The following is a 111,957-nucleotide window of genomic DNA, read 5'->3' on the forward strand; positions in this document are numbered from 1 at the left end:
TGGCGCGAAAGTCGGCGGCCTCTTTGTATCGTTTGTCGGTGGGGTCGAAGATTCCCGAGAGCGGCATGTCTTTGCCCATGATCGCGGGCGGCATCGCCTTGGTGAGCTTCTCGCCCATGCCGAACGGAAAACCGAGCACGCGCGAGCTGTCTTTCAGCGCCTGCTTCGCTTTGATGGTGCCGTAGGTGACGATCTGGGCGACCCGCTCGTCGCCATACTTCTCGGTGACATAGTGGATGACCTCCGCACGCCTGCGGTCGTCAAAGTCGACGTCGAAGTCGGGCATCGACACTCGATCGGGGTTCAAGAACCGCTCGAAGATCAGCCCGTGCTCGAGAGGGTCGAGATCGGTAATACGCATGGCGTATGCGGCCATCGACCCGGCACCTGACCCGCGCCCTGGCCCGACCCTGATGCCGTTGTTCTTCGACCAGTTGATGAAGTCGGCGACGACGAGGAAGTAGCCCGAGAAGCCCATCTGCGTGATCACGCCGATCTCGTAGGCGGCGCGCTCGCGCACGGCATCCGGAACTCCGCCCGGATACCGCACCGCCAGACCGCGCTCGACCTCTTTCTCGAACCAAGAATCTTCTGTCTCGCCGTCGGGCACCGGAAATCGGGGCATGTAGTTGGCCGAGGTGTTGAAGGCCACGTCGACACGCTCAGCGATGAGCAGGGTGTTGTCACAGGCTTCGGGATGATCGCGGAAGAGGTCGCGCATCTGCGCGGGAGACTTCAAATAGAACTCGTCAGCATCGAACTTGAAGCGGTTCGGATCACTGAGTGTGCTGCCCGACTGCACACAGAGCAGCGCGGCGTGCGAGCTAGCGTCGCCAACGTGCGTGTAGTGCAGGTCGTTGGTCGCGACGAGCGGCAGCGAGAGCTCGCTCGCGAGCCTGATCAGGTCACCCATGACCCGCCGCTCGACCCCGAGACCGTGATCCATGATCTCGACGAAGTAGTTCTCGGGGCCGAAGATGTCACGAAACTCGGCGGCGGCCTTCTTCGCCTCGTCGTACTGCCCCAGTCGCAACCGGGTCTGCACCTCGCTGCTCGGGCACCCGGTCGTGGCGATGACGCCCTTCGCGTAGCGCTGCAGCAGCTCACGATCCATGCGCGGCTTGAAGTAATAGCCCTCGATCGAGGCCAACGACGACATTCTGAAGAGGTTGTGCATGCCCTCGGTCGACTCGGCCAGCAGGGTGATGTGCGTGTATGCGCCAGCACCAGAGACGTCGTCTTCGCCCCCACCGCCCCAGCGCACTCGCGTCTTGTCGGTGCGATGCGTGCCCGGGGTCAAGTAGGCCTCGGTGCCGATGATTGGCTTGATGCCGGCCTCGGTGGCCGTGCGCCAGAAGTCGTAGGCGCCGAACATGTTGCCGTGGTCGGTCACGGCGATGGCAGGCATGCCCTGCGCCACGGCCTCGGCGATGAGCGGCTTGACTCGCGCCGCGCCGTCGAGCATCGAGTACTCGCTGTGCACGTGGAGGTGGACGAACGAGTTGTCTCGAGTGGTCACAGCACCTCCGGGTGCGGTTCAGTATCTGGCAGGGCCACCAGTCTAGGTCGGGCGCGGCGGGCGCTCGGCGTGTCGGCGGCGCGTCGCGTCGCAACATGCACAAACCTGGCTCGCGCGCCCGATTACCATCAGACGGTGCTTGATGCCGACCTCGAACTCGCACCTCTGAGTAGCGTCCCTATCGCCGACATAACGCGGGTGCTCAACGAACCGCGCAACGCGCGCCACATGCCGCTCGTCGGTGAGCCGTTCACCGAAGACGCTGCCGCACGATGGGTCGCGGCCAAGGAATCTCAGTGGCAAGAGAACGGCTACGGGCCTTGGGCTGTGCGTGTCGGGGGCATCTTCGCCGGCTGGGGCGGTTTCCAGGAAGAGGAAGGCATGCCCGACCTCGCCCTCGTGCTTGACCCTCGATTCAGGGGGTGGGGCCACGACGTGGCGAGGCGCATGCTCGACGTCGGATTCGACGAGTTGCGATTCACCGCCGTGGTCGCAGCGCTACCCCTCAGCCGAGCACAACCGCACGTGGCGCTCGCCCGCTGGGGGTTCACCCCCGACGGTGAGGCCTCGATCGGGGGAACCACGTTCCGACGCTTCCGCCTCACGGCCGAGGCCTGGGCACGACATCAAGTCTCAGACCCGAGCGAGGGCTAACACAGGTTCAGACGTTGCGCAGCACGTCGAGCGCGTGCTGCAGGTCTTCGGGGTAGTGCGACGAGAACTCGACCCTCTGCCCCGTCACCGGGTGCCGGAAAGCGAGGCGCATGGCGTGCAGCCACTGGCGTTCCAGGCCGAGCCGAGCGCTCAGCGTGGGGTCTGCGCCATACATCGCGTCGCCGACGCAGGGGTGCCGCTGCGCCGCCATGTGCACCCGAATCTGATGCGTTCTGCCTGTCTCAAGCTGAATCTCGAGCAGCGACGCCGCCGGAAACGCCTCCAGGGTGTCGTAGTGCGTCACCGAAGGCTTGCCACCAGATACGACGGCGAACCTCCACGCGCTGCCGGGGTGCCTGCCGATGGGCGCATCGATGGTGCCAGAAGAGGGGTCGGGATGCCCTTGCACGACGGCGTGGTAGACCTTCTCGACCTCGCGGTCGTGAAACTGGCGCTTCAGCTCTCGATAGGCCGACTCCGACTTAGCTACCACCATGAGGCCGCTGGTTCCGGCGTCGAGACGATGCACGACGCCCGCGCGCTCCGGCGGGCCCGACGTGGCGATGCGGAAGCCGGCGGCAGCCAGGGCGCCGATGACGGTGGGCCCCTCCCACCCGACTGAGGGGTGGGCTGCGACCCCGACCGGCTTGTCGACGACGACCAGGTCGTCGTCGTCGTGCACGATGCCGAGATCGTCGACCTCGATGGGCTCGATACTCGACTCTCGGCGAGGCTGCCAGCTGATGTCGAGCCAGGAATCTGCGGCCACGCGGTCAGATCGACGAGCGACCCTGCCATCGATGCGCACTCCCCCGGCGTCGGCGATCTCTGCAGCCTGCGATCGTGAGAACCCCAGCAGGGTCGCCACGGCGACGTCGACCCGTTCGCCTGCCCGACCGGGAGGAACAGCAAGAGAGCGCGACTCGGTCACCGTCGCGCTCTCAGGCCGTCATCGTCTGTGCTGTCAGGAGCCGTACCCCGGGTACTGACTGGGAGGAGGCGATTGGGGGGCAGGGTATGACGGCGCTGAACCCGGTGCGGGGAACGCCGGTGCCGAGCCCGGGTACGACTGGTCGTAGGAAGGGGCCTGCGCGGGGCTCGCGGCCGCGGGCGCGCTGGGCGCCTGCCCGGTCGCGCTCGACGGCACCGAGCTCGGCGCGCCCTCGGGCTGCGCGGTTCCTTCGAGCTCGCGCAGCTGGCCTTGGATGTAGGTGCGCAGCTGCTGGCGGTATTCGCGTTCGAAGGTGCGAAGCTCGTCGACGCTGCGCTGCAGCGCCGCACGCTGCTGCTCGAGCTGCTGCAGCTGGCCCTGCTGCGCGCTCGAGGCCTGCGCGACGATGCGAGCCGCTTCGGCCTCGCCCTCGGCGATGAGCTGCTCTTTCTTCGCCTGACCCTCGCGCACGTGCTCTTCGTGCAGTCGGCGAGCGAGCTGGAGCAGGTTGTTGGTGTCGGCCGAGGGCTCGCCTGCGGGCGCCGCCGGTGCTTCAGCGACGGGCACGGGCATGGGAGCCGGCATGACGGGCGGTGCCGCGGCCTGCGCGGGTGCCGGTGCCCCGCCGCCGCGCTGCAGCTCGGCGATGCGCGCATCGGCGGCCACCAGTCGCTGGCGAAGCTCGTCGTTCTCTTGCGTCAGGCGACGCAGCTCGACGACGATCTCGTCGAGAAAATCATCGACCTCGTCTTGGTCGTATCCCTCACGGAACTTGGTCGACTGGAAGCGCTTGTTCACGACGTCTTCGGGCGTGAGGGCCATGCGCGTCACCTCAGAACTTTCTTGAGCGAATGAATAACGATGGGGTAACGCTAGCAACAACCTGTCACATGCGTCACATCCGTGTCAGCAAGCGTACAGCCTCGTCATTCGAGTCGGCCGAACTGCTGCACCCTCATCGGCCGCTCGTGAGCGACATCAGAATGAGCAGCACGATGAGCACGATCGTCCAGGCGAGGTCGAGCCTGATCGAGCCCAATTGCAGAGGCGGAATCACGCGCCGCACGGCCTTGATCGGCGGGTCGGTGATCGTGTAGCTCACCTCGGCGACGACGACCACGAGACCGCGGGGGCGCCAGCCGGGGTTGAGCACGAGCATCCAGTCGAAGACGAAGCGTGCCCACATCGCCACGAACACGACGAGGAGCGCCACGTAGATGATGTTCAGGATGATCGAGAAGGCGAGGGGCACGTGCCTAGTCTCTCAGGTCTCACGAGAAGCTTGCTGTGCCGCCGCTCAGTCTCGGGGCAGGAACGAGGCGTCGACGTCTGGCTCGATCTCGGCCGCGTCACCGCTCGTCGTCACGTGGGCGGGCGAGAGCAGGAAGACCCCGCTCGTCACGCGCTCGATGCGCCCGTAGAGACCCTCGGTCAGACCGCTCGCGAAGTCGACGAGTCGTCGCGCGTCTGAGTCGGTCATCTGCGAGAGGTTCATGATGACCGGAATGCCCTCGCGGAAGCTCTCGGCGATCACTCGAGCGTCTTTGTAGGCGCGCGGGTGCACGGTCAGGATCTCGTTGAGGTCGGAGTGCGCCGAGGCCCTTGCGGGCGCGGCGCGCCGCAACGGCGTCACCGGGGCGCGCTGCGCGGCTGGCGCCGGAGCGGGTGCCACCGCAGCAGTGTGCTCGTAGTCGACCTCTTCATCGGCGAGGCCGAGGTACACCATGGTCTTGCGCAGCGGATTGCTCATGTCTGGTCCTTACCGGTCGTGGCACTGTCGAGGTTAAGGGCGATCAGGCCGTTTTCCGGTGATTGCCGTGCCGATGCGCAGGTGTGTCGCGCCTTCAGCGATCGCGTCGGCGAAGTCTGACGACATGCCGGCCGAGATGCTCGACGCCGCTGGTTCGAGCATCATGACTCGCTCTGAGATGCCGCGCAGCCGAGCGAACGCGGCGCGCGGCTGCTCATCGAGGGGGGCGACAGCCATCACCCCGACGAGGCGGAGCGACGGATGCTGCAGCACGTGCTCGGCGAGGCCATCGACAGCGGCAGGCTGCACGCCTCCGCGGGCGGGATCGTCGGTGAGGTTCACCTCGATGAAGACATCGAGCGGGGCAGCGGTGCGGGCCAGGGCGGTGACGAGCGAGAGGCGGTCGACCGAGTGCACCACCGTCGCATACTCGGCGACCGCTCGCGCCTTGTTCGACTGCAGCTGACCGACGAAGTGCCACACGATGTCGAGCTCGCTCAGCTCGACCGCCTTGGGCGCCGCATCCTGGTGCCGGTTCTCACCGAAGTCGCGTGCGCCGAGGCCGACGAGCTCACGAATCACCGACGCCGGGTGAAACTTCGTAACCACGATCGTCGTGATCTCAGCGGGCGCCCTGCCCGCATCACGGCAGGCATCAGCGATGCGATACATCACTGAGCCGTAGCGCTCAGCGAGGCTCGGTTCGGCGTGCTGCGTCACCTCGCGACGACCCTGTGTCAGCCCGGCCGTCAGCGCAAGAAGTCGGGCACGTCGAGCTCGTCATCGTCATCGACGGTGACCGACTCGAGGGGCGCGGTGGCGCCGAGAGACGAATCGTCGGCCCACGAACGGTCGAGCACCGCAGCATCAGCGTCCGTCGACGGCGGCGCTGCCAGGTCGTGCGAGGCGGGCACGAAGTTCTCGCGGCGATCGCGGTGCACGGTCGACGGCTCGCCGCCGTCGAAGCCCGCGGCGATGACCGTCACTCGCACTTCGTCGCCGAGCGTGTCATCGATCACGGCGCCGAAGATGATGTTGGCTTCGGGGTGCACCGCCTCTTGCACGAGCCGCGCGGCGTCGTTGATCTCGAAGATGCCGAGGTTCGAGCCGCCCTGCACCGACAGCAGCACGCCGTGCGCGCCGTCGATGCTTGCTTCGAGCAGAGGGCTCGCGACGGCGAGCTCTGCGGCCTTGATGGCCCGATCGGCTCCCCGCGCCGACCCGATTCCCATGAGGGCCGAGCCGGCGCCCTGCATGACGCTCTTGACGTCGGCGAAGTCGAGGTTGATGAGTCCGGGTGTGGTGATGAGGTCGGTGATTCCCTGCACGCCGGCCAGCAGCACCTGATCGGCGGTGGCGAAGGCCTCGAGCATCGAGATGCCGCGGTCTGAGATCTCGAGCAACCGATCGTTGGGCACGACGATGAGGGTGTCGACCTCGTTCTTGAGACTCGCGACTCCGGCGTCGGCCTGCGCTTGGCGGCGCTTGCCCTCGAACGCGAAGGGCTTCGTGACGACACCGATGGTGAGCGCCCCGATCGACTTCGCGATGCGGGCCACGACGGGCGCACCCCCCGTGCCGGTGCCTCCGCCCTCGCCGGCCGTGACGAACACCATGTCGGCGCCAGCCAGGGCCTCTTCGATCTCTTCGGCGTGGTCTTCGGTCGCACGACGCCCCACTTCGGGGTCAGCACCCGCGCCGAGGCCGCGCGTCAGCTCGCGCCCGACGTCGAGCTTGACGTCGGCATCGCTCATGAGCAGAGCCTGCGCGTCGGTGTTGATCGCGATGAACTCGACGCCTCGCAGGCCGAGCTCGATCATGCGGTTGACGGCGTTGACACCACCTCCACCGATGCCGACGACCTTGATCACGGCGAGGTAGTTCTGGTTCGATGTCACAGCGGAGCCTTCCCCGGTAAACTCTCACCCTCAAGTTGAAGGCTAAAGTTATGCTCAGTATGTAGTGCTGAGTCGACGGTACGGCCGACACCGAGCCCCACCCCGCAAGCCGCCCGCGTGTCGCATTCGCAGACCGTGATCAGGCCCGGCGCACGACCAGGCTGTCGGGAGCCGAGACGTCGTACTCCCAGGCCGTCGACTGATCAGTGGCCGTGATCGCTGCTTCGAGAACCCTGGCCTTGTAGTCAGAGCGCTCACCGCTGCCCCACACCACGCGGTGCCCGACCCCCGTCATGCTGAACCTCACGTCATCGCGAGTCGTCGCCGTGATGACGTCGACCCGAGAGCGCAGCTCGTCGGGCAGCGCCAGCAGCACAGACGCCACGCTGCGGAATGCCAGAGAATCGGGTGTCGCCTCGTCGACCGAGATCGACGGGATGCCCGGCGGGCGCTCCGGCGTCGACTCCACGACCACACCCGCGGCATCCACGAGCTGCCAGGTCGACCCGACCTGCACCGCACCGACGGGCTCTCGCTCGACGAGGCGCACGATCAGCGAGTGCGGAGGCACCACCTCGGTGGTGTACGACCTGATGATGGTGAAGCTCGCCAGGTCGTCGCGGATGGCCTGCTCATCGAGCAGCGCCAAGGGGGTGCCGATGTGCCGATCGAGGGCAGTCTCGACCTGCGCCGCATCGAGTCGCTGGGTGCCGGCCACGGTGATGGTGGTGAGAGACATGAGCGGCGAGAGCGTCACGAGCGCGACGCCGCCCACGAGAGTCACGATCGCCACGGCCGACCCCAGCACGATCAGCCGTCGACGGCGAGTGCGTCGAGTGAAGCGCCGGCGTTCAGCACGCTCGGCGCGTCGACGCTCGCGCGCAGCGGCGCGCACCTCGCGCTCAGGCGACGGTGCCGCTCGCACGCGAGCGGGCTTCTCACGTGCCGGCCTCGAGGCCGGCGATGCGGATGCCGGCCCGCGAGACGGCGTCGAAGCGGGAGGGTGCGCGCGATCGTGCCGTTCCGGCCGCTTCACGGCTCGACGGCTCCCGACGCACGCAGCTCGAGCGCGGCTCGCACCTGCGGAATGATGCGGTAGACGTCGCCGCAGCTGAGAGTCATGACGATGTCGCCAGGCCGGGCGATCTCGGCGATGCGATCAGCCGCACGACTCCAGTCTGGCCGGTAGTCGACCTTGCCCTGATCGCTGAACCCCTCGACGACCAGGGCGCCGGTGACGCCCGGGATCGGGTCTTCGCGCGCGCCGTGCACGTCGAGCACCACCGTGTGGTCGGCGTCGCGCTCGTAGACCTCGGCGAACTCGTGGGCCATCGCCTGCGTGCGGCTGTAGAGGTGGGGCTGGTGAATCGCGATCACCCTCCCCCCGTCGGCCACCGAGCGCGCCGTCTGCAGGGCCGCTGCGACCTCGGTCGGATGGTGGGCGTAGTCGTCGTAGAGTCGCACCCCGTCGGCGAGACCGTGAGACTCGAACCGGCGCTGCGTGCCGCTAAAGCCGTCGAGCGAGGCCGCAGCGTCTCCCACGGCGACACCCAGGCCCACGAGCACCGCGATCGCCCCGGCTGCGTTGAGCGCGTTGTGCCTGCCGGGCACCGCGAGCGAGCCGTGGGCCTCGACACCGTCGACTGAGACGCGAAAGCGCATGTCGCCCTCGGTCGAGGCTTCGAGCAGCCTCACGTCGGCATCGGCCGCCTCGCCGAACGTCAGCACGCGCACCCGCTCGCCGAGAGCAGAGCGCAGTCGCACCGTGGCCGGGTCATCGGCCGAGAGCACCACGAACTCCCGCACGCTCGACGCGAAGGTCAGAAAGGCCTCGGCGAGGGCATCCGCACTGCCGTAGTGATCGAGATGATCGGTGTCGATGTTCGTGACGATGCCGATCGACGTGTCGTACAGCAAGAACGATCCGTCAGACTCGTCGGCCTCGACGACGAAGAGCTCACCGTCGCCCCAGGCTGCACTCGTGCCGGCGGCCTGGATCACGGCGCCGTTCACGAAACTCGGATCGCGTTCGAGGGCGCGCAGCGCCGTGACGAGCATGGCCGTCGTCGTCGACTTGCCGTGTGCGCCAGCGACCGAGATGAGCCGCTCTCCGCGCACGAGCCAGCCCAGAGCCTGCGAACGGTGCAGCACGGGCATGCCTCGACGCAGCGCCTCTTGATACTCGGCATTCTCGAGCCACAGCGCGCCCGTGACCACCAGAGTGTCGGCCTCGCCCACATTCGATGCGTCGTGGCCGATGGTCACCGTGATGCCCAGCTCGCGAAGCGCTCGAACAGCCGCCGAGTCAGAGCGATCTGACCCCGTCACAGTGTGGCCGCGCGCGTGCAGCATGCGGGCGATACCGCTCATGCCCGAGCCGCCGATGCCGACGAAGTGCACACGGCCGAGCGAGTCAGGCAGAACGAGAGAGGGGTCGGGCTTGATCATCGACCTTCACCCTACGCGCTCGCGCAAGGCGAGAGCGTCGCGCACGAGCTCGAGCAGCTCACGTGCCCCGTCATGCTTCGGCAGGGTCTCGGCGGCCGCAGCCATGCGTGCGATGGCAGCACGACCCGTGAGCATCGGCACGAGATCGCTGGCCACCCACTCGGGCGTGTAGGCGGCATCATCGACCAGCACGGCGGCACCCGCTGCGACGAGTTCTCGAGCGTTGAGCCGCTGCTCACCGTTGCCGACGGCGTACGGCACCAGAATCGCCGGCAGACCGATGGCCGCGAGCTCGCTCACCGTCGCAGCCCCTGCCCGGCACACCGTCAGGTCGGCGGCGGCGAAGGCGAGATCCATGCGGTCGCAGTACTCGAGGGTGATGTAGCCGGGCATGCCGGGGTCATCGCCACCGCGACCGGTGCCCGTCAAGTGCAGCACCTGCCAGCCCGACCCGAGAATGCGAGCAGCCGACGCGGTGGTCGTGTCGTTGAGGCGTCTCGCCCCGGTCGAGCCGCCCGTGACGAGCAGCACGGGCCGGTCGCTCGAGAACCCGAAGTGCTCGAGAGCCTCGGCGCGCAGCGCGCGGCGGTCGAGACCAGCGATCTCGGGGCGCAGCGGCATACCGACCACGCGCGAGCCACGCAGCCGAGTGCCCGAGAATGTGGTGCCGATCGAGGCCCCCAGCAGGGCGGCCAGGCGGTTCGCGATGCCCGGGCGCGCGTTCGCCTCGTGCGCCACGATCGGCAGACGCTCGAGTCGTGCGGCGACGTATGCCGGTGCAGCGGCATAGCCTCCGAATCCGACGACGACGTCGACCCCACGCTGTCTGATGATCGTTCTCGTCTCACGCACGGCCGCCCGGAACCGGCCGGGAAACCGCACCGCGGCAGCGGAGAGTCGACGCGGAAAGGGCAGGCGCGCGATGGTGAGCAACTCGAACCCCCGATCAGGAACGAGCCTGGCCTCAAGGCCCTCGGCAGTGCCGAGCACGATCACGCTGTCGTCGGGGCGCTCGTGACGCCAGCGCTCGGCGACGGCGAGCAGCGGGTTCACGTGACCGGCCGTGCCTCCCCCGGCGAGCAGTGCTGTCGTCATGCCGAACCTTGAGCGTGCGCGAGGCGGGCCTCGCTTCGAGCGAGAGACAGCACCATCCCGATGGCGATGAGCGAGGCGACCAGGGCGGTGCCGCCCGCCGAGATGAACGGAAGCGGCACGCCGAGCACCGGAAGCAGCCCCAGCACGACGGCGATGTTGACGAAGGCCTGCCCGATGATCCACACCAGCACGGCACCGGTGGCGATGCGGTTGAACGGTGTGCGATGACGTCGCACCAGCCGAATCAGCCCGATCGCGAGCACCACGTAGAGCGCCAGCACCACCACCGCGCCGACGAGCCCCAGCTCTTCTCCGATGATCGCGAAGATGAAGTCGCTCTCGGCGTGCGGCAGCCATCGCCATTTCGCCGCCGAGTTGCCGAGGCCCTGGCCGAAGACGCCGCCCGAGCCGAGCGCCCACAACGCGTGGATCGACTGCCAGCAGGTGAACTCGTAGTCTTCGGGCGCGCATCCGTTCAACCACACGCTGATGCGGTCAGAGCGCGATGAGCCTGACAGCGCGAACAGCACCGCGCCGGCCGCGAGCACCGCGACCATCACCAGCAGCTTGCCGAGCGGAGCACCCGCGAAATACAGCGCCGCCAAGACGATCATCACCATGATGGATGCTGTGCCCAGGTCTTGACCGGCGAGCACCATCGCGATCGCCAGGCCCGAGACCGGTAGCGCGGGAACCAGCACGCTGCGCCAGTCGCTGAAACCATCGGCGCGATCGGCGAGCACCGTGGCGAGCCAGATCACGAGCGCGAACTTGAGAAACTCGCTCGGCTGCCCGGTGAAGCCGCCGATCGAGATCCAGTTCTGATTGCCGCCGTAGCCGTAGCCGAGCCCGGTGAAGACGAGCACCTGCAGTGCGAGCCCCACCATGACCGCGATGCGAGCCCACCGCCGCCAGAACACGGCAGGCAGCCGCGACACCATGAGCATGAGGGGAACGCCGATGAGAGCCCACAGCCCCTGGCGGGCGAAGACGGCGAAGAAGTCGCCCTCGTTGGCCCTGCTCGAGGTCACCGCCGACGACGACAGCACCATCACGAGGCCGAAGATGACGAGGAAGATCGTCGTGGCCTGCACCAGCAGCACATCAGAGCTGTCGGCGCCGAAGAGCCTGCGCACGGCGACCACCATCGAGCGGGGTCGGCGCTCTTCGCCGTGCTCAGCTGGGGTGCTCGGGCGCGGCGGCCTGACCGTCGTCATCCGCCCTCCCCTCCAGGTGCTCGCGAACCGCGGCCGCGAAGCGGTCGCCTCGATCTGCGTAGTCGACGAACTGGTCCATCGACGCAGCGGCGGGCGCCAGCAGCACGGTGTCACCGCTCAGTGCGACGCTGGCCGCCGTCTTCACGGCGACCGGCATCACTGAGTCAGTCTGAGGCTCGTCGACCTCGAAGAGCGGCAGTTCGGGCGCGTGTCGTGCGAACGCTTCTCGCACCGCCGTGCGATCGATTCCGATGATGATGGCCGCACGCAACCGCGAACGATGCGTCTCGATGAGCCCCGACACATCGACTCCTTTGAGCAGCCCGCCGAGAATCCACACGACGGAGCGATAGGCGCTCAGCGCCGAGCCGGCGGCGTGCGGGTTGGTCGCCTTCGAGTCGTCGACCCACGCAACCTCATCGTGCCGCGCCACCAGCTGGGTGCGATGCGCGTCGACCGTGAAGCCGCGCAGTGCATCGCGCACCGACCTCGGCTCGACACCTGCTGCGCGGGCGAGGGCCGCGGCGGCGAGCACATTGGCGAGCCCGTGCGGTGTGGCCAGGCCCGCGGTGACGACGTCGTCGAGCGAGGCGAGCTCGAGGGCACTGTTGCGCCGGTCGTCGAGGAAGGCGCGATCGACCACGACCGTGTCGACGACGCCGATGTCGCTCGGGCCAGGCACGACCGCGCCGAACCCGATGGCACGGCAGCCCTCGACCACGTCGGCCTGCTCGACCATGGCGCGCGTGGCGTCATCGGTGAGGTTGTAGACGCACGCGACTGAAGCATTCGCGTAGACCTTCGCCTTCGCTGCCGCGTAGGCGCTCTGGCTGCCGTGCCAGTCGAGGTGATCGTCTGCAAGATTGAGGCATGCGGCCGCGAGCGGGCGGAGCGCACCTGGTCCGTCGAGGGGCAGCCAGTGCAGCTGGAAGCTCGACAGCTCGACGACGAGCACCTCGAACTGCGCGGGATCACGAATCGCGTCGAGCACCGGAACCCCGATGTTGCCGCACGGTGCGACTCGTCGACCGTCGGCTTTCAGCATGGTCGCGGTCAGCTGGGTGGTGGTGGTCTTGCCATTCGTGCCCGTGATGAGAATCCACTCTGCCGCCGCGCCGAATTTGTCGCGCACCCGCCAGGCGAGTTCGACATCACCCCATACGGCGCACGAGCGGCTCATCGCCCACTCGATCAGCGGGTGGCCCGGCCGGTAGCCCGGCGAGACGATGACGAGCTCGGGGTCGTGGCTCTCGAGTGCCGGCGGCACGTTCTCGTCGTCGTCGACGGCGACGAGCTGCACGCCGATGAGCGGCATGATGCGAGACCGCTCGTCGTCGGGTCGGTGCGCCACGACCAGCACGTCGGCACCGAGCTCGGCAAGCGTGTCTGCAGCTGAGAATCCGCTCACGCCGAGGCCGAGCACGGCGACACGCAGCCCCGACCAGTCGTCGTGCCAGCTCGAGAGCGCATCGGGCCGTGCCACGGCTACTGACTGACCCACTCGAGGTAGAAGAGACCGACGCCGAGAGCGACGAAGAAGCCTCCGATGAGCCAGAACCGCACGACGACGGTCACCTCGGCCCACCCCTTGAGCTCGAAGTGATGGTGCAGTGGGCTCATCAAGAAGATGCGTTTGCCGCGAGTGATCTTGAAGTAGGCGCGCTGCACGATGACCGAGCCGGTGACGATCAAGAAGAGGCCGCCGATGAGCACGAGCAGCAACTGGGTGTGAGTGAGAATCGCGAGAGCGGCGAGTGCGCCGCCCAGCGCCAGCGACCCCGTGTCGCCCATGAAGATCTGGGCCGGCGAGGTGTTCCACCACAAGAAGCCGATGAGGCTCGCCGCGATGGCGGCTGCCACCACAGCGAGATCGAGCGAGTCGCGCACGTCGTAGCACCGGTCGCGCACGGCGGGATCGAGCAGGGGGTTGTTGCACGACTGATTGAACTGCCAGAAGGCGATGAAGATGTAGGCCGAGATCGACAGAATCGATGCTCCGGTCGCGAGGCCGTCGAGGCCGTCTGCGACGTTGACCGCGTTCGAGGTGCTCACGACGATCACGTTGACCCAGATCGCGAAGACGATGACGGCCCCCACCGACCCGAACACCGCGAGATCGAGCCACGAGATGTCGCGCACCGCAGAGATCATCGTCGATGCGGGGGTCAGCCCGCGTGCATCGGGAAAGTTCAGGGCCAGCACGGCGAAGACGGTCGCCACCACCGCTTGACCGGCGATCTTCGCCCACCCGCCGAGACCGAGGCTGCGCTGCTGACGCGTCTTCGTGAAGTCGTCGATGAACCCGACGATCGCAAGGCCCACCATGAGCAGCAGCACCAGCATCGCGCTGACCGTGATCGGGTCGCCGGTGACGATATGCCCGAAGAAGTAGCCCAGCACCGCACCTGCGACGATGATGATGCCGCCCATCGTCGGCGTGCCCCGCTTGGTGTGGTGCGACTGCGGGCCGTCGTCTCTGATGAACTGCCCCCACCCGAGACGCTCGAACAGCCTGATGAACAGGGGCGTCAGCAGCAGGGTGAAGGCGAGCGCGAAGGCGCCCGCGAGCAGCAGGGCGATCATGCTCGCGCCTCGCACATGAGCGTGAGGAACTCTCGCAGGGCATCGCTACCGGCTCCGCCGCTCACGAGCATCACCGTGTCTGCACCTGTCGTCGCACGCACGAAATCGTACGCGCTCGCCGCATCGTCGACGAGCACTGACTCGCCGTTCCACGAACCTTCGAGGTTCGCGGCCATGTTGAGATGCCGCGCGTCGTGGCCGATGACGACCAGTTGGGCGATGTCGAGACGCACGACGATGCGACCGAGCGCATCGTGCTCGTCTAGCCGGTCTGCTTCAGCGACCTGCAGCCCGCCGACCACCGCGACGGTGCGGAGTCCGCTGCGCCCGAGGTCTGCCAGAACTCGAAAAGACGCTCGCACGTCATCCGGTGCGACGGCATCGGTGTCATCGAGAACCAGGGTGCCGTCTGGAGCCCGCAGCCGCGTCAGTCGATGAGGCTGCTCGGTGATGTCGAGGGCGCCGACCGCCTCATCGAGCGTGGCGCCGTCGTCGAGGTGACGCTGCACCTGCTCGATCGCCCGCTCGACGACGTGGGGCCCGAGCGCGGGCAGCGTCACCGTGAGTTCGGTGCCGAGCAGCCGCAGCGACAGCGCGCTGCCCGAGAGCGTGTGCCTGACGTCGAGCACCTCGAGGGCCGGGCTCGGCACAGTGGTCACCACCCTGCGCCTTTCAGTGCGGCTCGAGCGAGGTCGCGCGCGAAGAAGGGCACTTTCGACCCTGCGACATCACGGTAGTCGAGGTGCCCGGGGCCGGCCCACAAGATGGTGTCGCCCTCAGTGGCCATGCGCACCGCCGAGACGATGGCCTGCTCGGGCGGAATGACTTCGAGCACTTCTGCCGACGACCCGGCCGAGAGCGCCCCGGCGATGAGTGCCGACCGAATCGCGGCAGGATCTTCGAGGCGGGGATGATGGTCGGTGACGATCACCACATCGCTGCCCAGCGCCGCCACTCTGCCCATGTCGGGTCGTTTGGTCGCGTCTCGGTTGCCGTTCGCCGCGCAGATGATGATGAGCCGGCCAGGAGTGAAGCGACGCAGCGCCGCGAGCGTCGTCGCATACGCGTCTGCACTGTGGCCGAAGTCGACGAAGACGCTTGGTCCGCGATCGCCAGACACCCGCTCGGCGCGGCCGGGCAGATAGACGTCGATGGGAGAGGTCTGCAACGCTGCAGCGATCTCGTCGAGCGGCACCCCGGCCTGCACCAGCATGGCGATCGCCAGCCCGGCGTTGGCGGCCATGTGCGCCCCGATCACCGGCACCGACGAGCGCAGTGCGCCGCCGTCGGGGCTCGTGAGGGTGAACGACGTTCGGTCAGGATGCTCTTCCGTCACCTCGAGCTGCCAGTCGGCGTCGACGCCGGTGCGACTCGTGATCGTCTGCACGGGTATCTCAGAGGCCTCCACGAAGGCCTCACCCCAGCTCGAATCGAGCGAGACGACCCCTCGCCTCGCACGTTCTCGAGAGAACAGCTCGGCCTTCGCCGCCAGGTACGACTGCATGGTTCCGAAGTCGTCGAGGTGATCGTGGCTGAGGTTGGTGAAGCCCACCACGTCGAACACGACACCGTCGACACGATGACGCACGAGCGCCTGCGCGCTCACTTCGAGCGTGGCCGCCTCGATGCCGCGCTCGCGCATGAGCGCGATCATGGCGTGAATCTCGGGCGCTTCGGGCGTCGTCAGCCGACTGGCGTGGGCGGTGCCGTCGATGATGCGCTCGGCTGTCGTGCTCAGGCCCGTGCGCCTGCCGAGCTGGCGCAGTATCGCGTCGAGCAGGTAGGCGGTCGAGGTCTTGCCGTTGGTGCCGGTGATGCCGAAGAGGTCGAGCGGGGCATCCGTCGTTCCATACACCCACGCCGAGATCGCGCCCAGATGCTCGCGCGGTGACGCGGCGATCAGCAGGGGCAGGCCGACGTCAGCCGCCAGACCTCTGCCCTGCTCATCGGTGAGAACGGCGACGGCCCCTCGCTCACGCGCCTCTGCGCTGAACGCGGCGCCGTGAGCGTTCGCGCCCCGCAGCCCCACGTAGAGATCGCCGGGGTGCACGTGCGAGGCGGCGACTGCCACCCCGGTCGCTGCGACGTCGGCCAGGTCACCCGCGGTCGCGAAGCCGAACTCGTTGGCGAGCTCGGCAAGCGGCCGAGGTGCGAGGTGCTCGGGTCGCAGCACGGGCGGGGCCTGACCGAACAACGCAACCTCGCTTCGTGGGCTTGCCTACCAGGTGATCGGAAGGCGCGGGGCCGGCTGCGTCGAAGGCTCAACCCTGAAGGTCTTGAGCACCTGAGTCATGATCGACCGAAAGGTGGGAGCCGCCGTTGCCGACGTCTTCATCGTATCGGGCTTGCCGTAGGTGACGACAACGACGAACTGCGGGTCATCGGCCGGGGCGACACCGGCGACCGAAATGATGCGCTCGTCGGTGTAGCGACCGCCCTCGGCGACCTCGGCTGTTCCCGTCTTGGCCGCGACCCGATAGCCGGGGATGCTCACGAGCGAGGCGATCGAACTGTCAGTGGCCACGCTCTCGAGCATGGCGATCGTCGTGTTCGCGGCCTGCTCTGAGACGGCTCGCACGCCCTCGGTCTCTGGCACGTGCGTGATGGTGCCATCGGCGTGCTCGCAGCCGGTCACGAGCGTCAAGGGCATGCGCACTCCCCCGTTGGCTAGGGCTTGGTAAGCGCTGGCGATCTGCGCACTCGTGGCCGTGACGCCCTGCCCGAACATCTGCGTCAGCGTGCCATGGCCGTCGATGCTGTCTGCCGAGCGCAACCGGCCGTTCGACTCGCCCAGAAAGTTCACTGCCGTCGCCTGCCCGATGCCGAAGCGCTCTAGGTAGTCGTGGCGCTGCTGCGCGCTGAGCCGCTGGCTGAGAATCGAGGTGCCGATGTTCGACGAGCGCATGAGCACTCCGGTCGAGGTGAGCCTCAGGTCGCCGTGCGCCCAGGCGTCGGTGATCGAGTAGTTGGCGATGGTCGCGAGCCGGCCGGGCACCACCATCTGCTCACTCGGCGTGGTGACGCCGGCGTCGAGCAGTGCCGCGAAGGTCATCGACTTGAAGATCGACCCGGGCTCGAACGGTTCGCTGAAGCTGCGGGCACCGCGGTCTTCACGCGCAGTGCCGTCGACGTTGTTCGGGTCGACCGACGGCCAGTCTGCCGCGGCGATGATGTGACCGTCGCTCACGCGCACGACCCAGGCCGTTGCCCAGTCTGCGCCGATGGCCACGGCCTGCTCGGCGATCGTCTGCTGGGCGAACCACTGCACATCGGCATCGATCGTCAGGTGCAGGGTTCCGCCGTCGACGGCCTCCTGCTGCACGACTGTCGTTCCCGGCAATCGCACGCCATCGGCGCCGCGCTCGTAGGTCGACGAGCCGTGCGTCGCCTCGAGGCAGTCGTTGAGTCGATATTCGAGGCCGGTCTGCGGCCCGTCGGTGCCGACGAAGCCCACGAGGTTTCCGGCGACCTGACCGTTCGGGTAGGTGCGGCTCGGCTGCCGCTCGAAGTAGACCCACGGCACTCTCAGCGCTCGGATCTCTTGAAAGACCTCGGTCGTGACGCGCCGCGCAAGATAGGCGTGATCGGCCTGAGGGTTCGCCGCGAGCTGCGCGTCGATGTGGGCCTGCATCTGAGCAGCGTCTCCGTCGACCAACTGCGCGATCGACTGCAGAGCGTCAGAGACCGTGTACTGCGTGATCTCGCCCGTCTCGCGGTCGACGAGCCGGTAGTCGTCGACGAATCGGGGCGACACCGTGATGTCGTAGCGGTACACCGAGTCGGCGAGCACCGCGCCGGTGGCGTCGACGATGTCGCCGCGAGCGCCGAAGAGCGGTGACGGAATCGACCGCCTGGCTTCAGCCTCTTGCGAGAGCTCTTCGGCTCGCACCACTTGAATGTCGACGAGGCGCACCACGAAGGCACCGAGCACCATGGCGAGCACGATGACGACTGCGGCGAGACGTCGCCGAGTTCGCCGCTCTGCCATCATGCGCCCGCTCTCCCCTCGATCGTCGTCCCTGCCAGCAGCTCGTTCACCGGCTGACGGGCGACGGAATCGCGCCTGACGTTATCGGGGTGGTGGCCGTCGGTGCCGTTGCCACGCCTGCCGAGCCCGCATCACTGCCGTCGCCGACTGTCGTGGAGGTTTCGAGCGCCGCCGCAGTCACGAGTGCGACATCAGACAGCAAGACGTTGCCGATCACCGTCGCGCCACCGTGCAGAAAGCCCGATCCTGTTCCGGCGGCCACGGGCGCGCCGAGCACTCGAGCGTCGGCGAGCCGCAAGTAGGCGGGGCTGGCATTCGCGACCATGCCGAGCGACTCTGCGTTCATCGCAAGATGCTGAGGCGAGCGCAGGGCATCGAGCGATTCACTGAGCACTTGGGCAGAGCGGTCGAGCTCGACACGCTGGCTCTCGAGTGCCGTGATGCGGTATGCCCCCTCAGACAGCACGATGCTGAGCGCGAGCTGCGCGAGCAGTATGGCGAACACGCCGATCACGGTGGCGACGGCGTAGGCAGCTCGAGGTCGCGCACGACGCTGACTGCGCGTGGCGACGATCTCGAGCGGTGCGGGCGCAGGCTGCCGCCGCGGCAGGCGTGCGGGGGCGACCACGGGCACGGCGCTCATGCGGCGGCCCGCAGTCTCTCGGCAGCACGAAGCCTCACCGAGATTGAGCGCGAATTGACCGCTCGCTCTGCATCGCTCGCGAGTTCGGCCCCGCGCACCAGCAGCTCGAACTCTGGCCGGTGCTCGGGCAGTTCGATCGGCAGACCGGCCGGAGCCGTCGACGTGCTGCGCCGAGCCAGCTCGCGCTTGACGATGCGGTCTTCGAGCGACTGGTAGGCGAGCACGACGATGCGACCGCCGACCGACAGCGCGTCGAGGGCGGCTGGCAGCGCTTGCTCGAGTGCGTCGAGCTCTCGATTGACCTCGATGCGCAGCGCCTGGAAGACGCGCTTCGCCGGATGGCCGGCACGCTGCACTGCTCGCGGCGTGGCATCGATGATGAGCTGCACGAGCTGCGACGAGCGTTCGAGCGCGCCTGCCGACCGAGCGGCGACGATGCGACTCGCGTACCGGGGCGCGAGCTTCTCTTCTCCGTACTCATAGAAGATGCGACGCAGCTCAGACTCCGAGTACTCGGCGAGGATCGTCGCAGCCGTGGTGCCGCTCGTACGATCCATCCGCATGTCGAGCGGGGCGTCGTGCGCGTAGGCGAACCCCCGCTCTGGTTCGTCGAGCTGCATCGACGAGACGCCGAGGTCGAAGAGCACCGCCGTCGCAGTCTCGATACCGAGACCGTCGAGTGCGGCGCGGATTCCTGAGTAGACGGTGTGCACCGTGTGCACGCGGTCGCCGAAGCGAGCGAGGCGGCGGCCCGCCAGAGCGAGCGCGTCTGGGTCGCGATCGAGGCCGACGAGGGTGAGTTCTGGGTGACGCTCGAGGGCGGCTTCTGCGTGGCCACCGAGCCCGAGAGTGGCATCGATGAGCACCGCACCGGGCGTCGAGAGCGCGGGATTCAGCAGCTCGAGGGTGCGGTCGAGCATGACGGGCACGTGCAGGTCGGCGGTGTTCATGATCGAGTTCGGGCAGAACGCGGGGCCTTGATCCCCATCCGTGCGACCTGGCACCGGGGAAGGTGCGCCAGGGCGACTCACGGCTGGGAGTCGAGGTCTCGCGGTCAGAAGAGCCCGGGAATCACCTCCTCCTCTGTGCTGGCGAATGCTTCTTCTTTCTCGGCGTAGTAGGCGTTCCAGGCCTCGGTCGACCAGATCTCGGCACGGTCTCCTGCGCCGATGACGGTGAGCTCGCGGTCGAGCCCCGCATACTCGCGAAGCACGGCCGGAATCGTGATGCGGTGCTGCGAATCGAGGGTCTCTTCGCTCGCGCCCGAGAGGAACATGCGCTGAAACTCCCGACCCTGCCGACTGGTGAGCGGGGCGGTGCGCAGCTTGTCGAGCTGCTCGCGAAAAGTCGTCTGGCTGAAGACGTAGATGCAGTGCTCTTGGCCGCGCGTGAGGATCACGCCGTCGGCGAGCTCGTGACGAAACTTCGCCGGAAGGATGATGCGGCCTTTGTCGTCGAGTTTGGGGGTGTGCGTGCCGAGAAGCATCGTCCTGGCCCCCCTCTCATCTCCGGCCCGAGATCAGGTGATGTACTCCACATTACTCCACTTTCCTCCACCTAGTAAAGGAGAGCACGCCAAATATCGCACAGCTGCGCCATTTCCTCCACCAGACGCCCGAAAATGCGGGGCTGTTCGTCAGAGAGCTGGGTGGAGGAGATTGCCTCGACTACGGCGCGCCGGGCACAAAAAAGGGCCGACCCGGAGGTCGGCCCACGACAGTGGAGGAGAGTGGTGGAGCGCTACTGCCCGCGCTCGTCTTGGCGGCGATCCCACCGCTCGGTCATGGTGTCCATCCATGAACTGCGAACCGGCTTCGACGATGACGTCGACCCCGCGGCCGGCGATGACGCAGAACCGCCCGCTCGCCCCGGAGACAGCACCAGCAGCACGCCGCCCAGCATCAGGCCGAAACCGACGACGCCGATGATGGGCTGCCGCACGATGACACCGGCGACAAGCGCAGCGACACCGGCGACTGCGAGCAGTGCTCCGATGACGATGAGTCGGTAGTTGGGCTTGCCGCGACGACCAGACACGGTCGCGACGAAATCCGCGTCGTTCTGGTAGAGATTGCGCTCCATCTCTTCCAGGAGACGCTGCTCGTGCTCCGAGAGCGGCATGGTGACCCCTTCAACAACCGGTCGCGCGAGTGATCCCCGCTCGACCATTCTAGGACCGCGCTGCTGGATAGGCTAGGCAGGTGCCTGAGAGATTGCGGTTAGTCGACCTCGTGAACACCCGGCTCGAGCTCTTTCTCGACCAACGGGCGTCGCACTTGTCGACCATCGGCGACGAGCTCGCGGTGTTCACCGATGCCAGTCGCGACCTGCTCGGCGGGGGCAAGCGGTTTCGGGCGCTGTTCTGCTACTGGGGCTGGCACGCCGTGGCAGGCACCGTGAACCCTGATGATCTGCTCGCCGATCTCGACGAGCACCCAGACCTGTCGAGCATCATCGATGCCGCAGCCGCGCTCGAGCTTTTTCACGCGGCCGCGCTCGTGCACGACGACATCATGGACAACTCTGACACCCGGCGCGGAATGCCTTCTGCGCATCGGCGTTTCGAGAATGCGCACCGCTCGCGCGAATGGCGCGGCGACGCCGAGCGGTACGGAGCGTCAGCAGCTCTGCTGCTCGGCGACCTGCTGCTGGGCTGGAGCGATGAGCTGCTCGACGCCGGGCTGTCTGCGCTTCCCGACGCGGCCGCTGCACGATCGGCGAGGGCCGAGTTCCACACCATGCGCGCAGAAGTCACCGTGGGCCAGTACCTCGACATTCTCGAAGAGGTCGCCTGGAGCGATGCCGACGAACGCGAGCTGCTGCCCAGGGCGCATCGGGTGGTGGTCTACAAGTCGGCGAAGTACTCGATCGAGGCCCCCCTCGCGCTGGGCGCCCTCATGGCTGGCGGAAGCCTCGAGCAAGTTGCGGCCGTGCGCGCGTTCGGCCTGCCGCTCGGCATTGCATTTCAACTGCGGGATGATCTGCTCGGTGTCTTCGGCGACCCCCAGGTCACCGGCAAGCCGGCCGGCGACGATCTCAGAGAAGGCAAGCGCACCGTCATCATCGCCCTGGCGCGGGCCAACTTGCCCCCCGGAGCCGTCACCCTCATCGATGAGCTGCTCGGCGACTCGACTCTCGACGACCACCAGATCGCGACGCTGCAGGCGACCATCCGTGACAGCGGCGCCGTCGACACGGTCGAGCAGATCATCGCGAGGTCGGTCGCCGATGCCGTCGCAGCGCTCGAGAATGCTCCGCTCAGCCGCGCGGCTCGCGCAGAGCTCATCGGGCTGAGCGACCTCGTCACACGACGCGCGCACTGAGGCCGACGCGCTCACGGGCGCCGACGCCCGCGCAGGCTGACGGGCTAGAGCGCGAGTGCCTGCGCCACGCGACGCACCTCGGCCTTGCGACCAGCACGCAGCGCTGCGATGGGGCTCGCCTCGAGCGTGTCGTCGCGCTCGAGCATCCACTGCATCGCCTCGTCGTCGCTGAAGCCGTCATCGGCCAGCAGCACGAGGGTTCCCCGCAGGTCTTTGAGCGGCTCTGCACCGTCGAGAAACTCTTCGGGAACCACGAGCACGCCGTCGCGCCGCACCGCGAGCAGCTGCCGCTCTTCGATCAGCCTGCGCACCTTGCTCGGGCTGAGGCCGAGTCGCTCGACGAGATCGGGAACGGTCAACCAGCGAGCGGAGTCTGCAGCCACGCCTCTAGCGTGCCATGCTCCGGGCGCATCGACAGCCCCCTGCTTATGTTACGAACATGTAAACCCGAGTCACATCTATCACATCTGTGTACTTCCGTTGTACCCTGTGACAGCGAGCGGGGGTTCGCGGTGGACCAGTTGGTCTGCGAGGAGAGCTGTGAAGGGCCGGATCACATGACCGACACTCGATGCGCTGCTGACACTGCGCGAGTGGCACGGCAGCACGACGAACCGGCAGACAGGGCCCGCGAAGTGTTCGGAGGGCTCACGCCTCGAGCGCCGTACACCGACACCGCCGCTGCCGCGCGCACCGCCCACGCCGTCGGGCGAGTGCGCTCGGCAGCCGGGCACGCACGCACAGCGGCGTTCACCACCGTGCCGGTCGTGCTCACCGGCGCGCTCGCCCTCAGCCTCGGGCTCGCGGGGCCCGTCGAGGCCGCGCAGTCGCGCAAGCCCGCGCCTCCGAAGCCGCAGCAGTCACCCGATGCGCACACGCTGCGGGCTGCCTTGAGCCAACTCGGTGCCGCCATCATGCCGGGCGCCTTGACGGCAACTGCCGTCACGACAAGCGCAGCACCCGCGGTCTACACGGTGCAGGCTGGCGACACCGTGAGCAGCGTGGCCCAGCGCTTCGGGCTCTCGACCGCATCAGTGCTCGCCCTCAACGGCCTGTCGTGGAAGTCGGTGATCTTTCCGGGTCAGACCCTCAGGTTGACGAACGCTCCGGTGAAGACGACGGCTCCCCCGCCTGCGACGACCACGGGCGGTCAGTACGCGATTCGCAAGGGCGACACGGTGTCGTCGATCGCCGCCCGGTTCGGCATCACCACCCAGTCGATCCTCGACGCCAACGCGCTCACCTGGTCGAGCATCATCTACCCGGGCCAGTGGCTCACCATTCCCGGCCACGAGAGCTCGAGCACCATTCCGGCACCCAGCATCAGAGAGTCGGCGAGCGACGCCGAGATCGAACTCGCGTCGCTCGAGTCAGACGCCGACGCCCTCACCGACAGCGAGACCTCGCTCTTGACGGCGGCCGCATCGATGGCGATCGCCGAGCGCCCCGCGCTGCCGGTGTCGTCACCTGCCCGCCCGACCTCGAACCCCGGCTCCGGTGGGCCGAGCGGGCCGAGCGGCCCGCCCGCCGGAGGAAGCATCACTCCCCTGACTGCTGAGATGCGCACCCATGCGGCGACCATCATCAGAGTCGGCCGCGAGCTCGGCGTGCCGCAGTACGGCATCGTCATCGCCCTCGCGACGGCGATGCAAGAGTCATCGCTGCGCAACCTCTCGTGGGGAGACCGCGACTCGGTCGGACTCTTCCAGCAGCGCCCCAGCTCGGGGTGGGGAACAGCCGCAGATCTGCAGATTCCGAGCCACGCTGCGCGCCTGTTCTATGTGGGACGACCCGGATACACCCGAGGGCTGCTGGGCATTCCCGGGTGGCAGAACATGACGCTGACGCAGGCCGCCCAAGCGGTGCAGATCTCTGCGTACCCCCACGCCTATGCGAAGTGGGAGGCGAGCGCGTGGGCGTGGTACTACGAGCTCACGTGAGTCGTCAGCCGCGGGTGCGCCTCCGTCGATGCTCAGCGACGTCGACCTAGACTCGCAAGGGTGAGCACCTCGACGACCGATCCCCTCATCGGCCGACTGATCGACGGCCGCTACCACGTGCGCTCGCGCATCGCGCGCGGTGGGATGGCCACCGTCTACCTCGCCACCGATCAACGACTCGATCGACTCGTCGCCGTGAAGATCATGCACGGGCACCTCGCCGACGACAGCCAATTCAAAGAACGCTTCATTCAAGAGGCACGCTCGGCCGCGCGACTCGCGCACCCCAACGTGGTGAACGTCTTCGATCAGGGGCAAGACGCCGAATCTGCCTACCTCGTCATGGAGTACCTGCCGGGCATCACGCTGCGCGAGCTGCTGCACGAATACGGTGCGCTCACGCCCGAGCAGACGATGGACATCACCGAGGCCGTGCTGGCGGGCCTCGCCGCCGCACACCGAGCCGGCATCGTGCATCGCGATCTGAAGCCCGAGAACGTGCTGCTCGCCGATGACGGCCGCATCAAGATCGGCGATTTCGGCCTCGCCCGTGCCGCGAGCGCCAACACCGCCACCGGCAAGGCCCTGCTCGGCACCATCGCCTACCTCTCGCCAGAACTCGTGACTCGAGGCATCGCCGACACCCGCAGCGACATCTACGCCGTCGGCATCATGATGTTCGAGATGCTCACCGGCGAGCAGCCCTACAAGGGCGAGCAGCCTATGCAGATCGCCTACCAGCACGCCAACGACACCGTGCCGGCCCCGAGCTCTCTCAACCCTCACGTGCCCGCCGAGTGGGACGAGCTCGTGCGGTGGGCCACAGCGCGAGAGCCTCACGATCGACCCGCTGACGCCCGAGCGCTGCTCGATCAGCTGAGTGAGACGGGTCGGTCGCTGCAGACTGCTCTGCCGGCAGCCGAGACGCAGCGCACCATGCTGCTCACCTCGCCGATTCCGACACTGCCGCCCACCGGCGAGACCCAGGTGCTCGGCACCCGCGGCAGCACCGATACCGCACCCGCCGCGTCATCCACCGCAGAGCTGACGCGCCGTGGATCATCGAACCGTCGTCGCGGCTGGCTGCTCTTCGCAGCGGTGCTCGCCCTGGCCGGGCTCGCAGCTGGAGTGGGCTGGTGGTTCGCCGCCGGCCCAGGGTCGACCATCACCATCGCCGACGTTCGCGGCGAGACCATCGACGGGGCGAGGGCCATTCTCGACGAGCAGGGAGCGCTCGTCGCCGATGCGCTCGGTGAGCGCTACGACCTCGAGGTCGAACCGGGGCGCGTCGTCGGCACCGACCCCCAGGCCGGTGAGACGATCGATCGCGAGACCCCCGTAACTATCATCGTGTCGCTCGGCCCCGAGCCCACGACCGTGCCAGCCGTGCTCGGGCTCGCTGAAGCTGATGCGCGCGCAGAGCTCGTCGCCGCGGGCTTCGTGATCGACGAGAGCATCAGGCAGTTCGATAGCGAGGTTGCCGACGGCTCGGTGATCGCCCTGCTCGATGTCGATCAGATCGCTCTCGAGGCGGGGGCCGACTCGTTCAAGGGCACCACCGTGATGCTCGTCGTCTCGGTCGGGCCCGTTCCCGAGGTGCGAGGGCTCACCGTCGAGGCAGCGCAGGCGGCACTCAGCGCACGCGAGCTGACGGGCATCGTCGGGGGCACGTCAGAGTTCGACAACGACATCGCCATCGGCGACGTGCTGCGCATCGAGGCCACCACCGACGGCCCCCTCCGACCGGGGCAGACGGTGACGATCATCGTCTCGCGGGGGCCAGACCTCGTGGCCGTTCCGAATGTCGTCGGTGAGACCATCGAGAACGGCATCAGGATTCTGCGCGACGCAGGCTTCCGTGTGAACTCCGACGACGTGCGAACCGTCATCCCTCAAGACCGCTGGGGTCAGGGGTTCGCGCGCATCGCGCGCACCGACCCCGCAGGCGGTCAGCAGGCCATCCGCGGGTCGACGATCGTGGTGGTCGGCGAGTTCTAGCTCTGCCCGAGCTCTTCGGCGACCAAGAACGCCAACTCGAGCGACTGCATGTGGTTGAGTCGCGGGTCGCACAACGACTCGTAGCGCGTGGCGAGCGTGTCCTCGTCGATGTGCTCTGACCCGCCCAGGCACTCGGTGACGTCGTCGCCCGTGAGCTCGACGTGAATGCCGCCAGGGTGTGTTCCGACGGCACGGTGCGCCTCGAAGAAGCCCTTCACCTCGTCGACGACGTCGTCGAAACGCCGCGTCTTGTAGCCGTTCGGGGTCGTCAGCCCGTTGCCGTGCATCGGGTCGGTCACCCACAGGGGGTTCGCATCGAAGCGCGTGATCGCCTCGAGCAACGGCGGAAGAGCATCCCGAATCTTGCCCGCCCCCATGCGCGTGATGAAGGTCAATCGGCCCGGTTCGCGGTCGGGGTCGAGCACATCGATGAGGCGCTCCATGTCGTCAGGCGTCGTCGACGGTCCCAGCTTGACCCCGATCGGGTTGCGGATGCGCTTGAAGAAGTCGACGTGCGCACCGTCGAGCTCGCGCGTGCGCTCGCCGATCCAGAGAAAGTGCGCACTCGTGTTGTACGGCGTGCCCGTGCGCGAGTCGATGCGCGTCATCGGGCGCTCGTACTCCATGAGCAGGCCCTCGTGGCTGCTGTAGAACTCGACCCGCTTGAGCTCGTCGAAGTCAGCCCCCGCGGCCTCCATGAACTTGACCGCGCGGTCGATCTCTTTCGCGAGACCCTCGTAGCGCTGATTGGCGGGATTCGCCGCGAACCCCTTGTTCCAGCTGTGCACCATGCGAAGGTCGGCGAACCCGCCCTGCGTGAAGGCGCGAATGAGGTTCAGCGTCGAGGCGGCCGTGTGGTAGCCGCGCACGATGCGCCTCGGGTCAGGATTGCGCGACTCTGGGGTGAAGTCGTACCCGTTGACGATGTCGCCGCGGTAGGCAGGCAGCGTGACGTCGCCACGGGTCTCGGTGTCGCTCGATCGCGGCTTGGCGAACTGGCCCGCCATGCGACCCATCTTGATCACCGGCATCGAGGCTCCGTAGGTGAGCACGACGGCCATCTGCAGAATCGTCTTCACACGGTTTCTGATCTGGTCGGCCGTGGCACCGGCGAAGGTCTCAGCGCAGTCTCCGCCCTGCAGCAGAAACGCCTCGCCGCGAGCCGCTCGCGCCAGTCGATCGCGCAGCATGTCGACCTCGCCGGCGAACACCAGCGGGGGCATCGTCGAGAGCTCGGCCGCGGCGGCCGCCGCCTCGGTCGCGTCTGGCCACGGCGGCTGCTGCTTGATGGGGAGAGTGCGCCAGTGATCGAGGCCCGCGATGACTGCGGGGTCGGCGTGCACAACAGTTTCGAAGGGGTCGACCACTTCTTGACGTCCTTACGGGCGGTGAGACGGGATGCTCGGCACGTACGGTGCCGCGACTTGCCAGCCTAGCGGGCGTTGGCCGGGCGCTTGTCTTTCACGGTCGTCGCGTAGACGTCGAGATACTCTTGGCCGCTCAGCCGACCGAGCTCGTACATGATCTCGTCGGTGATCGAGCGCAGCACGAATCGATCGCTCTCGAGACCGTGGAACCGCGAGAAGTCGAGGGGTTCGCCGAACACCACACCGGGGCGCACGACCTTCGGAATCTTCGTGCCGATCGGCATCACCTTCTCGGTGTCGATCATCGCTACGGGCACGACGGGCGCGCCCGACTCGAGGATCATGCGCGCGACCCCTGTGCGCCCCCGATACATCACGCCGTCGGGGCTGCGCGTGCCTTCTGGGTAGATGCCGAGGGCGTAGCCGTCGGCCAGCACGCGCAGACCGGTGTTGAGCGACGCCTCGCTGGCCTTGCCGCCCGAGCGGTCGATCGGCAGCTGACCGCTCGCCTCGAAGAACATCTTGATGAGCCAGCCTCTGAAGCCCCGCCCGGTGAAGTAGTCGCTCTTGGCGAGAAAGACGACGCGACGGTCGAGCACGAGCGGCAGAAAGACCGAGTCGGTGAACGAGAGGTGGTTGCTGGCGAGGATGACGGCGCCCGTGCGGGGAACGTTCTCGACCCCCCGCACCCATGGCCGGAACGCGGTCAGCAGAATGGGACCGATCACGAGGTTCTTCATGAGCCAGTAGAACACCGGTGCTCCCTTCGACGAGCGCGCATCAGCCTAGCTCGTGCACGTCAGCCGTGCTGGGCCGCGTGCATGCGCGCGAGGTCGGCGGCTCCGACGACGCCAGCATCGTTCACGAGCTCGGCCACGACGAACCGCGGCTCGGGGTGATAGCCACGAGCGGGCAAGTGCGCGAGGTAGGCCTCGCGCACGGGCTCGAGCAGCAGGTCGCCCGCCACCGAGACTCCCCCGCCGAAGACGAAGAGCTCGGGGTCGAGAACAGCGCTCAGGCTCGCGCAGGCCTGGCCGAGCCAGGTGCCGAGCTGCCGCAAGGCGTGCAGGGCTCCCGGGTCGTGCTCGGTGAGCAGCGCAGAGACGATGTCGCCCGTCAGCCCGCCGTGCCGCTCTCGCTCGGCTGCGAGCACCAGGCCGATGCCGCCGGCGTCGGCGATCTCGTTGGCCATGCGCAGCAGAGCGCGACCCGAGCCGTACTGCTCGATGCAGCCTCGGGCGCCGCACCCGCACGGCAGCCCGTCTGGCACGACGCGCAGGTGCCCGAGCTCACCGGCAGTGCCGAAGCCGCCGCGCAGCAGTCGGTCGCCCACGACGATCGCGCCGCCGACGCCCGTGCCGATCGTCAGCATCGTCATGTCGTGGGCGTCGCGCGCCGCGCCGAATCGAAACTCGGCCCAGCCTGCGGCGTTGGCGTCGTTGTCGATCGTGATGTCGAGATCGACGCGTTCACGAAGGCGTTCACGAAACGGCTCGTTGCGCCACGCGATGTTCGGGGCGTAGTAGACGGTCGACTGGGCGGCGTCGATGAATCCCGCCGCTGCGACGCCGGCGGCCACGACGTCGTGACCCTCGCGCAGCGACTCGATCATGCGGACCACCGCGTCGGTGATGGCGCCGGGGTCGCGGGCCGGAGTGGGTTCTCGCAGCTCGGCGACGATCTCTCCGTCGTCGCTCACGAGGGCGCCGGCGATCTTGGTGCCGCCGATGTCGATTCCTATGGAGTGCACGAGGGACGAGTCTAGTGAGGCTCGAGAACGCTGAGTTTGCGCACATTCGACCGCACTAGAGTATGAAGAACCACCCATACCGGTACCGGTACCGAAGGAGTTGCCGTGAAAGAGTTCTTCGTTCCGGCGGTCGTCACCCCCGACCCCACAGCGAACGCCACCGACCTGCTCGTCGAGCGCGTGCGGCTGACGCCGCACGATGCGCTGTTCGCGCTTCCGACTGCCGACGGCGGGTGGTCTGACGTCACCGCTGCCGAGTTCTTGACGCAGGTCACGGCCCTCGCGAAGGGCTTCATGGCGGCGGGCGTGCAGGCCGGCGACAAGATCGGGTTCATGTGCAAGACCCGCTATGAGTGGACCCTCGTCGACTTCGCGACCTGGTTCGCCGGTGCGGTGCTCGTGCCCATCTACGAGACGAGCTCACCCAACCAGATCCAGTACATCCTCGACGACTCCGAAGCCACCCACATGATCGTCGAGACTGCCGAGCACTTCGCGCGGTACGACGAGGTCGCCGGCGATCTGAGCGGCGTGACCCAGGTCTGGCAGATGCATCTCGGCGATCTCGAGAAGCTCGCCGCCGGGGGCGGCGCGATCAGCGACGACGAGCTCGAGTCACGGCGCAGCCAGGCGGTGGGCAGCGACCTCGCCACGCTCATCTACACCTCGGGGTCGACCGGTGTGCCCAAGGGCTGCATTCTGACCCACTCGAACTTCGTCGAACTGTGCCGCAACGCAGCCGTCGCCATGAAGCAGGTCATCGCACCGGGAGCCTCGACGCTGCTGTTCATCACCACCGCTCACGTCTTCGCCCGATTCATCTCGGTGCTCGGAGTGCACACGGGTGTCAAGGTGGGTCACCAGGCCGACACCAAGCAGCTGCTGCCCGCCCTGGGGTCGTTCAAGCCGAGCTTCCTGCTCGCGGTTCCACGAGTCTTCGAGAAGGTCTACAACTCTGCCGAGCAGAAGGCAGAAGCCGGTGGCAAGGGCAAGATCTTCCGCGCCGCGGCTGATGTCGCCGTCGCCCACTCGAAAGCACTCGACGCCGGCTCGGTGCCGCTCGGGCTGAAGCTTCGCTTCGCCCTCTTCGACAGACTCGTGTTCAGCAAGCTCAAGAACGCCATGGGCGGGCGCGTGCAGTATGCGGTGTCGGGGTCTGCTCCCCTGAGCATCCGGCTCGCCCACTTCTTCCGCAGCCTCAACATTCGCATTCTTGAGGGCTACGGTCTCACCGAGACCACGGCCCCAGCATCGGTGAATCTCGTCGACAAGTTCAAGATCGGCACGACGGGCCCTGCACTGCCCGGTGTGGGCATCAAGATCGCCGACGACGGCGAGATTCTCGTGAAGGGCGTCAACGTCTTCGCGGGCTACTGGAAGAAGCCCGAGGCGACCGCCGAGGTCATGGACGGCGAGTGGTTCCGCACCGGCGACATCGGAGACCTCGACGATGAGGGCTACCTGACGATCACGGGCCGCAAGAAAGAGATCATCGTCACCGCCGGGGGCAAGAATGTGGCTCCCGCTGGCCTCGAAGACCCGATCAGGGCGAACCCGATCGTGGGGCAGGTCGTCGTCGTCGGCGACCAGAAGCCGTTCATCTCGGCCCTGATCACCCTCGACAGCGAGATGCTGCCGGTGTGGCTCAACAACAACGGTCTCGATGCGCAGATGTCGCTCACCGAGGCCGCGGCCCACCCGAAGGTGATCGATGAGGTGCAGAGCGCGATCGACGCCGCCAATGCTCGCGTCTCGCGCGCCGAGTCGATTCGCAAGTTCACGATCCTCGCGACCGAGTTCACCGAGTCGAGCGGTCACCTGACCCCGAAGATGAGCATCAAGCGGCACGTGATCACCGAAGACTTCGCCGACGTCATCGAGGGCATGTACTCGGGCACGCCGGAGACCCAGGGAATCTCGCTGCAGTAAAGCTCTCGACCGCGGTCAGGTCGACGTCGGGAGGGCGAACCAGTCTGCCTGCCGGATGGCGCGCATCGCCTCACGCTTGATCTCGGGCTCGAGCCCCTCGATGTAGAGGGTTCCGTCGAGGTGGTCGCACTCGTGCTGCAGGGCCTGCGCCATGAGCCCGTCGCCGCTGAGCTCGACCGGCTTCTGCTCGAGATCGACGCCGACGACGCGCGCCCAGGGGTGCCGCAGCCGAGCAAATCCGAACCCGGGAACCGACAGGCACCCTTCGTCGATCGGCTCTCGCTCTCCGCGCACTTCGACGAGTCTCGGGTTCAGCACGTAGCCGATCTCACCGTCGACGTTGTAGCTGAACGCCCGCAGAGCTACTCCGATCTGCGGCGCGGCAACCCCGGCTCTGCCCGGTTCGGCCACGGTGTCGAGCAAGTCGGCGACCAGTGCAGAGACGTGCGCATCGAATCGGGTGATCTCGTCGGCGGCGCTGCGCAGCACGGGGTCGCCGAAGAAGCGGATCGCTCGAACTGCCATCGTCGACTAGACGCCTCGACGCACGGGCATGCTCTCGGCCACGAGCGCCGCGAGTTCGCGCGCCGCCGACCGCGTGAGCGGCTTCAGCTCGTCCCACGTCACGACTGATCCCGCTGCGAGGTGCTCGTCGTAGGGGATGCGCACGATCTCGCGCACTCGAGACGCGAAGTGGGCTTCGATCTCTTCGAGCTTCACCAGGTTGGTGCCCTGGGTTCCGGTATTGATCGCGACGATGGCGTTGCGCACCAGTTCTCCGTACCCGTTGGCCTCGAGCCAGGTCAGGGTCTCGGAGGCGAGGCGCGCCTCGTCGACGCTGCCCCCCGAGACGATGACGAGCGAGTCGGCTCGCTGTAGCGTCGCACGCATGACCGAGTGAACGATGCCCGTGCCGCAGTCGGTGAGCACGACCGAGTAGTAGCGGGCCGCGAGGTCGGCGACGACGTTGTAGTCGTTCTCGTCGAACGCCTCAGACAGCATCGGGTCGGTATCGGAGGCGAGAATATCGAGGCGCGTCGCGTCGCGTGACACGAGCGTCGTGAAGTCGGTGAAGCCCTGGATGCTCGGCGCACGATTGACGACATCGCGCACGGTCGCGCGAGTCTGCCGCGCGACTCGTTCAGACAGGGTTCCGCGATCGGGGTTCGCGTCGATCGCGATCACGCGATCGTCGCGCACCGAGGCCATCGCCATGCCGAGCAGCGTGGTGACGGTGGTCTTGCCGACGCCGCCCTTGCGCGTCAGCACCGGCACGAACCGGGCTCCCCCTTCGAAGGGCGTCGAGATGCGCGCATCGAGAGCCTTGCGCGCGCGAACGCGGGGAGAGTCGCCGAGGTTGACGAGGTGGAAGGTCACGGCGTAGACGAAGGCGGGCCAGAATCCTTCAGGCGCTGTGCGATTGCGGCGTGGCTCGATGAGCCGATCGGCGGTCAGCATGGCCGCTGACTCGGGACCCTGGTCGGTGCCGTCGAGCACGTCTCGCCGCGAGTAGACCCCTTCGGGCCGCGGCAACGGCGGAATCTCTGCATCACGGTCGTCGTCGTCGTCGTCGTTGCCGGCAGGCGGGGTGGTGACGGCGTGCAGCTCATCACTGGCCAGCTCGATCACCGTCGTGCCCGATTCGAGAACCTGCACCACCGAGGGGTCGATGCCGGTGTCGACGAGCGCGACGGCCTTCTCGTCGTCAGGCTGCTCGTGCACAGGAGCCGGCAGCTCGACCGCGATCGTCATGCTCTCGGGCAGCGCCGACGCGAGATCGGGTTCGGCGATGGGCTCGAGGCCGTCGTCGACCGACGGCGAGGCCACCGCGTCGTCGCTCGACGTTTTCGCACGTTTGACTGCCACGGCAGGTACTCCCCCACAGGTAGACGACTGCTCATTCTAGCCGCCCGGTGCCCAAGCGGCCTCCAGGCCAACGTTCAGGTGCTGCCGCTACTCGATCACGACCAGCAGATCTCCCGCCTCGACCTGCTGAGTCTCGGGTATCGCTCGACGCGCAACCTTTCCGGCGACTGGCGTGGTGATGGCTGCTTCCATCTTCATCGCCTCGATCGTCGCGACGGCGTCACCGGCCTGCACCGTGTCGCCTTCTGCGACCTTCAAGGTCACCACTCCCATGAAGGGTGCGGCGATCTGCCCCGGTTGAGCAGGGTCTGCCTTCTCGGTGCTGACGCTGTCGACGGCGATCGAGCGGTCGCGCACCGTGATGGGCCGCAGTTGGCCGTTGAGGGTGGCCATGACACTGCGCATGCCCTTCTCATCCGGTTCTCCGATGGCCTCGAGGTTGACGAGCAGGCTCACGCCCTGCTCGATCTCGATGGCGTGCTCGACGCCGGTGCGCAGGCCGTAGAGATAGTCGGGTGTCGAGAGCACCGAGAGGTCGCCGTACTGCTCACGGGTCTGCAAGAACTGCTGCGTCGGCTGGGCGAAGAGCAGCTGGTTGAGCATCAGTCGCCGGTCGTCGGTGCTGCCGTTGAGCTTCTGCAGCTGCTCGTCGGTGAGCGGGGTGGTGCCGATCTTGACCGAGCGCCCCGCGAGCACCTTCGTGCGAAATGGCTCGGGCCACCCACCGGGCAGGTCGCCGAGCTCTCCGGCCATGAACCCGATCACCGAGTCGGGAATGTCGTAGTTCTGCGGGTTCTGCTCGAAGTCGGCGGGGTCGGCTCCGGCGGCAGCCATCTGCAGCGCGAGATCGCCGACCACTTTCGACGAGGGCGTCACCTTGGTGGGCCTGCCGAGAATGCGGTTGGCCGCGGCATACCAGTCTTCGATGACCTCGAAGCGGTCGCCGAGGCCGAGTGCGATCGCCTGCTGCCGCAGGTTCGAGAGCTGACCACCCGGAATCTCGTGCGTGTAGACGCGCCCGGTCGGCCCCGGCAGGCCCGACTCGAAGGGCGCGTACGCCTTGCGCACTGCCTCCCAGTACGGCTCGAGTTCGGCGACGGCGGCGAGCCCCAGCCCGGTGTCGCGCTCGGTGTGCTCGAGCGCGGCGACCAGTGCAGACAGCGAGGGCTGCGAGGTCGTGCCTGCCATCGGCGCACTCGCGGCGTCGACCGCGTCGGCGCCGGCTCGAGCGGCAGCGAGCAGCGTGGCGAGCTGACCGCCCGCCGTGTCGTGGGTGTGCACGTGCACCGGCACGTCGAATCGCTCACGCAAGGCGCCGACGAGCACTTCGGCCGCCCCCGCACGCAGCAGCCCAGCCATGTCTTTGATGGCCAGAATGTGCGCACCGGAGTCGACGATCTGCTCGGCGAGCGCGAGGTAGTAGTCGAGCGTGTAGAGCGTCTCAGCGGGGTCGAGCAGGTCGCCCGAATAGCACATGGCCACTTCGGCGACCGCGGTCTCGGCTCGCAGCACAGCATCGATGGCCGGTCGCATCTGGTCGACGTCGTTCAACGCGTCGAAGATGCGAAAGATGTCGACACCGGTCTCGGCAGCCTCGGCGACGAAAGCGTCGGTCACCTCTGTGGGGTACGGCGTGTACCCGACGGTGTTGCGACCCCGCAGCAGCATCTGGATGGCCACATTGGGCAGTGCCTCGCGCATCGCCGCAAGGCGCTGCCAGGGGTCTTCTCCGAGAAAACGCAGAGCCACGTCATACGTCGCCCCTCCCCACGCCTCGACGCTCAGCAGACCGGGAGTCATGCGCGCAACATGCGGCATCACCTGCACCAGGTCGGTCGTGCGCACTCGAGTGGCCAGCAACGACTGGTGGGCATCGCGGAAGGTCGTGTCGGTCACCGCGAGAGCAGTCTGCTCGCGCAGGGCGCGGGCGAAGCCCTCTGGCCCCAGCTCGAGCAGCCGCTGACGAGACCCCGCGGGGGCCGGCGCCTGCAGGTCGAGCTCTGGCAGCTTCAGCGCGGGGTCGATGACCCCGTCGCCTGCGCCGTGCGGCTGGTTCACCGTGACGTCAGCCAGCCAGTTGAGCAGCTTGGTGCCGCGATCTTTCGAGGGGTTCGATCGCACCAGGTGCGGCCGCTCATCGATGAACGCGGTGCTGAGGTCGCCCGCCTGGAACGCGGGGTCGTCGAGCACCGCCTGCAAGAACGGAATGTTCGTCGTCACGCCGCGAATGCGAAACTCGGCGAGGCCGCGGCGCGAACGCGATACGGCGGCGGCGAAGTCTCGGCCCCTGCACGTCATCTTCGCGAGCATCGAGTCGAAGTGGGGCGAGATCTGAGCTCCCGAGGCGATCGTTCCGCCATCGAGCCGAACTCCCGCACCGCCGGGCGAGCGGTAGGTGGTGATCTTGCCCGTGTCTGGCCGAAAGCCGCTCGCAGGGTCTTCTGTCGTGATGCGGCACTGCAGCGCCGCTCCCCTCAAGTGAATCTGATCCTGCCGCAGATTGAGCTCGGCCAGCGACTGACCGAAGGCGATGCGCATCTGCGACTGCACGAGGTCGACGTCGGTGACCTCTTCAGTGACGGTGTGCTCGACCTGGATGCGCGGGTTCATCTCGATGAACACGTGCTGCCCGGCCCGCTCACCCGCAGTGTCGAGCAAGAACTCGACAGTGCCCGCGTTGACGTAGCCGATCGATCGGGCGAAGGCGACAGCATCCCGATACATCGCCTGCCTGACGCCCTCGTCGAGGTTCGGCGCAGGCGCGATCTCGACCACCTTCTGGTGGCGGCGCTGCACCGAGCAGTCCCGCTCGAACAGGTGCACCGTCTCACCGCTCGAATCGGCCAGAATCTGCACCTCGATGTGCCGCGGCCGCACGACCGCCTGCTCGATGAACATCGTCGGGTCGCCGAAGGCGCTGTCGGCCTCGCGCATCGCCGCCTCGAGCGCATCTTTCAGGTCTTCGCGCTTCTCGACGCGACGCATGCCGCGGCCCCCGCCACCGGCCACCGCCTTCGCGAAGATCGGAAAACCGATCTCGTCGGCCGCGTCGAGCAGCACCTGGATGTCGGTCGTCGCCGGGCTCGACTGCAGCACCGGAACCCCCGCCGCGATCGCCCGCTCTTTCGCGGTGACCTTGTTGCCCGCCATCTCGAGCACCGACCGAGGCGGGCCGATGAACGCGATGCCGGCATCGGCGGCCGCCTGCGCCAGGTCGGGGTTCTCACTCAAGAAGCCGTAGCCCGGGTAGATCGCGTCAGCGCCCGCGAGCTTCGCGACACGAATGATCTCGTCGACGTCGAGATACGCGCGAACCGGATGCCCCGGCTCGCCGATCTGGTAGGCCTCATCAGCCTTGAGACGGTGCATCGAGTTGCGGTCTTCGTAGGGGAAGACCGCGACGGTCTTGGCTCCGAGCTCGTAGGCGGCTCGGAAAGCCCTGATCGCGATCTCTCCGCGGTTGGCAACAAGAATCTTGCGAAACATCGTGTCCTCTCGGAATCGGCCCAGGTGGGGGTCGACGACGCTCCGGTGGTGGCGGGCCGAGGTCGGTGCGCATGCGCGCTGTTCCAGACTAGTGAAGGTAGGGTCGTTACTCGTGCACGTACTGAGCATCAGCTCTCTCAAGGGGGGCGTGGGAAAGACGACCGTCACGCTAGGGCTTGCGTCGGCGGCCTTCTCGCGCGGGCTGCGCACGCTCGTGGTCGACCTCGACCCCCAGTCAGACGCCTCGACCGGCATGGATATCCAGGTCGCCGGGCACTTGACCGTCGCCGATGTGCTGGCGGCCCCGAAAGAGCGCACTGTGCGCCAGGCGATCGCGCCGAGCGGGTGGACCCGGGGTCGCCCTGGCACCGTCGACGTCATGATCGGCAGCCCGAGCGCGATCAACTTCGACGGACCGCACCCGAGCATTCGAGAGATCTGGAAGCTCGAAGAGGCGCTCGCCCATGTCGAGAGCGACTACGACCTCGTGCTCGTCGACTGCGCGCCGTCGCTCAACGCCCTCACGCGCACCGCGTGGGCAGCGAGCGATCGAGTCGTGGTCGTCACCGAGCCCGGGCTCTTCTCCGTGGCCGCCGCCGATCGCGCCTTGCGGGCGATCGAAGAGATTCGCCGGGGGCTCTCGCCGCGGCTGCAGCCGCTCGGCATCATCGTGAACCGCGCGCGCGTGCAATCGCTCGAGCACCAATTTCGCATCAAAGAGCTGCGCGACATGTTCGGCCCACTCGTGCTCGCCCCCCAGCTGCCCGAGCGCACCTCACTGCAGCAGGCGCAGGGCGCCGCGAAGCCGCTGCACGTCTGGCCAGGAGACTCGGCTCAAGAGATGGCGCGCAATTTCGATCAGCTGCTCGACCGCATCATGCGCACCGCCAAGATCGGCGAGTACTCGGGCCTCTAGTTCGGGTGCCCTACGACGCGCGAGTGGCTCGTCTCGCCGCGAGCTCGTCGGCGGGATCAGCGGCCGGCGTCGAGTCGAGCTCGACGAGCGAGCTCTCGACCTCGCGCAGCACCTTGCCGACGGCGATGCCGAAGACGCCCTGCCCGCGACTCACGAGGTCGATGACCTCATCATTGCTGGTGCACAGGTAGACGCTCGCGCCATCGCTCATGAGCGTGGTCTGAGCAAGGTCGTTGACCCCCGACTCGCGCAATTGGTTGACCGCGGTGCGAATCTGCTGCAGAGAGATGCCGGTGTCGAGCAGGCGCTTGACGAGCTTCAAGACGAGGATGTCGCGGAAGCCGTAGAGGCGCTGCGTGCCCGAGCCTGCCGCCCCGCGCACCGTGGGCTCGACGAGCTCGGTGCGCGCCCAGTAGTCGAGCTGCCGGTACGAGATGCCCGCTGCCCGCGCTGCGACGGCACCCCGGTAGCCGGCCTGGTTGTCGAGGTCGGGAAGTCCGTCGGTGAACAGCAGCCCGAGGTCGTAGCGGTCGTCGCTGTGGCTGATGTCGGTCATGGCCCCTACCTAACCTTCACGTTGAGCGTGACAGTTGATGTCACGCCGTTCACACTAGCGAGCCGTGGCACGCCGACCGGAGACATCCGCTCTGACACCTCGGCGTGTCGGGGCTCACTACGACTGTAGCTTGCCCAGGGCCGAGCGGATGAGGCTCGCGCGAACAACTTCGAGCTGGCCAGCGATCTCACGGGCCAGTTCGGCCGCTTTCGCCCGGCTCGACGGGTCGTTTCGTCGCGACACGGGTATCAGGGCACTCTCGATGAGCCCCAGCTCGCGCTCTGCGGCCGCGCGGAAGCCTCGCAGATGGCGAGGTTCGATGCCCGAGCGCTGCAACTCGACGAGGGCGCGCAGCACGACCAGGGCATCCTCACCATAGGTGTCGGCCGCCGAGACGAGCGATGCTGACACCGCGTCGGTCAGCAGCGCCGGGGTGGCACCCGCCTCGCGGACGAGCTCTGCGCGCGTGAATCGCCGCTCAGTCGCGAGAATCGACAGCGGCACTGCTCCCCCGGTGGGCAACGAAGGCGACCGACCGGCCTCGATGTCGTCGAGGTAGCCGCGAATGACCTTGAGCGGCAGGTAGTGATCGCGCTGCATCGACAATATGAAGCGCAGCCGCTCGACATCGGCAGCCGAGAACTTTCGATACCCCGATTCAGTGCGCGACGGAGACACGAGCCCGCGCTCTTCGAGAAAACGCAGCTTCGACGGCGTGAGGTCTGAGAACTCCGGAGTGAGCTTCGCCAGCACCTGCCCGATGCTCAGCAGGCTTGCGCCCGGATTCGCGCGGGCCGCCGCAGCGGTCGAGCGCGACGCCATCAGGCGCTCGGCGCGATGTCGAACCGCGACGAGTAGAAGGTCAGGTGAAACTTGCCGACCTGCACTTCGACACCATCGCTGAGCGACACCGTGTCATCGATGCGCTCGCCGCCCATGAAGGTGCCGTTGAGCGACCCGAGGTCGCGCACCGAGAACCGTGTGCCCGCTCTGACGAAGGCGGCATGCTTGCGAGAGACGGTGACGTCGTCGAGAAAGATGTCGGCATCAGGATGCCGCCCAGCCACGGTCACGTCGGCATCGAGCAAGAACCGGGCACCCGTGTTGGGGCCTCGACGCACGATGAGCAGCGCCGAGCCAGAAGGAAGCGCCGCGATGACATCGTGCTCTTCAGTGCTCACGCCTGACTCGAGCGCCGCCAACTGCGCGGCGAACTCGGGGCCGTAGTGAACGGTCGTCTCGTGCGGCTTGTAATCGCTCGGCGACTCGTTGCCGGTCGGCGGGGTATCAGGCATCCGGTGACCTCCTTCGAGTAGTCAGCGTATCGGATGCCGCGCCCGAGATTCGGGGCCGATTCGAGGTCAGTTCTCTCGTCTGCCGAAGGTAGAGCAGCCCCGCCCACCAATACAGGAAGGCGCCCCACAGCGTGAATGCCCATCCGATCGGGTCGGTGATCGACTGCAGGTCAGGAAACGCTTCGCCCAGCACGAGAATCGGCAGGGCGTAGAACAGCGAGAATGTCGCCACCTTGCCCAAGTGGTGCACCGGTAACGGGCCGTAGCCATGCTGCGCGAGCACGATGCCGAGCACGGCCAAGAACACGTCGCGGCCCACGATGACGATGACGATCCACCAGGGCACGACGTCGCGCACCGCGAGTGCGATCACCGCGGCGAAGATGAACAGGCGATCGGCGGCCGGGTCGAGCACTTGGCCGAGTTTCGTGATCTGGCCGAAGCGACGAGCGATCACTCCGTCGAGAAAGTCGCTCGCGCTCGAGATGACGATGATGATGAAGGCGGCGAGGTCTTCGCCCTGCAGCACGAGCACGAGAAAGACCGGCACCAGCAGAATGCGCAGGGCGCTCAGCACGTTGGGCACCGTCCATATGCGATCGCTGACCACCGCCCCGACGGGGCCGGGCTCGCTCGGTGGCTCAGACACGCGGTCAGTCTAGTGACGCTCCGCGCTGACCGGGCGGCCGGTGCCGGTACTCTCGACGCCATGGACATCGTCGTCATCGTGCTCGGCATCGCCGCGGCAGTCAGCCTCTTCACCTGGATCGCGTCGCTCATCACGGGCGACTACTCGTGGGTCGATCGCATCTGGTCGATCGTTCCGGTGGTCTACGTCGCCGCGTTCTGGGCCGCCTCGGGCTTCACCGACCCTCGGCTGACGATCATGACGGTGCTCGTTGCACTCTGGGGAGCACGGCTGACGTTCAACTTCGCGCGCAAGGGCGGCTACCGCGGCGTCGAAGACTACCGGTGGCCGATTCTGCGCGAGCGCATGACCCCCGCGCAGTTCCAGGCCTTCAATCTGCTGTTCATCGTCATCTTCCAGAACGGCCTGCTGCTGCTCATCTCGCTGCCCGCCCTGCTGGCGTATCAGCATCAGGCGACCCCCGTCGGCGCCATCGAGCTCGTGCTCGCCGGCCTGTTTCTCGCGTTTCTCATCGGCGAGTTCGTGGCCGATCAGCAGCAGTGGGTCTTCCAGTCGGCCAAGGCTGATCTGATCGCCGCGGGCGGCCAGCCCGAGCAGCGCTTCGTCACCTCGGGCCTGTGGCGCTACAGTCGCCACCCCAACTTCTTCTTCGAACAGGCACAGTGGTGGGTGTTCTTCGGGCTCGGTGCCGCCGCACTGGGCAGTGCACTGCACTGGACGCTGGTGGGGCCGGTGCTGCTGACCGCGCTCTTCATCGGTTCGACGATCTTCACCGAGTCGATCACGCTCAGTCGCTACCCCGAGTACGCCGACTACCAGCGCCGCACGTCGATGCTGATCCCGTGGATTCCCCGACAGTCGCGCGCCGCTGCCGCCGAGGCCACGACCGGCTGACTACTCTCGCCCGCATGTCGTGCATCCGCTTCAATACTCCCGCCCAGCGTCGCCAGCTCGCCGCGAGCGCACCGCAGATGGCGCCGTCTGACGACCCCGTCGCGCAGTTTCTGTCGCCCGCCGTCACGGCATCGAAGATCGCTCGCATCCGCCAGCTCGCCGTCGATGCGCACCCCAAGATTCGCGAGAGTGCCGCGTCGTCGTATCACGCCCCCGACGACGTCTACGAAGCACTGTCGCGTGATCCCGACCCCGGCGTGCGAGCGTGCATCGCGAAGAACGAACGAGTGTCGTGCGACATCTTGCGGCGCCTCGCCGACGACCCCGACGAACGGGTGCGCGGGTTCGTCGCGCTCAACTACTTCGTTCCGGCAGACGCCATGCAGCGCCTCGCCGACGATGCCAGCGAACTGGTTCGCGGGCTCGTCGACTGGAAGGCGCGGTTGGCGCTCGAGACTGCCGGCGCAGAGCCTCTGGCTGCCGCCCGCTAATCGCGCGAACTGAGCCTGCCCGTCGCCCCTGCCCGGTCGGGCAGGATGCGCGCGAGTGACGCGAGCACGCGGTAGCGCACGGTGGGAATGACGACCGAACGGCCGCGATCGATGCCGCGCAGCGCCAACCGCACCAGGGTCGGCGCCTGCAGCCAGAGAAACTCGGGAATGCCTTCGGTGCGCACCTTCATGCGTTCGTGAAATTCGGTGCGCACGAACCCGGGGCACACCGCGGTGACGCTCACTCCTCGCGGCCGATAGACCAGGTTCGCACTGCGGGCGAGCATCACTGCCCAGGCTTTTGCTGCCGAGTAGGTTCCGCGGGGAGTGAATGCCGCCACGCTCGCGATCAGCACGACGCGGCCGCGACCGCGGGCGAGCATCCCCCGCAACGCCGTCTGCGTCAGCTGCAACGGCACCGTCACGTGAATGTCGAGATGCCGCTTCTCGTCGGCGAACGAGTTCTCATCGAGCTCGCCCCGAATGCCATAGCCGGCGTTGTTCACCAGCAGGTCGATCGGCCGGCGCTCGTCGGCCAAGCGCGCATCGACGGCGGCGAGCCCGTCGTCGCTGAGCAGATCTGCCGCGAGCACCTCGACCGCGATGCCGAACTCGTGCTGCAGCGTCGCTGCACTCTCAGCGAGCCGCGCGGCGTCGCGGGCGACGATCACCAGGTCGTCACCCCGCGCGGCCAACTGGCGCGCGAACTCGGCCCCGATGCCGGCAGTCGCCCCGGTGATGAGTGCAGTGGTCATCGCGTCGACTCAACTCTCGTCGTCATCATGCCGTGCGCCAGTGCTCTGGCCCGTGCGTTCCCGCCTCATAGTCTTCCAGCGGCACCTCGCCCGCGCGCCACAGCGCCAAGACTTCGTCGACGATGCGCCAGCACTGCTCAGCGAGGTCGCCGCGCACCGACAGCGTGTCGTCGCCGTCGAGAATGCCGGCGAGCACTTCACCATAGGCGCTCAACTGGCCGCCGCCGAAGTCGGTCTCGAGGGTGACTCGCTCGAGGTCGAAGGGGTCGCCTTCGCCGTTGATGTCGAGGTCGACCGACAAGTGCTCGGGCGACAGCGAGATGCTGATTGTCGCCGGTTCTGTGTCACCGACGAGCGCCTCTGGCCTGCCCTCGACCGGCCGCAGAACGATGCGCACCTCGGTCGACGGCCGGCCGATGGCCTTGCCGCTGCGCAGGGTGATCGGCACACCTTTCCAGCGCGGTGTGTCGACCGTCACCGTCACCTCGGCAAGGGTCTCGGTCTCTCGCGCAGCATCGACGCCGGGTTCGTCGACGTAGTCGGGAACGTCTGCGCCGTCGATCGACCCTGCCGTGTAGCGGGCGCGACGACTCGACGTCGAGGCGTCACCCTGCTGCAACGCGGTCGCAGCGAGAGCGTCGGCCATCGCGTCGTGCAGATCGCCTGAGTCGAGGGTGGCGGGCTTCTCCATGACCACGAGAGCGTGCACGAGCAGCAAGTGGCTCTGAATCATGTCGACCAGCGCCCCCGCCTGGTCGTAGTAGCCGGCTCGACCCTCGAGGGCGAGGGTCTCGTCGTAGACGATCTCGATGCGCGCGATGTGCTCTGAGCTCCACACCGCTTCGAAGATTCGATTCGCGAAGCGAAGACCGAGCAGATTGATGACGGTCGACTTGCCGAGAAAGTGATCGACCCGATGGATGCACGACTCGGGGGCAAGAGCCGCGAGTCTCTCGTTCAACGCCACCGCCGAGTCGAGGTCTCGCGCGAACGGCTTCTCGATGGCCAGCCTGGTGCCCTCTGGCAGCTCGATCGACGCGAGCGCTTCGACCGCCTTCTCGGTGATCGCCGGCGGCAGGGCGAAGTAGACGATGGGTGTGTGGGATGCGCTCTCGATGACGCGGCGCAGATCGTCGGCACTCGTCGCGTCGACCGTGTCGAATCGCGCGCCTTCCCGAGTCTGCTCGCGCAGCGGCCCGTCACCGAGCGTCGACGCCACCATCTCGTTCCATTGGGCGGCGCCTTCGTCGCTGTGCCCGGCGCCGATGAGCTCGAGCTCGGTGTCGACGTCAGCCGACTCGCGCTGGGCGAGCACGTCATCGAGCGCGGGCAAGAGCAGCCGTTTCGTGAGATCGCCGGTGGCTCCGAGAATGATGAGGCTTCGTGTCGACATCACTCGACGGTATCTGGCAAGCCTGACAGTCGCGTCTGATTGGATGGAGCGCATGCCTGAACCCCTCGAGAACTACGCCATGATCGGCGACTGCCGCAGCGCCGCGCTCGTCGGACGGTCGGGTTCGATCGACTGGCTGTGCCTGCCGCGCTTCGACTCGTCGTCAATGTTCGCAAGAATTCTGGGCGATGAGAACCACGGTCATTGGGCTCTGCACCCGGTCGATGCCGAAGAGTGCGCCGAGCGCCGCTACGACGACGACACCTTCACGCTCATCAGCCGCTGGGTCACCGACACGGGCATCGTCGATGTCATCGATCTCATGCCGCATGGCGACGGCGAGGCGAACGTCGTGCGCCGCGTCGTGGGTGTGAGCGGCTCGGTGACGATGCGGCAAGAGCTGCGCGTCAGATTCGACTACGCGGGCTCGATGCCGTGGGTGCGGCAAGTGGGCACCGACGACGAGCCGGCGCTCATCGCCATTGCGGGGCCCGATGCGATCATCGTTCGCGGCGTGGGCTTCACGGCCGTCGATCACGCGCACCGCGCTGAGTTCACGGTGCACGAAGGAGACATCGTCGACACCACGCTCACGTGGTTTCCGTCGCACAAGCAGCCGCGCGCGCAGCAGTCGGTCGACACGCTCATCGAGACGACCCGCGAGTGGTGGCAGTCGTGGGCACGCGCCGCGATCGCCCCCGGGGCGTACGACGACCACGTGCGTCGCTCGTTGCTCGTGCTGCGCGCGCTCACCCACGAATCGACCGGGGGCATTGTCGCGGCGCCGACGACGAGCCTGCCCGAAGAGATCGGCGGGGTGCGCAATTGGGACTACCGGTATGTGTGGCTGCGCGACGCCGCACTGACCCTCGAGGCGCTCATGCTGCACGGCTATGGCACCGAGGCCGGCGAGTGGCGCGACTGGCTGCTGCGGGCGATCGCCGGCGACCCGCACGATGTGCAGATCATGTACGGCCTCTCGGGCGAGCGGCGGCTGACCGAGCACGAGCTCTCGAGCCTGCCCGGCTATGAGGGCTCGAGCCCGGTGCGGGTGGGCAATGCCGCCTACTCGCAGTTTCAGGGCGACATCTTCGGCGAGGTGCTCATCGCTCTCGCTCAGGCGCGCGAGCTCGGCGTCGAAGAAGACGGCTTCTCGTGGACTCTGCAGAAGCATCTGCTCACCTACATCGCCGAGAACCTCGACCGCGATGACAACGGCATATGGGAGATTCGTGGCCAGCATCGTCGCTTCACGCACTCTCGCGCCATGATCTGGGCGGCGTTCGATCGGGGAATCGCCGCTGTCGTCGATGGCGGACTGCCCGGGCCGGTCGATGAGTGGCGGCGCTGCCGCGACCAGTTGCGTGTCGAGATCGAACGCGACGGAGTCGACCCCGAGGGAGGCTTCTTCGTGCAGCACTATGAGACGACCGAGGTCGATGCTTCGCTCTTGCAGCTCGCGCAGATCGGCTTCGTCGACTACGACGATGCCCGCATGCTGGCGACCGTCGCGCAGATCGAGAGCACGCTGCTGAGGGATGGCCTTCCTCTGCGCTACCGCACCGAGAGCGGTGTCGACGGCATCGACGGAGACGAGCATCCCTTCATCACCTGCGCGTTCTGGCTCGTCGAGCAGTATGCGCAGTCGGGGCGCCTCGATGACGCCACCGCGCTCATGGATCGCCTGATCGGCCTCGCGAATGACGTGGGCCTGCTGTCTGAAGAGTACGACGTCGAGCACCATCGCCACATGGGCAATACTCCGCAGGCGCTGTCGCATCTCTCGCTCGTGCGGGCGGCCGACGCCATCGCGAGCGCTCGGCAGGGCGCAGCGGCGTGACCACGGGCGCGGTGCGCGTCGACGCGTACACCTGGGCGATCAGGCTCTACTCGACTCGGTCGGCAGCGACCGCCGCCTGCAAGGCCGGCCACGTCAAGGTCAACGAGGCCGGGGCCAAGCCAGCACAGGTGGTGCGCATCGGAGATCGGGTGCGCGCCCTCACCCCGGGCGGTGAGCGCATCGTCGTCGTCACCGGGCTCATCACGAAGCGCACGAGCGCCGCCCTCGCGGCCCTGCACTACGACGACCTCACTCCACCGCCGCCCCCGAGAGAAGAGCGCCCGGCCCGTGTGGTGCGCGACCGCGGCGCGGGTCGCCCGACGAAGCGCGACCGCAGGCTGATCGAGCGCCTGCGCGGCCGAGACCTGTCGGCCGGCGACCCCGGCGAGACCCCCTGAGTGCTGGTCTCGGCTACGCCAGGCCGAGCGCGGCGAGCGAGTCGCGAATGGTGCCGGCCGAGGCGTGCAGCAGCCTCTCTTCGTCAGCCGAGAAGGGCACGTCGATGACCCGCGAGACTCCCGAGGCGTCGACGATGCTGGGCACCGAGAGCGCGACCCCGCTCACGCCTCGGTAGTCGGTGAGCACCGAACTGACGGGCAGCACTGCTCCTTCGTCGTTGAGCACCGCTTCGACGATGCGTGCCCCCGACAGCCCGATCGCGTAGTTCGTGGCGCCTTTGCCTTCGATGACCTTGTAGGCCGCGGTCTTCACCTCGTGGGCGATGCGGTCGAGCTCTTCGACACTGAGGCTGTCGCCGCTGTCGTCAATCCACTCGCGAATCGGAATCGGCCCGATGCGGCTCTGCGACCAGAGCGGAAACTCGCTGTCGCCGTGCTCTCCGACGATCATCGCGTGGATGCTCGAGGCACTGACGCCCAGGCGCTCAGCCAGGCGCCAGCGCAGTCGTGAGCTATCGAGCACGGTGCCGCTCGAGAACACGCGGCCTGCTGGCAGCCCGCTGAAGCGCTGGGCGGCGACCGCGAGCACATCGCACGGGTTGGTCACGAGCACGTAGACCGCGTTCGGCGCGCGCTCGATGAGCTGCGGCATGAGCGATTCGAGAATGCCCACGTTGACGCCGGCGAGCTCGAGCCTGCTCTGGCCGGGGTGCTGCTTGGCTCCGGCCGTCACCACGACGATGTTCGCCCCGGCGACGACATCGAGATCGGCTCCGCCCGAGATCGAGCTCGACCCGGTGAACGGAGTGCCGTGCGCGAGATCGAGCACCTCGGCCTCGACCCGTGCGGCGTCGATGTCGTAGAGCACCACTTCGCGGGCCGAGCCGCGGATGAGCGATGCGTAGGCGAGGGAGGAGCCGACGGCCCCGGCGCCGATGATGGCCAGGCGTGAGTTCTCGATGACAGTCATGAGTCAACCCTGGTCGAAGTCGCAGTGAGGCGCCAGGGCCTTCCGGCCCGAAGCCGGTCAGGCCGGCTGGTCACCGATGGCGAAGGTCACCGCTCCCTGCTCGGTCACCTGGGCGTCGAGAACCTTGGCCTCGAGGGCGATCGAGGCGTTGCTCTCGAGAAACACCCTGGCCCCACCGGATTCGACGACCTGATCGCCCGGCTCGGGCGAAGCGCTCACGGCGACGGCGAACTGCGTCGAATCGGGCCCGCCGCTGTCGATGCGCAGGCCCGCACTCTGCGGGTCGGCCTCACGGGCGACGAGGTTCTCGATGACGGTGCTGGCGGTCTCGGTCAGTACGAGCATGGTGAGCTCTCTTTCTCTCGTGTCAGCGGAATCGCACGTGCCGATCGGGCACATGAGCGGGCCACGATGCCGCAGTCGGCTCGATGCTTCAACCGTTGCGCGTGCTCTTTGCGGTGTTTGCCAGGTTCGGCGGGCGCCAGTCTCCGGGCCTTTCAGCTCTACCTCGAGCTCTGTGCGGCGACCTAGCCTGACACCACCACCCACTGTCAGGAGTCTCTCGTGAAGCTTGTCGTCGTCGGCGGAGTCGCCGCCGGAGCATCCATCGCCGCTCGCGCACGCCGCCTCGACGAATTCGCCGAGATCATCGTGCTCGAGCGCGGCCACCATGTGTCGTTCGCCAACTGCGGCCTGCCGTATCACATCGGCGGTGTCATCACCGATCGCAGCCGGCTGCTCGTGCAGACTCCTCAGAGCCTCCGCGAGGCGCTCGATCTCGACGTGCGCATCGGGCAGGAGGTCGTGGGCATCGATCGCGAAAACAAGACCGTCACGGTGCGCCGCGTCGATGACGGCACCGAGTACACCGAATCGTACGACGCCCTCGCGCTGACCCCCGGAGCAGAAGCGCTGCGCCCGCCGATCACCGGCATCGACCTGCCCGGAGTGCACGTGCTGCGCCGCATGGGCGACATGGACCAGATCAAGGCGCACCTCGATGGGCTGCTCGCCGAGGCGGCGGCCGGCACGCGCGGTGCGGTTCGCGCTGTCGTCATCGGCGCGGGCTACATCGGCCTCGAGATGGCCGAGAACCTGCGCCACCGCGGTGCCGACGTCGACGTCGTCGAACTCGCCGACCAGATTCTTCCGCCCATCGACCACGAGCTGTCGGTGCCCGTCGAGACGCATCTGCGCAGTCGAGGCGTCACCGTGCACCTCGAGACGGGCGCGGCCGCACTGCGTGACGCGGCGGGCGGTCTCGATGTCGAGCTCACCAACCACACCGTGCTGCACGCCGACCTCGTCATTCTCTCTGCAGGAGTTCGACCGAACTCGCACCTCGCCCGCGAAGCAGGTCTCGAGATCGGTGAACGCGGCGGCATCGTCGTCGACACGCACATGCGCACGAGTGACCCGCACATCTGGGCGGCGGGAGACGTCGTCGAAACACCGAACACCGTGCTGCCCGGGTCGTGGCTCGCACCGCTCGCGGGCCCCGCGAACCGGCAGGCCCGCGTTGCCGCCGAGAACATCTGCGGCCGTGACACCGAGTACCGCTCGACCCAGGGCACCTCGATCGTCAAGGTCTTCGACATGGTCGCCGGGGGCACTGGCGCGACCGAGCGGCAGTTGCGCGCTGCGGGCATCGAGCACCGTGCCGTTCACGTGCATCCCTCGGGCCACGCCGGCTACTACCCGGGCACCGCGATGATGCACCTCAAGGTGCTCTTCGACCCGACGACGGGTCGCGTGCTGGGCGGTCAGGCTGCGGGCTTCGACGGCATCGATAAGCGCATCGACGTGCTCGCGACTGCGGTGCGCAACAACCTCACCGTCTTCGATCTCGAAGAGCTCGAGCTCGCCTACGCTCCCCCGTTCGGCTCGGCGAAAGACCCCATCAACATGGCGGGCTTCGTCGCCGCGAACGTCGTGCGCGGCGATCTCGACCTCTGGTATGCCGAGAACTACCCGGCGGCGGTCGAGGGTGCGCGCATCATCGACGTGCGCACGGCCGAAGAGTTCAGCATCTGGCACCTGCCCGGCGCCGAGAATGTGCCGCTCGATACCCTGCGAACCGCAAGCGTCGACTGGGATACGAGCACGCCGATTCGTCTCTACTGCGCTGTCGGGTTCCGCTCGTACCTCGCCTACCGCTCGTTGCGCCAGCGCGGCTTCACCGACCTGAAGACGCTCTCGGGCGGCTCGACGACCTTCCGTGCGTGGCACCAGCTCGATGACGCCGATGATCCTGTGCAGCGTGCGCCGATGGAGAACTACGCAGAGGGGCACTCGCTGTTCGCGCTCGCCCCGACCGGCATCGGAGCATCCATCGATCTCGATGTCACCGGCCTCGCCTGCCCTGGCCCGATCATGAAGCTCGCCGAAGCGGCGACCGCGGCCTCAGCAGGCGATGAGATCACCATCCACGTGAGCGACCCCGGATTCGCGGCGGATGCTCCTGCCTGGGTCAAGCGCAATGGCCACGAACTGGTCTCGATCGAGCCGGAGGGGCCAGGCTATGTGGCCGTCATCCGCAAGGGCGGCGCCGGCGCGATGGCGTCGGCACGACCCGTACACGGCGCCACCGTCGCGGGGCCGGGCAAGAACTCGTTCGTGGTGTTCTCGGGCGACCTCGACAAGGTGCTCGCCTCGATGATCATCGCCAACGGCGCACTGGCGATGGGCGAGCAGGTGTCGATGTTCTTCACCTTCTGGGGGCTCAATGCGCTGCGGCGCGAGCAGCCGCCGAAGCGCCAGAAGAAGCTCATCGATCGCATGTTCGGCATGATGATGCCCTCAGGAGCCGACGATCTGCCGCTGTCGACCATGAACATGGCCGGTATGGGCCCGGTCATGATCAAGAACGTCATGAAGCAGCACAGTGTTCCGACCCTGCCCGAGCTGATCGCCTCGGCTCAGGCAGGAGGCGCCAGGCTCATCGGGTGCACCATGACGATGGACCTGCTGGGCATCGCGCACAGCGACCTCATCGATGGCGTCGAACTCGGCGGAGTCGCCACGTTCTTGGGCGAAGCCTCAGAATCGACCACCACGCTGTTCATCTAGCGAGGTCATCTAGCATCGGGGCATGACCGATGCTGATGATCGCGCGCTGCAGCCCGAGGTACCCGTCGCGGGAATGCCCACGCGGTCGGGATCGGTCGCCCGCACGCTGCTGCTCGCGGCACTCATCGCCACGGCGCTCATGGCACTCGCCTTTCAGTTCGGCATCGGCGACACCGTCATCAATCGCCCTGGCGAGCTGACGCTGCTGCTCGTCGACATCGCCCCGGCGCTCTGGTTCGGCGCTGCGGCAGTCCTGCTCACCATCTTTCGCTGGCAGACGATCGATCAGCGGTTCCGCTGGGTGCTGCTCGCCGCTGTCGCCTCGGTCGTCGTCTCATTGATCGTGCGGCTGACCCTGTTCGGCCAGTCGTGGCTCGCGGCGCTGCTCGAGCCCTTCACGCTCGGGTTTCTCGTCGTCGTGGCGAGCGCCGTGGCCTTCACGCGCACGCGAGTACGCCGCCTCGCGCGGGGAACAGACGCCGGCATCACGATCACCGGCATCGGGCTGGGGTTCGCCGTCGTCGGCGTCGGCGTCGCGATCGGCTCGCTGCGGGTCGGCCTCGTCGGCCCACCGGTGCCCCCCGGTGCGGTATCTCGCTACGTCGACTTCGATGCCACCACCGGGCTGCTGATCTCGGCCACACTCGTCATGGTGGCGGCACTGCTCTGGCTCACCGACCGCACGCGCAATCGATGAGCGACATCGTCGCGCTGCTGCGCGCCCGACTGGGCGACGCCGTGTCGATCGAACCTCGAGACCTCGACCTCGCGCGAAGCGACAAGTCGGGTCAGCGCACCGCTCATGCTCCCCTGGCGATCGTCTCAGCCAGAACCGTCGACGACGTGCAGGCCACGATGCGCATCGCCTACGAGCAACGAGTAGCCGTCGTGCCCCGCGGTGCGGGCACGGGGCTCAGCGGCGGCGCCATGGCGAGCCGTGGTGAGATCGTGCTGTCGACCACCGAGATGACGCGCATCGTCGAGATCGACGAGGCAGACCAGGTGGCCGTCGTCGAGCCGGGCATCCTGAACGGCGACCTGAACCGGGCGCTCGAACCGCTGGGGCTGCGGTGGGCTCCTGATCCCGCAAGCCGAGCCATCTCGACCGTCGGCGGCAACATCGCCACCAACGCCGGCGGCCTGCTGTGCGCGAAGTACGGCGTCACCCGCGAAGCCGTGTTGGGCCTGGATGTCGTGCTCGCCGACGGCGCGCTCATGCGCCTCGGGCATCGCACGATCAAGGGCGTGACAGGGCTCGACCTCACCGCGCTCATGATCGGCTCTGAGGGCACACTGGGGGTCATCGTCGGGGCCACACTGAAGCTGACACCGATTCCGCCAGGAACGGTGGCGACGATCGGCGCCTACTTCTCGTCGATCGAGCACGCGGCCGCCGCGTCGGCGGCCATCACCGCCGCACGACTGCGACCCGCCGTCATGGAGCTCGTCGACGAGCTGGCGCTCGCGAGCATTCTGCAGCACCTCGGGCTCGCCGCGCGGGCGCCAGGCAGTGCGCACCTGCTCGTGCAGACCGACGGCGACGCGGCCGAAGACGAGGCCCGTGCCGCCCTCGCCATCATCGCCGCGCACGGAGGCGCAGCGAGCATGACGACCGACCGGGTCGACGGCGAGGCGATGCTCGCCGTGCGCCGTGCGATGCACCCGGCGATGGAGGCTCTCGGCACCGTGCTCATCGAAGACGTCGCGGTGCCTCGCTCGCGACTGGCCGACATGTTCGCGGCGATTCGTGCCATCGGCGAGCGGCACGGCATCGCGATTGCGACCGTCGCGCACGCCGGAGACGGCAATCTGCACCCCAACCTGGTCTACACCGGCGACGAGGTGCCCGACGTCGTGTGGGCGGCCGCGGGAGAGCTGTTCGAGGCCGCGCTGGCGCTCGGGGGCACGCTGACCGGCGAGCACGGCATCGGCACGCTCAAGCGTCGTTGGCTCGCCGACGAGCTCGGCGATGATCAAGTCGCCCTGCAGCAGCGCGTGAAGGCCGCATTCGACCCCCGAGGCATTCTGAACCCCGGAAAGGTGTTCTAGGCCGCCATCGAAGCGACGTAGACGCCATTGCGCGAGCGACCCCCGGTGACCGGGTTGTCGAACTCGACCGTGTGACCCTCGACAGTCGAGAAGACGTCGCGCAGCACCTGCAGAAACGACTCGGCTGGCGGATCATCAGACCACAGCGCGAAGACCCCTTCTGGTCGCAGATGGCGGGCGAGCCTGCGCAGGCCCTGCGCAGAGTAGAGGTCGGCGTGCGACGGGTCGAGGGTGAAGTCGGGAGTGTGATCGACATCGAGAAGGATCACGTCGATCTGGCGCGCGATGGCAGCGTGGGCGCCGGGTTCGCCGCGCATGACGGCGAAGAAGTCAGCATGCACGAGCCGGGTGCGGTCGTCATCGACCAGTCGTGCACTGACCGGCAGCAGTCGTCGTTCGTGCCACGAGATCACCTCGGGCAGAGCGTCGACCACCACGAGCCTGCCGACTCGATCGTCGTCGAGGGCTGCGACCGCGGTGTACCCGAGGCCGAGCCCGCCCACGACCACCTCGAGCGGCCCCGGCCCGGTGCTCGCGGCGAGCCCGAGGCGAGCAAGCTCGACCTCGGCGACGGTGAAGAGACTCGACATGAGGTACTCGTCCCCGAGCTTGACCTCGTAGACCTCGGCGTCGACCGCGGCGACATGCCGCCGGCGTAGCGTCAACTCGCCCATGGGCGTCGACTCGAAGGCGAGTTCTTCGAATCTCATCATCGGGCCAGGCTAGCCCGTCTGCATCAGGGTGCTACGGTTCAGGGCTGGCTACCGCCGGCGGCGAAGGAGCACCATGCAGCCCCACCAGCAATCTCAGCCCGCCCTGCCCCTCGGCTCGACCGCCGTCATCTACAGCGAAGGCGTCTTCGGCCAGCAAGAGGGCAAGACCGCGAACGGGCTCGTTCGCCACTCTGAGCGCTACGACATCGTGAGCGTCATCGACAGCACGTTCGCCGGGTCGGATGCGGGCACCGTGCTCACCGGTGAGCCCCTGGGCATACCGCTCGTGGGCTCACTCGACGACGCGCTCGCGCTGCGCCCGAACACCCCCGACTATCTGATCTGGGGTGCTGCGCCAGCCGACGGCCTGCTGACGACACCGCAGCGCGACGTGCTGCTCGAGGCCATCGCGCAGGGCATGCACATCATCAACGGTCTGCACGAGCTGCTCGGTGATGACGACGAGCTCGCGGCTGCCGCACTCGAGAGCGACGTGACCATCACCGACATTCGGCGGCAGAAGCCGACCAAAGACCTGCGCCTGTTCTCGGGCAGCATCTTCACCGTCACGTGCCCCCGCGTCGCCGTGCTCGGCACCGACGGCTCGATCGGCAAGCGCACCACGGCGACACTGCTCGTGCAGGCACTCAGAGAGCGCGGGTTGCACGCCGTGCTCGTCGGCACCGGGCAGACCACGATCATTCAAGGCGGCGCATACGGCGCTGCGGTCGACGCCATGGTGCCGCAGTTTCGGTCTGGCGAGGTCGAGCACCAGGTGGTGCTCGCGTTCGAGACCGAGCGCCCCGACGTCATCGTCGTCGAGGGTCAGGGCTCACTGAGCCACCCCGCCTACCTCAGCTCGGGCGCGATCATCCGCGGCAGCCAGCCAGACGGCATCATCGTGCAGCACGCCCCCGCTCGACGGGTGCGCGACGACTTCGCGTTCATGCCCATGCCGACGCTCGCGCACGAGATCGCCCTCATCGAGCTCTTCGCGCAGTCGCGAGTGATCGGCATCACGATCAATCACGACGGCATGACCGACGACGAGGTCTCGGTCGCCATCGCTGACTACACGGCTGAGTTCGACCTGCCGGTGACCGACGCCCTGACGCGACCCATCGACGCCCTCGCCGACATGGTCATCGACGCGTACCCCGAGCTCGCGCGCGCGTCTCAACCGACGTCGTCGGTCGAGACGCCCTGAGCTCAGGCGATGCGGATCATCTTCTTGTTGACGAACTCGTCGATGCCCAGCGTGCCGAGCTCGCGGCCCGAACCCGAACGCTTGATGCCGCCGAACGGCAGCTCGGGGCTGTCGGCCAGCACACAGTTGACGTAGACCATGCCGGCGTCGATCTTGTCGGCGACGCGTGCCGCCTGCGCTTCGTCGGTGGTGAACAGGTATGACCCGAGCCCGAACGGAGTGTCGTTCGCGAGCTGCACGGCTTCATCTTCGTTCGCCACCTTGAAGACCTGGGCGACCGGGCCGAAGAACTCTTCGTAGTAGGCATCGTTGCCGGGCGCCACATCGGTGAGCACGGTCGAGGTGAAGTAGTTGCCCTCGCGGGTTCCGCCGGTGAGCACGGTCGCGCCGCCGGCGACAGCGCGCTTCACCTGGTCTTCGAGCCCTTCAGCTGCACTCGCCGACGACAGAGGGCCGTATGCCCCGCCTTCGACCATCGGGTCGCTCGCCTGGGTGCTCGACATCGCCGCGACGAACTTCTCGAGGAAGGCGTCGTAGAGCTCGTCGATGACGATGAACCGCTTGGCGCCGTTGCACGACTGACCGCTGTTGTCGAGCCGGGCGTTGGTCGCCATCTCGACCGTCGCGTCGAGGTCGTCGGTGCTCAGCAGAATGAAGGGGTCGCTACCGCCCAGCTCGAGCACGACCTTCTTGAGGTGCCGCCCGGCCTGCTCGGCCACGGCTGCTCCGGCGCGCTCAGACCCGGTGAGCGAGATGCCCTGCACGCGCGGGTCGGCGATGAGCGTGCCGATCTGGTCGGTCGAGGCGTAGATGTTCGTGTATGCGCCCACCGGAAAGCCGGCGTCGGCGAAGATCTGGTGAATCGCCGCGGCCGACTCGGGGCACTGCGCAGCGTGCTTGAGCAGGATGGTGTTGCCCAGAATCAGGTTGGGCCCGGCGAAGCGCGCCACCTGGTAGTACGGAAAGTTCCAGGGCATGATGCCCACGAGAACGCCCATGGGGCTCTTGCGGATGAACGCTGAGCCCTCGCTGCCCTCGGCGAGCTCGATCGGCTCGTCTTTCAGCAGCTCGGGGCCGTTGTCTGCGTAGTACTGGTAGATGTCGGCAGAGAAGTCGACTTCGCCCAGGGCGTCGCCGATCGGCTTGCCCATCTCGCGCACGATGATCTCGGCGAGGTTCTGACGACGCTCGCGGTGCAGCTCGGCTACCTTCGTGATGAGCGCGGCGCGCTCATCGACCGTCGTCGTGCGGGCCCAGTCGCGGTAGGCCGCTGCGGCTCCGTCGAGTGCCGCAGCGATCTCGGCGTCAGTCGCGGTCGGATACGTGGTGAGCGTCTCCCCTGTCGCGGGGTTGATCACTGCGTACTTGCTCATGAGGCTCCTCGTGAATTCGACGGTGCACTCGTTCAGCCGCCCCTGCGGGCCGGCAGCGGTGCACACCCTGGCCCCAGCCTAGAGTCAGGCGCCCACTCCCTGCATCGCCACGACGGAGATTCACGGGGCATTCTTCGCCACGGCGTACACCGCCGCCGCGCAGCGCATACAGTGTCGAGCATGAAAGCCGACGTCGCGCCTCGGCGAGTGCTGGGGCGAGTGAGACACTCGATCACCGAGTTCTTCATCGGAGCGACGCTCGTGCTGCGCGGATTCGGCTTCTGGAGAGTGCGCCCCGGTGTCATGGCCCTCGGCATGGTGCCGGCCGTGATCGCGGCTGCCGTGATCGGCACGGTGCTCGTCACGGTCGGTCTCAACGTCGAGGGTTTCGCCAGCGCAGTGACTCCGTTCGCCGACGAGTGGGCCGAGCGAGAGCGCGGTGTCGTGCGCGCCCTCGTCGCCATCGTCATGCTCACCGGCATCGTGATCGGCATGGTCTACTCGTTCACCGCGTTGACGCTGCTCATCGGCGACCCGTTCTACGAGCGCATCTGGCGCGCGGTCGAGCACGAGCTGGGCGGCTTCACCCCGAGCCCGGTGCGGTTCTGGCGCTCGTTCGGCGACGGCATTCTGCTCGTGCTGCGGGCGATCGCCTTCGGCATCACCACGTTCATCGTGGGCCTCGTTCCGGCGGTCGGCTCGGCTGCGGCCGCGGTGCTCGGCCCGACGCTCGCCGGTCACCTCATCGCCCGAGAGCTGACCACGCGGTCGTTCGAGGCTCGCGGCATCAGCGCCTCTCGCCGCGTCGCACTGCTGCGGGGCTCTCGCGCTCGTGAGCTCGGGTTCGGGGTCATGACGCAGCTGCTCTTCGTGGTGCCCGGTGGCGCCATCGTCGTGATGCCGGCGGCCGTCGTCGCGGCCACGCGGCTCGCGCGGCATGTCGTCGAGACCGCAGCCGCCGCTGTCGAGCCTCAGCCAGCGCCCTGAGCGAGCCAACTCCGCACCTCGGCGCCGTGCTCATCGAGTGCCGGAGGGGCCGTCGGCGGTGCGGGTGCGAAGAGCGAGTAGCGAACCGGGTGGGCGAGCTGTTCAGGATGCCCCTGCCCCACGCTCACCGTCGGCTCGAGACCGAGCTGCCGCGCGAGGGCGAGCGCCTCGCTGATGCCGTTCACCGTGCCGGCGGGAACCCCTGCCTCGAGCAGCCGCGCCGCCCAACGCGCGGCGTCATCGTGGGCGAGCAGTCGTTCGAGCTCGTGCTCGAGATCGTCACGATGCTCGACTCTGGCCCGGTTGGTCGTGAATCGCTCATCGCCCGCCAGCTCGGGTTCGCCGAGCACCGCGCACAGTGAGGTGAATTGCGCATCGTTGCCGACGGCGACGGCGATGAGGGCGTCTCGGCAGCGCAGTGTCTCGTACGGCGCGATCGAGGGGTGGCGGTTGCCGAGGGCTTGCGGCGGTGTGCCCGTGGCGAGGTAGCCGCTCGCCTGGTTGGCGAGCGAGGCCACGAGGCTCGCCAGCAGCGAGACCTCGACATGCTGGCCTACTCCGGTGGTCGCACGCTGCAGCAGCGCCGCGAGCACGCCCATGACGGCGTCTTTCGCGGCCACGAGGTCGACCATCGCCACGCCCACCTTTCGGGGTTCGCCCCCCGGGTCACCGGTGATGCTCATGAGGCCGCCGACCGCCTGCACGAGAAAGTCGTATCCCGGCATCGCCGCACCCTCCCCCGTCGAGCCGAACCCGGTGATCGAGCAGTAGACGGCGCGAGGGTTGCGGGTGAGCACCGAGTCGGCATCGAGACCGAACCGTTCCAGCGCCCCCGTGCGGTAGTTCTCGATGACGACATCGGCTCGGTCGACGAGCGCGTGCGCGACAGCGCGGTCGGCGTCGTCGGCGAAGTCGAGGGCGATCGAGTGCTTCGAGCGATTCGCCGACTCGAAGTACGAGCTCGACGATCCGGCCCAGGGCGGCCCCCATGCGCGAGTCTCGTCCCCCGCCCCCGGGCGCTCGACCTTGACGACACGGGCGCCCAGGTCGGCGAGCATGACGGCCGCCGTCGGCCCGGCGAGCACACGGCTGAGGTCGGCGACGAGCATCCCGGTCAACGGCAGGGTCATGCGCCAACTGTACAAGTGGACAAAACTGCTGTCACCCGACAGCATGAGAGCACCCAGAGAGGACTCGCATGACCGACTCACCGCTTGATCTGATCGGCTTCGACACACTGCTGAGCGACGAGGAGCGCGCCACGCGAGACCGTGTGCGCAGCTTCGTCACCGAGCACGTGCGGCCGGGCATCGCCGAGTGGTACGACCGCGGCGAGTTTCCGCGCGAACTCATCGCGCCGATGGCGAAAGCCGGACTGCTCGGCATGCACCTGCAGGGCTGCGGCGGGGGCGGCCGGTCTGCCGTCGAGTACGGTCTCGCGGCGGCCGAGCTCGAGGCCGGAGACAGCGGCATTCGCACCTTCGTCTCAGTGCAGGGCTCGCTCGCGATGACGGCGATCCACTCGTTCGGCTCAGTCGAGCAGCAGCAGCACTGGCTGCCGCGCATGGCTGCGGGTGAGATCATCGGCTGCTTCGGCCTCACCGAGCCGAACGCCGGCAGCGACCCTGCCTCGATGCAGACCTTCGCGCGTCGCGACGGCGACGACTGGGTCATCACGGGTCGCAAGCGCTGGATCGGCCTCGCCACGATCGCCGACATCGCTGTGATCTGGGCGCAGACCGAGGCGGGCATCCGCGGATTCATCGTGCCGACCGCGAGCGCAGGATTCACCGCCACCGCGATCGGTCAGAAGCTCTCGATGCGCGCCTCGATTCAGTGCGACATCGAACTCGATGAGGTTCGGGTGCCGGCCGACGCGCAACTGCCGGCGGCGGAAGGGCTGCGCGGCCCCTTCACGTGCCTCAACCAGGCGCGCTACGGCATCATGTGGGGCGTCATGGGCGCCGCGCTCGACAGCTACCGCGCGGCACTCGCCTACGTGTCGCAGCGCGAGGTGTTCGGCAAGCCGGTCGCCGCCTATCAGCTCACGCAGCAGAAGCTCGTCGACATGGCGCTCGAGATCGACAAGGGCTTCTTGCTCGCGCTGCAGCTCGGGCGACTGAAAGACGCGGGGCAGCTGCAGCCGCACCAGATCTCGGTGGGCAAGCTCAACAACACGCGCGAGGCGATCGCGATCGCGCGCGAGGCCCGGGCGATGCTCGGCGGCAACGGCATCACGCTCGAGCACTCGCCGCTGCGGCACGCCAACAACCTCGAGTCGGTGCGCACCTACGAAGGCACCGATGACGTGCACACGCTCATCCTCGGCAACGCGATCACGGGCATCGCGGCCTTTCGGTAGCTCGCCTCGCGCGCGTGCGCCCCTGGGCGCTATGCCTCGAGGCGCTCGGGCACGACGAGCGGATGGGTTCCGGCCATGGTCTCGAGCACGCGCACGACCTGCGAGCTGTAGCCGTACTCGTTGTCATACCAGACGTAGACGATGAGGGTGTCGCCCGTGCAGATGGTGGCGAGACCGTCGACGATGCCCGCACGATGCGAGCCGATGAAGTCGGTCGACACCACCTCGGGCGACTCGATGTAGTCGATCTGCTGGCGCAGACTCGAGTGCAGCGACGTCTCGCGCAGAAACCGGTTGACCTCGTCGCGGGTCGTCGGGCGCTCGAGCCGCAGGTTCAAGATCGCCATCGACACGTTCGGAGTCGGCACTCGAATGGCGTTGCCGGTGAGCTTGCCCTCGAGCACCGGCAGAGCCTTGGCCACCGCTTTCGCCGCCCCCGTCTCGGTGATGACCATGTTGAGCGCGGCCGATCGCCCTCGACGATCGCCCTTGTGATAGTTGTCGATGAGGTTCTGGTCGTTCGTGAACGAGTGCACCGTCTCGACGTGCCCGTGCGCGATGCCGTACTCGTCGTGCAGCACCTTCAGCACCGGCGTGATGGCGTTGGTCGTGCAAGACGCTGCGGTGACGACGCGGTGCTCGTCGGTGATCGTCTCGTGATTGATGCCGTGCACGACGTTGGGCAGCGAGCCCTTGCCCGGCGCCGTCAGCAGCACTCGGGCGACTCCGGTCGACTGGAGGTGCTGCGACAGCCCCTGCTCGTCTCGCCAGCGGCCCGTGTTGTCGACGACGATTGCGTCGGCGATGCCGTACTGGGTGTAGTCGATAGCGCTCGGATCATCTGCGTAGATCACGTGAATCAGCGTGCCGTTGGCCAGAATGGTGTTCGCCTCGGTGTCGACGCTGATCGTGCCGTCGAACGGGCCATGCACCGAGTCGCGTCGCAGCAGGCTCGCACGCTTGACCAGGTCGTTGTCGCCACCGCGACGCACGACGATGGCCCGCAAGTGCAGCCCTGCGCCATTGCCCGCGTGGGCGATCAGGATGCGCGCGAGCAGCCGCCCGATGCGACCGAAGCCATACAGCACCACATCGGTGCCGCCCGCCGGTCGAGCCGAGCGGCGCGTCTCGTCGATCGCGTCTCGAAGGTAGTCGTCGAGCGACCGACCAGCCCCGTGCTCGTCGTAGTCGAGCAGCAGTCGAGCGATGTCGAGCGATGCTGGGCCAGGATCGAGCGTGAGCAGTGCGGTGAGCAGCTGACTCGACTGCTCGAGCGGCAGCACTGTTCCGGTCACGTGGTGCGCATAGCGGTGCGCCTTGATCACGCCGATGGGTGACTGGTTGATGAGTCGGCGACCGTGAATCGACGTGATGACTCCGTGCTCGCGATACAGCCGCCCGATGAGCGGTATCAGCTCTTCAGCAAGGGTCTCGCGAGCCTTCCAGGCCTCGCGCTGGGCGACAACATCGTCAGTCATGCCTCAACGGTACCGAGCGCGGTGGTGCGGTCAGGCCCCACCGCGCTCGGTCAGGGTGTCAAGATTCGGTGTTCTTGCGCCGCGGTGAAGGCGAGGCCGCCGCGCCCCGTGCGACCGCCGCCCCGGTGGCCTCGCCGACGACCTTGCCGTTGATGAGCTCGCCGATGTCGATGCCGACGAGGTCTTTGATGATCTTGGTCGACGTGGCGAGCTGGCCCGCCACGTTCTCGCCGAGCTGGTTGGTGCCGGTGCCGTCAGACGAGATGACGGTCATGTTCTGGATGCGGCTCAACGGTTCTGACGCGGCGCGCACGATCTCGGGCAGCTGCTCGATGACGCGCTGCTTGAGCAGGGCTTCGGCACGCTCGGCCAGGGCTTCGGCCTGCGCTCGCGTGGCATCTGCCTCGGCCGTTCCCTTGACGCGAATGGCGCCGGCCTCTGCTTCACCTTCAGCCGAGAGTGCTTCGGCGGCAGCGATGCGTCGAGCACGCTCAGCGACACCCTCGGCCTCGACAGCTTCGGCCGCGCTGCGGCGACGGTTGCGCTCGGCGATACCTTCAGCCTCGATCGCCTCGGCCGCCGCCTTGCGCGCATCACGCTCGGCGTTCGCGCTGGCGACCGCCGCCACGGCAGCCGCGTCGGCCTCTTTCTCGATGGCGTACGCCTGAGCGTCGGCCACGGCGCGCACCTCGGCGTCGAGCTCTTGCTTGCGCAGCCCGACGCGCTTCTGGGCCGTGACCTCTTGCTGCGAGACGACTTCTTGCTGGGCGATCGCCTCGGCGAGCGGTGCGGCGGCCGCGGCCTCGGCACGAGCCTTGTCGGTCTCTTTCTGAATCTCGGCGTTGCGCAGGTCGAGTTCGCGCTGGCTCTCGGCGATCTTCTGCGCCGCGATAATGCGCGCCTCTTCAGCGGCCTGCTGGGCCTGGGCTTCTGCGATCTCGGCGACCTGGCGCACGCGCGCGGCCTCGGCACGACCGAGGTCGCGGATGTAGTTGTTGTCGTCGTCGATCTCTTTGATCTGCAGGGTGTCGATCTGCAGACCCTGAATGTCGAGAGCCTCTCGCACCGCATCGAGCACCTGCTCTTGCAGCGCCGAACGATTGGTGATGATCTCGGTCACCGTGAGTTGACCGACGATGGCGCGCACCGAACCGCTGAGCACCTCTTCAGTCGATGACTCGATCTGGTCTTGCTGGTTCAAGAAGCGCTGGGCAGCGGCGCGAACCATGGGCTCAGAACCGCCCACCTTGACGACCGCGACCGCGTTGACGCGAATCGTGATGGCGTCACGAGTCTGCGCAGTGGCCTGCACGTTAAGCTGCCGCGATCGAAGGCTCAGCTTGAAGTAGGCCTCGATGATGGGCTTGACGAAGACGCGCGACCCGAAGACGACCTTCTGCCCGACGTTCTCTTTCTCGTGATTGATGTCACGCTCTTTCGGCGTGCGCTGCCGCGAGGTGACGATGATCGCCTCGTCGGGCTTCGCCACCTTGATCGAGCGCAGCAGCACGATGATGACGATGAGCGAGATGACGACGGCGACACTGATGCCGACGATCTGCGTGAAGAACTGATTGATCGAGTCGAAGAGCATGAGTTCAGTATGGCCGAATCAGGTGCTCATCGGCGAGGATCACTCGGCGGCCGCGAGCTGCCCGCAGGCCCCGTCGATCTCTTTGCCTCGAGTGTCGCGCAGCGTGGTCGGAATTCCGGCCGCCTCGATGCGTCTCACGAACTCGCGCATGACGGCGGGCTCTGAACTGGTCCAGATCGAGCCGGGTGTCGGGTTGAGCGGAATCGGGTTGACGTGCACCCAGCCGCGGCCGCGCTCGAGCAGCTTCTGCGCGAGCAGGTCGGCGCGCCATGCGTGGTCGTTCATGTCTTTGATGAGCGCGTACTCGATCGACACCCGCCGGCCGGTCGCGTCGAAGTAGGCGCGCGCGGCGTCGAGCGCCTCGTCGACCTTCCAGCGCGAGTTGACGGGGATGAGCTCGTCGCGCAACTGGTCGTCGGGCGCGTGCAGGCTGAGTGCGAACGTCACCGGAATCTTCTCCTCGGCGAGCTTCAGGATGGCCGGCACGAGCCCTACCGTCGACACCGTGATGTGCCGAGCGCTCATGCCGAGGCCGTGCGGCTGGGGCTCGACCATCGTGCGCACAGCATCCATCACCCGGTTGTAGTTGGCGAGCGGCTCGCCCATTCCCATGAACACGATGTTGCTGACGCGCTCGGGCGTCGTCTCGCCGCGCTTCTTGCCCCCGAGCTCGCCGGCCGCGATGGCCGCGTTGGCCTGCACGATCTGGTCGATGATCTCGGCGGCCGACATGTTGCGCGTCAGCCCGGCCTGGCCGGTGGCGCAGAACGGGCAGTTCATGCCGCAGCCGGCCTGGCTCGAGACGCAGAGTGTGATGCGGCCCGGGTAGCGCATGAGCACGCTCTCGACGAGGGCGCCGTCGTGCAGCTTCCAGAGAAACTTGATCGTGTCGCCGTTGTCGGTGCGCAAGCGTCGAACCTCAGTCAGCAGCGGGGGCAGCAGGCCAGCCACGAGCTCGTCGCGCTGCGCGGCCGGCAGGTCGGTCATCGCCGCGGGGTCGCTCGTGTAGTGCGTGAAGTAGTGAGTGCTGAGCTGCTTCGCGCGAAAGCCCGGCAGACCGAGCTCTGTCACCCGCGCGACGCGCTGCTCGGCAGTCAGGTCGGCAAGATGCACGGGCGGCTTGCCCCTCTTGGGCTCGGCGAACTGCAGCACCGGCCGCCCGTCGGGGCCCATCTTCTGCTGCCAGCCCTCGGTCGTCGGGCGCACCTGGGGGCGAGCATCCGTCGATGCAGCACCGTTATTGCGGATGCCGCGCTCGATTGCCATACCCCCAGGGTACGCGGCGGCGCCAGAGAGCTCTGCCGTTGGCGGTCGAGCGGGTCAGGCGTCGAGCAGCTCGCGCAGCCGCACGAGAGCGTGCAAGGTGGTTCGCGACACCACGGCCACAGGGTCGCCGTCGAAGTGATGCGTCGCCGCCCAGTCTGCCCGGGGCGTGCTGACGGCGATCATCACAGTGCCCGCGGGGTGCCCCTCTGACTCCCCCGGCCCGCCGACGCCGGTCACCGCGACGGCCGCATCGGCTTTCATCAGTCGCCGAACGCCCGCCGCCATCTCGAGCGCGCACTGCTCGGTCACCACCGGGCCGCGGTGCACGCCGAGGGCCTCGACCTTGGCCGTCTCGCTGTAGGCGACGACACCGCCCGCGAACCAGAGTGCCGAGTGAGGCGCTCGGCCGAGGGCCGTCGCGATCGCTCCGCTCGTGAGCGATTCTGCGCAGGCGATCGACAGCTCTCGGCGCTGCGCGGCCGCTGCCACGGCAGCCGCTTCTTCGGCGATCGACTCAGCGCGCGAGAGCACGACCTCTGCATTCATCGGGATGCTCCGCCCGCGAGCACGAGCGTGGCGAGCAGCGCCACCACGATCATCGTCGAGTAGAGCGCCGCGAGTGCGGTGAGACGCACGCGACCCGCCGCGACCCAGGCGCGCACGAGCACCATCGACACCAGCAGCACCCCCATGATGACCACCGCAGAGAAGCCGACTGGCCTGAGGCCGTCGATCATGAGCAGCATTGCCCCGAGCAGCACGGCAGAGACGGCCGCCATCACGACCCAGGTGGTGCCAGCCGTGCTCGTGAGCGCCGGCTGATTGCGCACTTTCGTCTCGTCGAGACGCGCGTGGTCGGTATCGATGATCATGCGTCGACGGTATCGAGCCGCCCATCGCGCACGGCACCCCTTGACAATCGGGTGGTGGCTCAGGGTCGCGCGGTCGAGTGCTCAGGCGTGATGCACGGAGGCACCGTTCGTTCGACTACGTTATGCGCTACATTTCATAGTAACTCTACTACAGATTGAAGCATGATACTGATCGAGAGGCAGGCATGAGCAATCGCGACGTGGTGGTTCGCACACGCAACGTGACCATGAGGTATGGGCCGAAGTCAGTGCTGGCTGGCCTCGATCTCGAGGTGCTCCGCGGTGAGGTGGTCGCTCTGCTGGGGCCCAACGGCGCCGGCAAGACGACGACCATCGAGATCTTAGAAGGGCTGCGGTCACCGACATCGGGAGACGTCGAGGTGCTCGGCATCAACCCCCTGAACGCGAGCGCCGAGCACCGAGCACGAGTCGGCGTTGTGCTGCAGTCGTGGAGAGACCACGCGCGCTGGCGAGTGCGAGAGTTCTTGCACCACCTCGTCGTGCTGCACGCGCCGTATCGAGACGACGACCCGCAGTGGAGCGTCGACGGCTTGCTCGATCGAGTCGGATTGGCCGACAAGCCCAACGCGCGAATCGCCTCACTATCGGGCGGGCAACGTCGCCGACTCGATGTGGCCGTCGGCCTCGTCGGTCAACCCGAGCTGCTGTTCATGGACGAACCGACTGTCGGGTTCGACCCCCACGCGCGACGCGAGTTTCACGAACTCATGCACGACCTCTCAGACACGAGATCGACGACCATTGTGCTGACCACGCACGACCTCGCCGAAGCCGAACGGCTGGCCGACCGCATATTGATTCTCGACGGCGGCACCATCGCGGCCAACGGCAGCGCCGACGAGCTCGCGCGGCAGGTCGCCGGCGCCACCGAGGTTCGGTGGCGCATCGGCGACGATCGCTTCGTGCACTCGACCGATGACGCGACGAGCTACGTCAGAGAGCTGCTGCAGCGCGAGCCCCGGTTGACCGACCTCGAAGTTCGCCGCACGACCCTCGAAGACACCTACCTGACAATGGTGGCCCGCACTGCTGAACCGCCCGCACAACCGTTCGCCCACGAGGAGGAGAACTGATGACCCGCATCTCAACCAGCGCTGTTCGCGCCGGTGCCCTGCGCGGCGCCATCGAGTTTCGCAATAGCCTGCAGAAACCCGCCGACCTCACCTACTACCTGATCGGCGCAGGTGGGTTCGCGTTCGCACTCTGGTTCTTCCGCAACGACACCGTCGACGGGGTCGGAATCTCTGTGTCTGCCATCATCTTTCCGAGTGCCATTGCGCTCATGACCCTGTTCGTCGCGACCTACGGGCTCGCCACCCTCGTCTCGACAGAGCGAGAAGACGGCACCGTCTTGCGACTGTCGATTCTTCCCGCAGGAACCCTGACGTACGCCTGGGGACAGACCGTGCGCACGCTGCTCGAGCTCGCCTTCACCGTCGGGCTCTTCACCATCATCGCGAGCATCATCGTGCCCGACCTGTGGATTCGTGGCGGAGTCGGCGTTGCCCTCGCACTGGGCTTTCTTCTTCTCGGAATTCTCGCGTGCCTGCCGCTCGGCTTCGTCGTCGGTTCGCTCTTCAGCAACCCACGATCAGTCGGGGGCTGGGGTTTCATCGTGATCGGTGCGATCGTCTGGGCTTCAGGCATTCTCGCGCCGCTGACAGAGATGCCGCACTGGGCGCAGGTCGTGGCACAGAGCTTGCCCCTCTATTGGCTCGGACTGGGACTGCGCAGCGCGCTGCTGCCCGAGGGATTCGCCGTCATCGAGGTCGGCGAGAGCTGGCGCACGCTCGAGTCGCTCGGTGTTCTCGGCGCCTGGGCTGTTCTCGGACTCGTGCTCGCTCCCCTCCTGCTGCAGCGCGTTGCGCGACGCGACACGTTCGCGACGCTAGCGAGCCGACGCGAGAAAGCACTGCAGCGTGTCTGACTCGGCAGCACCGCGCGACAAAGCAGAGCAGGTGCACAACCGCATCGCCATGCTGCGTGTCGAACGCGGAATCAGCCGACGACAGTTCGCCGAGGCACTCGGTGTGCACTATCAGACTGTGGGCTATCTCGAACGAGGCGAGTACAGCCCGAGTCTGCACCTCGCGCTGCGCATCGCCGCATTTTTCGACGTGCCCGTAGAGTTCGTCTTCTCGCTGACCCCGTTCGCCCGCATCGCGCCGCACTGAAGCGCGATCACCACAGTCTTCGGCGCACGTGTCGATTCCCTCGCGTCTCATTCGACGCCATAGTGAAGGGACGCATCAGGCGGCCCGCCAGGAAAGGACACCATCATGCCGAAGTACATGCTCATCATGCGCAGCACCGCAGCAGCAGTCGAAGCATCGAAGAACCTCGACTTCGAAGAGATCATCAACGCCATGGGCGCCTACAACGAGTCGTTGATGCAGGCCGGGGTCATGGTCGGCGGTGAGGGCCTTGCGGACGAGCCGGGCGTCGTGGTCGACTTCTCGACCGACGACCGCATCGTCACCGATGGCCCGTACGGCGAGACGCACGAGCTGTTCAACGGCTTCTGGATGCTCGAGGTGTCGTCGCAGCACGAAGCCGTCGAGTGGGCGAAGCGCTGCCCGCTCGGCCCCGGCAGCAAGCTCGAGATTCGACGAGTCACCGACGAGAGCGACTTCGCCGACTTCTCTGACAATGAGTTCATTCAGAAAGAAGAGGGCTGGCGAGAAGAGATCGCGAAGAAGGCCGACAACCGCTGAGCATGCCTGGCGACGTCGAGAACACGGTCGCGGCCGTCTGGCGCATCGAGGCGGCTCGCGTCATCGCGACGCTCATCACGTTCGTGCGCGATGTCGACCTCGCCGAAGACCTCGCCCAAGAGGCGGTGGTGGATGCCCTGCGCCAGTGGCCGCAGCAGGGCATCCCCCAGAATCCCGGGGCGTGGCTGACCGCCGTGGCGAAGCGGAAGGCGATCGACGCGTGGCGCAGACGCGACGCGCTCGCCGAGCGGTATGCAGCGATGGCCGAGCACCTCGACGAGACCGTCGACGACGAGCTCGAGCCGATCGGCGACGAGACCCTGCGGCTGGTCTTCGTCGCGTGCCACCCCGTGCTCAGCCGTGAGTCGCAAGTCGCTCTGACCCTTAGGCTCGTCGGCGGCCTCTCGACCGACGAACTGGCTCGACTGTTTCTGGTGCCGGTGCCGACGATGCAGCAGCGCATCGTGAGAGCGAAGAAGTCGCTCTCGGCGGCCCGGGTCGAGTTCGAGGTTCCGCCACCGCACGAGTGGCCAGCGCGCATCGCGAGCGTGCTGTCTGTCGTCTACCTCATCTTCACCGAGGGCTACGCGGCCACGAGCGGCGATTCGTGGATGAGGCGCGATCTCGCTGCCGAGGCGCTGAGGCTCGGTCGTCGGCTCGTCGGCCTGCTGCCGCGAGAGTCTGAGGCGCACGGTCTGCTGGCCCTCATGGAGCTGCAGTCTTCTCGCTTCGGAGCGCGCATCGACGCGAACGGCAACCCTGTGCTGCTCGCCGATCAAGACCGCGCGCGATGGGATCACGGGCAGATCGCGCGCGGCCGGGCGTCGCTGGCGAGGGCAGACGCCCTCGCCAGCCGCAAGCAGTACGCGCTGCAAGCGGCGATCGCCGAGCAGCACGCGATCGCCGCCAGTGTCGAGACGACCGATTGGCAGCACATCGTTCTGCTGTACGAGCTGCTCGGCCGCGTCGCGCCCAGCCCCGTCGTCGATCTGAATCGAGCGGTCGCGGTGTCGATGGCCGGCCGGCCCGAGGCGGCACTGGCGATCGTCGACGCGCTCGCCACCGACAGCCGCTGGCGCGCATCGCCCCTGCTGCCGAGTGTGCGGGGCGAGATTCTGCTGCGCCTCGGCCGCGCCGTCGAGGGGCGCATCGAACTGCTCAGGGCCGCTGAACTCACTGCGAACGAGCGCCAGAAGCAGGCTCTGCTGCACCGCGCAGCGCACTCGGCACCGTGACAGCCCCGAACGCGCGTACCGTTGAGGTCATGACGCCTCATGATGACAATGCCCCGACCGAGGCCGACAGCGCGCCCGCAGCCCCTCTCTTCAGCGATCTGGGCTTGAGCCCCGAGGTCATGGCGGCGCTCACCGACGTCGGATACGAGACGCCGAGCGCGATTCAGGCGGCCACGATTCCCGCTCTGCTGGCGGGGCGCGACGTGGTCGGACTCGCGCAGACCGGCACCGGCAAGACGGCGGCTTTCGCTCTGCCGATCATCTCGCGGCTCGACGTCGCGCAGAAGAGCCCGCAGGCCCTCGTGCTCGCGCCGACTCGCGAACTCGCTCTGCAGGTGTGCGAGGCCTTCGAGAAGTACGCCGCCCACCTCAAGGGGGTGCACGTGCTTCCCGTCTACGGCGGTCAGGGGTACGGTGTGCAGCTCTCGGCCCTGCGCCGCGGTGTGCACGTCGTCGTCGGCACGCCCGGGCGCATCATGGACCACTTGGAGAAGGGCACCCTCGACCTGAGCGAGCTGAAGTATCTCGTGCTCGATGAAGCAGACGAGATGCTGAAGATGGGGTTCGCCGAAGACGTCGAGACGATTCTTGCCGACACCCCCGCCGAGAAGCAGGTGGCGCTGTTCTCGGCCACCATGCCTGCGGCCATCCGTCGCATCTCGAAGCAGCACTTGCGCGACCCTGACGAGATCACGGTCAAGACCAAGACCACCACCTCGGCCAACACGACCCAGCGCTACCTGATGGTGTCGTACCCGCAGAAGGTCGATGCCCTGACGCGCATTCTCGAGGTCGAGAACTTCGACGGCATGATCATCTTCGTCCGCACGAAGAACGAGACCGAGACGCTCGCCGAGAAGCTGCGAGCCCGCGGCTATTCAGCCCAGGCCATCAGCGGCGACGTGGCGCAGCCTCAGCGCGAGCGCACGGTCGAGCAGCTCAAGTCGGGCACGCTCGACATTCTGGTCGCGACCGACGTCGCGGCCCGCGGTCTCGACGTCGAGCGCATCAGCCACGTCATCAACTTCGACATTCCGGTCGACACCGAATCGTATGTGCACCGCATCGGTCGCACCGGGCGCGCCGGGCGCAGCGGTGCGGCGATCAGCTTCGTGACGCCGCGCGAGCGTCGACTGCTCGATGCGATCGAGAAGGCCACCCGCCAGCCGCTCACGCAGATGCAGCTGCCGACGGTCGACGACGTGAACGCCACGCGCCTGGCCCGCTTCGACGACTCGATCACGGCGGCGCTGGGGCAGACCGAGCTCATGACGGCGTTCCGCGACATCATCGGGCACTACGTCGAGCACCACGATGTTCCCGAAGCCGAGGTCGCTGCGGCTCTCGCCGTGGTCGCGCAGGGGGGAACCTCGCTGCTGCTCACCGAGGCCGACTTGCGCCCCGTGCGACCGCATCGTGACGATCGGGATGCTCGCCCCGCCCGCGACGGCGACCGCGCCGAGCGGCCTGAGCGCCGCAGCCGCACGGGCAACGGCCGCCTCGCGCCCTACCGCATCGAGGTGGGCCGTCGTCATCGAGTCGAACCGCGTCAGATCGTCGGCGCGCTCGCGAACGAGGGCGGCTTGAGCCGTGAAGACTTCGGTGCGATCGACATCAAGCTCGACTTCTCGATCGTCGAGCTGCCGGCCGAGATGTCGCGCGAGACGCTCGACAAGCTCGCGGCGACGCGCATCAGCGGCAAGCTCATCGAGCTGCAGCTCGATCGCGGGCCGCGCAAGCGCGCCGATCGACCGTCGCGAGAGCACGACGACCGACCCGCTCGCAAGCCGCGCCACTGAGCGCGGACGGCGCTCGTCACCCGCCGTGCGCCTGCCCGTCATCGCGCGCGTCGCCGCCGAGCCCGTGACGGTGTGCGAGCACGACGAGCTGCACGCGATCTCGAACCCCCAGCTTGGCGAGCACGTTGCTCACGTGGGTCTTGACAGTCGACTCGCTGAGATAGAGCCGCGACGCGATCTCGGCGTTGCTGAGCCCTTCGGCCGCCGCGTCGAAGACGAGTCGCTCTCGCTCGGTGAGGGTTGCGAACGCGGCAGGCGGGTCGGGGTGGGTGCGCGCCGGGGTCGTCGCGAGCAGCGCTGAGAGGTCTCCTGCCGCAGCGACCGCTGTTCCTGCGTGCACCGCTCTGATCGCCGAGATCAGAAACTCTGGGCTGGCGTCTTTCAGCAGAAACCCCGCGGCCCCCACGTCGACGGCCGCTCGCGCCCGCTCGTCGAGCCCGAAGGTTGTCAGCACCACGATGCGCAGGGGCGTCGACCGGCGCGCGGCACGTTCGGGGCTCAGCAGTCGACGTGTCGCTTCTGCTCCGTCGACGTCGGGCATGCGGATATCCATGAGCACGACGTCGGCCTCGACCTCGTCGAGCAGGGCGACAGCTTCGGCGCCCGTGCCCGCCTCACCCACGAGCTGCATGTCGGGCTGGGCCGCCACCACTGCGGCGACGCCGTGCCGGAAGAGCGGCTGATCGTCGACGAGCACCACCCGAATGTGCTCGGTCATGAGTCGCCCTCCCCCACCGGAACGCGGGCGATCGCACGGAACGTGTGCGTCGAGGCGTCGATGGTGAGAGACCCTGCGACAGCTTCGAGGCGTGATCGCGCGCCGTCGATCCCGGTTCCGTGGCGTGCTGCCGGATGCTCGCTGTCGCCCGCACCGGCAACGCTGTTGACCACCTCGACCTCGATGTGGTCGCTCGTCTCGGCAATGTCGACAATGAGCGGCTCGGCGCTGTCGCCGTGTCGTAGCGCGTTGGTGAGCAGCTCTTGCACCGCCCGGTAGAGGGCCACCGAGGCCTCGCCGCTCGGCAGGCGCACGGTGTCGGCTCGGCGCACGATCATGCCGGGGCGCGAGCGCTCGACGTCGCCGATGAGCCGGTCGAGGTCGAGACTCGAAGTCGGCTGCGGGCTCTCGATCGTCGAGTCGGTCGAGGTCGACTCGAGCGATGTCGATGCAAGAACCTGCCGCACCTCGCCCAGTGAGCGTCGAGCGGTATCGGCGATCGTGGCGACCGTGGTGCGCACCGCCTCGAGGTCATCAGGCTCGGCGACGTCTCGAAAGCGCACCGACTCAGCTTGCGCGATGATCACCGCGAGCGAGTGACCGACGATGTCGTGCACATCGCGCGCGAGCGACATGCGCGACGCCTGCAGGTCGGCGATCTCGCGTGCACGCCTCGCCTCGGCCTGAGCGAGCGCCGCGCGCTCGCGACCCTCGCGGCTGAGGCGCAGATACCGAGCGAGCAGCCCGATGAGCCACGGCACGGCGAGCACCATGCCGATGAGCACGACCAGCACCGCATAGGGCACCCATGAGGGTGTGAACGCGGTGCCGCCGAAGACGCGCACGATCCACGAGTCGATCGCCACCAGATAGACGACGGCGATGATCGCGCCCACGACGACCGAAGCGCCGCTCACCCGCAGCACGAGGGTCGAGCCGTAGTGCGCGGCCGTGGCGAGCACGATGAGCACCCCCAGCTGGGTGAGCTCAGCGTCGAGCCCACCGAGCATGTGCACGACGGTGCTCACCCACGCGAGCCCCAGAGCCCACTCTGGCCGCAGCCGGCGCACAGTCATGGCCGCGGCCATCACTGCAGCGGCGAATACGAACACGACGAGCGAGCCCGTGCCGACTCCCGCGTCAGCACTTCCGAGCGCAGCGCGCAGGCCTCCCGAGGCGATGAAGAGCACGAGGCCGCCGAGCCCGTCGGCGACGAGCACCCCGGTGCGCGAGCGCACGAGGGCCGGGTGAAGAGTCATGAGCCCATCCTGACGCGTCAACCCGAGCGCGGCATCCCCCTGAAGCACTCCCGACCGGTACTGCGGTACCGCACCGAGCGGTACCGACGAGGCCGGTATTGCGACTCGGGGGCGACGCGCAGCAGGCCAGAGCGCTCATAGCGTCGACGACATGACACACACCAGAACAGGGCGAGACGACATCGTCGCCCGCTGCACAGACCTCACTCGACTCTTCGGTGCTGACGGCGCGACCGTCGCCGCCGTCGACCGCATCTCGGCGGAGTTCCGTCGCGGAGAGCTCACTGCCGTCGTCGGCCCGAGCGGCTCGGGCAAGTCGACGCTCATGTACCTGCTCGCGGGGCTCGACGAGCCCACGTGGGGCGAGATCGAGCTCGACGGCCACGCCCTCGCCGGATTCGATGAAGCGCAGCTCGCCGCCCTGCGGCACGAGCGCATGGGATTCATCTTTCAGTCGTTCAACCTGCTGCCCGGGCTGAGCGCCATCGAGAACATTCGACTGCCTGAGACCCTCGGCCGGCGTCGGCGCGAGCACGACCCTGTGTGGGAGGCCGAACTCATCGCCCGCCTCGGCCTCACCGAGCTGCTCGAGCGCCGCCCGCACGAGCTCTCGGGCGGCCAGCAGCAGAGGGTTGCCATTGCACGTGCCCTCGCCCACCGACCCGCCGTGGTCTTCGCCGATGAGCCCACCGGCAACCTCGACCTCGCTACGGGCGGCGAAGTGCTGCACCTGCTCACCGACCTCGTGCACGACAGCGGCTGCGGCATCATCATGGTGACGCACGACCCGGTGGCAGCGAGCTCGGCAGACCGCGTGCTCTCGATTCGAGACGGGCACCTCGTGGCCGAACTCGGTCGCGCCACTGCCGCCGAGATCTCGGCGATCATGCTCGCCGGCGCGCTCGACGCGCAGGCCGTCGTGCCCGCTGAGGTGAATCGATGACCGGGCGTGGCGGCACCCTCGCCGCCATCGCCGTCATCACGCTGAGCGCCGTGTACATCACCCTGCTGACGGCGTTCATGGCGCTGCTGCGCACCGGACTGGTCTCGACCCCGTTCGGTCAGGGCGCGACGGCAGACATCGTGCTCGGCGTGCTCGGCTCGGCGTTTCTGCTCGTCGCGCTCATCGTCTCGACCGTCGTGGTGACCAACGCCTTCGTCTTGGTCGCGGCGTCGCGCGTCAACGACATCGCCTTGCGCCGACTGCTCGGCGCCTCGGCGTCGAGTGAGCGACGACGCATGGTCGCAGAAGGCGTGCGCATGTCGCTCGGTTCGACGGCCCTCGGCGTGCTGCTCGGCGCTGGCGCCGCGTATGCGATCTTCTCGGCCGGCTCGCAGCAGGGCGGCATGTTCGAAGACGCCCAGTTCTCAGACATGCTCAACCCCTTCGTCATCGCCCCACTGGCGGCCCTGCAGGTGTGCACGGTGGTGGCCGCCTGGCGTGGGTCGGCGATGGTGCTCGCCGCGAAACCCGTGCAGGCGCTCGGCATCGCCAGCACGCAGGCTGCGGGGGGCGACGACGAGGTTCGACTCAGTCGCGCCGCTGCGCTGACTCTGCTCGGCGGCATCGCGCTGCTCGGCCTCACCTTCGTCGCGGGCGCCTTCACACCCTTGGCCGCCTTTCTCGGCATCATCGCCGGCACTGTCGTGGCGATCGGCGTGCTGGCGGGAGCCAGCGGCATCATGCCGCGGGTGATGGCCCTCATCGCCCGACTGCTGCCGGCGCGGGGCCCGGCGGCGCTCGCGCGACGAACAGTCTCAGAGCACCCTGCCCGCACGTCTCGCGCCGCGCTCGGCGTGCTCATCGGGGTGGCTGTCGTGTCGATGTTCGTCGTCGCGACCGCGAGCGCCAACTTCTCGCTCGCGCTCAGGTATGAGGGCTCGGACCTCGCTGGTGAGGCCGACGAGGTGCTCTTGGCAGTCATGGGCATCGTGAGCGCCCTCATCGGGTTCGTCGTGATCATCGCGGCAGTCGGGCTCGCCACGACCGTCGCCTTGAACACGCGGCTGCGCGCTCGAGAGATCGCCGTGGCGCGCATTCTGGGCCAATCGAGGCGCGATGCCGCCACCGCCATCGTGCTCGAGTCTGCGGTGCTGAGCCTCGCCGCCGCGCTGTCGGGCCTCGCGCTCGGTGCCGTGCTGGGCTGGGTGGGAGCTCAGAGCGTCATCGGAGTCGCCATGCCCGGCGGCGTCGTGCTGCCGTTCGTGCCGCTGCCGCTCATCGGTGTCGTGCTCGCGACCTCGATCGTGCTCACGATCTTGTCGAGCGCCGCACCCTTGCGCTTCGTGCTCGCCGACTCGCCCGTGCGGGCCTTCGCCCGCGCCTGAGCGGCGCGAGCTCAGTCGGTGCCGAAGTCGAACGCGGCGCTCTCGCCGGCGGCGTCTAGGGCCTCGGCGAGGGCTTCGCGCTCGGCTGACAGCGGCACCGCGTGCTCGGTGACCTCATCGAACTCGCCCGCGGTGATGGTGCCCACGAGCTGAGCGGTGGCGCCACCGATGATGCCCTGCGCGGCATACTGCTCGAGCCGCGCGCGCGAGTCTGCGATGTCGAGGTTGCGCATCGTGAGCTGGCCGATGCGGTCGGTGGGGCCGAAGGCCGCATCGCCGACGCGCTCCATCGACAGCTTCTCGGGCGAATACGACAGACCGGGGCCCGTCGTGTCGACGATCGTGTAGTCGTCGCCGCGGCGCAGGCGCAGGGTCACCTCGCCGGTGACGGCCGAGCCCACCCACTTCTGGATGCTCTCACGCAGCATGAGCGACTGCGGGTCGAGCCACCGGCCTTCGTACATGAGCCGGCCGAGGCGCCGGCCTTCTGCATGGTAGTTCGCGATGGTGTCTTCGTTGTGGATTCCGTTGAGCAGTCGCTCGTAGGCGATGTGCAGCAGGGCCATGCCGGGGGCCTCGTAGATGCCGCGGCTCTTGGCTTCGATGATGCGGTTCTCGATCTGGTCGCTCATGCCGAGGCCGTGGCGGCCGCCGATGGCGTTCGCCTCGAGCACCAGGCGCACAGCATCCGTGTACTCCACGCCGTTGAGCGCGACAGGGCGGCCTTCTGCGAAGGCGACCGTGACGTCTTCGGTGGCGATCTGCACCGATTCGTCCCAGAACTTGACGCCCATGATCGGCTCGACCGTCTCGAGCGACACGTCGAGGTGCTCGAGCGTCTTCGCCTCGTGCGTGGCCCCCCAGATGTTGGCGTCGGTCGAATAGGCCTTCTCGGCCGAGTCGCGGTACGGAAAACCGTGGGCGACGAGCCACTCGCTCATCTCTTGGCGCCCGCCGAGCTCGGTGACGAAGTCGGCGTCGAGCCACGGCTTGTAGATGCGCAAGCGCGGGTTCGCGAGCAGCCCATAGCGATAGAACCGCTCGATGTCGTTGCCCTTGTAGGTGCTGCCGTCGCCCCAGATCTCGACGCCGTCGTCTTTCATGGCGCGCACGAGCATGGTGCCCGTCACGGCGCGGCCGAGCGGCGTGGTGTTGAAGTAAGTCTTGCCGGCGTTGCGAATGTGGAAGGCGCCGCACGCGAGGGCGACGAGACCCTCTTCGACGAGCGCGGCCTTCGCGTCGACGAGTCGGCTGATCTCAGCACCGTATTCGGTCGCTCGAGCGGGCACCGCCGCGACATCAGGCTCGTCGGGCTGACCGAGGTCGCCCGTGTACGTGCACGGAATCGCACCCTTGTCGCGCATCCACGCGACGGCCACAGAGGTGTCGAGGCCTCCAGAGAAGGCGATACCGACGCGTTCGCCGACGGGCAGTGAGGTCAAGACTTTAGACACAGTGCTCGAGTCTACTGAGGGGGCGGGATGCCCTCTCGACGCCGTGCGATCAGTGACGCTTCGCCAGCACGACGACGTCGAGCAGTTCGCCGGGGGTGCCATCGGGGGCGACGACCTCGCGCGCGCGCACCTCTGACACCTCGATCGTCCACTCGTCGTCGAAGGCAAGATCAGCCCGCGTGTCATCAAGGCTGGGAAGGTGGTGGTGGTGGGCGTGCTCATCGGCCCACGGCGGCGGGGCCGCGTGCCCGACGACGAGCAACCGACCTCCCGGCGCCACGGCATCAGCGGCACCACGCAGAATCGACCGACGGTCGAGCTCGCCCGGCGAGTGCAGATAGCTGGCGAGCACGAGAGCGAAGAGGCCGGTGGGTACGCCGTCGACCTGCAGGTCGCGTCGCTCGAAGCTCGCTCGCACCGTCACCCCCCGATCGTCGGCGGCTCGGGTCGCGCGCTCGATTGCGACGGCAGAGACATCGACTCCCGCGGCGTGCCAGCCTCGCTCGGCGAGCCAGAGCACATCGCCGCCCTCGCCGCAGCCGAGGTCGAGTGCTGTTGCAGGCTCGAGCGGCTCGATGAGTTCGGCGACGACGGCGTTCACCCTGCCGCTCCACATCAGGGGTTTTTCGGCATACCGGGAATCCCACAACTGCTGGGCGGTCGGTTCGAGGTCAGTCATGGGTCGAGCATCGCGCGCCCAGCATCCCATCGCAAACCAGTATGCGAGATCTGCAAGAATGCCGACATGACCAACGACGCCGTGCGGCAGATCGGGCCGCGGCTGCGCGCAGCGCGGCGCCAGCGCGGGCTCACGCTCGACCAGCTGGCCACAGCAGCCGGGCTCTCGGCGAGCACCCTCTCGCGGCTCGAGAGCGGCAAGCGCAGCCCCGGCCTCGATGTGCTGCTGCCCCTCGTGCGCGAGCTGCGCATCGGGCTCGACGAGCTGATTCCGAGCGGGGTGCCCGACCCGCGAGTCTCGGGACGAGTCGTCGAACGGCACGGCATGCGCATTCTCGACCTCTCGCCCGCTGGTGCTCCCGTGCGCACATGGCGCGTGAGTTATCGTGCGCGGCTCGACCCGCCTCAGCCTCGGGTGCACGACGGCTACGAGTGGCTCTACGTCATCAGCGGCAGGTTACGGCTCGTGCTCGGCGATCACGATGTGGTGCTGGGGCCCGGCGAAGCGGCCGAGTTCGACACGCGCGTACCGCACGCTCTCGGGGCAGCCGACGCGCAGGGTGCTGAAGTGCTCAGCATCTTCAGCGACGAAGGTGCGCGCATCCACACGGCAGTGCAGACGGAGCCGCTGAACTCGCCCGAGTAGCGCCACGCCGGCAGTGCTTGCGCATTCTGCAAGAACAAATGCGCGCAGCGCACGATGCTGTGCAGGGTGTCAGCATGACTTCTGCGAGCAGCACTCCCCCGACACCAGAACTTGACGTGCTCGTGATCGGCGGTGGTGCCGCCGGGCTCAGCGGTGCCATCATGCTCGCTCGGTCTCGACGCCGCGTCGAGGTCATCGACTCTGGTGACCCTCGCAACGCTCCGGCGGCCGGTGTGCACGGGCTACTCGGCCATGACGGCATCAGTCCTCTCGCTCTGCTCGAGCGCGCCCGCGGCGAGCTCGAAGGCTTCGGCGGCACCATCAGCCGTGCGACCGTGGTGGCGGCACGACCGACGGGTGCAACCTTCACGGTCGACCTCGACGACGGCGGCACGCGCACGGCTCGCCGACTGCTCATCGCGACGGGGCTGCGCGATGAGCTGCCCGAGATCTCGGGCCTGCGTGAACGCTGGGGTCGCGACGTCATCCACTGCCCCTACTGCCACGGCTGGGAGGCGCGCGACCAGCGCATCGGCGTCATCGCGACCGGGCCCTTCGCGGCGCATCAGGCACTGCTCTTCCGTCAGTTGAGCGACGACGTGCTCGTCATCGCTCCCGAGCCCGGCAGCGTGAGCGACGACGATCGCCGACGGCTCGACGCGCGCGGCATCGCAGTCTTCGTCGGCGAACCGCACGAGGTCGTCGTCGTTGACGACCGCGTGCGGGGATTGTCTCTGAGCAACGGCTCAACGGTCGAGCGCGATGTGCTCGTCGTCGGAGCCCCCATGCGAGCTCGACTCGACGGCCTCGACGGGCTCGGGCTCGTGGTCGACGAACTGCCGGGCGGGTTCGGCACCGTCCTCCGCGTGGACAACCTCGGCAAGACTTCGGTCGCGGGCGTGCGCGCGGCGGGCAACGTCGCCGACCCGAGCGCTCAGGTGGGCGCGGCCGCTGCCGCGGGTGCCATGGCGGGCGCCCAGCTCAATGCCGAACTCGTCGAGCTCGACATCGAGTCGGCGCTGTCGATCGCCTAGAGGTGACGCCCACCCGTGACCCCGATGATCGTGCCCGACACGTAGGTGGCCTCTTCTGAGGCGAGATACACGTACGCGCCTGCCAGTTCGGCGGGCTGTCCTGCGCGACCCAGTGGCGTGTCCTGGCCGAACGACGACACCTTCTCGTCGTCCCAGCCGGTCGACGGAATCAGCGGAGTCCAGATCGGGCCGGGCGCGACGCCGTTGACGCGAACCCCGAGCGAGCCCCAATCGTTCGCCATCGCCCGCACGAAGGCAACCTGGGCCGCCTTCGTCATGGCGTAGTCGAGCAGGCCGGGCGACGGGTCGAACGCCTGAATCGAGGTCGTGAGAATGACGCTCGCCCCGGGGTTGAGGTGAGGCAGCGCTGCCCGCACTGTCGCGATCTGCGAGAACAGGTTCGTCTCGAACGTGTGTCGAAGCTCGTCTGCCGTCACATCGTGCACACTGCTACGGTCTCCTTGTCGCGCCGCATTGAGCACGAGAATGTCGAGCCCGCCCAGCTCTCCGACGGCCTGATCGACGATGCGCTCAGCGAACTGCTCGTCTCGCAGGTCGCCTTCCATGGCCACAGCGGTGCGCCCCGCGTCGCGCACCTCGTGCTCGGTCACCGCGGCATCGGCGTGCTCTTCGGGCAGGTGGGTGAAGGCGACATCGGCACCTTCGCGCGCGAAGGCGATGGCCACCGCACGGCCGATTCCCGAGTCGCCGCCCGTGATGAGCGCTCGCCGCCCGAGCAGTCGACCGTGCCCCTTGTACGAGTCTTCGCCGTGATCAGGAGTCGGCGTCATCTCTTCGGCCAGCCCCGGGGCGTCTTGGCTCTGCGCCGGAAACTCTTCGGCACGGTGCAGGGTGGTCGGGTCGTGGGTCTGGGCGTTCATGGCTCCCCCTCAGAAGTCAGGTCGAGTGCTCGACGGCATTCACCACTGTCGCCTGAGTGGTGCGAAGCCTCAAGGGGTTGACAGGGCGTCAACGCGCCCCGATAGAGCATCCGGCAGTCACCGCAGCCCGAGCTCGACCGCCATTTCGGCGCGGATGTGCTCGCGCAGCTCAACCAGCTCGGGGTACTGCGTGAAGAACCGCAGCTTCTGCGCCGCCACGCTCGGCCCCTCGAATGAGTCTTCGATGACGAAGGTCATGAACGACTCGGCGAAGTCTTCGCCGAGGTTCGTCGCCGCGTAGTCGCTCACGAAGTCGTCTTCGTAGGCGAGGTAGAACCGCCAGGCTGCGTCAGGGTCAGTGTTCTCGACGTCGACCGCATCGGGGTACCCCGCCCAGAACGCCACATAGAACTCGTAGAGGTAGCTGTCGTCGGCCGCGCATCCCTCGAAGAGATCGAGGGTGTCGCACGATGGCGCCTTTCGGTCGAAGTCAGCGTGATCGAAGCTGAACACGTGAGCGTATTCGTGGATGAGCGTCGCCACCAGCAGCTGCGGGTCATCGGCGGTCGCAAGATTCACCGCGAGAGTCCAGTAGCGCGGGTTCTGGTCTTGATAGACGTAGGCGAGCGTGTCGCTGCGGGGCGCGTCGCCCGCCCGGTACTGGATGATCACCTCACCCGCCACGTCGGCACCGACGATGCGCACGAACTGGTTCCAGACCTCGGCGGCCACACCTGTGGCGGCAGGCTCGAGCGAGCCATCAGCGAGCACGTCGAAGACCTGCACCTCGCCGAAGTCGGCATCAGACTCTGTGGGAGTCTGCGGGCCGTCGGCGCGTTCGGCCGGTGGGTCGCCCGCACGCCCGAGGGCCGACTCGACGAACTGCACGGCCACCGGGGTGATGAGCACCACGGCAGCGCCGCTGAAGAGCGCGAGCCCCACGAAGATCGCCACGAGGGTGGCGATGATGCGCGTCATGTGCCGAGCCTATTCGGCTAGCGCACGCCACCCGCACAATCAAGCCCCTGCCGCGCAGGCACGACCACGGCCTAGCCTCAGCGTCACCGCACGACACTCTGTCGACAGGAGCCATCATGCCTCGCGACCAAGACAACCCGAGTCTGAAAGACCCCGAGTTGTACGAGAAGCTGCGCGATGAGGGCGCCTCGGCTGAGAAGGCGGCGCGCATCTCGAACGCGGCTGCGCGCGATGGCAGGTCGAACGTCGGTCGACGCGGGGCCGAAGCCCGAGACTACGACGATCGCACGGTCGAAGAGTTGCGGCAACGCGCTCGCGAACTCGGTCTCACCGGCTACAGCAGCAAGCGCAAGGCAGAACTCATCTCTCTGCTGCGTGAGCACTGAACGGCACGCGGGGGTGCTCGATGAGCAAATCATCGCAGGCGGGCGACCGCGAACACCGCAACGGCAGGCCGAGAGGGCGCGCCGTGATCTTCGCCCCCGCCCCGTTGCTGACCATCACGATCGAAGACTCCCCCGGTGACGGACAAGTGCACCTGCACGCAGGGGGGCAAGGCGTGTGGCAGGCTCGCATGCTCGCGAGCATGGGCACGACGACGACCATGTGCGCGAGCTTCGCAGGCGAGAGCGGGCGCGTGCTGCAGAACCTCATCACTCACGACGAGGGGTTCGACCTCGTCGCCGTCGAGCGCGACGGCGACGGCGCTGTCTACATTCATGATCGCCGAGGCGGCGAACGGCAAGCGGTCATCGAGACCGATGGTGAGCCGCTCAGCAGGCACGCACTCGATGAGCTGTACGGCCTCACGATCGGTGAGGCGATGAAGAGCGATGTGACCCTCTTGAGTGGTCCGGCCGGCAGCAAGACCCTACCTGCCGACGCCTACCGTCGACTCGCCGCAGATCTGCGGTCGTGCCACTGCCACGTGGTCGTCGACCTTGCGGGCGATCGACTCGAGTCTGCTCTTGCCGGAGGCGTCGACGTGGCGAAGGTGAGCCACGAAGAGCTCATGGCCGATGATCGCATCACCGATGACGACGAGGGTCAGATCATCGATGCGCTGCGCACCATGCACCACGAAGGCGCCGACGTGGTGGTCGCCACTCGCGCCGACCGCGGCATGCTCGTGCTCGAGCAGGGCCAGGTGCACCGTGTGACTGCTCCGATCATGGAGGTGGTCGACTCACGAGGCGCGGGCGACTCGTTCACCGGAGCGCTGGCGGCGACCCTGGCGCGCGGAGCCAGCCTGCACCGAGCCATTCGCGTGGGTGCCGCCGCCGGGGCCCTCAATGTCACTCGTCACGGGCTGGGCACCGGAGACGCCGCGGCCATCCTGCGGCTGAGCGAGCTCGTGAGCATCACACCCCTCGACGAAGACCCGCCCGACAACCTGCATCTCTCGCCCGATGAGCTGGCGGGGCTCATCGATCGGAGCTGACCGCCCGTGCACGCACTCATCACGAACGACGACGGCATCGACTCTGCCGGACTCTGCGCGCTCGCGGTCGCGGCGCGCGACGCGGGCTATGACGTCACCGTCGCGGCGCCAGCCGAAGAGGCGAGCGGCAGCAGCGCCTCCATCACCGCCTCAGAAGCCGATGCCGTAACCGCTGCCGGAGGGCACGGTCGAATCAGGGTGACGGCGACCCAGCTGCCCGACCTCGATGTTCCTGCGTTCCGCGTCTATGCTGCACCCGCCCTCATCGCCCTGATCGCGGCGCACTCGGCGTTCGGGCCCGCGCCCGACCTCGTGCTCTCGGGAATCAACCGGGGCGCCAATGTCGGTCGCGCCATTCTGCACTCGGGAACCGTGGGCGCAGCCCTCACGGGCGGAGTGAACGGTGCGCGCGGGCTCGCCGTGTCGCTCGCCGTCGCGCACAGCCGTGCCCGCGCTCACTGGCAGACAGCGGCCGATGTCTCTGCTCGAGTCTTCACCGTGCTCGAGGCGCTCGAGCCGGGCACCGTGCTCAATCTCAATGTTCCGAACCTGCCGCACGCTGACGGCATCGACCTCGTCGAGGCGCCGCTGGCCGCGTTCGGCATCGTGCAGACGACGATGACCGAAGCGCACGACGAGCACATCGCACTCTCGATCGCCGACCCGCCTGATCGCTTCGAGCCCGGCACCGACGCCGCGCAGCTGGCGGCGGGCGCGGCCACGATCACGAGCATCCGATCGGTCATGCAATCAGACGTGCCCGTCTTTTCCTGACCCCGCGACGACGCGATTCGCGACCAGCCGCTCGAGAAATCGGCGTTCGTCACGCCGGGTGCGCCGCATCCAACTCGTCACTTCGCTGTTCGACTTGCTCGCGTTGCAGGGCCCGCACGCTGGCACGATGTTGTCGAGGGTGTACCGGCCGCCTCGCGCGATGGGCTGCACGCAGTCACGCTGCAGCGGGCGATCGGTGGCTTCGCAGTAGGCGCACCCGCCCCACCGCGTCTTCAGGTCATCCCACTGCGCTGGCGTCAGGTCATGCTCGACAGCGGCAATGCGGCGCTGTCGTCGCCGAGCGGCCCTGGCCTGGCGACTGTGGGGATGAGGCATTCGTTAAGCGTAGATCGGGGCTTGCTCTCGGGGGCGCACCGAACCGCTGACCAAGTACGCTCAGCAGACACGCGTCGAACGGGACGATTCACCTGCTCGCTCGAGACAGTTCACCGGAGAACCCCATGACGCTTGTGCCCCGCGCCACTGCTGCGACTTCTGCCACGATCGGCCTCGCTGCCCTCGCCCTCGTCATGACGAGTGTCGCGCCAGCCGCCGCCGCCGACCTCGCTCCGGTCGACGAGCGCTTCGATGTGGCCGACGTCGCCTCGAACGGCTTCACGACATGGACTGTGCCGACAAACATCTGCTCGATCGACGTCACCGCTGCGGGCGGCAACGGCGGTGCGGCGACCGAGCGACCGGGGGCATCCCGGGGGCTCGGCGCCATCATCGCTACACGCACCACGGTGACGCCTGGCGATGTCTTGACCGTCGCGGTCGGCGCGCGCGGTGTCGACGGCCGTCCCGGCGGAGAACCGGGCGGCGGCACGAGCTACTTCCAGGGTGGCGGCGGCGGGGGCGGATGGAGTGGCCTCGCAACCGGTGCCGTTCCCAGCCATGCGAACGTGGTGATCGTCGCAGGCGCGGGCGGTGCAGCAGGCAACTGGATGACCGCGCATGGCGGCAACGCCGGTGCCAATGCGCCTGACGTGTACTACGAGTGGGGTCCGGCGTGGGTCGGCGGCGGCAAAGCCGGCACCGATACGCAGGGAGGGGCCGGGGGCACCGGCGCTCTCACCGGCTGGCCTGGAACAGCATTGGCGGGGGGCACGGCCCAGAGCACGGGTGGTGGTGGAGGCGCCGGGTACTTTGGCGGTGGAGGCGGCACAGTCAACTATGTGCAGAGCGGCGGGGGCGGCGGCTCGAGCTTTCCCCTCACGGGTAGCGCCGACCGGTTGTCGTTCTCGATCAAGCAAGTGACCGACCCCGACAACGGCTGGGTCGTCATCAGCTTCGACCCCACCGACGCGGCCGACACCTGCATGACGCCGGTGACCAGCGCATCGGGCCCCAACGGCGAACCGCTCGCGGGCCAGACGGTTGGCCCCGGCGACACGTTCGAACTCGAGGGCAGCGACTGGCCAGCCGGTGAGGTGCTCACGTTCTCGTTCGAGACGCCGAGCACAGCACTCGGCACCGTCACCGTCGGGCTCGACGGCACTTTCACGTTCACCGGCCTGGTACCTAACGACGCGACGCCGGGCGCGCATCGCGTCGTGCTCACGCCAACCTCGGCCACGCTCGCGACCGTGCGCTACGACGTCACCGTCGCAGAGGTCGCCGCACCCGGCGTCGACGGCCCCGAACTGGCCGATACCGGAGTCAGCCGCGACACGGTCTTGACGACCGCCGTAGCCGCCGTCGCACTGCTGCTGGCGGCCGGCGCTCTCGCAGGGGCCCGCCATCGACGAGGTACTGCCGCGCGCTAGCATCACGGCGTCTGTGTTGTCGAGGGTGTATCGGCCGCCTCGTGCGATGGGCGGCACGCAGTCGCGCTGCAGGGGGCGACTGGTGGCTTCGCAGTAGGCGCACCCGCCCCATCGCGCCGCAGCTCTGCGGCCGCTCGCGCGAGACGACGATCGATACCGGATTCGCGCTGTGAGGTGCACACTGGTGCTGTGGGGCGGTCGAGTGGTGCGGGCGGGGGAACGAACCTCGCTCTGCGCGCCGTCACGCCCGTGCTCGTGCTCGTCGTGTGCATCGCGGCAGCGGTGTCGCTCATCGTGGCCCGCGGCGCCGACGTCGCGACCTATGTCACGCATCCCGTGTCGATCGTGGCCCTGGGTGGAGCCGCCGTGTCGATCGCCGCGATCGCGAGCGGGCGCAAGCTGCTCACGACCGGCTCGACGTCGTGGCTGCTCGCGCTCTCCGCGAGCGTGACGGTCTACCTGGCGCTCGGGGCCATCGCGACCGCCACTCACGACCCATCGGGGCCGAGCTCGGTGTGGGTCGGGCTGTGGGGCGCGTGGTGGATCGTGCCGCTCGTCATCGTGCAGCTCACCGCGCTGCGCATCGAGTTGATCACGCCGCGGTGGGCTGCCGTGCTGGTCGTCGTGACCGCCATCGCGGTGGCAGTGGCGACCATGCTCGCAGCGCCCTCTGCACCGTTCATGGGCGTGGCCCCGGCGGCGCCAGCTGGCTGGAACTCTTCGCTCATCTTGAGCCTGCTGACACTGCTGATCTGCACCGCCCTCGTCGTCGCCCCACTCGCCCTCGCCCTGCGCGCTCGACGCACCCCTGCCCAGCACAGAGCGGCAGCCCTGCTCGTGGCAGTGGCCTCGTCGGTGCCACCACTCTTGATCGTCGTGTGCGTGGGCCTGGCAGTGCTCACCTCGGGCGGCGATGTTGCGCCCACTCTCGGCAGCGTCGCATACTACGTCGCCTACTCGATCGGGTTGCTCGTCGCCGCCGTCGCCCTGACTGCCGCAGACCGACTCATGACCCTTCGCCCACGCTCGCCCGCAGATCGACTCGTGCGCACGATGGTGCTGGGGGTCAGCGCCAGCTACGGCGTGGTCGCTATCGTGATCGCGGGCACCTGGATCAGTGCGACCCTCTCTGACGTCGGCACTACGGCGACAGTCGTGGCGATCACCACCCTGGTGCTCGGCGTCGCCCTTCTGTGGTGGCGTGCTTCGACCGCCCTGCTGCGCCACGACAGACCCGCTGTCGATGAGCCTCTCACTGCTCGACTGGTGCTCTTGAGCCCCCGAGAGAACGAAGTGCTCGCACTCGTCGCAGACGGATGCCGCGACGCCGACATCGCCGCTCGCCTTCACTTGTCTCAGAGAACGGTCGAAGCGCACTTGCGCCGCGTGTTTCAGAAGCTGCAGCTCGACGCCGATGATGGTCGCAATCGTCGATTGGTCGCCGCTCGAGTCTGGCTCGAGTCGTCGACGTTGCGTTCTGGCTGACCTGCTCGAGGCGAAGTTAAGGGCTGACCCTGATGCCGGGCCGCTGCTCGTTGCGCGACGCTGACGACGACACTCACGTCACGTCAGAGCGAAAGGCCTCAGCCATGTCTCATCAGCAACCTCGTCAGATCTCCGTCACGCTGTTCACTCTTCTCGTTCTCGGCGTGCTGATGCGCGCGACATTCTTGCTGTGGCATCCGCCGTTCGACACCGACTTCTACGACTACGAGACGATGGCGGGTCTGCGCGAGTCATGGTTCGTGATGCACTTCTTCGTCGGCGCCCCTGGTGTCGTCATCGCCTTCGTCACGTTCGGGATGCTCGCCGTGACGCTCGCCAGCACCGGCAGGGTGGCCCAGACGCTGGCTCTCGCCGGCACCCTCGTGGCGAGTGCTGGGGCTCTGCTGTTCGGGTTCGGGCTGGCCGCCGAGGGAGTCGTCTGGCAGTGGACGACCGACCCCGCGGTGATCGACCCCGCTTCTGGTGCCGCCCTGCTGCGTGGTATCGAGGCCGCTCCCCTGACGACGCCGCTAATCATGCTGGGCAGCGCTGTGCTCATTCCCCTGGGGGTGCTGCTGCTGCTGGTCGCGATGCTCATCGCTCGCACGGTGCCGCGGTGGCTGCTCATAGCGACCTTCGCCATCTTGATCATCGGTGCCGTGGTGCCACCGGTGCCGATGGTCGCCGCAGTGTCGGTGGCGCTGCAGTCGATCGCCCTCATCGCGATCGGCTTTTTCGCAGTGCGAACACCGAAGTAATCTCGCGACATGCCGTGCTAGCTTCCCGGCATGGCACTGGCGCACTCGAGCACGCTCCCGCGTGGGCGGCGCTGGCGTGCGATGCGGGCGATCGGCACTCCGGTGCGGCGCTTTCTCGTGATCGCGTCGCTCGGAGTGCCGGTCGTGATCGGCATCGGGCTCTGGCTCTTCGCCGACGCAGGGCTTCTGGCGATGATCATCGGAGTGATCGCTTTCGTCGGGGGCACGGCCGGTGCGGCATGGCAACTGACGCGTCGGCACTCGCACAGTCGACTCGGTCTGGCGAACGTGGTCACCCTGCTACGCCTTGCGCTCGTGTCGGCACTCATCATTCCCTTGGTCGGTGCGAGCCCGGCACCCGTCGCGATCATCGCCATCGCCACCATCTCGTTGAGCCTCGATGGCGTCGACGGCTGGCTCGCCCGCCGACAGGGGCTGTCGTCTGACTTCGGGGGCAGCTTCGACATGGAGGTCGACTCGGTCTTCGCCCTCGTGCTGGCACTGCTCGCTGTCGTCGTGGGTGGTGCACCCTGGTTCGTGCTGCTGCTGGGTCTGCCGCGCTACCTGTTCTGGGTGGCCGGGGCTCTCTGGCCGTGGCTGTACGACCCCTTGCCCTCGCGGTACAGCGGCAAGGTGGTGGCCGTCGTTCAGATGATCACGCTCATCGTGCTGCAACTGCCCGGGCTGCCGTTCGCGCTCGCGACCGCGCTCACGGTGGGCGTGCTCGCGGCGCTCGGCTGGTCGTTCGGCCGTGACATCGTGTGGCTGTGGCGGCGCCGAGGCTAGGGCGCCGCGCGCTCATCGTCGCCGCGCAGGCGCTCGTGACGATCGCCCTGCTCGCGCTGCTCTGGCGGGTCGCCGATGGCGCAGACGCCGTGCGGGTGCTGCTCGACGCGAAAGCCTGGTTCATCGTCGCGGCTCTCGCAGCCCTCACCCTGCACACCCTGTTCGCCGCCGAGCGCTGGCGCCTCACAGCCGCAGCTCTCGGCCTCACTCTCGGCCGGGGTCGCGCGCTGCGCGAGTATTACCTGGCGCAAATGGTGAATCAGACCGTGCCGGGCGGGGTGGTCGGTGACGCTGGGCGCGCCGTGCGCAGCCGCGAACAGGCTGGGCTGACGGTCGCCGCGCAGGCCGTCATCGTCGAGCGCTTCGCCGGTCAGGCGGCGATGATCGCCACCATGGTGATCGCGGTGACGATCACCACCCTGCTTCCGGGCGGTCTCGAATGGCCGGGGTGGATGCTCGGGCTCGCCGCCACGATCACCCTCGTCTCTCTCGCCGGGCTCGCACTGCTGCTCGCTGCCGGACGTGTGCCGGGCCGCTTCGGCGCGCGCGTCGGCGAGCTTGCGCGCACGGCGACGGTCGCGCTCGTCGGCCCCCGTGTGGTGCTGCACCAACTCGTGCTCAGCGCCGCGACGACGGCGTGCATCCTCGCCGCGTTCGCGTTCAGTGCCCTCGCCGTCGGTCTCAGCCTGCCGTTCGGCGCCATCGTCTCGCTTGTTCCGCTGATGCTGTTGACGATGCTGATTCCGGTCACCATCAGCGGGTGGGGGCTGCGCGAAGGTGCGGCCGCCGCGCTGCTGCCGCTCGCCGGTGCCGCCGTGAGCGAGAGTCTCGCCGCCAGCGTGCTGTTCGGCCTGCTCGGCCTCGGGGCGGTGCTGCCGGGCGCGGTCGTCGTGTGGATGAGCTCGCGCGAGCGAGTGCACAATTGACTCTCGTCAGCACTGACCGGTGTGCAATACAGTGTGCGGCATGACGACAACGCCCATCTCGATCGCCGACCCCCTGTACGGCGCCACCTTCGGGCAAGCGATCGCTCGGTTCTTCACGAAGTACGCAACCTTCTCCGGTCGTGCGAGCCGCTCTGAATACTGGTGGTGGCAACTCGCCACCACACTCGTCTACACGGTGGTCGGCGTCGGTGCGGTCGTCATCGGTGTCGCGAACGGCGAGTTGAACACCGACGGTGACGTGTTCTATCTCGGCCCCGCATTCAACTTCGGCATCGCGGTCTTGGCCATCTGGACTCTGGCGACGCTCGTGCCGCAGATCGCGATCACGGTGCGGCGCCTGCATGACGCGAATCTCACCGGCTGGCTCGTGCTGCTGCGCCTCGTTGCCTCAGTGGGCGATGTCATCGTGCTCGTGCTCGCAACGCTGCAGTCGAATCCGGCCGGCGCGCGGTTCGACAAGCGCTGACCTCGCCCACCGGCTGCAGCTCGTCACCTACGGCGAGGCGCCGTACTTCTCGAGCAGTCGGGTCATCGTGGGTATGCCGCGCGAACTGGCCGGGGTGCCGACGATGCGCTCGACCAGGGGCGTGCCGTTGCCCTGGTGCTCGCGGTGGTTGAGCACGACCGCCCACCCCGTGCCCGAGTCGAGCACCGTGCACCGTGCCCGCCGCTCGGCGTCGAGCACTGCAGGGTCATCTGACAGCAACCGCGGCCCGTCGTGCAGGGTGAGCTCGCGCAAGCGGGCATCGGCGGTGTCTCCGTGCTGCTCGACGATGGGTCGCAGAGACTCGAGCGGGCGAGTGAAGACCTCGCGATCGAGACCGGTGGCGCGCGCAAGCGCGGCAACGGCATCCTGAGCCAAAGACTGCGCCGCATCGGGTGAGGCCGTGAAGATGACCGTGCCGTTGCTCTGGAAGGTCTGGGCGTCGACGATCGTCGCCTCGGCGAACGCGGCGAGAATCTGGGCCGTCGTCGGGCTCGCTCGCTGGCCGACATTGACGTTGCGCAGCAGAGCGACGTGCAGCATGCCCTCGACAGTACTCCCGAGCTTCGACGACAGCCGCGCCATGTGCGCAGCTCAGGCGGTCGGCAACAGCTTCTCGTGCGTGCGCGAGCCTCGCCACGGTTCGGGCGAACCCAGCAGTCGCTGAGCGAGCTGCACCCACGGAACGATCACGAGAAACGGCACAGCCCAGGCGCACGCGAAGAGCGTCTCGGCGACCCCGGCTGAGATCTCTCCGCTGACCGCGAGCGGCACCGCGACGACGCCGACCCAGATCAGCTTCCACAGCACATCAAACACGATGACGGCGAGCATGCGCACGGGTGAGAAGAGCCCGACGATCGCGAGCAGCTGCATGCCGCACAGCATCGCGTCGACGACACCCGTCATGAGCGGCTGGTCTGGTGAGGCGAGAATCAGGCGCGGCCAGGCCGTCAGCCCGAGCCCGACGACGAGCAGCAGATAGCAGGCGCGCAACGCGAGTCTGCGGGCGGGTGACACGACGGGGTGCGTTGCGCTCATGGGCGCGGTGGTGAGAACTGTCATGGTGCAAGGTTGCGGCGCGTGAGCCTCGCGAGCATGATCGTGTGAGTCACGCTTCTTGACCGTCGGGCTCATCGTCGTGCGGCTGGTGACTCGAGAGAGGACCAGCAATGCGACGACCCACAGTCGCGGCAGGAGTCGTCGCCGGGCTTCGGTCATACCTCGCTGCGCACGGCATCGACGCCGACGCGATGGTGCTCGCCGCAGACATCGACGGCGCGGCCCTCGACGACCCTGACGCTCGCATCGCGCTCGCCCGCTATCTGACACTCATGCGCTTGGCGTCGCACGCACTCGACGACCCGGTTCTCGCGCTGCACTACGGTGCGCACGTGCCCATGGCAGAGGTGTCGATACTCGGGTTGATCATGGAGGCGTCGACGACCATGGCGGGCGCGCTGCACCAGCTGCAGCGATACGGATCATTAGCGCTCGAACTCGACGACGGCCGCGACGAGCCGGCACTGCGGCTGCAGCACGCGGCAGGCAGACTGCTGCTCGTCGACACCCGACCGCTCGACACGCCGCGCGAACTCATCGACGAAGCGTTCGCACGCCTCGTCTGCGGGCCGCGACGGTTCTTGTCGCAGCCTCACGTGCTCGCCGTGCACTTCACCGCGCCCGAACTCGAGCACCACGCCGAGTATGAACGCGTTCTCGGCTGCCCCGTGATGGTCGGCGCGACAGCGAACATGCTCGAGCTTCACCCCGGCGTCGCCGACTGGCCCGTCGCGCAGCACCCGCCATACGTCAGAGCTCTGCTCACTGCTCGCGCAGACGAACTGCTCGACCTGCCCGAGGCGCCCCAGCACTACCGCGACCGCGTCGAGCACGAGGTGCGTGCTCGACTGCACGAAGGCGAGGTCTCGGCGACCTCGATCGCCGAACGCCTGCACTGCAGCCGCTCTACCCTGTACCGGCAGCTCAATGCTGAAGGCACGAGCCTGACCCGCATCGTCGATCAGGTGCGGCGCGACCTGGCGCTGGAGCACATGGCGAAACGCACCGCCTCGGTGCGGCAGGTCGCCTACCTCACCGGCTTCTCAGACCCTGCGGCGTTCTCGCGTGCGTTTCGGCGGTGGTCGGGCGAGTCGCCGAGCGCGTACCGCGATCGCGCCAGCTCGCCGTAGCCGCCGGCGAGCTCGTCAGCCGTCGATACCGAGCTCGTAGATGAGCTTCCAGGCGCCCTCAGAACTGTTGCCGAGCACCGAGATCGTGCGCTTCGACTCGGGGTCGTGCGTGCTGCGGAACGAGGCACCCGCGTCATACCCCTCGATGAACAGCGCGTCGCGGTCGAGCAGCAGAAACAGACCCATGCCGCTGCGCATGCCCTCATCGGCATCTTCGGCTCGAGGGCGCGCCATCTCGGCCACGGTCTCCGGTGAGACGACGCTGCCGTCGAGCAGCGCGCGCCAGAAGATCGTCAGGTCGCCCGCGGTCGTGTATGCGCCACCATCGCCGTTGCCCCGCACGGGCAGGTGCAGCACATTGGTGCGGTTGCCCTCGTGGTCCATGTAGCCGAGCGCAGCATCCGACGGCAGGTCGTCAGACCGCAGGTAGCCGGTCCGTGACATTCCCGCCTTGTCGAAGACGCGCGCCTGCACGAGGTCATGAAAGGGGGTGCCGCTGGCCCGCTCAGCCACCAGCGCGAGCACCATGTAGCCGCTGTTGCAGTAGGCGAAGCGCTCGCCCGGCGCGAACGACTGCTCGAACCCGTCGAGCACCGGCAGAAAGCCTTCGGTCGTGTCGAGCGTGTGCACGGGCACCGGCATCACATAGTCGTCGACCTCGAAGTCGCCGTCTTCGTCGATGTAGTCGCCGATGCCGGAATGGTGGGTCAGCAAGTGCTCGATCGTGACGGCGTCGTCGATGAGCGGCAGGTCGCTGTTCAGGATGCTGCGCACGGGTGTGTCGAGGCTCAGCACCCCCTCTTCGACGAGGCTCAGCACCGCGAGCGCCGTGAACGCCTTGCTGCCGCTCGCGATCGCGATGCGCGTGTCGGCAGTGTTCGGCACCTGCAGCGCGCGGTGGGCGAAGCCGTAGGCCTTGACCAGTTCGGGCTGGCAGTCGACGTCGATGCTGACGACTCCGGTGAACGATGAGGCTTCGGCGAGGGCGTCGATGTCAGATTCGGTGAGAGCCATGGTGTCTATCCAACACCCGCGGGGACGCTGATGACCGAGCTGCTCGTCGGGTCGCCGTATTAGTCTGACCGCGTGAGTGACTCTGCTGCAGTTCACATGGAAGGCGATGGGCGCATCGTCGTGCCTGCAACGATGCGGGCCCGGCATAGCTGGATTGAGGGCTCTACTCTCGTCGCGGTCGACACCGACCTCGGCGTGTTCCTGGCCGACCAGACTGGGCTCGAGCACGTCGTGAGAGCAAGACTCGCCGGTCATGACCTACTCGATGGTTTGCTCAGCACGCGGCGACGCGAGGCAAGCTACGACTCGCGGGCCTGAAGTTCGCGCTACTCGCCCTCGTCGTCGTGAGGTGCCTCGGACCGCGCGGGCCGCTCGCCGATCGCCGTGCCGGGCACGCGCCCGCTGCCGGGCACGTGCTTCTCGCGTTCGACGACGAGCCACTCAGGCCGGTCTGCCAGCAGCGCGCGAATCTCGTCTGTCGTCATCGAGTCGCTGACGCCGGCGCGCGCGAGTGCCGAGTTCGACACGCCGAGGCGGCGCGACACCTCATCACGCGGGTGCGGGCCTTCGCGGCGCAGCGTCGTGAGCCACTCGGGAGGGCTGTCGTTCAACGCCTGCAGCGCGCTGCGCGACACGGGCGCCGCACGAAACTCGTCCGGTGTCGCCGGCAAGTAGACGCCGAGCTTCTTCGCGGCGGTCGCGGGGCTCAGCAACTGCTCTTTCTTCGGCTTGGGCTGCTGGCGGCGGTCTTCGCGCGGTGCATCGGTCATGCCCTCGAGCGTACGGCCTCGACGACCCGCGGGTAGCCTGAGCCCATGCCTGATCCTCTTGCCGTCGCTTTCGTGCCCGGCGTGACGCCCGGCAAGTGGCAGCGCATCTGGCGTGAGCGCCGGCCTCGCGGTCGCCTCGATCTGGTGGCGATGCATCAGGATGCTGCGCTCGCCTCGCTCGACGACGGCACCGTGCACATGGCCCTGCTGCGTGACGTGAGCGCCGACGACGCCCGGCACGCCATCGCGCTCTACCGCGAATCGCCCGTCGTCGTCGCGCCGAAAGGCTCGCTCGTGGCGAGCCTCGACAGCGTGAGCCTTGCCGAGCTGGCCGAGGTCGACGATGTGACCGTGCTGCCGGTTGATCTCATCAGCGGCAGTGGTGCCGACGCCGTCGAACTCGTGGCCGCCAACGTGGGCGTGGCCGTCATGCCGCAGTCGGTGGCACGCGCACACTCGCGGCGCGACGTGGTGGCACGGCCGCTCACCGACGGGGTCGAGACTGGTATCTCGCTCGTCTGGCCGACGGCGGGCGCGCATCCCTTAGTCGATGAATTCATCGGCATCGTGCGGGGGCGCACGCCGAACAGCTCGCGCTGAGCATCCGGCGGTCGAGGTCGCCGCTAGGCCGAGGTGCCCTTCTCGGCGAGAATCGCGTCGATCTGCCCGATGCCTGCCTCGTAGCCTTCGAGGGCTCCGAACTCGACCGCCTGCTCGAACTCTTCGTCGCTGGTGAACGTGGTGATGATCGTCATGCGGGTGACATCACCGGTGGCCTCGAACGTCACCACGCTGCGGTTCAGGGGCTGCTCGTCTGGGTCGCCCTCGGCAGGAATGAAGGCTTCGTCGTAGACGATCTCGCGCGGCTCGTCGATGCTGATGAACCGCAGGCGGCCATCGAGGTGCTCGCCCTCGGGGTCGCCGACCATGCGGTAGAGCATCCGGCCCCCGGCCACGAAGTCGAACTCGCTGATCGTGGCCGGATACTCGGGAGGCCCCCACCAGCGCTCGAGCGTGTCGCGGTCTGACCACACGCTCCACACTCGCTCGACGGGGGCGTCGAACTCGGCGATGAAGGTCATGGTGCGATTGGCGGCGTCTTTCTCGGCGCTGACGAATGTCATGGCGTGGCTCCTTCTGGTGGTGTCTCGGCGAGGATGCTGGCGATCTGGTCGGTGCGCTGACGCCACAGGCGTTCGTACTCGTCGAGCAGCGCTTGCGCACGCTGCAGTTGCTCACGATCGGCGCTCACGATCTGACGGCGCCCGTCGCGTCGTTTGTGCACGAGTGACGCTCGCTCGAGCACGGTGACGTGCTTCTGCACGGCGGTGAAGCTCATCGCGTAGCGCTCGGCGAGGTCGCTCACCGACTGCTCGCGCTGCACCACCTGCGCGACAATGTCGCGTCTCGTGCGATCGGCAAGTGAGTGGAAGACTGCATCGATTTCTGCATCACTCAGCTCGGTTGATCGCACAACCATATGGTTACACGTTGTAGCTCGGCGCGCAAGATTTCGACGTTCGCGAGATAGTGCCGTCACACTCTGACCGCACGACAGAGAGGCCTCTACGATTGCCGTGTGACCGAGACGACGATGCCCGCCGACTGGGTCGAGCACCGGCGCGACGACCGCGAACGCCTCGGCTGGATTCACCCGAGCGGCGCGCTCTACACCGCCGTCGACGTGCTCGGCCGCGTCGTCGCAGCCGACGTCGAGTGGCTCGACGCCGAAGCCGCGCTCGACGAGCACGGGCTTGCCTGGCTCGCCGAGCCGTGGGGCCTGCGGCTCGACGACGGTCGCGTGCAACGCGTGCGCATCAGCCACTTGAGCCCGGCTGGGCTCACGGTCGTCGACGACGACTGGGGCGCGGCCGCAGCAGTCGGCGCCGGGATGCTCGAGCGCAGCCTGCCATGGCCCGCACCCGCCGCACTGCAGCCGTGGGGTGGGGTCGGCTAGAGCTTATTGTCGGCTGAAGGTGAGCCGCCGAATGCCTTGTTGGTCAGTGCCTCAAACAGTGCCTTCGCGACGACGGGGTCTTGAAGGTACTCGGCGACGCCGTGGTGGTCATCGCTCGTGTTCTGCACTTGGTGATGATTCTCGATGCCACCGGGCGGAAAGTCGGAGTCGTCCAGCGGCGTCAACGAGACAACGTCTCGCTCGTCGAATGCATTGAGCCACCGCGCGACAGACCGCGGGTATCTGCGGTTTCGAAGACGATCGTGAATCGCGGTGACGCCGAGCGGCGAGCCAAGGGTCAGAAAGAGTGGGACGCTCCAGTTGTGCTGAGACTCTCCGGCAAGCAAGGTCGATAGCGCGACGACGCTGCCCAAAGAGTGTGCGACGACGATGTTCGAGTCGTCCGCCGACATCGCCGTCGCCACGGCCGCATCCAGTCTGCGCTGAAACTCCGGGTCGGTTGCATACGCGTAGACGTCGCGCGTCGCCCAGAACAACGAAGCGATCCCGAGGGTCGGTGCGTGCTCATTCAAGAGCTGGAGCAATCGGCGCAAGATCGGATTGTTGCGAAATCCCAACTCACCGAACTCAGCGTCGGGCGCGAGAGCAATGCGATAATCGACCCCGAGTTCATCGGCGACATCTTTCAAAACCGCGATCGCGAACTCTTCTTCGTCCGGTGGCACGACCGTCTCGTCGCTCAGCACCTCTCCGTCGTTCAGCACGATCACTTCAGACTCCGGCAGACCTCTCGCTTGCGATTCAAGAGCGTTGCCGTAGTACGCGAAGCGAACATCGTTTTCATTGATGGTGACCGAATAGCCGTTGTGCCGCAGGCCCTGCTCAACCATGTCGATCCACGCCCGCTTCTCGTTCAGCGGAATCTTGCGCGCTTGCTTGCGCCCGTGCACCAGCACAATTCGCATCTGCCACTCCCATCACTCCACTTGGTCTTGACTGGGCACGAACATGACGTCTGAGAAATTTTGTGAAGATGGTTTCACATTTCGACGGCCGACAACAGTCCGAATCGTCACCTATCTGGTGGAGGGCGCACGGCAGGCGCCATGCCTCTGCCGAGTACAGTCGGCCGCCAGCGATTCAGTCACTCTTGCGCATCGCTCGCACTCCGACGACGAGACCGACTGCCGCGAGCAGTAGCGCTGCTATCCAGCCCCACATCACGACGGGAGCGAGCACGTCGCCGGAGAGCAACGCTCGCTCGGCCTGCACGACCCAGTTGATCGGATTGACTGTCGCGACCACGCGCATCCATTCGGGCCCTGCGTCGAGAGGCAGCAGCACTCCGGAGAGGATGAGCAGCGGAAAGATCAGCGTCTGCTGAACTCCCCAGAAGAGCCACTCGCGGCCCTTCGTGACGATGGCCAGCGTGTACGACAGCGCACCGAGCCCGACGCCGAACACGGCGAGCAGGGCGAGACCCACAATGAGCCCGACGACGTCGAACGCGAAGCCGAACGGCATCGCGATGAGCACGATGATCATTGCTTGCACGACGATCGGCACGATCTCTTTCAACGCGCGCCCCACGAGGAGTGAGGCTCGAGAGATGGGTGCCACGAGCGTGCGCTCGTGCGAGCCCGTCATCACTTCGTACTGCAGGTTCGAGCCGGTGGCCCCGGTGCCGAAGAGCACGATCATGACGACCACGCCCGGCACGAACCAGGCTAGAGTCTCGCTCACCGGAGCGCCCGATTGACCGACGAGCAGCGGGGCGAACAGCCCGAGAAACACGAGCGGCTGCACGAGGCTGAAGATGAGCGTGAAGGGGTCGCGCACGACAGGCTTGAGGTCGCGCACGAGAACATTCCAGGTATCGCGCGCCGGGTTGCCGCGCACGACCGTGGCGGGCTCGAAACGTTCGGCGGTCTCGGTGAGGGGGGTCATCGCACTGCTCCTTCGTTCTCGACCGCGCCGGGCGCGGTCTGGTCTGGTTCTGCCTCGGCTGACTGGTCGGCATCGCGCAACGTTCTGCCGGTGAGACTGAGAAAGACGTCGTCGAGGGTCGGTGGCACTCCGGTGGCGCGGGCGACCGTGATGCCCGCGGCATCGAGTTCGCGCACCGCGTGAGGTAGCAATGCGGCACCTTCGGGGGCGGTGACGACGAGATCGGCCGCACCCTCCTGCCGCACCTCACGCCCGGTGAGTCGCGCCACGATCGGCACAGCGCGATCGGCGTCGTTGGCACTCTCGAAGCCGAGCGTCAGCAGGTCACCCGCGAGCTCTGCCTTCAATCGCGCGGCGGTGTCGTCGGCGATGACCCTGCCTTGATCCATGACCATGACGCGCTCGGCGTAGCGGTCGGCTTCTTCGAGGTAGTGCGTGGTGAGAAACACCGTCGTGCCGAACTGCGTGCGCAAGTCGAGAATGTGTTGCCACAGGTTCGCTCGGCTCTGCGGGTCGAGGCCGGTCGAGGGCTCGTCGAGAAAGATGAGCGGTGGGGCGTGCATGAGCCCGAGCGCAATGTCGAGGCGCCGCTTCTGCCCGCCGCTCAACTGCTGCACTGTGCGAGTCGCGAAGCCCGAGAGGTCGAGCGACTCGATCAACTCATCGGCGCGAGCGATCGAGGCCGAACGCGTCATGCCGTAGAACGCGCCCTGGCTCAGCAGCTCGTCGCGCGTGCGCTGGGCAAAGCTGCCGCTGTTGAGCTGCCCGACATAGCCGATGCGGGCACGCACGCCTGCCGGATTCGTGAGCACGTCGTGGCCGACGACGCGAGCGGTGCCTGAGGTGGGCGGAATGAGTGTGGTGAGCATGCGCAGACTTGTCGACTTGCCCGCGCCGTTCGGGCCGAGAAAGGCGACGAGCTCGCCGCGTGCTACCGAGAAAGTGAGGTCGGTGACCGCCTCGACGGTCTTCTTCTTGACGGTGAAGCGCTTGGTGAGCCCGTGCGCCTCGATGATGGGTTGGTGTGTCATGGACAGCACTGTAGGAGGGCATCCGGTCAGATTCTGTCCTCAATCTGCGGCAGAATCTCACCATGTCTGACACCACCAGCCGCGCACTGTCGTTGCTCAACCTGCTGCAGACCCACCGGCACTGGGCCGGTTCAGAACTGGCGGCGCGCCTCGGCGTCACCGAGCGAACGGTGCGCCGCGACGTCGAGCGTTTGCGCGAGCTCGGGTACCGCATCGAGTCGGTGCCCGGCGTCGCGGGAGGCTACCGACTCGAGGCGGGCAGTGCCGTACCTCCCTTGCTGCTCACCGACGAAGAAGCAGTCGCCATGGCGATCGGGCTACGCATCGCTGCCTCGCAACGACTCGTCAGTGGGCCCGAGACGACCCTCACCGCACTCGCGAAGCTCGAGCAAGTGTTGCCGGCACCACTGCGTCGACGCGTGACCGCCCTCGCCGAGGCCGTGCAACCCGCCGGGCTTCAGGCGGGGGCCGCCGTGTCGAGCGAGGTGCTCGGCGAGCTCGCGCTTGCATGCCGCGACCACGAACGGGTGCGCTTCACCTACACCTCGGCGGCCGGCGAGGTGACGCGACGCCGCGTCGAGCCGCATGCGCTCTCACCCGCCGACCGCCACTGGTACTTGCTCTGTTGGGATCTCGAACGCGACGACTGGCGCACCTTCCGAGTCGACCGCCTCGAGAACGTCGAACACTTGCGGGTGACTTTCGAACCGCGACCCCTCACCGCCGAAGAGATCGAAGATTTCGTGCTCGTCGCCCGCTCGTGGACCAGGCAACCGGTCGAAGCCGACGCGGTCATGCAGTTGCCCCTCGCCACGATGAAAGAACACTTCGGCATCTGGGCGCAGGGCGCTACCGCCGAGGGCGACAGCCACACGCGGTGGCCGGTCGGCGGCGCCGACTTTCGCGAAACCATGTACGGCCTGTCGTGGATTCCGGCCGGCGTCGACTACACGACCGACCTCGCCGAACCCGCGCGGTCAGAACTGCGGGAGGCCCTGGAACGCATGCTGCGGTCGCTCGACGCCCCGCCACCCGGCACAGCAACCTGACGCCGGGTCACGCCCGCACAAACCGCCGATCGAGCACGTCGGCCACCGCGCCCACCTCGATGATGGGCTCCACCGCGCGCTGCAGTTGTGTCGCCAGCCGGTTCGGCCACATCACGTCGACACCCCGCACCGTGAACGGGCTGGCGAACATGGGCCACTGGGCGTCGATGAAGCACAGCACCCCGTGCACCGGAACATCACCGACGACATCCTCGACAAGCGCCACCTGCTTGAGCACGCCCTCGACAAGCCCTGTCTTGTCACTCCCCCGCACGAACAGCCGTTCGACGCGCGGGCGAAAGATGCCGCCCTCGACCCGCAACTGCGGCTGCTTGTTCTGGTAGCGCTTCGTGTCGATCACCCACACCCCGCCGGGCGTGACGGCAAGGTGATCGATGTTGGCCCTCGATCGCGGAATCTTGCGATCATGCAGAACCCGGATGCTCTCCGACGCGATCCCGTTCAACCGAGCCGCGACGCGCTCTTCTCCGATGGCGCCCGAACTCCAGGCCCGCGTGCTCTGACGCTCCGGCGTCAGCGCGACCGCAATGCCCCCAAACGGCCCCCAGTTGGCACGCGTCGCAGCCTCGTCTTTGGCGCGGCGCCGCTCGTACTCACGCCGAGCAGACCCACCCGCAACCCCGTTGTCGTCAGTCATGCCCTGACGCTAGGCGAAGTCGAGCAGTGCTCGACAGCCCCCAAGGTGGGGCGGGTGCGCTGCGTCGGCTTCCGAGCACCAAGCGGCGGTCGACGCTAGACGTACCGAGCTCGCGAGCTTTGCTTCGCCCCTAGTGAGGTGCCCCCGGTATCCTCAACGCATGTCGACTACCGCCGCAACTCCCGAGACGCTCGCCCTGCGCGAGCTTCTCGAGGCGCGCCGTGGTGAGTTCGACGCGCTCCTCGAGAAGTACCAAGCAACGCGCCCCCGGCTGTTCGGATCAGTCGCCCGGGGAGACGCCGGGCCAGACAGCGACATCGACATCGTCGTGACCATGAATCCAGCCGACGGAAACCTCCTCATGCGAGCGTCCGGCCTGATGGAAGAGACTCGCTCGTTGTTCGGCCGCGACGACATCGACATCTTTCCCGAGCAGCTGCTCAAGCCCTCGATCTCAGAGACTGCACTCGCTGACGTGGTGGCGCTGTGAGTCGCAGCACCGAACAGCGCATCGCCGACATCCTCGAGGCGATCGGCCGGTGTCAGCGCTATGTCGACGCGCTCAGCAGCGACAACAGCGATCTCGTCGACATGGCTGAAGACGCCGTCGAGCGCAACCTGCAGATCATCGGGGAGGCCGCCAAGCACCTTCCCGCCGATCTGACAGACGCACACCCCGAGATCGCCTGGCCCCAGATCCGTGGGTTTCGCAACATCCTCGTTCACCAGTACTTCGGTGTCGATACCGACACGGTTCGCGACGTTGTCAAGACCTACTTGCCACCGCTCGCCGCGGCGCTGCGAAGCCACAACAGCAAGCTCGAGTAATTCCTTCGCGCTTCGCGCTGCCTCTGGCCCGCTAGGTCAATAGCACGGCCTAGGGATGAACGATCCCGCGCTCCACGCGCTATTGCGGCGCCGGGCCGACCTACCGCCTCGCGTCATCAACCCACACCCCGCCCGGCACCACGCCAAGAACGATGTTGGCCTTCGAGCGCGCAGTGCACCTGGCAATGTCTTCGTCTTCGACCATCACTATTCGCGACTGTCATGGGGCCAGCGGGTGAAGCGATGTCTCTGCGTCTCTACGAAAGGGTTTGAGAATCTCGACGAGTCTCGCGTGGTCTGGCTCGATGGATCTGCGGAGTCGCCCACGCGAATCGGAGTGGAGATCGTTTGGTCGCACGATCAAGAGCTGCAACCCGTGCGCGGGAATGAGGGCTTCCCTGCGTTGGTCGTAGAGAGCGCGCTGAAGACCGCGGTGAACGCCACTGATGGTGAGTCGATCCGGCTTGTCGAAGAAGGGAGTCGGAGCGTCGTGTTGACTCTCTCGATACTCGACAACCAGCCCGAACGGGGGCCAGTAAGCGTCTACCGGAAGTCGAACCTTCCGGCCGCTTTGCCCGGGGTCACCTTCGAGCCATTCAAAGCGATGCTGTCGCGACGCGGGCTGACCGAGGATCGCGTCACAGAGGTCGATCACATACGATTCGTCACTGGCGGCACGACTACGCGAACCCTGTTGATCGCTCACGGCGCCCCCGAGGCAGAACCCCTCAGATAGGCGAACCCCAACTTCCGAAGAAAAGCAAGCCATGCTTTGCGTGTCGCAGTCAACCCGACCGCAAGAACCACCAACCACATCCAAGGATGGGAAGAAGCCGATTCGATGAAAGCCTGGAAGAGCAAGACGAGGCCATTCCAGATCGCCTCCGAGCGCATGGCCCAGAGCGACCATGCATCAATCGTCATGGCCCCGCCTCCTGTCGTTTCGAGTACACGTGAGCAAGTTTCCACCATGGATCCGACATTGCGTGTCGCGGCCCGCCGGGTCGTCATCCGAGGCAGTGTCATCTCTCCAGGACTACGCTGACCATCATGACCGACGCCGCCCGCGACGCCCTGCGCGCATTCGTGGCCGAGCGCGACTGGGGCCAGTTCCACACCCCCGAGAACCTCGCCAAGAGCATCTCAATCGAGGCGGCGGAGCTGCTCGAGCTCTTCCAGTGGAACTCTGAGGCTGACTACCAACGCCTGCGAGACGAACTCGCCGACGTGCTGACCTATTGCGTTCTGCTCGCCGACAAGATCGACGCAGACCCCCAGCAGCTGGTCCTCGACAAGCTCGAGCAGACCCGCGCAAAATATCCGGCCGAGAAGTCGCGCGGACGCAGCGAGAAGTATGACCAGCTTTGAGATTCAGCGTGTGCCGTTCGACAAGCACGCCGTTCGCGCCTGGGCCAAGGATGACCCTCGCCGCCGCAACTGGCCCGTCGTGTACTTGCTCGAGAGCGGCCGGGGTGGCCGACCGAGCGGCGGCTTCGACGACGTCTACGTCGGCGAGACACTCAACGCCGAAGCGCGCATGCTGCAGCACCTCGACAACGACGAGAAGCGCGAGGCGCTCGCTGAAATCCGCGTGGTGCTCGACGACCGCTACAACAAGTCGGTGTGCCTCGACCTCGAGTCGCACCTGATCCGACTGCTCGCTGGCGACGGCACCTACCGAGTACTCAACCGCAACGAAGGCATCACCGACTCGGCCTACTACGACCGCGAGCTCTACCGCGAGTCGTTCCGCGACGTGTTCGAGCAGCTGCGGGCTGAGGGCATCTTCACGCGCAGCATCCCTGAGATCGAGAACAGCGACCTCTTCAAGCTCTCCCCCTACAAGGCGCTGACCACCGACCAGGCGATCGCCGTCGAAGACATCGTCGACGGGCTGCTGCGAGACCTCGAAACCGACACCGGCAACCTGCTCGTCGTGCAGGGCGAACCCGGCACCGGCAAGACCGTCGTCGCCATTTACCTCATGAAGCTGCTCGCCGACATCGCCGCATCGAAACCCGACGACGAGCCCGACGCCGACTCGATCTTCTCCGACTACTTCACCGCTGGGCACCGCGAGCTGCTGCAAAACTTCCGGGTCGGGCTGGTCGTGCCGCAGCAGTCGTTGCGCAAGAGCATCCAGCGGGTATTCAAACGCACGCCGGGGCTACACCCCACCCAGGTGATGACGCCGTTCCAGGTGGGGGCGTGCGATGAGTCGTGGGATCTACTCATCGTCGACGAAGCCCACCGGCTCAACCAGCGCGCCAACCAGCCGTCGGGCATCCAGAACCGGCAGTTCATCGACATCACCACGAAACTCTTCGGCGCCGACGACACCAGCAAGACCCAACTCGACTGGATTCGCGCGCGTAGCCGCCACCAGATCGTCATGGTCGACCCCGAGCAGAGTGTGCGCCCCGCCGACCTGCCGCCCGAACTGTTGCGCGACCTTGTCGACGAAGCGAAAGGCGACGGGCGGCACTATCCGCTCGTCTCGCAGATGCGCGTCAAGGCTGGCGACGACTACATCGGGTGGGTTCGGAGCATCTTGCGCCCGGGCCCTCCCGATCCGGATGCTCCGACTCTCGCACACCGCACCTTCGAGGGCTACGACCTTCGGTTCTTCGACGATCTCGGCGAAATGCACGACGCCATCCGCGAGCGCGACGCCGAACACGGGCTCGCGCGCCTCGTCGCCGGCTACGCGTGGGAGTGGAAGAGCCGCAGCGACCCCACCGCCTACGACATCGAGCTCGACGGCCGCCAGCTGCGCTGGAACACCACCGCCACCGACTGGATCGCCTCGCGGAATTCGATCGACGAAGTCGGCTCGATCCACACCGTGCAGGGCTACGACCTCAACTACGCCGGCGTCATCATCGGCAACGACCTTCAGTGGGACGAGGATGCTCAACGCCTGGTCATCGACCGCGACAGCTACTTCGACAAGAAGGGCAAAGAGAACAACCCGACGCTCGGCAAGACGTACAGCGATGAGGATCTGCTGCGCTATGTCTGCAACGTATATGCGGTTTTGCTGACCCGTGGGATACGAGGGACTTACGTGTACGTTTGCGATCCCACATTCCGCTGGCGGTTGGAAGGTCACTCGTAGGACGGTGACCTCTTTGAGGATTGCGACTCAGCGCATTTAGGCACTTGAACTTGTGCACGACCGAATCAGTCTGCATACAGGCGATGTCTCCTTTCGAGAAGGTCTCAGTAGGCTGATTCGACGGAGCAGATGCCTGTCGTCCGAACGATCGAATACTGTTGGGTTCGGGCGATCCCGGAGGGGCCTCGGTCTGGTCTACTCATTGACCCCCTGCACGTCGCTGAATAGTGTCGATTCATCGGGTTCCGCGTCGCCGCATCTAATGGAAGGCAGAGGTCTAGTGAGGTCCTCATGCTGACGGTGTTCGAACGCTCACTCTGGGATGAAGCGGTGGGCGGGCGAGTACTGGACCTTGCTCACCTACTGCGGAGATACGCAAGCCGTGACGAGTCGCGGGTCCAGATTGTGGTTGAGACGGTCTTCACCGATCATCTCGATCCAACTGCTCTTCTGTCATTCTCTGGCGTGAAGGAGCTTGGACGTGCGTCCGCCCCCAACGGCACGGTTGTTTGGCTGGCCGACAAAGACGGCGAATGGCTGATAGCGGCCCTGACGTCCGAGCATGAGGGCGTTTTCCACCTAATGGGAACCGTTCCACGAAGCGACTACCGGTGGAGGCGCGTCGAACGGTGGATCGTCGGTGCGCAAGGAATCTCCCGTTGCTTCCTGAATCACGAAGACTTTCTCGAGCTAGGAGACCAACTTTCCAGCTACGGAGCTGTTGAGGTCGTCACGATCTCCTCGCGAATGCGAGACGGCTCATCACTAAACCGAGGTTTTCCAGCTCGTCCCGACTCCAGGAGGCCCGACCATAGAGAAGGCATAGCGGAGATCGAAGACCGAGGGGGGTCGGTGCGAACGCTTTCGCTGCATGTTCGCGACACGCTCGATCTGCACGTTCGGCGACTGGCCGGAGCAACTTACAACGGCGGCAGCTATTTGGTTTTTCGAGACCTAGTTCTGCGTCGACTAGAAGCAGCAGCTGGCACCCGACGCGAGCTCTTGAGCAATCGCGCGCGGATCTCAGCATCAGAGAAGCTCCGACCTCTCACCATCTCCCTGCCCGCAAGTCTCCTGAGAGACGCCGAAGACACCGGGGACGTGTTAGCAGTCGTTGGCACCCAACCAAACCTGACTCTTGCGGTGTTCCACAGAAACCCCTATCTGCACTTCGCTCTCACGGACGAGCAGGACGGCTCCAACTTCGACGTTCTAGTTACACGCGAGGACGCGATCGACATATTTCCTGGGTTCCGATCCTCGGCGTCCTCGCTCGCACGGGTGTCACAACTGCTGAGCGAAGCTTTCGGCGCCCTGGAAATACGAGAGCAACCAGGTTCTGAGCCGGTGTCCCTGTACGACCTGGTGTAGCTCATGGCTCGAGGAACAGATAGTCCTGCCGACCCCGATGCGCTCGTCCGTGGTTATGTGATCTACGACCGCGCGGTGGATATCGTTTCCATCTATCACTGGTTGTTCACTGAAACCAAAGAACTGCCAAGCACCGTCGAGCACTTCGAGCGATATCCGAAACTCAAGACGAGTGAAGGTGAGCTAACGCCGGACTTCACCGTACTTTTCAAAAACGGGACAGGCTGGGTCGCCGAGATAGCGAACATCGCTCTCCCTGAAGGCTCCGTGGAGAGCATCTGCCGTCAGTTGGACAAGTACTCAAGAGTCACCCACCTGCCAAACGCGCGTGGCGGGACCACAGAGGTCAGCAAGCTTGACGTTGTGCTGCTGACGCCAATCGACAATGCCACCGATGCGGTTCGCCGGATCTACGGGGAGCGCATCGAGAATCCAGACCATTGGTACTCTCCGGCGCGTCGGCCGATCATGATTCAGTTCGCGCCGACGCCGGATCACTACGTCCTCCAGGTATGGCCAGGATCTCAGAATGGGAGTTTCTCGGCCGGTGGCGAGCCCAACTACAGAGATTGGGTCGATCTGAAGCCTCCCCCAAGAAACTTCGCCAATAACAAGGTGCGTTACGCATTTGCGAACGATCCGATCCCTCCTCTTTACCTTGCGACCAGGCTGTGGCTCAACGTCTTCCCTTCACGATTCGGAGTTTCCGCGGTGACAGATGAGACGACGACCGACGAAGTACTCGGACTCGTGCGCCATCAGTACGGTCGAGGTCGAGTGGGGGAAGTCGACGACGCCATGAAGATGTTGCGCGCAGCAGGCTTAGTTACCTTTGCGGACGGCATCTGGAAGATTCGGCGCCGGCGCCTAAGTCGGACGGACTCCGATGCTCATGTCGCGATTGCTCAACTTGCATCGGGTGCGCGCACCGTAGATGATCGCTCGCGCACTCGGATGAGGCGCGAATTGGCAAGCCAACCCACCCTCTTTGACGAGAACTCGATGGGAATAGACGCAGTCTGAAGTTCAGTCTGGCGACCATCTGGAGGGCGCGGAGCGGCTTTTTTTGGTGAGCAACTCGTTGCCAGTAGTGTTCGTCTCATGACCGTGCTCAAAGCTGATAACGCCCTCTATGTTGCGCTAAAGATGGTGCCCGAAGGCACACGCATGACCGTGTACACATCGAATCAAGGAAGCGCAAAAACGAACGTTGTCGCCGAACTCAGAAAGGAGCCCGGGAGCGGCTGGGACGACTGGCAATTCTTGAAGCGGCCGGCGACTGCGAACGCAGAACTGCTCCCCGCCACTTGGCCCAACGAAGACCCCACCATCATCTCGTCGACAGCCCTGGCCGAGTCGCTGGGTCAGAATCCAGACTTGTGGGCTGACATTAGTGATTGACTGCCACCTAAACGCTCAACCCCCTATGTCGTGGTGAGTGCAAGAGAGCCCAGTCGTGAAAAGAGTTTCTGCGGGGATGAGCAAGGAGGAACATTATCTTCGATCTATGGAGGATGAAGCGACGCTGTATCACAATGCATGGCAGCAAACGTGGGAGCTGAAAGCTCTTGACCGCCGAACGGGGAAGGACGCTTTGAAGTCCTACCCCTACCAGGTGACAGATCCAGCAATGCAGGTCAACGAGCGATGGAACTTGCTTGAAGACCTCAACGCCAGCCTTAACCAGTGGGGCTGGCGAGCGTTGAATCGAAACGATTGGCATGGTACGCGCGCGACTGGTTGGGCCGCGAAGCTTGTACCCGCTGACTAGCGCTGACCGGGCGACCTCTCGCCCCAGCGCGAAATTGGCCCCCGCATGCCCGGATGAACTTTCCGACCTCAGATCTCACTGGTTGATTCGGCACTAGCTGTCGGGACAGACTTCCGGCGCGTGGACTCTGTCGCTTCTGCACAGACGCACGCATTTGAGCGGAGCTAGGCAAGGACCTCATGACAAGGATGTTGCAGGAAGCGGTGCTCGGGGTCCGATGGGGCGAGCTCGGACGTCCTCCGGCTTCAGGAAACAAGCCGAACGATTAGGGTTTGACTGGACTCAAGATGAGAGTCGGGGATCCACGACTCGAACCGATCACCGAGCCAGAAGTGATGTGCTGCTCCAGGAAGCAACTCGGGATCGAAACGATGCTTAGCCTCTGGATTGTGAAACACGTTCATTCCGTGAATCCATCGCTCTGAGTAGCCGACGCCCACTTCCGTTGCGAAGCGCTCTCTTGCAGGCGGTTCTCCTCCGTATCGGTAACCCTTGTGCACGAGTGTGACCTCAGGTGAACCGAACCCCGTCGCCACGCCGATGCGATTGAACTTCGAAAGTGTCCCTGCCGAGTTGAATAGGACAGCGGACACGTTCTCCGCGCCAGGGAATGAGAAGAAACCCGAGTCGACAACTTTTGTGCCCCACCGATGCTCCGCAATGACGCTTACTACTGGGGTTTCGACCGAGCCAGAAGATACGTCCACGACTTTGCCGTACAAATAAACCGACAGCGCGGTGCCGCTATAGGTCATGGACAGCTCATCGTGGAAGTCTTGGATCGCGAAAGCCAGAGGAAGCCCCGCCGCCTCAGGATGCTCCCAATAGCGCTTGCTCAACTTGGTAGTCAGGGGGCCGGCGAATCGGATTGGCAGATAGTGCTGCAAATAGGCAGCTATCTCATTTTCGGAGCTCTCAGAAGTCGGCTTGGGGGTAGTGGACCCATCTTGAGAAGGATTTATCGTGGTCGCTTCGACACAGAAGCTTCCAGCTACTCCTATTGCCTTGAGGTCTGGTGCTGGGTTGGGCTGCTTGATGGTGTAGCCCGCCTCGATGAGCGTCGCAAAGAGGTAGAGCTCCCACAATCGCGCATCGAACCCAGCAGTCTGAAACTGCTCGACGAAGTTCCCATCTTGGTCGCGGTACCACCGCATCATGTATTCGATGACTCGCTTGGCGGCGGAATGAATCGGACCGTTCGCGAGCGCAGAGAAAGTCGGATGAAGCCTTGCTTCAGGCGCCGTCGGTGCAAAGAAGCTCATCGGCGGAGGTTCGTCTCCTTGTGCGCGAACTCGTTCGTAGTCTCGAGCGATCGCAGCGATGCATTGTTCCAATTCACTTTCGGCTTGGGCACGCGTAGGCCAGAACGAGGTTTGGCTTACCCACCTAAACCGCTCGGACATGTCCGGAGCGAACACGATTCCAGAGAACTCACCGTCAGTGTCGATGACGACTGCCCCGAGAAGATGGGGTGAAGGCAGTTCAAACCAGTCGAGTTCTCGAGCGAGCAATGTGACTTGAGGTTTCCGTGCATAGCCAGCAATGACATCAAACCGACCGCGTGAAATTCTCTGCATGTTGAAGCTCACTCCCATGCCAACCGATGCAGCCGCCGCGGGCTCGTACACGAAAAGTGTGACATTGATTCAGGCAAGTCCACGCAGGGTTCTGATGTGCGCGACCAAACACAAAGGAAATGATCTCATTGATGACAAATCGAACCGTGTTGCCGAGCGAGATTGGGCTGCCCTAGCGAGTGAGACCTCCAACATCTCGGGGTTGCCATCCGAAGACTCTTCAATGGGCAGTCGACATCCGGCGCTGGAGGAAACGCCGCTCAGGGTCGGAGGGGGCGAGCTCGAGGGCTCGGCGGTAGTGGGGAAGAGCATCCGCGGGGCGGCCCGTGCGGCGGAGTAAGTCGGCGCGAGTCGCGTGGAGGAGGTGGTACTCCCCCAGATGCGCGTCGAGGTTGAGGGTGTCGAGGAGGGCGAGGCCAGCATCCGGGCCCTCGGAAAAGGCCACGGCGATCGCTCGGTTGAGGTCGACGATGGGCGACGGGGCCACCTGGCTGAGGTGGGCGTAGAGGGTTGCGATGCGGGCGAAGTCGGTCGACTTAGGGGTCGGGGCGGTCGCGTGCTCGGCGGTTGAGGAATCACTCGGGCGCGTACGCCATGCGGTACCACTGCGGAGAAGTGCGATTCATCGGCCAGCCGAGTCCGGCAGTGGGAGCGGGCCATACGTCTAGAGTCTCCCAGTCGGAGAACGCCGCATCGACTTCGTCTCGCGATACTCCGCCGATTGAAGAACGAAGACGGGTCGGCCCGAAAGCGAGCAGAAGTAGCACTGCGCTGGGATTCGCCAAGACGGACACCCCCGACCCCATCGCACGGCGCTGTCGCTCGTCGAGCCCTTGGAAGCATCCGATATCGACGAACAAGTCGAACGTGCCCAGACTTAGGGTGCTGAGCTCAGTAACGTCACCGACGACGTACTGAATACTCTCGTCACCCTGTTGCTTGGCGGCCTCGATCGCCCGCGGCACGAGGTCGATGCCGACGGTTTCCCACCCCCGCCGCGCCAGCTCTGGGGTGAACAGCCCGCGACCGCATCCGAGATCGAGCGCGCGACCGGGTGGAGAAGGCCGCCCGGTCGATACTCCATCGAAGGTCTCGGCGAAGCTCGCTGCGGACTCGCGGCCATACCGCTCCCACGGCGTCAGGCCCAAACGATACATCCATGCGTAGTTCGGCAAGGGCGTCTCCTCGCAGTTTCGGCAGTGCCGTCTTTGCGAACCCAGTATCGTGCGAGAACTCCGGGCGCGGAAGGCCTTCGCAGGCTGGTGGGCTAGAGAGCTATTCCGCGCGCGCAGCCCCCAGCTCGTCGAGGCGACGCCGGAGGAATCGGCGCTCGGGATCGGAGGGGGCGAGCTCGAGGGCTCGGCGATAGTGCGGCAGAGCATCCGTCGGGCGGCCGGAGCGGCGGAGCAGGTCGGCGCGGGTGGCGTGGAGGAGGTGGTACTCCCCCAGCTGCGCGTCGAGGTTGAGGGTGTCCAGGAGGGCGAGGCCAGCATCCGGGCCCTCGGAAAAAGCCACGGCGATCGCTCGGTTCAGGTCGACGATGGGCGACGGAGCCACCTGTCTGAGGTGGGCGTAGAGGGTGGCGATGCGGGCGAAGTCGGTCGACTCGGGGGTCGGGGCAGTCGCATGCTCGGCGGCGATCTGGGCCTGCAGCAGGTACGGACCTGGGGTGGCGCCGAGGAGGTGGAGGGTGTGCTCGGCGTCGGCGAGCATCCGGGAGGCCTCGGAGATGGCGGCGGCGTTCCATTGGGAGCGGTCTTGGTCTTCGAGCAGCACGAGGTCTCCGGCGGCGTCGAGGCGCGTGGTGGCGCGCGAGTGCTGGAACAGCTCGAGGGCGAGCAGGGCCAGCACCTCGGGTTGCTGCGGCATGAGCTGGGCCACCAGACGCGTGAGTCGAATCGCCTCGTCGGCGAGGGCGGGGCGGATGAGGTCGGATCCGCTTCCGGACGAATAGCCCTCGGTGAAGAGCAGGTAGAGCACGGCGAGCACGCCGGCGGTGCGCTCGGGCAGCAGGTGCGGCGGGGGCACGCGGTAGGGGATGCCGGCCGCGCGGATCTTCGCACGCGTGCGCACCAGGCGCTTCTGCATGGTCTTCTCGCTCACCAGGAAGACGTGCGCGGTCTCGGCGACGCTCAGGCCGAGGACGGTGCGGAGAGTGAGGGCGACGCGGTTCTCGAGTGCCAGTGCGGGGTGGCAGCAGGTGAAGATGAGGCGGAGGCGGTCGTCGTCGATGGTGTCGTGCACGGTTTCCTCCTCTGCCTCGGGTGTGGGTTCGCGGGCGGCGCGCTCGGTGGCGCGGTGCTCGGCCTTCGCCTTGCGGATTGCATCAATGGCTGCGTTTTTTGCGACCGTCGTCAGCCAGGCGCCGGGGTTGTCGGGGATTCCGCGCTCGGGCCACGTCGTCAGGGCACGGGTGACGGCGTCGTGGAAGCAGTCTTCGGCGAGATCCCAGTCGCCGGTGGTGCGGATGAGGGTTGCGACGATGCGGAGGCGCTCGGAGGCGGCGACCTCGGCGAGGGTGGTTCTCGCTGAGGTCGCCGCGCTCGTTGCGTGCTCAGGGCGGGGTGCGGTCACCCGGTGCCGTGTCTCCGACTGCTCGCTCAAGCTCAGGCCGTGGGCGGTTCATGCATGATGCGACGAATCTCGATCGGCGAGAACTCGTTCTCAACGAACCTGCCGGCGATCTCGACCGCGCGGGCGTGGTCGGCGACATCGACGATGTAGTAGCCGCCGATCCACTCGCTGCCCTCAGTGAAGGGGCCGCGGTTCGACACCGGCTCGCCGTTGTGGTGGCCGATGACGGTGACGCCTTTCACGTCAATCTCGTTGGCGTCAACGAGCTCGCCCGACTGCTTGAGATCGCGACTCACCGCGGCGTGAGTGGCATCGAGGCGTTCTTTGCCGCCGTTGGCCCACGCGCTCTCGGCCGTCTCGTTTGAATGGATGAGGATCATGTAACGCACGGATGCTCCGCTCTTTCTGGTGGACGATTACACCAGTGCGACGAACGAGAGTCGAGAACGAGGACACTCCACGCCCGCCGATCTGCACGCTTCACGTCACAGAACTCACAAGCTCACTTCTCGCACCACCCGACCGGCACTGTGCGCGTGCACCGTGACGAACGACGCCGTGCCACCGTGGGGCAACCTGATGACGCTCGCAGCCGGATCATCGATGAACCTCAGCCGACCACTGGGGGCAGCGACGTCGAGACGCGACTCCACCGCAGGCGAGACCCAGACGGGAGCGGAGCCCAGAAAGCCCAGCGCTGGCGCATGAAAGTGCCCCGTGAGCACCGCGCGAACGTCGCTCGACTCGAGCACGCTGGCGAGTGCCTCGCTCGAGCGCAACGCCACGCTCGACAACCACTGAGTGACCTCGACGGTGCGCGGAGGGTGATGCATCACCAAGAGAGTGCCGTGGGGCGCCTCGGGTGTCACCACGCCCGACAGCCACGACAGCTGGTCGTCGGTGAGCTCGCCGTGCAACTGACCCGGCACGGTGCTATCGAGCGTGACCACTCGGAGCCCGTGATGCTCGCTGACTGCTCCGCCCTGCTCGGTGTCGAGCTGCGCAGTCGCAACGTCGGCTCCCGCCGCATCTCGATGACCTGAACCCAAGGCAGCGCGAAACACGTCACGAGAGTCGGTATTGCCGACCGCAAAGATCTGCGCAAGCCCTCGAGCTGACGCAAAGCGCGCTATTCGATCTCTCACCGCCTCGGTGCCCGCCGCCGAACCATCGTCGGCAATGTCTCCTGACACGACCACGAGGTCGAGCCCATCAATGTCGGCAAGCGAACCGAGCACGCTGTCGAGAGACGCCAGCGCTCGCGCCTGCGCCTCAGGGCTCGTGCCCGCGGGCACATGGGTGTCGGTGAGGTGCGCGACACCGAAGCCACTACTCACGGAGAGCATCCCGTCGGCGCTTCGCAACCATGCGCTCTTCGAGACGCCAGGTGCGCGCTTCATCGTCAGAGAACTCGCCCAGCCACACGAAGCGGTCGGGCGCAATTTCGGTGAAGCGCCACCTCAAGAACGGCTCTGCGTCGGTGCTCACCAAATGGATCTCGTCGCCAACTTCACGGCCGATAAATTTGCGCACTCGCGCATTGACCGGCTCGATCCAGGTCGAACGCCACACGCCGCGGTCACGGTCAAAGAACCGGATGGTCGACCCATGAAACCCGAATGGACGCTCTGCCGTGCCGTCTGCCGGAACGATCCAGACGTCTTGCACCGCGCGACCGCCCAACACCCAGCCGAAGTGCAACTCGCCGTGCACGCCGACAGGGGCGTCAGGGTCACCGGGTCGCGACCACTCGAGGCCCCACGAACCGATGAACCGACCGAAAGTCTGCAACTCGCGCAGTAGGGTCTCGTCGGGTTCTGGGCTATGAAGGTTGTGTTCCAACGCTGAGGTCATGAGCGGTGCTCCTTTCTACAGGCTCGAAGATGGTCAGATTAGCGCGACCCAGTGCGCTCAGCATCGATCGTGCGTCGAACGCCTCGCCCGGCGCCACCGCGCCGATGGCGAGGGCTTCGCCTCGTAGCAAACGCAGCGCGCCTTCGACCACGATGGGCGCGGTTGAAGCGTAGATGTCGCGACCTGTCGCACCGATACGTCTACGCGTGCCGTCGATGAGCGCCTCTACCTCGACGACGAAGCGTTGGCGTGATCGACCGCGACCGTCACTCGCCTCAGGCGGCGGGGTGGCGTCATCTCGAACGTCGTCGAGCGCCCGAGAGCTGATGAACGAGCGCACGCTACGCACGGGAAGGTGCTGTGCGATGGTCAGCACCTCTGAGAACGGCATCTCGACGACAACCTGTCGCCCCACGTTGGGTGCAAAGACCCATGTCTGGCCCCGGTCGTCGCCCCCGAACGGGGCGAGCTCGCCATCGGTGAAGACCCAACGGCGACCCGCATTTCGGCGGCCCGTGGCGCGGGTGCCCGCCGTGGGCCACCACCGATCGATCCACATCGCCACCGTCACATCGGATATGCCG

The 111,957-nt window shown here is 67.0% G+C and carries 116 protein-coding genes (2 of these 116 running past the window's edge); 48 read left to right on the forward strand and 68 right to left on the reverse strand.

All coding sequences use genetic code 11. The features are described 5' to 3' along the window. A protein-coding gene (gene dnaE, locus KIT89_RS03910; RefSeq protein ID WP_297603268.1) for a DNA polymerase III subunit alpha crosses the window boundary here: on the reverse strand, positions 1–1,519 show its 5' portion. The gene continues 1,997 nt to the left of window position 1, outside the view; 1,519 of the gene's 3,516 nt are visible here — the first part of the coding sequence; the start codon lies at positions 1,517–1,519; the stop codon falls past the left edge of the window. A gap of 135 nt (positions 1,520–1,654) precedes the next feature. On the opposite strand from dnaE, the gene KIT89_RS03915 reads away from it, so the two are divergent. Further along, positions 1,655–2,173 (forward strand): GNAT family N-acetyltransferase, encoded by a 519-nt coding sequence (locus tag KIT89_RS03915; RefSeq protein WP_297603269.1) that lies wholly within the window; start codon positions 1,655–1,657, stop codon positions 2,171–2,173. Positions 2,174–2,180: 7 nt separating this feature from the next. On the opposite strand, the gene KIT89_RS03920 is transcribed toward KIT89_RS03915, so the two are convergent. The 19 genes from KIT89_RS03920 to KIT89_RS04010 form a co-directional block, all read right to left on the reverse strand. Next, the gene (locus tag KIT89_RS03920; protein WP_297603270.1) at positions 2,181–3,104 is read right to left on the reverse strand and encodes an RluA family pseudouridine synthase; all 924 of its coding nucleotides are present in this window, start codon (positions 3,102–3,104) and stop codon (positions 2,181–2,183) included. A 33-nt stretch (positions 3,105–3,137) separates the two neighbouring features. Next, positions 3,138–3,926 (reverse strand): DivIVA domain-containing protein, encoded by a 789-nt coding sequence (locus tag KIT89_RS03925; RefSeq protein ID WP_297603271.1) that lies wholly within the window; start codon positions 3,924–3,926, stop codon positions 3,138–3,140. Between the two features lie 133 nt (positions 3,927–4,059). Continuing rightward, positions 4,060–4,356 carry a YggT family protein gene (locus KIT89_RS03930; protein ID WP_297603273.1) on the reverse strand — a complete coding sequence of 99 codons (297 nt, stop codon included), beginning with the start codon at positions 4,354–4,356 and terminating at the stop codon, positions 4,060–4,062. 45 nt (positions 4,357–4,401) lie between these two features. Next, the gene (locus KIT89_RS03935) at positions 4,402–4,854 is read right to left on the reverse strand and encodes a cell division protein SepF (protein ID WP_297603274.1); all 453 of its coding nucleotides are present in this window, start codon (positions 4,852–4,854) and stop codon (positions 4,402–4,404) included. A 33-nt stretch (positions 4,855–4,887) separates the two neighbouring features. Beyond that, positions 4,888–5,526, reverse strand: a complete 639-nt coding sequence (locus tag KIT89_RS03940) for a YggS family pyridoxal phosphate-dependent enzyme (RefSeq protein ID WP_297603900.1) — start codon at positions 5,524–5,526, stop codon at positions 4,888–4,890. 77 nt (positions 5,527–5,603) lie between these two features. Continuing rightward, positions 5,604–6,752, reverse strand: a complete 1,149-nt coding sequence (gene ftsZ / locus KIT89_RS03945; protein ID WP_297603275.1) for a cell division protein FtsZ — start codon at positions 6,750–6,752, stop codon at positions 5,604–5,606. Between the two features lie 139 nt (positions 6,753–6,891). Next, positions 6,892–7,677 (reverse strand): FtsQ-type POTRA domain-containing protein, encoded by a 786-nt coding sequence (locus KIT89_RS03950; protein WP_297603278.1) that lies wholly within the window; start codon positions 7,675–7,677, stop codon positions 6,892–6,894. A 107-nt stretch (positions 7,678–7,784) separates the two neighbouring features. After that, entirely contained in the window at positions 7,785–9,200 is a 1,416-nt protein-coding gene (gene murC / locus KIT89_RS03955) for a UDP-N-acetylmuramate--L-alanine ligase (protein ID WP_297603279.1), read from the reverse strand. Positions 9,201–9,206: 6 nt separating this feature from the next. Then, positions 9,207–10,295, reverse strand: coding sequence for a glycosyltransferase (locus tag KIT89_RS03960; protein ID WP_297603280.1), 1,089 nt, complete (start codon positions 10,293–10,295; stop codon positions 9,207–9,209). Further along, complete coding sequence (ftsW, locus tag KIT89_RS03965) at positions 10,292–11,512, reverse strand: putative lipid II flippase FtsW (RefSeq protein WP_297603281.1); 1,221 nt, start codon at positions 11,510–11,512, stop codon at positions 10,292–10,294. Before ftsW ends, KIT89_RS03960 begins: the two co-directional genes overlap by 4 nt. Next, positions 11,472–12,995: a UDP-N-acetylmuramoyl-L-alanine--D-glutamate ligase gene (gene murD / locus KIT89_RS03970; RefSeq protein WP_297603282.1), complete on the reverse strand. Its 1,524-nt coding sequence runs from the start codon at positions 12,993–12,995 to the stop codon at positions 11,472–11,474. The genes ftsW and murD overlap by 41 nt, the downstream gene beginning before the upstream one ends. 2 nt (positions 12,996–12,997) lie before the next feature. After that, positions 12,998–14,095, reverse strand: coding sequence for a phospho-N-acetylmuramoyl-pentapeptide-transferase (mraY, locus tag KIT89_RS03975; protein ID WP_297603284.1), 1,098 nt, complete (start codon positions 14,093–14,095; stop codon positions 12,998–13,000). After that, the gene (locus tag KIT89_RS03980; protein WP_297603286.1) at positions 14,092–14,754 is read right to left on the reverse strand and encodes a cyanophycin synthetase; all 663 of its coding nucleotides are present in this window, start codon (positions 14,752–14,754) and stop codon (positions 14,092–14,094) included. Before KIT89_RS03980 ends, mraY begins: the two co-directional genes overlap by 4 nt. Beyond that, on the reverse strand, positions 14,751–16,268 hold the full coding sequence (locus KIT89_RS03985; RefSeq protein WP_297603287.1) for a Mur ligase family protein: 1,518 nt from the start codon (positions 16,266–16,268) through the stop codon (positions 14,751–14,753). Before KIT89_RS03985 ends, KIT89_RS03980 begins: the two co-directional genes overlap by 4 nt. A gap of 45 nt (positions 16,269–16,313) precedes the next feature. Further along, on the reverse strand, positions 16,314–18,086 hold the full coding sequence (locus KIT89_RS03990) for a penicillin-binding protein 2 (protein WP_297603289.1): 1,773 nt from the start codon (positions 18,084–18,086) through the stop codon (positions 16,314–16,316). 43 nt (positions 18,087–18,129) lie between these two features. After that, positions 18,130–18,726 carry a hypothetical protein gene (locus tag KIT89_RS03995; protein ID WP_297603290.1) on the reverse strand — a complete coding sequence of 199 codons (597 nt, stop codon included), beginning with the start codon at positions 18,724–18,726 and terminating at the stop codon, positions 18,130–18,132. Further along, positions 18,723–19,676, reverse strand: a complete 954-nt coding sequence (gene rsmH, locus KIT89_RS04000) for a 16S rRNA (cytosine(1402)-N(4))-methyltransferase RsmH (RefSeq protein ID WP_297603291.1) — start codon at positions 19,674–19,676, stop codon at positions 18,723–18,725. The genes KIT89_RS03995 and rsmH overlap by 4 nt, the downstream gene beginning before the upstream one ends. A 104-nt stretch (positions 19,677–19,780) precedes the next feature. Beyond that, positions 19,781–20,212 (reverse strand): division/cell wall cluster transcriptional repressor MraZ, encoded by a 432-nt coding sequence (gene mraZ / locus KIT89_RS04005; protein ID WP_297603292.1) that lies wholly within the window; start codon positions 20,210–20,212, stop codon positions 19,781–19,783. A 254-nt stretch (positions 20,213–20,466) separates the two neighbouring features. After that, entirely contained in the window at positions 20,467–20,847 is a 381-nt protein-coding gene (locus tag KIT89_RS04010) for a DUF3040 domain-containing protein (RefSeq protein ID WP_297603293.1), read from the reverse strand. Positions 20,848–20,927: 80 nt separating this feature from the next. On the opposite strand from KIT89_RS04010, the gene KIT89_RS04015 reads away from it, so the two are divergent. Beyond that, complete coding sequence (locus tag KIT89_RS04015; RefSeq protein ID WP_297603294.1) at positions 20,928–22,049, forward strand: polyprenyl synthetase family protein; 1,122 nt, start codon at positions 20,928–20,930, stop codon at positions 22,047–22,049. A gap of 44 nt (positions 22,050–22,093) precedes the next feature. Here the strand turns inward: KIT89_RS04015 and KIT89_RS04020 are convergent, their stop codons facing one another. After that, complete coding sequence (locus tag KIT89_RS04020) at positions 22,094–22,432, reverse strand: Rv2175c family DNA-binding protein (RefSeq protein ID WP_297603295.1); 339 nt, start codon at positions 22,430–22,432, stop codon at positions 22,094–22,096. A gap of 210 nt (positions 22,433–22,642) precedes the next feature. On the opposite strand from KIT89_RS04020, the gene KIT89_RS04025 reads away from it, so the two are divergent. After that, positions 22,643–23,989, forward strand: coding sequence for a LysM peptidoglycan-binding domain-containing protein (locus KIT89_RS04025; protein ID WP_297603296.1), 1,347 nt, complete (start codon positions 22,643–22,645; stop codon positions 23,987–23,989). Positions 23,990–24,049: 60 nt separating this feature from the next. After that, positions 24,050–25,987 (forward strand): Stk1 family PASTA domain-containing Ser/Thr kinase, encoded by a 1,938-nt coding sequence (gene pknB, locus KIT89_RS04030; protein ID WP_297603297.1) that lies wholly within the window; start codon positions 24,050–24,052, stop codon positions 25,985–25,987. Here pknB and KIT89_RS04035 read toward each other — a convergent pair. The 3 genes from KIT89_RS04035 to KIT89_RS04045 form a co-directional block, all read right to left on the reverse strand. After that, on the reverse strand, positions 25,984–27,354 hold the full coding sequence (locus tag KIT89_RS04035; protein ID WP_297603298.1) for a class II 3-deoxy-7-phosphoheptulonate synthase: 1,371 nt from the start codon (positions 27,352–27,354) through the stop codon (positions 25,984–25,986). The two genes, pknB and KIT89_RS04035, sit on opposite strands and share 4 nt — an antisense overlap. A gap of 65 nt (positions 27,355–27,419) precedes the next feature. Then, the gene (locus KIT89_RS04040; RefSeq protein ID WP_297603300.1) at positions 27,420–28,109 is read right to left on the reverse strand and encodes a 1-acyl-sn-glycerol-3-phosphate acyltransferase; all 690 of its coding nucleotides are present in this window, start codon (positions 28,107–28,109) and stop codon (positions 27,420–27,422) included. Positions 28,110–28,153: 44 nt separating this feature from the next. After that, a complete protein-coding gene (locus KIT89_RS04045) occupies positions 28,154–29,104 on the reverse strand; it encodes an ROK family glucokinase (RefSeq protein ID WP_297603301.1) in 951 nt (316 codons plus the stop codon). Between the two features lie 105 nt (positions 29,105–29,209). On the opposite strand from KIT89_RS04045, the gene KIT89_RS04050 reads away from it, so the two are divergent. Next, on the forward strand, positions 29,210–31,033 hold the full coding sequence (locus KIT89_RS04050) for a long-chain fatty acid--CoA ligase (protein WP_297603302.1): 1,824 nt from the start codon (positions 29,210–29,212) through the stop codon (positions 31,031–31,033). Positions 31,034–31,048: 15 nt separating this feature from the next. On the opposite strand, the gene def is transcribed toward KIT89_RS04050, so the two are convergent. From def to KIT89_RS04065, 3 genes are all read right to left on the reverse strand, one after another. Beyond that, the gene (def, locus tag KIT89_RS04055; protein WP_297603303.1) at positions 31,049–31,558 is read right to left on the reverse strand and encodes a peptide deformylase; all 510 of its coding nucleotides are present in this window, start codon (positions 31,556–31,558) and stop codon (positions 31,049–31,051) included. Positions 31,559–31,564: 6 nt separating this feature from the next. Next, positions 31,565–32,899: a MinD/ParA family protein gene (locus KIT89_RS04060; protein ID WP_297603304.1), complete on the reverse strand. Its 1,335-nt coding sequence runs from the start codon at positions 32,897–32,899 to the stop codon at positions 31,565–31,567. A gap of 87 nt (positions 32,900–32,986) precedes the next feature. Then, entirely contained in the window at positions 32,987–36,385 is a 3,399-nt protein-coding gene (locus tag KIT89_RS04065) for a pyruvate carboxylase (protein WP_297603305.1), read from the reverse strand. A gap of 112 nt (positions 36,386–36,497) precedes the next feature. On the opposite strand from KIT89_RS04065, the gene KIT89_RS04070 reads away from it, so the two are divergent. Further along, a complete protein-coding gene (locus KIT89_RS04070; RefSeq protein WP_297603306.1) occupies positions 36,498–37,301 on the forward strand; it encodes a ParA family protein in 804 nt (267 codons plus the stop codon). Positions 37,302–37,311: 10 nt separating this feature from the next. Here KIT89_RS04070 and KIT89_RS04075 read toward each other — a convergent pair whose 3' ends face one another. The 4 genes from KIT89_RS04075 to KIT89_RS04090 all read right to left on the reverse strand — a co-directional run bounded on the left by KIT89_RS04075 (position 37,312) and on the right by KIT89_RS04090 (position 39,801). Then, positions 37,312–37,857 (reverse strand): MerR family transcriptional regulator, encoded by a 546-nt coding sequence (locus KIT89_RS04075; protein ID WP_297603307.1) that lies wholly within the window; start codon positions 37,855–37,857, stop codon positions 37,312–37,314. A gap of 117 nt (positions 37,858–37,974) precedes the next feature. Then, on the reverse strand, positions 37,975–38,679 hold the full coding sequence (locus KIT89_RS04080; RefSeq protein ID WP_297603309.1) for a MerR family transcriptional regulator: 705 nt from the start codon (positions 38,677–38,679) through the stop codon (positions 37,975–37,977). After that, a complete protein-coding gene (locus KIT89_RS04085; protein WP_297603311.1) occupies positions 38,679–39,152 on the reverse strand; it encodes an FHA domain-containing protein in 474 nt (157 codons plus the stop codon). The genes KIT89_RS04080 and KIT89_RS04085 overlap by 1 nt, the downstream gene beginning before the upstream one ends. After that, entirely contained in the window at positions 39,145–39,801 is a 657-nt protein-coding gene (locus tag KIT89_RS04090; RefSeq protein ID WP_297603312.1) for a CDP-alcohol phosphatidyltransferase family protein, read from the reverse strand. The genes KIT89_RS04085 and KIT89_RS04090 overlap by 8 nt, the downstream gene beginning before the upstream one ends. A 60-nt stretch (positions 39,802–39,861) precedes the next feature. Between KIT89_RS04090 and KIT89_RS04095 the strand changes: the two genes are divergently transcribed. Further along, positions 39,862–40,695 carry a DUF1295 domain-containing protein gene (locus tag KIT89_RS04095; RefSeq protein ID WP_297603314.1) on the forward strand — a complete coding sequence of 278 codons (834 nt, stop codon included), beginning with the start codon at positions 39,862–39,864 and terminating at the stop codon, positions 40,693–40,695. Between the two features lie 14 nt (positions 40,696–40,709). Further along, positions 40,710–41,186, forward strand: a complete 477-nt coding sequence (locus tag KIT89_RS04100) for a hypothetical protein (RefSeq protein WP_297603315.1) — start codon at positions 40,710–40,712, stop codon at positions 41,184–41,186. On the opposite strand, the gene KIT89_RS04105 is transcribed toward KIT89_RS04100, so the two are convergent. Together KIT89_RS04105 and KIT89_RS04110 are read right to left on the reverse strand one after the other, a co-directional pair. Next, positions 41,183–41,941, reverse strand: a complete 759-nt coding sequence (locus tag KIT89_RS04105) for an SDR family oxidoreductase (protein ID WP_297603316.1) — start codon at positions 41,939–41,941, stop codon at positions 41,183–41,185. The two genes, KIT89_RS04100 and KIT89_RS04105, sit on opposite strands and share 4 nt — an antisense overlap. 25 nt (positions 41,942–41,966) lie before the next feature. Then, on the reverse strand, positions 41,967–43,334 hold the full coding sequence (locus tag KIT89_RS04110) for a glucose-6-phosphate dehydrogenase (RefSeq protein ID WP_297603317.1): 1,368 nt from the start codon (positions 43,332–43,334) through the stop codon (positions 41,967–41,969). A 52-nt stretch (positions 43,335–43,386) separates the two neighbouring features. On the opposite strand from KIT89_RS04110, the gene KIT89_RS04115 reads away from it, so the two are divergent. Together KIT89_RS04115 and KIT89_RS04120 are read left to right on the forward strand one after the other, a co-directional pair. After that, positions 43,387–45,174 (forward strand): glycoside hydrolase family 15 protein, encoded by a 1,788-nt coding sequence (locus KIT89_RS04115; RefSeq protein WP_297603318.1) that lies wholly within the window; start codon positions 43,387–43,389, stop codon positions 45,172–45,174. Next, entirely contained in the window at positions 45,171–45,572 is a 402-nt protein-coding gene (locus KIT89_RS04120; protein WP_297603319.1) for a S4 domain-containing protein, read from the forward strand. The genes KIT89_RS04115 and KIT89_RS04120 overlap by 4 nt, the downstream gene beginning before the upstream one ends. Before the next feature lie 13 nt (positions 45,573–45,585). Here KIT89_RS04120 and KIT89_RS04125 read toward each other — a convergent pair whose 3' ends face one another. Together KIT89_RS04125 and KIT89_RS04130 are read right to left on the reverse strand one after the other, a co-directional pair. Beyond that, a complete protein-coding gene (locus KIT89_RS04125) occupies positions 45,586–46,542 on the reverse strand; it encodes an L-lactate dehydrogenase (protein WP_297603320.1) in 957 nt (318 codons plus the stop codon). Between the two features lie 57 nt (positions 46,543–46,599). Beyond that, positions 46,600–46,887: a Fe-S cluster assembly protein HesB gene (locus KIT89_RS04130; protein WP_297603321.1), complete on the reverse strand. Its 288-nt coding sequence runs from the start codon at positions 46,885–46,887 to the stop codon at positions 46,600–46,602. Positions 46,888–47,106: 219 nt separating this feature from the next. Here KIT89_RS04130 and KIT89_RS04135 point away from each other — a divergent pair, with 219 nt between their 5' ends. Genes KIT89_RS04135 through KIT89_RS04145 form a run of 3 tightly spaced genes read left to right on the forward strand, consistent with a single transcriptional unit; the run spans position 47,107 to position 51,660 of the window. After that, positions 47,107–49,611 carry an FAD-dependent oxidoreductase gene (locus KIT89_RS04135; protein WP_297603323.1) on the forward strand — a complete coding sequence of 835 codons (2,505 nt, stop codon included), beginning with the start codon at positions 47,107–47,109 and terminating at the stop codon, positions 49,609–49,611. Between the two features lie 22 nt (positions 49,612–49,633). Further along, complete coding sequence (locus KIT89_RS04140) at positions 49,634–50,308, forward strand: hypothetical protein (RefSeq protein WP_297603325.1); 675 nt, start codon at positions 49,634–49,636, stop codon at positions 50,306–50,308. Continuing rightward, positions 50,305–51,660, forward strand: a complete 1,356-nt coding sequence (locus KIT89_RS04145) for an FAD-linked oxidase C-terminal domain-containing protein (RefSeq protein WP_297603326.1) — start codon at positions 50,305–50,307, stop codon at positions 51,658–51,660. Before KIT89_RS04140 ends, KIT89_RS04145 begins: the two co-directional genes overlap by 4 nt. Here KIT89_RS04145 and KIT89_RS04150 read toward each other — a convergent pair. Next, the gene (locus KIT89_RS04150; protein WP_297603328.1) at positions 51,657–52,373 is read right to left on the reverse strand and encodes a spermidine synthase; all 717 of its coding nucleotides are present in this window, start codon (positions 52,371–52,373) and stop codon (positions 51,657–51,659) included. The two genes, KIT89_RS04145 and KIT89_RS04150, sit on opposite strands and share 4 nt — an antisense overlap. Positions 52,374–52,446: 73 nt before the next feature. On the opposite strand from KIT89_RS04150, the gene KIT89_RS04155 reads away from it, so the two are divergent. Next, positions 52,447–53,580 (forward strand): DUF1611 domain-containing protein, encoded by a 1,134-nt coding sequence (locus KIT89_RS04155; RefSeq protein ID WP_297603329.1) that lies wholly within the window; start codon positions 52,447–52,449, stop codon positions 53,578–53,580. 2 nt (positions 53,581–53,582) lie between these two features. Here the strand turns inward: KIT89_RS04155 and KIT89_RS04160 are convergent, their stop codons facing one another. Next, positions 53,583–54,953, reverse strand: coding sequence for an NAD-dependent succinate-semialdehyde dehydrogenase (locus tag KIT89_RS04160; RefSeq protein WP_297603330.1), 1,371 nt, complete (start codon positions 54,951–54,953; stop codon positions 53,583–53,585). Between the two features lie 180 nt (positions 54,954–55,133). On the opposite strand from KIT89_RS04160, the gene KIT89_RS04165 reads away from it, so the two are divergent. After that, positions 55,134–55,940: an EI24 domain-containing protein gene (locus tag KIT89_RS04165; RefSeq protein WP_297603331.1), complete on the forward strand. Its 807-nt coding sequence runs from the start codon at positions 55,134–55,136 to the stop codon at positions 55,938–55,940. On the opposite strand, the gene KIT89_RS04170 is transcribed toward KIT89_RS04165, so the two are convergent. Further along, positions 55,925–57,070 carry a CaiB/BaiF CoA-transferase family protein gene (locus KIT89_RS04170; protein WP_297603332.1) on the reverse strand — a complete coding sequence of 382 codons (1,146 nt, stop codon included), beginning with the start codon at positions 57,068–57,070 and terminating at the stop codon, positions 55,925–55,927. The genes KIT89_RS04165 and KIT89_RS04170 overlap by 16 nt on opposite strands. 68 nt (positions 57,071–57,138) lie before the next feature. Here KIT89_RS04170 and KIT89_RS04175 point away from each other — a divergent pair, with 68 nt between their 5' ends. Further along, positions 57,139–58,302 (forward strand): acyl-CoA dehydrogenase family protein, encoded by a 1,164-nt coding sequence (locus KIT89_RS04175; RefSeq protein ID WP_297603333.1) that lies wholly within the window; start codon positions 57,139–57,141, stop codon positions 58,300–58,302. A gap of 29 nt (positions 58,303–58,331) precedes the next feature. On the opposite strand, the gene KIT89_RS04180 is transcribed toward KIT89_RS04175, so the two are convergent. From KIT89_RS04180 to KIT89_RS04200, 5 genes are read right to left on the reverse strand one after another with little or no spacing between them, the layout of a single operon-like run. After that, positions 58,332–59,780 (reverse strand): glyceraldehyde-3-phosphate dehydrogenase, encoded by a 1,449-nt coding sequence (locus KIT89_RS04180; RefSeq protein ID WP_297603334.1) that lies wholly within the window; start codon positions 59,778–59,780, stop codon positions 58,332–58,334. A gap of 58 nt (positions 59,781–59,838) precedes the next feature. Continuing rightward, positions 59,839–61,374, reverse strand: a complete 1,536-nt coding sequence (locus tag KIT89_RS04185) for a flotillin family protein (protein ID WP_297603335.1) — start codon at positions 61,372–61,374, stop codon at positions 59,839–59,841. A 39-nt stretch (positions 61,375–61,413) separates the two neighbouring features. Then, positions 61,414–62,640 (reverse strand): 23S rRNA (adenine(2503)-C(2))-methyltransferase RlmN, encoded by a 1,227-nt coding sequence (gene rlmN / locus KIT89_RS04190; RefSeq protein ID WP_297603337.1) that lies wholly within the window; start codon positions 62,638–62,640, stop codon positions 61,414–61,416. 54 nt (positions 62,641–62,694) lie between these two features. After that, a complete protein-coding gene (locus KIT89_RS04195) occupies positions 62,695–63,186 on the reverse strand; it encodes a CinA family protein (RefSeq protein ID WP_297603338.1) in 492 nt (163 codons plus the stop codon). Then, positions 63,183–63,512 (reverse strand): hypothetical protein, encoded by a 330-nt coding sequence (locus tag KIT89_RS04200; RefSeq protein ID WP_297603339.1) that lies wholly within the window; start codon positions 63,510–63,512, stop codon positions 63,183–63,185. Before KIT89_RS04200 ends, KIT89_RS04195 begins: the two co-directional genes overlap by 4 nt. Before the next feature lie 185 nt (positions 63,513–63,697). On the opposite strand from KIT89_RS04200, the gene KIT89_RS04205 reads away from it, so the two are divergent. From KIT89_RS04205 to KIT89_RS04230, 6 genes are all read left to right on the forward strand, one after another. Continuing rightward, the gene (locus KIT89_RS04205; RefSeq protein WP_297603340.1) at positions 63,698–64,606 is read left to right on the forward strand and encodes an ABC transporter ATP-binding protein; all 909 of its coding nucleotides are present in this window, start codon (positions 63,698–63,700) and stop codon (positions 64,604–64,606) included. Then, positions 64,606–65,460: an ABC transporter permease gene (locus KIT89_RS04210; RefSeq protein WP_297603342.1), complete on the forward strand. Its 855-nt coding sequence runs from the start codon at positions 64,606–64,608 to the stop codon at positions 65,458–65,460. Before KIT89_RS04205 ends, KIT89_RS04210 begins: the two co-directional genes overlap by 1 nt. Further along, positions 65,453–65,707 carry a helix-turn-helix transcriptional regulator gene (locus tag KIT89_RS04215; RefSeq protein ID WP_297603343.1) on the forward strand — a complete coding sequence of 85 codons (255 nt, stop codon included), beginning with the start codon at positions 65,453–65,455 and terminating at the stop codon, positions 65,705–65,707. Before KIT89_RS04210 ends, KIT89_RS04215 begins: the two co-directional genes overlap by 8 nt. Before the next feature lie 105 nt (positions 65,708–65,812). Further along, positions 65,813–66,247 (forward strand): YciI family protein, encoded by a 435-nt coding sequence (locus KIT89_RS04220; protein WP_297603344.1) that lies wholly within the window; start codon positions 65,813–65,815, stop codon positions 66,245–66,247. A gap of 2 nt (positions 66,248–66,249) precedes the next feature. Beyond that, positions 66,250–67,482: an RNA polymerase sigma factor gene (locus tag KIT89_RS04225; RefSeq protein ID WP_297603345.1), complete on the forward strand. Its 1,233-nt coding sequence runs from the start codon at positions 66,250–66,252 to the stop codon at positions 67,480–67,482. Positions 67,483–67,511: 29 nt separating this feature from the next. Next, positions 67,512–69,281, forward strand: coding sequence for a DEAD/DEAH box helicase (locus KIT89_RS04230; RefSeq protein ID WP_297603346.1), 1,770 nt, complete (start codon positions 67,512–67,514; stop codon positions 69,279–69,281). Positions 69,282–69,297: 16 nt separating this feature from the next. Here the strand turns inward: KIT89_RS04230 and KIT89_RS04235 are convergent, their stop codons facing one another. Both KIT89_RS04235 and KIT89_RS04240 read right to left on the reverse strand, forming a co-directional pair. Continuing rightward, positions 69,298–69,999: a response regulator transcription factor gene (locus KIT89_RS04235; RefSeq protein ID WP_297603348.1), complete on the reverse strand. Its 702-nt coding sequence runs from the start codon at positions 69,997–69,999 to the stop codon at positions 69,298–69,300. Continuing rightward, entirely contained in the window at positions 69,996–71,258 is a 1,263-nt protein-coding gene (locus KIT89_RS04240) for a histidine kinase (protein ID WP_297603349.1), read from the reverse strand. The genes KIT89_RS04235 and KIT89_RS04240 overlap by 4 nt, the downstream gene beginning before the upstream one ends. Before the next feature lie 151 nt (positions 71,259–71,409). On the opposite strand from KIT89_RS04240, the gene KIT89_RS04245 reads away from it, so the two are divergent. Beyond that, the gene (locus KIT89_RS04245) at positions 71,410–72,201 is read left to right on the forward strand and encodes an ABC transporter ATP-binding protein (RefSeq protein ID WP_297603350.1); all 792 of its coding nucleotides are present in this window, start codon (positions 71,410–71,412) and stop codon (positions 72,199–72,201) included. After that, a complete protein-coding gene (locus tag KIT89_RS04250) occupies positions 72,198–73,586 on the forward strand; it encodes an FtsX-like permease family protein (protein ID WP_297603351.1) in 1,389 nt (462 codons plus the stop codon). Before KIT89_RS04245 ends, KIT89_RS04250 begins: the two co-directional genes overlap by 4 nt. A gap of 11 nt (positions 73,587–73,597) precedes the next feature. Here KIT89_RS04250 and argG read toward each other — a convergent pair whose 3' ends face one another. Both argG and KIT89_RS04260 read right to left on the reverse strand, forming a co-directional pair. Continuing rightward, complete coding sequence (gene argG, locus KIT89_RS04255; protein ID WP_297603352.1) at positions 73,598–75,040, reverse strand: argininosuccinate synthase; 1,443 nt, start codon at positions 75,038–75,040, stop codon at positions 73,598–73,600. Between the two features lie 49 nt (positions 75,041–75,089). Further along, on the reverse strand, positions 75,090–75,719 hold the full coding sequence (locus tag KIT89_RS04260; protein ID WP_297603353.1) for a bifunctional 2-polyprenyl-6-hydroxyphenol methylase/3-demethylubiquinol 3-O-methyltransferase UbiG: 630 nt from the start codon (positions 75,717–75,719) through the stop codon (positions 75,090–75,092). A gap of 66 nt (positions 75,720–75,785) precedes the next feature. On the opposite strand from KIT89_RS04260, the gene KIT89_RS04265 reads away from it, so the two are divergent. Continuing rightward, the gene (locus KIT89_RS04265; protein ID WP_297603355.1) at positions 75,786–76,364 is read left to right on the forward strand and encodes a helix-turn-helix domain-containing protein; all 579 of its coding nucleotides are present in this window, start codon (positions 75,786–75,788) and stop codon (positions 76,362–76,364) included. Between the two features lie 74 nt (positions 76,365–76,438). Further along, complete coding sequence (locus KIT89_RS04270; protein WP_297603356.1) at positions 76,439–77,398, forward strand: NAD(P)/FAD-dependent oxidoreductase; 960 nt, start codon at positions 76,439–76,441, stop codon at positions 77,396–77,398. Here the strand turns inward: KIT89_RS04270 and KIT89_RS04275 are convergent. Continuing rightward, positions 77,395–78,279 carry an SDR family oxidoreductase gene (locus KIT89_RS04275; RefSeq protein ID WP_297603358.1) on the reverse strand — a complete coding sequence of 295 codons (885 nt, stop codon included), beginning with the start codon at positions 78,277–78,279 and terminating at the stop codon, positions 77,395–77,397. The genes KIT89_RS04270 and KIT89_RS04275 overlap by 4 nt on opposite strands. A gap of 117 nt (positions 78,280–78,396) precedes the next feature. Further along, positions 78,397–79,257, reverse strand: coding sequence for an NADH:ubiquinone oxidoreductase subunit 4 (chain M) (locus KIT89_RS04280; protein ID WP_297603359.1), 861 nt, complete (start codon positions 79,255–79,257; stop codon positions 78,397–78,399). A 116-nt stretch (positions 79,258–79,373) separates the two neighbouring features. Between KIT89_RS04280 and KIT89_RS04285 the strand changes: the two genes are divergently transcribed. The 3 genes from KIT89_RS04285 to surE are packed head-to-tail and all read left to right on the forward strand — an operon-like array spanning position 79,374 to position 81,472. Continuing rightward, on the forward strand, positions 79,374–79,643 hold the full coding sequence (locus KIT89_RS04285; RefSeq protein ID WP_297603360.1) for a Rho termination factor N-terminal domain-containing protein: 270 nt from the start codon (positions 79,374–79,376) through the stop codon (positions 79,641–79,643). 20 nt (positions 79,644–79,663) lie between these two features. Beyond that, positions 79,664–80,698, forward strand: coding sequence for a 1-phosphofructokinase family hexose kinase (locus KIT89_RS04290; protein ID WP_297603361.1), 1,035 nt, complete (start codon positions 79,664–79,666; stop codon positions 80,696–80,698). A gap of 6 nt (positions 80,699–80,704) precedes the next feature. Next, positions 80,705–81,472, forward strand: a complete 768-nt coding sequence (gene surE, locus KIT89_RS04295) for a 5'/3'-nucleotidase SurE (RefSeq protein WP_297603362.1) — start codon at positions 80,705–80,707, stop codon at positions 81,470–81,472. On the opposite strand, the gene KIT89_RS04300 is transcribed toward surE, so the two are convergent. After that, a complete protein-coding gene (locus KIT89_RS04300; protein ID WP_297603363.1) occupies positions 81,449–81,808 on the reverse strand; it encodes an HNH endonuclease in 360 nt (119 codons plus the stop codon). The two genes, surE and KIT89_RS04300, sit on opposite strands and share 24 nt — an antisense overlap. Positions 81,809–81,933: 125 nt before the next feature. Between KIT89_RS04300 and KIT89_RS04305 the strand changes: the two genes are divergently transcribed. From KIT89_RS04305 to KIT89_RS04330, 6 genes are all read left to right on the forward strand, one after another. Beyond that, positions 81,934–83,241 carry a glycine-rich protein gene (locus KIT89_RS04305; protein WP_297603364.1) on the forward strand — a complete coding sequence of 436 codons (1,308 nt, stop codon included), beginning with the start codon at positions 81,934–81,936 and terminating at the stop codon, positions 83,239–83,241. A 189-nt stretch (positions 83,242–83,430) separates the two neighbouring features. Next, complete coding sequence (locus KIT89_RS04310; RefSeq protein ID WP_297603365.1) at positions 83,431–84,726, forward strand: helix-turn-helix transcriptional regulator; 1,296 nt, start codon at positions 83,431–83,433, stop codon at positions 84,724–84,726. Positions 84,727–84,830: 104 nt separating this feature from the next. Then, positions 84,831–85,484 carry a hypothetical protein gene (locus KIT89_RS04315; RefSeq protein ID WP_297603366.1) on the forward strand — a complete coding sequence of 218 codons (654 nt, stop codon included), beginning with the start codon at positions 84,831–84,833 and terminating at the stop codon, positions 85,482–85,484. 30 nt (positions 85,485–85,514) lie between these two features. After that, a complete protein-coding gene (locus KIT89_RS04320) occupies positions 85,515–86,270 on the forward strand; it encodes a CDP-alcohol phosphatidyltransferase family protein (protein ID WP_297603367.1) in 756 nt (251 codons plus the stop codon). Beyond that, the gene (locus KIT89_RS04325; protein ID WP_297603368.1) at positions 86,252–87,196 is read left to right on the forward strand and encodes a lysylphosphatidylglycerol synthase transmembrane domain-containing protein; all 945 of its coding nucleotides are present in this window, start codon (positions 86,252–86,254) and stop codon (positions 87,194–87,196) included. Before KIT89_RS04320 ends, KIT89_RS04325 begins: the two co-directional genes overlap by 19 nt. 40 nt (positions 87,197–87,236) lie before the next feature. Further along, on the forward strand, positions 87,237–87,683 hold the full coding sequence (locus KIT89_RS04330; protein WP_297603369.1) for a DUF805 domain-containing protein: 447 nt from the start codon (positions 87,237–87,239) through the stop codon (positions 87,681–87,683). A gap of 27 nt (positions 87,684–87,710) precedes the next feature. Here KIT89_RS04330 and KIT89_RS04335 read toward each other — a convergent pair whose 3' ends face one another. Both KIT89_RS04335 and KIT89_RS04340 read right to left on the reverse strand, forming a co-directional pair. Further along, positions 87,711–88,244: a DUF1697 domain-containing protein gene (locus tag KIT89_RS04335; RefSeq protein ID WP_297603370.1), complete on the reverse strand. Its 534-nt coding sequence runs from the start codon at positions 88,242–88,244 to the stop codon at positions 87,711–87,713. A 51-nt stretch (positions 88,245–88,295) separates the two neighbouring features. Then, on the reverse strand, positions 88,296–88,766 hold the full coding sequence (locus tag KIT89_RS04340; RefSeq protein ID WP_297603372.1) for a hypothetical protein: 471 nt from the start codon (positions 88,764–88,766) through the stop codon (positions 88,296–88,298). 107 nt (positions 88,767–88,873) lie between these two features. Here KIT89_RS04340 and KIT89_RS04345 point away from each other — a divergent pair, with 107 nt between their 5' ends. After that, on the forward strand, positions 88,874–89,893 hold the full coding sequence (locus tag KIT89_RS04345) for an AraC family transcriptional regulator (RefSeq protein ID WP_297603374.1): 1,020 nt from the start codon (positions 88,874–88,876) through the stop codon (positions 89,891–89,893). 15 nt (positions 89,894–89,908) lie between these two features. Here KIT89_RS04345 and KIT89_RS04350 read toward each other — a convergent pair whose 3' ends face one another. Together KIT89_RS04350 and KIT89_RS04355 are read right to left on the reverse strand one after the other, a co-directional pair. Beyond that, positions 89,909–90,907 (reverse strand): serine hydrolase, encoded by a 999-nt coding sequence (locus tag KIT89_RS04350; protein ID WP_297603376.1) that lies wholly within the window; start codon positions 90,905–90,907, stop codon positions 89,909–89,911. A gap of 326 nt (positions 90,908–91,233) precedes the next feature. Next, the gene (locus KIT89_RS04355; protein WP_297603377.1) at positions 91,234–91,677 is read right to left on the reverse strand and encodes a DUF5997 family protein; all 444 of its coding nucleotides are present in this window, start codon (positions 91,675–91,677) and stop codon (positions 91,234–91,236) included. A 45-nt stretch (positions 91,678–91,722) separates the two neighbouring features. On the opposite strand from KIT89_RS04355, the gene KIT89_RS04360 reads away from it, so the two are divergent. Then, the gene (locus tag KIT89_RS04360; RefSeq protein WP_297603378.1) at positions 91,723–92,277 is read left to right on the forward strand and encodes a LysR substrate-binding domain-containing protein; all 555 of its coding nucleotides are present in this window, start codon (positions 91,723–91,725) and stop codon (positions 92,275–92,277) included. 23 nt (positions 92,278–92,300) lie between these two features. Here the strand turns inward: KIT89_RS04360 and KIT89_RS04365 are convergent, their stop codons facing one another. Both KIT89_RS04365 and KIT89_RS04370 read right to left on the reverse strand, forming a co-directional pair. Beyond that, positions 92,301–92,801 carry an SRPBCC domain-containing protein gene (locus KIT89_RS04365; RefSeq protein WP_297603379.1) on the reverse strand — a complete coding sequence of 167 codons (501 nt, stop codon included), beginning with the start codon at positions 92,799–92,801 and terminating at the stop codon, positions 92,301–92,303. Then, on the reverse strand, positions 92,798–93,157 hold the full coding sequence (locus KIT89_RS04370; RefSeq protein ID WP_297603380.1) for a helix-turn-helix transcriptional regulator: 360 nt from the start codon (positions 93,155–93,157) through the stop codon (positions 92,798–92,800). The genes KIT89_RS04365 and KIT89_RS04370 overlap by 4 nt, the downstream gene beginning before the upstream one ends. A gap of 99 nt (positions 93,158–93,256) precedes the next feature. Here KIT89_RS04370 and KIT89_RS04375 point away from each other — a divergent pair, with 99 nt between their 5' ends. Next, entirely contained in the window at positions 93,257–93,634 is a 378-nt protein-coding gene (locus tag KIT89_RS04375; protein WP_367275881.1) for a hypothetical protein, read from the forward strand. On the opposite strand, the gene KIT89_RS04380 is transcribed toward KIT89_RS04375, so the two are convergent. The 3 genes from KIT89_RS04380 to KIT89_RS04390 form a co-directional block, all read right to left on the reverse strand. Continuing rightward, positions 93,631–94,560, reverse strand: a complete 930-nt coding sequence (locus KIT89_RS04380) for a hypothetical protein (RefSeq protein WP_297603381.1) — start codon at positions 94,558–94,560, stop codon at positions 93,631–93,633. The two genes, KIT89_RS04375 and KIT89_RS04380, sit on opposite strands and share 4 nt — an antisense overlap. A gap of 175 nt (positions 94,561–94,735) precedes the next feature. Further along, entirely contained in the window at positions 94,736–95,542 is an 807-nt protein-coding gene (locus tag KIT89_RS04385) for an ABC transporter permease (protein WP_297603382.1), read from the reverse strand. Further along, positions 95,539–96,573, reverse strand: coding sequence for an ABC transporter ATP-binding protein (locus KIT89_RS04390; RefSeq protein ID WP_297603384.1), 1,035 nt, complete (start codon positions 96,571–96,573; stop codon positions 95,539–95,541). Before KIT89_RS04390 ends, KIT89_RS04385 begins: the two co-directional genes overlap by 4 nt. A gap of 62 nt (positions 96,574–96,635) precedes the next feature. Between KIT89_RS04390 and KIT89_RS04395 the strand changes: the two genes are divergently transcribed. Next, positions 96,636–97,622 carry a YafY family protein gene (locus KIT89_RS04395; protein WP_297603386.1) on the forward strand — a complete coding sequence of 329 codons (987 nt, stop codon included), beginning with the start codon at positions 96,636–96,638 and terminating at the stop codon, positions 97,620–97,622. A gap of 7 nt (positions 97,623–97,629) precedes the next feature. Here the strand turns inward: KIT89_RS04395 and KIT89_RS04400 are convergent, their stop codons facing one another. Then, the gene (locus KIT89_RS04400; protein ID WP_297603388.1) at positions 97,630–98,280 is read right to left on the reverse strand and encodes a nuclease-related domain-containing protein; all 651 of its coding nucleotides are present in this window, start codon (positions 98,278–98,280) and stop codon (positions 97,630–97,632) included. Between the two features lie 160 nt (positions 98,281–98,440). Between KIT89_RS04400 and KIT89_RS04405 the strand changes: the two genes are divergently transcribed. From KIT89_RS04405 to KIT89_RS04445, 9 genes are all read left to right on the forward strand, one after another. After that, on the forward strand, positions 98,441–98,770 hold the full coding sequence (locus KIT89_RS04405) for a nucleotidyltransferase domain-containing protein (protein WP_297603390.1): 330 nt from the start codon (positions 98,441–98,443) through the stop codon (positions 98,768–98,770). Beyond that, positions 98,767–99,108, forward strand: a complete 342-nt coding sequence (locus tag KIT89_RS04410) for a HepT-like ribonuclease domain-containing protein (RefSeq protein WP_297603392.1) — start codon at positions 98,767–98,769, stop codon at positions 99,106–99,108. The genes KIT89_RS04405 and KIT89_RS04410 overlap by 4 nt, the downstream gene beginning before the upstream one ends. Positions 99,109–99,400: 292 nt before the next feature. Then, on the forward strand, positions 99,401–99,844 hold the full coding sequence (locus KIT89_RS04415; protein WP_297603394.1) for a hypothetical protein: 444 nt from the start codon (positions 99,401–99,403) through the stop codon (positions 99,842–99,844). A 314-nt stretch (positions 99,845–100,158) separates the two neighbouring features. Continuing rightward, the gene (locus KIT89_RS04420) at positions 100,159–100,476 is read left to right on the forward strand and encodes a nucleotide pyrophosphohydrolase (RefSeq protein ID WP_297603396.1); all 318 of its coding nucleotides are present in this window, start codon (positions 100,159–100,161) and stop codon (positions 100,474–100,476) included. Continuing rightward, positions 100,463–102,226: a DUF2075 domain-containing protein gene (locus KIT89_RS04425; protein WP_297603397.1), complete on the forward strand. Its 1,764-nt coding sequence runs from the start codon at positions 100,463–100,465 to the stop codon at positions 102,224–102,226. Before KIT89_RS04420 ends, KIT89_RS04425 begins: the two co-directional genes overlap by 14 nt. A gap of 291 nt (positions 102,227–102,517) precedes the next feature. Then, entirely contained in the window at positions 102,518–103,597 is a 1,080-nt protein-coding gene (locus KIT89_RS04430) for a hypothetical protein (protein ID WP_297603399.1), read from the forward strand. 57 nt (positions 103,598–103,654) lie between these two features. Beyond that, positions 103,655–104,620, forward strand: coding sequence for a hypothetical protein (locus KIT89_RS04435; RefSeq protein ID WP_297603400.1), 966 nt, complete (start codon positions 103,655–103,657; stop codon positions 104,618–104,620). Between the two features lie 78 nt (positions 104,621–104,698). After that, on the forward strand, positions 104,699–104,998 hold the full coding sequence (locus tag KIT89_RS04440; protein WP_297603401.1) for a hypothetical protein: 300 nt from the start codon (positions 104,699–104,701) through the stop codon (positions 104,996–104,998). 76 nt (positions 104,999–105,074) lie between these two features. Next, entirely contained in the window at positions 105,075–105,368 is a 294-nt protein-coding gene (locus KIT89_RS04445; protein ID WP_297603402.1) for a hypothetical protein, read from the forward strand. 245 nt (positions 105,369–105,613) lie between these two features. Here the strand turns inward: KIT89_RS04445 and KIT89_RS04450 are convergent, their stop codons facing one another. From KIT89_RS04450 to KIT89_RS04480, 8 genes are all read right to left on the reverse strand, one after another. After that, on the reverse strand, positions 105,614–106,996 hold the full coding sequence (locus KIT89_RS04450; protein ID WP_297603404.1) for a hypothetical protein: 1,383 nt from the start codon (positions 106,994–106,996) through the stop codon (positions 105,614–105,616). Positions 106,997–107,165: 169 nt separating this feature from the next. Continuing rightward, on the reverse strand, positions 107,166–107,432 hold the full coding sequence (locus tag KIT89_RS13580) for a tetratricopeptide repeat protein (RefSeq protein WP_367275882.1): 267 nt from the start codon (positions 107,430–107,432) through the stop codon (positions 107,166–107,168). Positions 107,433–107,520: 88 nt separating this feature from the next. Then, positions 107,521–108,120, reverse strand: coding sequence for a class I SAM-dependent methyltransferase (locus tag KIT89_RS04455; protein ID WP_297603405.1), 600 nt, complete (start codon positions 108,118–108,120; stop codon positions 107,521–107,523). 100 nt (positions 108,121–108,220) lie between these two features. Beyond that, complete coding sequence (locus KIT89_RS04460; protein WP_297603406.1) at positions 108,221–109,519, reverse strand: sigma-70 family RNA polymerase sigma factor; 1,299 nt, start codon at positions 109,517–109,519, stop codon at positions 108,221–108,223. A 32-nt stretch (positions 109,520–109,551) separates the two neighbouring features. Then, complete coding sequence (locus KIT89_RS04465) at positions 109,552–109,899, reverse strand: YciI family protein (protein ID WP_297603902.1); 348 nt, start codon at positions 109,897–109,899, stop codon at positions 109,552–109,554. 114 nt (positions 109,900–110,013) lie between these two features. Continuing rightward, complete coding sequence (locus tag KIT89_RS04470; RefSeq protein ID WP_297603408.1) at positions 110,014–110,856, reverse strand: metallophosphoesterase; 843 nt, start codon at positions 110,854–110,856, stop codon at positions 110,014–110,016. After that, the gene (locus KIT89_RS04475; RefSeq protein ID WP_297603409.1) at positions 110,849–111,373 is read right to left on the reverse strand and encodes a hypothetical protein; all 525 of its coding nucleotides are present in this window, start codon (positions 111,371–111,373) and stop codon (positions 110,849–110,851) included. Before KIT89_RS04475 ends, KIT89_RS04470 begins: the two co-directional genes overlap by 8 nt. Next, a protein-coding gene (locus KIT89_RS04480) for a saccharopine dehydrogenase NADP-binding domain-containing protein (protein WP_297603411.1) crosses the window boundary here: on the reverse strand, positions 111,342–111,957 show its 3' portion. Its footprint extends 449 nt past the window's final position; 616 of the gene's 1,065 nt are visible here — the last part of the coding sequence; its start codon lies off the right edge, out of view; it ends in the stop codon at positions 111,342–111,344. The genes KIT89_RS04475 and KIT89_RS04480 overlap by 32 nt, the downstream gene beginning before the upstream one ends.

The sequence above is a fragment of the Microcella sp. genome (assembly GCF_025808395.1).
GTDB lineage: Bacteria > Actinomycetota > Actinomycetes > Actinomycetales > Microbacteriaceae > Microcella.

Excerpts from the sequence above, each read along its gene's own strand:
- KIT89_RS03925 (WP_297603271.1), bottom strand. The coding sequence starts at position 3,926 with ATGGCCCTCACGCCCGAAGACGTCGTGAACAAGCGCTTCCAGTCGACC.
- KIT89_RS03935 (WP_297603274.1), bottom strand. The coding sequence starts at position 4,854 with ATGAGCAATCCGCTGCGCAAGACCATGGTGTACCTCGGCCTCGCCGAT.
- KIT89_RS03940 (WP_297603900.1), bottom strand. The coding sequence starts at position 5,526 with ATGTATCGCATCGCTGATGCCTGCCGTGATGCGGGCAGGGCGCCCGCT.
- murC (WP_297603279.1), bottom strand. The coding sequence starts at position 9,200 with ATGATCAAGCCCGACCCCTCTCTCGTTCTGCCTGACTCGCTCGGCCGT.
- KIT89_RS03960 (WP_297603280.1), bottom strand. The coding sequence starts at position 10,295 with ATGACGACAGCACTGCTCGCCGGGGGAGGCACGGCCGGTCACGTGAAC.
- ftsW (WP_297603281.1), bottom strand. The coding sequence starts at position 11,512 with ATGACGACGGTCAGGCCGCCGCGCCCGAGCACCCCAGCTGAGCACGGC.
- mraY (WP_297603284.1), bottom strand. The coding sequence starts at position 14,095 with ATGATCGCCCTGCTGCTCGCGGGCGCCTTCGCGCTCGCCTTCACCCTG.
- KIT89_RS03990 (WP_297603289.1), bottom strand. The coding sequence starts at position 18,086 with ATGATGGCAGAGCGGCGAACTCGGCGACGTCTCGCCGCAGTCGTCATC.
- KIT89_RS03995 (WP_297603290.1), bottom strand. The coding sequence starts at position 18,726 with ATGAGCGCCGTGCCCGTGGTCGCCCCCGCACGCCTGCCGCGGCGGCAG.
- rsmH (WP_297603291.1), bottom strand. The coding sequence starts at position 19,676 with ATGAACACCGCCGACCTGCACGTGCCCGTCATGCTCGACCGCACCCTC.
- mraZ (WP_297603292.1), bottom strand. The coding sequence starts at position 20,212 with ATGCTTCTCGGCACGCACACCCCCAAACTCGACGACAAAGGCCGCATC.
- KIT89_RS04010 (WP_297603293.1), bottom strand. The coding sequence starts at position 20,847 with ATGCCGCTCTCGGAGCACGAGCAGCGTCTCCTGGAAGAGATGGAGCGC.
- def (WP_297603303.1), bottom strand. The coding sequence starts at position 31,558 with ATGGCAGTTCGAGCGATCCGCTTCTTCGGCGACCCCGTGCTGCGCAGC.
- KIT89_RS04065 (WP_297603305.1), bottom strand. The coding sequence starts at position 36,385 with ATGTTTCGCAAGATTCTTGTTGCCAACCGCGGAGAGATCGCGATCAGG.
- KIT89_RS04075 (WP_297603307.1), bottom strand. The coding sequence starts at position 37,857 with ATGACCGACATCAGCCACAGCGACGACCGCTACGACCTCGGGCTGCTG.
- KIT89_RS04080 (WP_297603309.1), bottom strand. The coding sequence starts at position 38,679 with ATGGCGTCGCGCTCGACCGCTGCGGCGGCCCGCGCGAATCCGGGCGCA.
- KIT89_RS04085 (WP_297603311.1), bottom strand. The coding sequence starts at position 39,152 with ATGCCTGATACCCCGCCGACCGGCAACGAGTCGCCGAGCGATTACAAG.
- KIT89_RS04095 (WP_297603314.1), top strand. The coding sequence starts at position 39,862 with ATGGACATCGTCGTCATCGTGCTCGGCATCGCCGCGGCAGTCAGCCTC.
- KIT89_RS04100 (WP_297603315.1), top strand. The coding sequence starts at position 40,710 with ATGTCGTGCATCCGCTTCAATACTCCCGCCCAGCGTCGCCAGCTCGCC.
- KIT89_RS04105 (WP_297603316.1), bottom strand. The coding sequence starts at position 41,941 with ATGACCACTGCACTCATCACCGGGGCGACTGCCGGCATCGGGGCCGAG.
- KIT89_RS04110 (WP_297603317.1), bottom strand. The coding sequence starts at position 43,334 with ATGTCGACACGAAGCCTCATCATTCTCGGAGCCACCGGCGATCTCACG.
- KIT89_RS04115 (WP_297603318.1), top strand. The coding sequence starts at position 43,387 with ATGCCTGAACCCCTCGAGAACTACGCCATGATCGGCGACTGCCGCAGC.
- KIT89_RS04125 (WP_297603320.1), bottom strand. The coding sequence starts at position 46,542 with ATGACTGTCATCGAGAACTCACGCCTGGCCATCATCGGCGCCGGGGCC.
- KIT89_RS04130 (WP_297603321.1), bottom strand. The coding sequence starts at position 46,887 with ATGCTCGTACTGACCGAGACCGCCAGCACCGTCATCGAGAACCTCGTC.
- KIT89_RS04140 (WP_297603325.1), top strand. The coding sequence starts at position 49,634 with ATGACCGATGCTGATGATCGCGCGCTGCAGCCCGAGGTACCCGTCGCG.
- KIT89_RS04145 (WP_297603326.1), top strand. The coding sequence starts at position 50,305 with ATGAGCGACATCGTCGCGCTGCTGCGCGCCCGACTGGGCGACGCCGTG.
- KIT89_RS04150 (WP_297603328.1), bottom strand. The coding sequence starts at position 52,373 with ATGATGAGATTCGAAGAACTCGCCTTCGAGTCGACGCCCATGGGCGAG.
- KIT89_RS04155 (WP_297603329.1), top strand. The coding sequence starts at position 52,447 with ATGCAGCCCCACCAGCAATCTCAGCCCGCCCTGCCCCTCGGCTCGACC.
- KIT89_RS04160 (WP_297603330.1), bottom strand. The coding sequence starts at position 54,953 with ATGAGCAAGTACGCAGTGATCAACCCCGCGACAGGGGAGACGCTCACC.
- KIT89_RS04165 (WP_297603331.1), top strand. The coding sequence starts at position 55,134 with ATGAAAGCCGACGTCGCGCCTCGGCGAGTGCTGGGGCGAGTGAGACAC.
- KIT89_RS04170 (WP_297603332.1), bottom strand. The coding sequence starts at position 57,070 with ATGACCCTGCCGTTGACCGGGATGCTCGTCGCCGACCTCAGCCGTGTG.
- KIT89_RS04175 (WP_297603333.1), top strand. The coding sequence starts at position 57,139 with ATGACCGACTCACCGCTTGATCTGATCGGCTTCGACACACTGCTGAGC.
- KIT89_RS04180 (WP_297603334.1), bottom strand. The coding sequence starts at position 59,780 with ATGACTGACGATGTTGTCGCCCAGCGCGAGGCCTGGAAGGCTCGCGAG.
- KIT89_RS04185 (WP_297603335.1), bottom strand. The coding sequence starts at position 61,374 with ATGCTCTTCGACTCGATCAATCAGTTCTTCACGCAGATCGTCGGCATC.
- rlmN (WP_297603337.1), bottom strand. The coding sequence starts at position 62,640 with ATGGCAATCGAGCGCGGCATCCGCAATAACGGTGCTGCATCGACGGAT.
- KIT89_RS04195 (WP_297603338.1), bottom strand. The coding sequence starts at position 63,186 with ATGAATGCAGAGGTCGTGCTCTCGCGCGCTGAGTCGATCGCCGAAGAA.
- KIT89_RS04200 (WP_297603339.1), bottom strand. The coding sequence starts at position 63,512 with ATGATCATCGATACCGACCACGCGCGTCTCGACGAGACGAAAGTGCGC.
- KIT89_RS04205 (WP_297603340.1), top strand. The coding sequence starts at position 63,698 with ATGAGCAATCGCGACGTGGTGGTTCGCACACGCAACGTGACCATGAGG.
- KIT89_RS04210 (WP_297603342.1), top strand. The coding sequence starts at position 64,606 with ATGACCCGCATCTCAACCAGCGCTGTTCGCGCCGGTGCCCTGCGCGGC.
- KIT89_RS04220 (WP_297603344.1), top strand. The coding sequence starts at position 65,813 with ATGCCGAAGTACATGCTCATCATGCGCAGCACCGCAGCAGCAGTCGAA.
- KIT89_RS04225 (WP_297603345.1), top strand. The coding sequence starts at position 66,250 with ATGCCTGGCGACGTCGAGAACACGGTCGCGGCCGTCTGGCGCATCGAG.
- KIT89_RS04230 (WP_297603346.1), top strand. The coding sequence starts at position 67,512 with ATGACGCCTCATGATGACAATGCCCCGACCGAGGCCGACAGCGCGCCC.
- KIT89_RS04235 (WP_297603348.1), bottom strand. The coding sequence starts at position 69,999 with ATGACCGAGCACATTCGGGTGGTGCTCGTCGACGATCAGCCGCTCTTC.
- KIT89_RS04240 (WP_297603349.1), bottom strand. The coding sequence starts at position 71,258 with ATGACTCTTCACCCGGCCCTCGTGCGCTCGCGCACCGGGGTGCTCGTC.
- KIT89_RS04245 (WP_297603350.1), top strand. The coding sequence starts at position 71,410 with ATGACACACACCAGAACAGGGCGAGACGACATCGTCGCCCGCTGCACA.
- KIT89_RS04250 (WP_297603351.1), top strand. The coding sequence starts at position 72,198 with ATGACCGGGCGTGGCGGCACCCTCGCCGCCATCGCCGTCATCACGCTG.
- KIT89_RS04260 (WP_297603353.1), bottom strand. The coding sequence starts at position 75,719 with ATGACTGACCTCGAACCGACCGCCCAGCAGTTGTGGGATTCCCGGTAT.
- KIT89_RS04265 (WP_297603355.1), top strand. The coding sequence starts at position 75,786 with ATGACCAACGACGCCGTGCGGCAGATCGGGCCGCGGCTGCGCGCAGCG.
- KIT89_RS04270 (WP_297603356.1), top strand. The coding sequence starts at position 76,439 with ATGACTTCTGCGAGCAGCACTCCCCCGACACCAGAACTTGACGTGCTC.
- KIT89_RS04275 (WP_297603358.1), bottom strand. The coding sequence starts at position 78,279 with ATGAACGCCCAGACCCACGACCCGACCACCCTGCACCGTGCCGAAGAG.
- KIT89_RS04280 (WP_297603359.1), bottom strand. The coding sequence starts at position 79,257 with ATGACGCGCATCATCGCCACCCTCGTGGCGATCTTCGTGGGGCTCGCG.
- KIT89_RS04285 (WP_297603360.1), top strand. The coding sequence starts at position 79,374 with ATGCCTCGCGACCAAGACAACCCGAGTCTGAAAGACCCCGAGTTGTAC.
- KIT89_RS04290 (WP_297603361.1), top strand. The coding sequence starts at position 79,664 with ATGAGCAAATCATCGCAGGCGGGCGACCGCGAACACCGCAACGGCAGG.
- KIT89_RS04300 (WP_297603363.1), bottom strand. The coding sequence starts at position 81,808 with ATGCCTCATCCCCACAGTCGCCAGGCCAGGGCCGCTCGGCGACGACAG.
- KIT89_RS04305 (WP_297603364.1), top strand. The coding sequence starts at position 81,934 with ATGACGCTTGTGCCCCGCGCCACTGCTGCGACTTCTGCCACGATCGGC.
- KIT89_RS04315 (WP_297603366.1), top strand. The coding sequence starts at position 84,831 with ATGTCTCATCAGCAACCTCGTCAGATCTCCGTCACGCTGTTCACTCTT.
- KIT89_RS04320 (WP_297603367.1), top strand. The coding sequence starts at position 85,515 with ATGGCACTGGCGCACTCGAGCACGCTCCCGCGTGGGCGGCGCTGGCGT.
- KIT89_RS04330 (WP_297603369.1), top strand. The coding sequence starts at position 87,237 with ATGACGACAACGCCCATCTCGATCGCCGACCCCCTGTACGGCGCCACC.
- KIT89_RS04335 (WP_297603370.1), bottom strand. The coding sequence starts at position 88,244 with ATGCTGCACGTCGCTCTGCTGCGCAACGTCAATGTCGGCCAGCGAGCG.
- KIT89_RS04340 (WP_297603372.1), bottom strand. The coding sequence starts at position 88,766 with ATGACAGTTCTCACCACCGCGCCCATGAGCGCAACGCACCCCGTCGTG.
- KIT89_RS04345 (WP_297603374.1), top strand. The coding sequence starts at position 88,874 with ATGCGACGACCCACAGTCGCGGCAGGAGTCGTCGCCGGGCTTCGGTCA.
- KIT89_RS04350 (WP_297603376.1), bottom strand. The coding sequence starts at position 90,907 with ATGGCTCTCACCGAATCTGACATCGACGCCCTCGCCGAAGCCTCATCG.
- KIT89_RS04355 (WP_297603377.1), bottom strand. The coding sequence starts at position 91,677 with ATGACCGATGCACCGCGCGAAGACCGCCGCCAGCAGCCCAAGCCGAAG.
- KIT89_RS04360 (WP_297603378.1), top strand. The coding sequence starts at position 91,723 with ATGCCTGATCCTCTTGCCGTCGCTTTCGTGCCCGGCGTGACGCCCGGC.
- KIT89_RS04365 (WP_297603379.1), bottom strand. The coding sequence starts at position 92,801 with ATGACATTCGTCAGCGCCGAGAAAGACGCCGCCAATCGCACCATGACC.
- KIT89_RS04370 (WP_297603380.1), bottom strand. The coding sequence starts at position 93,157 with ATGGTTGTGCGATCAACCGAGCTGAGTGATGCAGAAATCGATGCAGTC.
- KIT89_RS04380 (WP_297603381.1), bottom strand. The coding sequence starts at position 94,560 with ATGCGAATTGTGCTGGTGCACGGGCGCAAGCAAGCGCGCAAGATTCCG.
- KIT89_RS04385 (WP_297603382.1), bottom strand. The coding sequence starts at position 95,542 with ATGACCCCCCTCACCGAGACCGCCGAACGTTTCGAGCCCGCCACGGTC.
- KIT89_RS04390 (WP_297603384.1), bottom strand. The coding sequence starts at position 96,573 with ATGACACACCAACCCATCATCGAGGCGCACGGGCTCACCAAGCGCTTC.
- KIT89_RS04395 (WP_297603386.1), top strand. The coding sequence starts at position 96,636 with ATGTCTGACACCACCAGCCGCGCACTGTCGTTGCTCAACCTGCTGCAG.
- KIT89_RS04400 (WP_297603388.1), bottom strand. The coding sequence starts at position 98,280 with ATGACTGACGACAACGGGGTTGCGGGTGGGTCTGCTCGGCGTGAGTAC.
- KIT89_RS04405 (WP_297603390.1), top strand. The coding sequence starts at position 98,441 with ATGTCGACTACCGCCGCAACTCCCGAGACGCTCGCCCTGCGCGAGCTT.
- KIT89_RS04420 (WP_297603396.1), top strand. The coding sequence starts at position 100,159 with ATGACCGACGCCGCCCGCGACGCCCTGCGCGCATTCGTGGCCGAGCGC.
- KIT89_RS04425 (WP_297603397.1), top strand. The coding sequence starts at position 100,463 with ATGACCAGCTTTGAGATTCAGCGTGTGCCGTTCGACAAGCACGCCGTT.
- KIT89_RS04430 (WP_297603399.1), top strand. The coding sequence starts at position 102,518 with ATGCTGACGGTGTTCGAACGCTCACTCTGGGATGAAGCGGTGGGCGGG.
- KIT89_RS04440 (WP_297603401.1), top strand. The coding sequence starts at position 104,699 with ATGACCGTGCTCAAAGCTGATAACGCCCTCTATGTTGCGCTAAAGATG.
- KIT89_RS04445 (WP_297603402.1), top strand. The coding sequence starts at position 105,075 with ATGAGCAAGGAGGAACATTATCTTCGATCTATGGAGGATGAAGCGACG.
- KIT89_RS04465 (WP_297603902.1), bottom strand. The coding sequence starts at position 109,899 with ATGATCCTCATCCATTCAAACGAGACGGCCGAGAGCGCGTGGGCCAAC.
- KIT89_RS04475 (WP_297603409.1), bottom strand. The coding sequence starts at position 111,373 with ATGACCTCAGCGTTGGAACACAACCTTCATAGCCCAGAACCCGACGAG.